Below are 115,343 nucleotides of genomic sequence, written 5' to 3' on the forward strand. Positions count from 1 at the left end.
CTCGCCATCCAGGTTCAAGGTCAGCGGCTGATGCGAGACGATTTCCAGCCACGGCAGCCGCGCGCGCACGGCCACACGTTCCAGCGCGGCTTGTTTGCCCCCGGTGACCAGTGTGCCGAGAGTGGCGGCCACCTCGCCATTGAGCGCGGGCACGATGGTGACGTCGAGCAGCCCATCATCGATCAAGGCCTCCGGACACAGCGCCTGGCCGCCGCCGGCCTGACGTCCGTTGCCAAGGCCAAGTGCGATGAACTCGCCTTCCCAACTGAAATCCGGGCCGCTGAAGCGGGCGCTGATCGGGTCGATCCGGCCCAGGCGCGACATGCCGGTGATCAGATACGCCAGGCCGCCCAGCATCTTCTTCAGGCCCTCGTCGGTTTCGACGGTGACCTGGGTACCGAACCCGCCGCTGGCGACGTTGGCGCACCAGTGCGGGCCGTGCTCGGCGTCGATGCGCAGCAGGTCGATCGGTTCGGCGGCGCGCTCGGCGATCAGGGTCAACGCGCCGAGCGGCTCGATCGGCAGATTGGCAGCGGTGGCGAAGTCGTTGGCGGTGCCCAACGGCACCAGGCCCAGCGATGGCAGCGTAGCGGCATCGGCCGTGTGATGCGCCAGCGCGGCGGCCACTTCGCTCAAGGTGCCGTCGCCCCCGGCCGCGATCACGGTGTGCACGCCGTCGGCAACCGCTTCGCCGACATAGCGCTCGGCATCGCCGTCTTCCCACGTGACCCGAACGTCGAGCCGTATGCCACGCGTGCGCAGCGTTCCCACCGCCTCACGCAGGTCCGGATTGTCGGTGGACTTGCCGTTGAGGATCAGACGCCAGTGGGACGCGGCCATGCACGCTGCCAATGCTGTGAGGGTGGTGGACGCAGGCTAGCAGCGGCCTGCTGCGTGCATCGTGAATACGCGACGTCGCAGGGCTGTCATCGGCATGTCATCGATGACCCGGAGAGTGGAAGGCCATAGCAGGGACGACGGGCGGAGGCAGGATCAGCCTCCAATTTTCCTGAAGGCCGCTCCCGTGGGAGCGGCCTTCTTCTTGCGTGCAACGGCTGCGCGGCAGGCCGCGCTCAGGCGCCAGCGGCGAAGGCAGCCAGGCGCTCGCCGTCGAGCCGGTAGACCGTCCAGCCGTCCATCGGCTGCGCACCGGCTGCCTGATAGAACGCGATGGCCGGCTGGTTCCAGTCCAGTACCGACCATTCGAAACGCCCGCAGCCACGCTGCACGGCCAACCGGGCCAGATGCCGCAACAACGCCAGGCCGGCCCCCTGCCCGCGCGCCTGCGGACGCACGAACAGGTCTTCCAGATACAGGCCATTGCGGCCGAGCCAAGTCGAGTAATTGAAGAAATACACCGCAAATCCCAGCGCCTGGCCGTTTTGCTCGCAGATCAGCGCATGCGCGGTGGCGCCGTCGCCGAACAGGCTGACGCGCAAGTCCGCCGGGCTGGCCTTGACCGCATCGGGCTCGCGCTCGTACACCGCCAGTGCGGTAATCAGCTCGTGCAGCAGCGCCACATCGTCGGGCGTGGCGGCGCGGATCTGCAGCGCGGGCTCGCTCATCGCACCGCATCCACCGCCGCATGCATCTGCGCGATCACCTGCGCATAGTCGGGCGCATTGAAGATGGCCGAGCCGGCGACGAAGGTGTCGGCACCGGCGGCAGCGATCGCGCCGATGTTGTCGGCCTTGACCCCGCCATCGATCTCCAGCCGGATCGGCTTGCCCAGGGCATCGATCCTGTTGCGGATGGCACGCACTTTCTCCAGCGCCGAGGGAATGAAGGCCTGCCCGCCGAAGCCGGGATTGACCGACATCACCAGCACCAGGTCCAGCTCGGGCAGCACCCAATCCAGGATATCCACCGGGGTGGCCGGGTTGAGCACCAGGCCGGCCTGGCAGCCGTGCGACTTGATCAGCTGGATCGTGCGGTGCACATGGCGGCTGGCTTCGGGATGGAAGCTGATGATGGTGGCACCGGCCTCGGCGAAGTCCGGCACGATGCGGTCCACCGGCTCGACCATCAGGTGCACGTCGATCGGCGCGGTGATGCCGTGCTTGCGCAGCGCCTGGCACACCATCGGGCCGATGGTGAGGTTGGGCACGTAATGGTTGTCCATCACGTCGAAGTGCACCCAGTCGGCGCCGGCCTTCAGGACGTTGTTCACTTCCTCGCCCAGACGGGCGAAATCGGCGGACAGGATGGACGGGGCAATCGCCGTCGGTTGCATGGGCAGCTCGTCAAAGAACGGGGAACGCATTGTCGCAGGCGCGCACAGCCAGTGCATCCGCAACGGTCCAGCCTGCGTATGCACCTGACCGGCGCACCGCGCCCTTTCGCCAAGGACACCGCATGAAGACCACCGCGCTCGCCTCCGCTGCGCTTGTTTTGATGGCCCTCGCCCCGTCCGCCTGGGCACAGACCGGCCCGGCCGACTGGTCGGGTTTCTCGATCGGCGCCACTGTCGGCGGTGCCGACGTCAGTGGCGTGTCCGGCGGCCGCTTCGGCTTCGACACCAACCTGGACGGCCGCGACGGCGACCAGGTCAGCACCCCGACCGGTGCCGATGCATTCTCGCCCGGGTTCTGCGGCGGCGCGGCGGCCGGGCGCACCCCGGCCAGCGGCTGCAGCAAGGACAAGGGCGGCGCCGAATACGGTGCGCGGCTGGGCTACGACTGGCAGGCCGGCAACTGGGTCTACGGCGTGGTCGCCGAGTACACCCGCAACGATCTGCGCGACAGCGTCAGCGCCTTCAGCACCACCCCGGCGTTCTACACCTTCACCCGCCAGCTCAACCGCACCGCCGCACTGCGCGGCCGTATCGGCTATGCCTTCGGCGCGCAGGGCGACGTTCTGGCCTATTTCACCGCCGGCGTGGCACGCGGCGAGTTCGACCACAGTTTCTCCAGCAGCAACACCGCCAACAGCTTCACCAGCAGCGGCGGCGATAGCGCCGACGGTTACCAGGCCGGCCTGGGCCTGCAGCGCCGCTTGAGCGACAACGTCTCGGTCGGTGTGGAGTACCTGTTCACCCGCCTGCAGGACGAAGACACCCGCGTGCGGGTCGGGCCGGGCACCGCGCCGGCGACCAGTCCGTTCCTGCGCGTCAATCCGGCCGGCACCGATCTGCGCCGCAGCGATACCGACTTGTCGTCGAATGCGGTGCGCCTGACGGCGACCTATCGCTTCTGAGTCCTGGCGCCTGCGTGACCACGCCTGACCTGCAACGGGTCGGGCGTTTTTATTGGTGGCGCCAATGCAGATCCTGGTGCAGGCCGCCATATCGCCTGGCGCCGAGATCTGGGCGCAGGGCTGGATCAGCGTTTGCGCAGGCGCTGGATCCGATCGTAGGCCGCATTGATCTGGCTGGCCTTCCTCTCCGCCTGGCGGCGTGCTTCCGGCTCGGCGTTGGCCACCTTGTCGGGGTGGTAGCGCGACATCAGCCGGCGGTAGGCCAGATCGATCTCGGCAGTGGTGGCGTCCGGCTCCAGTCCCAGCGCTTCGTACGGGTTCTCGGCGCGGCGCTTGAACCAGCCGGCATCCACCGCATGCCCGATCGCCAGGCCGATCATCAATCCGACCACCGGCGCGCCGCGGAACAGCAGGGCGCCGGCCAGGGCGCCGAGCAATTTTCCGTACCAGGACATGGGCGATCGGGGGCAGGAGGCGGGGCTGGCGATCTTACCCGAACGCCCGCCCGGCCTGGCTGACGCGGCCTGCACGCGGCCGCCCAGGCCGGGCCCAATAAATACAGCGGCGCACGCCGAAGCGCCGTACACTACGCGGCCCGCTGCCCACCCGCGGGCCCGCCGGGTCCCGGGGACAGCGTCATTGCGACGTCCTTAGGAGTGCCTGTGTCGACCACGCTGTTGCAATCCGATCTGCCCGGCCTGCCGTTGCGTCACCGTGGCAAGGTCCGCGATGTCTTCGACATTCCCCGCGAGCGCCTGCCCGCCGATGCGCCCCCGGGCGATTATCTGTTGATGGTGGCGACAGACCGCCTCTCCGCGTTCGACGTCGTGCTGCCCGACCCGATCCCCGGCAAGGGCGAGATGCTGTGCCAGGTCTCCAACTTCTGGTTCCACAAGACCGAACACCTGATGCCCAACCACCTGGTCGACATCACCGTGGAGCAGGTGTTGCCCGAAGGCGTGGTCCCGGCGCTGTATGCAAAGCGCGCCATGGTCACGCGCAAGCTCAAGCCGGTGCCGGTGGAAGCGATCGCACGCGGCTACCTGATCGGCAGCGGCTGGAAGGATTATCAGCGCACCGGCAAGATCAGCGGCATCGAACTTCCCGACGGCCTTCGCCAGGCCGAAAAACTGCCCGAGCCGATCTTTACCCCGTCGACCAAGGCCGCGGTCGGCGACCATGACGAGAACATCGACTTCGATGCGATGGTCATGACCGTCGGCGCCGAGCTTGCCGAACGCGTCCGCGATGCCACCTTGCGCATCTACCGTTTCGCCGCCGACTTTGCCGCCGAGCGCGGCATTCTGCTGGCCGACACCAAGTTCGAATTCGGCACCGATGCCGATGGCCGCCTGTACATCATGGACGAGATGCTGACCCCGGACTCGTCGCGTTACTGGCCGGCCGACCAGTACGAACTCGGCACCAGCCCGCCCAGCTACGACAAGCAATTCGTCCGCGACTATCTGGAAACCCTGGACTGGGGCAAGACCGCACCCGGCCCCAGCCTGCCGGCAGAAGTGATCGAACGCACTCGCGCAAAATATGCCGAAGCATTGCAGCGGTTGGCGGGTATTTCGGTCGATTGATCTCCAAGGCCCCGCTCCCGGGGCTTTGAGGCTGTATTAAAGCAACGATGGCGGGCAGCGCTCTTTATCGAGCGCTGAAAGACACACCCGACGCGGTCTGTTGCCCAAGGAAGTCGCAATGGCTCTCTTGTTATTTGGCGTTCCGCAGATTGCCCGCGTTCGGCAACGCATTGCTGCACGGGTTGCTTTTGCGGCAAGGGCGTCCACCTGTCACATGCCGGCCAGTTTGGGCGATCCTGGACCCCGCAAGCCTTCACATAGCTGCAAGCGGCGCGCGTATAGCATCCCGCCCGCACTCCAGTTGCCCGCCATGATCAGGAGGATCCCTTGGCCCTTTTCCGAACGTCCCTGCACGCCCTCGCACTGAGCCTTTCGCTGGTTGCCTGCAAACCGCCAGCAGAGCCAGCCGTCACTGCGATGCCTGCTGCAACGGCCGCACCCCCGGCCTCGGCACCTGCCACCGCTTCGGCAACGCCTGCTCAGGCATCAACCTGCCCCACTGCCGACTTCTCTGCGTTTCTGAAAAGCTTCAGTGCAGACATTGCGGTACAGGAAAAGGCCACGGCCGATCCACTGACGATGATCCAGCTCGACCCGGACGCACAGCCCGAGCCCGCCCCGGTAACCCGCACGGTGCCGCTGGCCAAGGTCGAATGGCCCGTCATCCCCAACCTGGAGGCAGCCCGCAACGGCGGCCGCGAGGTGACGATTTCCGAAGAAGCCGATGGCCGCCAAGTACTGGTCCGCACACCGGACACCGGCGATCAGCAGGTGTACCACTTCGCCCAGCGCCCTTGCTGGATGCTGGTCAAGGTGGACGATCAGTCTTTGTAAAAACGTCTGTGAGCGCTGGAAGCAGTTTCTGCCGGCTTGATACCCTCACCTACCCCTTAAAACCGTCAAAGAGGCGACCTGATGCGACGCTTCATCTCTGTCCTACCTGCGCTCGGCCTGAGCCTGGTGCTTGCCGCATGCGGTGACAAGCCAGGGCCCGCAGCTGCCACCACCAGCGCGCCCGGTACGCCACCTGCCACTACCCCATCCCCGGCTTCGACAGAAGCAGATACACAAGGACGGAACGACATGATCAAGGAATGCTCCGGCGTGCGCCTGCACCTGAGCGCGTTGCCATCCGGGAGCGGCGGCTCCACCAAAACCCACCTGAAAATGGAGCGTGATGGCCAGCGCCAGGAAGTGGCAGCGCCTCCAGAGATGGCGGACTACACCGCAGTGGGCCTGGGTTGCGCGGAAGACGCAAAAGGAAGCACGTATTTTGTCGTTCAGTACGGCGAGCTTCCTTACGGCTGCGAATTTTGCGAATGGTTCTTCCTGTATGACATCAAGGGTCAGTTGCTGAATCACGCAACACCACCGCTGCATACGCAGGACGGCCAGCAGAGCCCGAATAACGATGAGTACGAACACAAACTCGAAGAGTTGGGACTGAAGCACCCGGAACTGGTGCCTTTCCAACCCTGAGCAAAGGATGCCCGTGCACCGATGGCGGTGCATGGCCAACGCAGTACGCAGTACATGGAGCAGCACCCGTTACAAGGAAGAATCTGTCTCATAGAAAGGAACGCACGACATGACCGACACCACGATCTATACCGAAATACTTCAGCCACGCGGCGCTGCATACAGCAGTGACCGAATCAAGCCCTGGAGCCATTATCGCGAGCCCATCGACAGCGGAGATGGCCGATTGCATGGCGAATCGCGTCGCTGGGGCGATGCCAGTCCACAAACCCAATCACGGGTAATCGACAGTCTTATCGACGCCTCGCGGGATGCCGGCCTTTCATCGCGCGAGACCGCTTACGTCCTTGCCATCGCCCGAGTTGAATCAGGCTTCAATCCTGATGCTGCTGCGGGCACGACGTCTGCCTCGGGCCTGGGTCAGTTCATCGACCGCACCGGCACGCATTACGGCGTCAACGCATCCAACCGCTTCGACGTGCAAACGCAGTCGCAGGCATTGGTGCAACATTTCATCGATAACCGTGATCTTGCGCGCAGCCGCGGTGAGGGCGAGGACTACATCTACAAATATCACCACGATGGCCCCAGCAAGGATTATGGCGGCCTTGCGCTATCGCGGCGCGAGATTGCCCCTCATCTGGACAACTACACCCAGTTTGTCGAACAGCGTCTTTCCCAGACGCAGGGCAATGCCGTGGACCGGCCGGCACCAGCGATGCACCCGGCCGAACCCAGCCATGGCGCTCGCAGCAATTTCCAGCAAACGATGGAACGCATGCTGCCCGGTCAAGGCAGTACCGATCCGCATATCACCGGTCATTACGGCGAGCACCGCGGCAGCCACGGGCCGCACGGCGGTACCGACTTCAACTACCAGGGTGGCCAGACAGGCCGCAACATGCAGCACCCGACGGTGCATTCGCCGGTCGCCGGAACCGTCACCTTCGCCGGCGGCAACTACGGCACTGTCAAGATTCGCGATGCACAGGGCAACTCGCACGAGATCCTGCATCTGGACGCACTCAAGGTGAAAGAGGGTCAGACACTGTCCGCCGGCGATGCCATCGGCACGATGGGCGGACGCGGCCCGAACGGTAACAGCCAGTACGCGCAGCATGTGCATTACCAGCTGCGCGATGCCAACGGCAAGCTGACCAGTCCGGAGACGTTCTGGAATCAGGGCCATCAGCAGGAGTCCGGCGCGCGCCACTCCCAGCCGGCGACAGCGGCCGGCAACGACACGCTGCGGCATGGCGAGCAAGGCGGCGATGTCGGCAAGCTGCAGCAGGACCTCAACCGTCTCGGCGTGCGCGATGCGCAGGGCAACCGGCTTGCCGAGGATGGCCGCTTTGGCGACAACACGCGTGAGGCGGTGATTGCGTTCCAGAAGCAGCACGGGCTGCAGCCCGATGGCGTGGTGGGGCGCAACACGCAGGCCGCGTTGTCCGCACAACCGGCCCAGGCACAGGCAGGACAGGCGCCGGCCGCTGCGCCCAAGGCCCCGTCGCTCGACGATGCCGCGCATCCGGACCATGCCTTGCACAACGCGATCCGCAGCAAGCTGCCCAGCATGATCTCCAACGAGACCGCGGCCCACATCACCCTGCAGGCCAAGCAGAACGGTATCGATTCGGCAGACAAGCTGCAGAAGGTCACCGTGCAGGATGGCAAGGCATTCGTCATGGGCACCACGCCGGGCTTCCGTGCGGCGGTGGATCTGAACCAGCCGGCTCCCACGCTGGAGCAGACCAGTGCGCAATTGCTGGCTGGCCAGGCTTCGCAGCAGCGCGCGCAGGATGAGCAGCAGCGGGTCGCGATCGGCGGCCGCTGACGGTTCGACGCCGCAGCACGAAAAACCGGCCAGTGGCCGGTTTTTTTGTGCCTGTCTGCTCTCGACAGTAGCGCCGAGAGCGGCGCTGCGGCCGCGCCCGACTGCACACGCCTGCGCGGATTGCCTGTCGTTGCCAGCGGATTGTGCGTCGCTGGAGGTTGGTGCACCCTGCAGACCGCGACAGGACGACATGCATGAAGCGCTGGCGATGTCGCACACGCAGCGATACTCCTGCTGCTCTGCGATGCCCTCCACACCGCAAAGTGGCGCGGCGCACAGAACGCAACACAGCTGTAACTTTTACTACTGTGCTGTCAGGGACTGTGCAAGTTTATCTGCCGGCACCTGTTGCCAGTCGCGATCGGCCGTGATGCGTATCGCCGCCGATCTTTGCATTGCACGTTTTCTGGGAGAGAGTCGTCATGCAAGTTCATGTCCTGGGCGCGGCGATCTGCTGCGCGCTATCGTTTTCTAACATCGCCACTGCTGCGGATCTTTCCGCGGATGCCGCGGTGACGCGCGCGCAATCCTTGTTGGGCAATCGCGCTGCGGCGCTGGCCAACCGTGCAACGGCCGATGCGTTCGTGCCGCGCGACAGCATTGTCGATGCCGATGGCAGCGAGCATGTGCGCTTCGATCGCACGTATCGGGGCCTGCCGGTGATCGGCGGCGATGTGGTGGTGCATTCGCGACGCGGGGTGATGGATCAGCTGAGCCAGAGCATGGACACCAGCGTGCGCCCGAGCATCGTGCCGGGCATCGATGCGGACACGGCAGTGCGCGCGGCCGGTGCGCAGTTCGATCTGGCACCCGATGCCGCGCCGCACGCAAGCCTGGCCTTGTATGCGCGCCAGGGCGCACCGCGGCTGGTCTATGAAGTGATCTACAGCGGCATCAAGCCCGATCAGACGCCGACCGAAATGCATTACATCGTCGACGCAGTCAATCAACGCATTCTCGAATCCTGGGACACGGTGCACACCGCCTGCGCGGGTGGCACCAGTGCGGCCGGCACCGGGCGTTCGCTGTATGCCGGCAGCGTGGCATTGGCAACCACGCGTTGCAGCAGCGGTTACGAGTTGACCGATCTGGGCCGCGGCAGCGGCGCCACCTACAACATGCGCAACAGCACCTCCGGCAACGGCACGCTGGTCACCGATGCCGACAATGCCTGGGGCAGCGGCGCCAACAGCGACACGGTGACCGCAGCGGTGGATGCACACTACGGCGTGGCGTTGACCTGGGACTATTTCCGCACCACCCATGCGCGCAACGGCATTGCCAACGACGGTGTCGGTGCGCGCAGCCGCGTGCATTACGGTAGCCGCTACAACAACGCGTTCTGGCAGGACAGCTGCTTCTGCATGACCTTCGGCGATGGCGACGGCAGCACATTCACGCCGTTGGTGTCGGTGGACGTAGCCGGCCACGAAATGACCCATGGCGTGACCAGCCGCACCGCGCGCCTGGTGTATTCGGGCGAGTCGGGCGGCTTGAACGAAGCCACGTCCGACATCATGGGCGCGATGGTGGAGTACTCCGCCAACAACAGCGCGCAGCCGGGCAATTACCTGATCGGCGAGAAGATCGTCCCGGGCAACAGCAGCGGGACGCTGGCCCTGCGCTACATGTTCAAGCCCAGCCTGGATGGCGATTCGCCCGATTGCTACAGCAGCAGCCTGGGCTCGCTCAACGTGCATTACAGCTCGGGCGTGGCCAACCATTTCTACTATCTGCTGGCCGAAGGCGCGGTGGTGCCAAGCGGCTTCGGATCGGGCACCAGCTGGAACGTGACACCGGCCGGGCTGGTCTGCAACGGCAACACGGCGTTGACGGCGATCGGCCGGTCGGCGGCGAGCCGCATCTGGTACCGCGCGTTGACGGTCTACATGACCTCCTCGACCAACTATGCGGCCGCACGCCGGGCGACGCTGAGCGCGGCCACCGATCTGTACGGCAGCACCTCCACGCAGTACCGCGCGGTTGCCGCAGCGTGGAGCGCCGTATCGGTCAACTGATGCATGCCGGCCCCTGCCACGCGCACGGTGCGTGGCAGGGAGCGCGGCTGCCACAGTGCCATTCGCGCGCGTATGCTTGGGTCATTCCTGGGAGGGAACATGACCGAACGCACCAAGACCGCGCGACCGATCGACCGCTATTTCGCCAGCTACGCCGACGATCACCGCAACACGACCAATCAGCAGATCCACGTGCTGGCGGTGCCGGCGATCCTGTGGTCGGTGGTGGCCCTGCTGTGGTGCATCCCGGTCGGCGGCACCTGGTTCAGCAGCGGCGTGTGGGCGGCGTTGGCGATGTTCGCGGCCTGGTCGTACTACAACCGCCTATCGCGTCCGCTCGGGCTGGGCATGTTGGGGATCTTCTTTTTCTTCGGCTGCCTGTGCCGGTTGATCGAAGGCAGAGTCGGACTCACCGGCCTGTTCGCCACGGCGCTGACGGTGTTCGTGCTGGCCTGGATCGCGCAGTTCGTCGGTCACCGGATCGAAGGCCGCAAACCGAGCTTTCTGACCGATCTGACCTATCTGCTGATCGGGCCGATCTGGGTATTGGCCAAGCTCTATCGTCAGTTGGGCTGGCGGTACTGAGCGCGAGCGACTGCAGAACGCAGCCATCGTCGGCTTGATCATGATTTGAAAGCGGCGTCGCGCTGCCGCGGCTGACACTCAGGGCGCATCGCCCTGCGGCGGACCGTGCGCCATGCGGGTCTTCCAAGCACACAGGCCCGGACGGGCCTCACTCGCCGATACCGAGCTCTTCGGGCAGGGGACGAAAGGCGCGCGGCGCATAACCGAAGTCGCGACGCGCCGGTTCCAGGTCGAATACCAGGTCATCGCGCATGCGCTGCAATGCCGCCGTATTCATGCCATTCAGGCGCCCCAGCCGCTGCGCAGCGGTCAGCGCAAGGCCGAACAGGCCGGGCGGCACCTGATACAGCCGCGCCGGTCGCGGCAGCGCCGCCAGCACGCGCTCCACCATCTGCGTATAGGCCAGCACTTCGCCACCGCCCACGGCATAGCTGCGCTGCTGTGTCGCCGGCTGGGCGACCACCGCCAGCGCGGCGCTGGCCAGATCGTCCACATGCACCGGCTGGCGCAACCCGGTCGCGTTGGCCGGCAGCACGAAGGCGCCGGTGCGCTGCGCCAGCCCGGCGATCTGGGTGAGCGTGCGGTCGCGCCCGGCACCATAGACCAGCGTCGGGCGCAGCACCGTGGCCGCGGCGCCACGCGCCTGGGCTGCGGAAAACAGCGCCTGCTCGGCATTTGCCAGGCGCTGCGCGACATCGCGCTCGGCCGCGTCGATCGAGTGTTCCTTGACCTGCAGACTGGTGGAACCGAACGCCACAATGCGCGGAGCCCGCACCGGATTTTCGGCGTACCAGCGTGCGAAATGGTCCAGCGGACCGCAGCTGAAGATCACCTCGAATGCCTCGCCCGCGGCAGCCGGCACGGCCAGATCGCCTTGCCGCCAGATCAGCCCGGAACGCGCGGCGCGCGGCTGGCGCGACCATGCCGTCACCTGCCAGCCGCGACCGAGCAGCCGCGTCAGCAGGCGTTCGCCGATCTGGCCGCTGCCGCCGAACACCAGGGCGCGCGGCGCAGAAACGGCAGTGGAAGGAGCGGGATCGGCAGCGGTCACGGGGTTCGGATGCAGTCTGGGTGACCCCAGCATAGCGAGTGACACGCAGTGGCGCGACGCCAAGCCGGCGGCGATTCGCGCATGCGCGCAGCCACGGCGTTGACGCGGACGTCAGTCAACGGTTTGTTAAGCTCTCTGGCCTGCTCGCGAATCTTGTGTTCCCTGCATGCCTTTCTCGCTGGAAATCCTGCTTGCGCTGCCATTTGTGATGGCCGCCGCCACTGCGCTGCTCTGGCGCACCGCCCGTTCGATCACTGCGTGGTTGGCTGCGGCCGCGCCGTTGGGCGGGCTGGTCATCCTGGCAACGCTCACACCGGCCGTGCTGCGCGGCGAGGTGATCGGCAGCCAGTACGCGTGGTTGCCGCAGATCGGCTTGATGTTCTCGTTGCGGCTCGATGGCCTGGCGTGGATGTTCGCATTACTGGTGCTGGGCATCGGTGCGCTGGTGGTGCTGTATGCGCATTACTACCTGAGTGCACGCGACAGCGCATCGCGCTTCTTCGCGTATCTCATGCTGTTCATGGGTGCGATGCTCGGCATGGTGCTGTCGGGCAACCTGCTGTTGCTGATGGTGTTCTGGGAACTCACCAGCATCAGCTCGTTCCTGTTGATCGGCTTCTGGTCGCACCGCAAGGATGCGCGCGAAGGCGCGCGCATGGCCTTCGTGCTGACTGCCGGTGGCGGCCTGGCCCTGCTCGGCGGCATCCTGATGATCGGCCGCATCGTCGGCAGTTTCCAGCTGGATGCGGTGCTGGCGGCCGGCGATCTGATTCGCGCCAGTGCGCTGTATCCGTATGCACTGGGGCTGGTACTGCTGGGCATCTTCACCAAGAGCGCGCAGTTCCCGTTCCACTTCTGGCTGCCGCACGCGATGGCGGCGCCGACGCCGGTATCGGCATATCTGCATTCGGCCACGATGGTGAAGGCCGGCGTGTTCCTGCTGGCGCGCCTGCATCCTGCCCTGGCCGGCACCGATCTGTTCTTCTACACGGTCACCAGCATCGGTGCGATCACGCTGTTGCTCGGCGCATGGCATGCAATCTTCCAGCACGATCTCAAGGGCGTGCTGGCGTATTCGACCATCTCGCATCTGGGCCTGATCACCATGCTGTTCGGCCTGTCCACGCCGATGGCGGTGGTGGCCGGCGTGTTCCACATCCTCAACCATGCGGTGTTCAAGGCCTCGTTGTTCATGGCCGCCGGCATCATCGACCACGAGACCGGCACGCGCGACATGCGCAAGCTGGGCAATCTGCGCCGCCTGATGCCGGTCACCAGCCTGCTGGCGATCACCGCCTCGCTGGCGATGGCCGGCGTTCCGTTGCTCAACGGCTTCCTGTCCAAGGAAATGTTCTTTGCCGTGGCGCTGGAAACCGATGCGCCACAGACGATGCGGGTGTTGGCCGGCATCGCCGCACTGCTGGCCGGCCTGCTCGGCGTGGCCTACAGCCTGCGCTTCGTGCACGACACCTTCTTCGGCCAGGGCCCGCGCGACCTGGACACAACCCCGCACGAGCCGCCACGCTGGATGCGGATTCCGGTGGAGGTGCTGGTGCTGATCTGCGTGGCCGTGGGCATCGTGCCGGCCTGGACCATCGCGCCGGTGCTGCGCGCCGGTGCCGCCGCCATCCTTGGCGAGCGCCTGCCCGACTACAGCCTGGCGCTGTGGCATGGCTGGAACTGGCCGCTGGCGATGAGCATCGCCGGCATGGTGGGCGGCACCCTGTTGTACATGGCGCTGCGCCGCACGCTGGACATGTACGCGATCCAGAACCGCTCGCCCGGCAAGGCGCTGTTCAACTGGAACCTGCGCGCGTTGTTCGCCGGCACCGTGCGCATGACCGATGCGGTCACCAACGGCAACCTGCAGCGCATGCTGATGCTGCTGGTGCTGAGCGCTGTCGTGGTGGCGCTGGTGCCGTTCCTGCAGGGCGGCGCATTGCCGGCCTGGCCGGCGCCCACCCCGCTGCCGCTGCTGGGCTGGACGATCTGGCTGCTGATGATCGCCTGCGCCCTGGGCAGCCTGTTCCTGTACAAGCAGCGCCTGCTCGCAGTGCTGGTGCTGGGTGGTACCGGCCTGGCCGTCAGCATGACCTTCGTGTTCCTGTCGGCGCCGGATCTTGCGTTGACCCAGCTGCTGGTGGAGATGGTGACGCTGGTGCTGATGCTGCTGGCGATGAATTACCTGCCCGAGCGCTCGTTGCCCGAGCCCGCGCGCCTGCGCAAGCTGCGCGATGCCGGCATCGCCGTCGTTGGTGGTGCCGGGCTCGCCGCATTGGCCTACACCTTGATGACCCAGCCCAGCCACACGGTCGCCGGCGAGCTGCTGCAGCGTGCGCTGCCGGAAGCCTACGGGCGCAACGTGGTCAACGTGATCCTGGTGGATTTCCGCGGCTTCGATACCTTCGGCGAGATCACCGTGTTCGCGATCGCCGGGCTGGTGGTGCATGCGCTGCTGCGGCGCTCGCGGATGGCGCCGGAGCGCAGCATGCCCGGCCCGCCGATCAAGTTGCCGGTGCCGGCCGATCTGGCGCAGATCATGTTCCCGCTGACGCTGACGGTGTCCCTGTTCCTGTTCCTGCGCGGCCATAACGCACCCGGTGGCGGCTTCATCGCCGGGCTGGTGCTGGCGGTACCGTTGCTGATGCAGTACGTGATCCAGGGCACCGCGTCGGTGGAATCGCGCTTCGGCTTCGACTACATCCGCCTGATCGGCATCGGCCTGCTGTGCGCGCTGGTCAGTGGCGCCGGTGCGCTGGTGTTCGGCATGCCGTTCCTGAGCAGCGGGCATCTGGAGATTCCGTTGCCGCTGCTGGGCGATCTGGAGCTGGCCAGCGCGCTGGGCTTCGACATCGGCGTGTATCTGGTGGTGTTCGGTGCGGCGATGTTGATGCTGTCGATGATGGGCACGATCAAACCCTCGCGCACGCGCAGCTCGCAGCGCGGCGAGATCGACCCCACCCAGCGTTCGACACGCACCGCGGAGCAGCATTGATGGAATTGGCAGTGGCAAGCGCGATCGGCGTCCTCACCGCATTGGCGATCTACCTGTTGCTGCGCGCGCGCAGCTTCGACGTGATCCTGGGGATGACCTTCCTGTCGTACGCGACCAACCTGCTGATCTTCGCCGGTGGGCGGTTGCGCAGCGGCCAGGCGCCGGTGCTGCGCGAGGGCGTGCCAGCCGACCTGCTGCACTACACCGACCCGTTGCCGCAGGCGCTGGTGCTGACCGCGATCGTGATCGCCTTCGCGATGACCGCGGTGAGCCTGGTGCTGGCGATCCGCAGCCGCAGCGACAACGGCAGCGATCATGTGGATGCGCATGAAGACGCCACCACCGGCGTGGACACGCGCGAGGCCCGGCGATGAGCCATCTGCTGATCCTGCCGATCCTGATCCCGATGCTGGGCGCGTCGGCGTCGCTGTTCGTCGAACATCGGCGCTATGGGCCGCGGGTGCAGCGCACGGTGGCATGGGCCAGCATGGCCCTGCTGGCCGTGTCGGTCATCGCCTTGTTGGCGCGCGCCGCCGAAGGCCAGGTGCTGGTGTACCTGCTCGGCGACTGGCCGGCGCGCATCGGCATCGTGCTGATGGGCGACCGCCTGTCGGCATGGATGCTGTTGACCACATTGATCCTGGGCGCGGCCTGCCTGCTGCATGCCTGCGCCGGCTGGGACCGGCGCGCGCCGCATTTCCATGCCCTGTTCCAGTTCCAGCTGATGGGCTTGAACGGCGCATTCCTGACCGGCGACATCTTCAACCTGTTCGTGTTCTTCGAAGTGATGCTGATCGCCTCCTATGGCCTGCTGCTCAGCGGCGGGCGCGGGCTGCAGATGCGTGTGGGCCTGCATTACGTGGTGTTCAACGTATGCGCGTCGACCCTGTTCCTGATCGCGCTGGGCCTGCTGTTCGGCGTGTTCGGCACCTTGAACATGGCCGAGCTGTCGCAACGTATCGCCGCGCTGCCGGCGCAGGACCTGCCGCTGGCCAAGGCCAGCCTGGGCCTGTTGCTGCTGGTGTTCTGCAGCAAGGCCGCGTTGCTGCCGCTGTACCTGTGGTTGCCGGAGACCTATTCGCGCGCACCGGCGGCGGTGGCGGCGTTGTTTGCGATCATGACCAAGGTCGGGCTGTACGCGACGCTGCGGGTGTCGGCGCTGTGGTTCGGCGCCGGTGCCGGCGCGCTGCAGGGCTTCGGCCGCCACGCATTGCTGTGGCTGGGCATCGCCACGCTGCTGATGGCCGCCTTCGGGGTGATGGCCGCATCGCGGCTGCGGGTGATGGTGTCGTATCTGGTGGTGTTCTCGGCGGCGACGTTGTTCATCGCCTTTTCGCTGGACGATGCCGGCGCATTGGGTGCGGGGCTGTACTACCTGCCGCACAGCAGCTTCGTGGCCGCGGCGTTGTTCATGGTGTCGGACCTGATCCGGCGTCGCCGCGGCAGCGCCAGCGACCGCAAGGAAGTGGTCGCGCCGCTGCCGCGGCGTGGGATCCCCGGCGCGATGTTCATGGTCGCCGCGGTGGCGGTCGCCGGGCTGCCGCCGTTGTCCGGCTTCCTGGCCAAGGCCGCGTTGCTGCAGCACGTGCCCGAGGGCCTGGTCGGGCCGGTGTGGTTCGCCATCCTGGGCAGCAGCCTGCTGGTGGTGATCGGCCTGACCCGTGCCGGCGTGCGCCTGTTCTGGCGCGTGCCCGAAGCAGTGCAGGACGTCCCCGAGCTGCAGCCGCAACGGCGTGCGCGCATGCGCCCGGTGGAGACTGCCGCCACGCTGCTGTTGCTGGGCGGGCTGGTGGCGATGACGGCCGGTGCCGGCCCGTTGATGCGCTACACCGACGCGGCCGGCGTGCAGCTGCGCGATCCCGGCGCCTACGTCGAGCAGGTACGCGCCACCACGCCGCAACGGAGGCAGCCATGAGCACGCGCTTGCCGCTGCGCAGCCGGCTGCTGCCCTCGCCGTCGCTGAGCGTGACGGTCTTCATTTTCTGGCTGTTGCTCAGCGACAGCTTCGGGCCGCAACAATGGGTACTGGGCTTGTTGCTGGGCTGGGTGGTGCCGATCTTTGCGGCGCGCCTGGACCGCGAGTTCGCCCGCATCGGTTCGCTGCGTTCGGTGCCGCGCATGTTGCTGGTGGCCGCCGGCGACATCGTGCGCTCCAACATCAAGGTGGCTGGCCAGGTGCTCGGCCCGGAGTCGCGCATCCACCCCGGCTTCATCTGGGTGCCGCTGGACATCGCCAACATCCACGGCATTGCCGCGCTGACCAGCATGATCACGCTCACCCCCGGCACGGTGTCGGCGGCGCTCTCGGACGACCGCAAATATCTGCTGGTGCACGTGCTGCACCTGGACGATCCGGACGCCTTGATCGCCGAGATCAAGACCCGCTACGAGAAGCCCCTGATGGAGATCTTTCCATGACCGGCCACATGTTCATTGAATCGACCATCGTCCTCTGCATGCACGCGGTGGGCCTGGCCATGCTGATGGCGCTGTGGCGCCTGCTGCGCGGCCCGAGCGTGCCCGATCGCATCCTGGCGCTGGACACCCTGTCCATCACCGCCATCGCCGAGCTGATGCTGCTGGGCATGTACCTGGATTCGCCGATCTACTTCGAGGCCGCGCTGGTGATCGCGATGCTGGGCTTCGGCAGCACCGTGGTGCTGAGCAAGTTCGTATTGCGTCGGGACATCGTCGAATGATCGCGCTGACCGAGTATCTGCTCAGCGCGCTGTTGCTGGTCGGCACCTTCTTCATCCTGATCGGTGCGTTCGGCCTGGTGAAGCTGTCGGACTTCTTCAAGCGCCTGCATGCGCCGACCAAGGCCAGCACGCTGGGCGTGGGCTGCGTGCTGCTGGCATCGGTCGGCTATCACCTGTTCCTGGGTGTGGATCCGCAACCGCGCGAGTTGCTGATCACCGTGTTCCTGTTCATCACCGCACCGATCAGCGCCCATCTGATGGCCAAGGCCGCGCTGTCGCTGATGATGGAAAACCGCCCGGAAGTACCCAACCATGGCGAGACGAAGAAGGAAGGCCTGCCCACGCGGCAGACGCAAGGCGATGTGGGCGAAAACGCCGAAACCGCCAGGCAACAGGCCGAGCCCGATGAGGGCCCGCACTGAGGTGTTGCAATTTCTTCGAGACCCGCTGCCCGGATGGTCTCGACATGTCGTTCTACGCGCGCGCTGTTCTACACCACACACGCTAATCGGCCTGATCGTGCAAGGCGCTCTGCCGGGTGCCGCTTTCGCTGCCGCCGAGGCAGCGCAGCGCCAGCCGTGACAGATCAACCGCAGCCTTCCGCATAATCCACCTGCGGCGGCTGCCCGACCCGCCAGCTGGCGACCTTGCCGTCGGCATCGGTCTCGAACACCAACGCGGACCCGGTGGCCGCATCGGCCATGCGCAGGGTGAACGCGCCGGGGACGTACTTGTGCGGCTGTTCGGTCAGACCTGCCGGATACAGCGCGCGCAGCTGCGCCAGCGTCATGCCGACCGTGCCGCCGCCCGGTGCGAGTTCCTTGGGTTCGGTGGTCTGATAACGCACGAGGCGATCGCCTTCGAACATGAAACCGAAGCGGCGCGCATCGTCGGCCCACTGCGGCCGTAACAGATAGCAGCCGCCATCGCTCGCCGGTTCGCCGCGCAGGTCGCCGCCCCAGGCAGCCCGCGCCTGCGTTGCGTCCATGCCCAGGCGCAGATCGCCGTATCCATCCAGGCGCGCGAGCGCAGCCGGCTGCTGGCGCAGGTGCGGCGGAAACGTGCCGGCCGGCGCAGTGGCTGGCGGAACCTCGCCGGTTGGCTGATCGTTGGCGGCTGCCACCGGCGCAGGTGCCGCGTCGGGCGCGGCCGTGGTGGCGTCCTCGGCACGGTTGCAGCCGGTCAGCAACAGCAGTGCGCCGATCAAACCAAGCAATCTGGTAGTCATGCATGCATTCCTTACGGGTCCGCCACAGCCTACACAGCCCACATCGCCACGGTGTGCAGAACGCGATGCGTTGCCTCATGCCGATGTCATCGGCGCTTCATTGGCGGCGGGCAAGCTGGGCGCCTCGCAGGACCGCCGCCATGACCCCACGCAAGACCGAGCTCGCCCTCACCGCGTTGCAATCGCACCGCAGTCCACTCACCCTGCTGCAGCGACGGGCGCTGATCCTGGCCGACGGCCAGCGCGATCTGGCAACGCTGGCCGTGCTGCTGGGCGGCGACGGCGCCGCGTTGGTGCAGGCGCTCTGCGCGATGGGCTATCTGGAATTCGGCACGCAGGCAGGGAGTGCGACAGCGACAATCGCTTTTCCGGCGTCTGCTTCTCCGGCGTCTGCCTCCTCACCGGCAGGCACGCCTGGCACCCAGTTGCTGCCGCCAGCGGCACCACCGAGCGAAGAAGACCTACAGCGCCAGCGCCGTCGCGCGGCCACCAACGCGCGGCTGTACCTGCTCGGCATCCTGCAGCTGCAACGCGACCCGGTGGCCGCCGCGCTGCATCGGCAGCTGCAGGCCGCACGCGCCGAGGACGCCATCGGCGCCGCCGTTGCCGAGGCGCTGCGCGCGTTGCCGCAGATCACCTCGGCAAGCTATGCCGAGCGCGTACGTGCACGGATCGGCGAGCTACTGCCGGATGCGCTGCAGGCGGCTTGAACGGACAACGGACACCGCTATGGGGTAAGTGGCGTGATCCAACAGCTGCAACTGATGCGTAACTGGCTTGATGCAACAGCCTGTGACTGATGCGTTGCAGTTGGCTTGATCCAACACCTGCGACTGATGCATTGCTGTTGGCTTGATCCGCCAACTGCGATTGATGCAATGCGGTTGGCTTGGTTTGCCAACTGCAACTGATGCAGTGCCGTCGGCCTGATCCGGCAGTCGCAACCGACGTTGCAGGCTGCTTGATCGGTCGGCTACAACTAGCGTGTTGCAGCCGACTCGATCCGACAGCTGCGACCTCTGCTTGCCGTATTGCCTGATCAGCACATTCGGCTAGCTGCCTGAGCTACTGCGCACCATCGGAGCTGGGCGCCTGAAACGCCGCGCGCAACCCGGTCCAGCACTGCTGGTAGTCACCCTGCCGGTGCGCGGCCTGCAAGGCCTGTTGGGTGGGGCGCAACACCGCACGCGTTTCGAACATGAAGGCCATGGTGTCGGCGATCACATCCGGGCGCGTCAAGTCCGCGTGCGAGGCCTTGTCGAAGGTCGCCGCATCCGGGCCATGCCCGCTCATGCAGTTGTGCAGCGAGGCACCGCCCGGCGCGAAGCCGTCGGCCTTGGCATCGTAGACCCCGTGCACCAGCCCCATGAACTCGCTGGCCACATTGCGATGGAACCACGGCGGGCGGAAGGTGTGCTGCGCCACCAGCCAGCGCGGCGGGAAGATCGCAAAATCCATGTTCGCCGTGCCATGCGTGTCGCTGGGCGAGGTCAGCACGGTGAAGATGCTCGGATCCGGATGATCGAAGCTGATCGAGCCGATGGTGTTGAAGCGGCGCAGATCGTAGCGATACGGTGCGTAGTTGCCATGCCAGGCCACCACGTCCAGCGGCGAGTGGCCGATGTCCGCACGCCACAGGTGGCCCTGGAATTTGGCTACCAGCTCGAAGGCGCCCTCGCGCTGCTCGAAGGCCGCCTGCGGCGTTTCGAAATCGCGTGCATTGGCCAGCCCGTTGGAACCGATCGGCCCCAGGTCGGGCAGCCGCAGCAATGCGCCGAAGTTTTCGCAGACATAGCCGCGCGCATCGCCATCGGGCAGCTCGACACGAAAGCGTACACCGCGCGGTATCACCCCGATCTGCTGCGGCTCCAGCTCCAGCACGCCGAGCTCGCTATGGATGCGCAGGCGGCCCAGTTGCGGCACCAGCAGCAGCTCGCCGTCGGCATCGTAGAAGAAGCGATCGTGCATCGATGCGTTGGCCGCATACAGATGCACGGCGACACCGGCCATCGCCTCCGGCCCGCCGTTGCCGGCCATGGTGTAGAGACCATCGACGAAATCGGTTGGTGTGGGCGGCAGCGGCAACGGGCTCCAGCGCAATTGATCCGGCGGCACCGGGCCGCGACCGAAGTCGTTGTGGAAGGCCGATTGCGCGATCAACGAGAACGCGCCATGCACCGCCGCCGGGCGGATGCGATAGAGCCAGCTGCGCCGGTTCTCGCTGCGCGGCGCGGTGAACGCGGTGCCGGACAACTGCTCGGCATACAACCCGTGCGCCACACGCTGCGGCGAGTTTTGCCCAAGCGGCAAGGTATCGGCCACCGCCTCGGTCGCGAACGCGTTGCCGAAACCGGTCATGTAGTGCTGGTTGTTATGCATGGCATGCGTCCGGATCTTGGCCCTCCCTCCCCGGATGCAGAAGGTCGGGATTGAGTTGAATCAGGCCGCTTTCTTACCGAAGAAGAGCTAAGGCCTGGCGGATTGAGCCCCTCTCCCCGCGAGGAGAGGGGCTTTAACGACGTGCGCCTTCGTTGCTTTGTGTCGTCGGAAAAACACTTTGCCTGAGCGCGCTTGATTGCGACCACTTGCCGCCCGCTTCGTTGGATCCGTACCGGAACTACATCCGACGTTACGGGCAGCCAGGCTGGGCACCACAACACGTTGCACCACTCAAACTCGCACCGACGCAGTTAACGGCACTAACCACAAATCCCAAATCCCGAACAGCGAATCCCCAATCCCCGCCCTCAAAGCACCCCACGCTTCATCTGATCGCGCTCGATGCTCTCGAACAGCGCCTGGAAATTGCCTTCGCCGAAACCCTCGTTGCCCTTGCGCTGGATGATCTCGAAGAAGATCGGGCCGATGCAGTTCTGGGTGAAGATCTGCAGCAACTTGCGCTGCTTGGTGTCCACGTCGGCATCGATCAGGATCTTGTTGCGGCGCAGGCGTTCGACATCCTCGCCGTGGTCGGGGATGCGCAGGTCCACCACGTCGAAATAGGTGTCCGGCGTGTCCAGGAATGTCACGCCGGCCTCGCGCATCTTTTCCACCGAGCTGTAGATGTCGTCGGTGAAGCAGGCGATGTGCTGGATGCCTTCGCCGTGGTAGGCGTCCAGATACTCGTTGATCTGGCTCTTGGGGTCGGAGGATTCGTTGAGCGGAATGCGCACGATGCCGTCCGGGGCGGTCATCGCCTTGGACACCAGGCCGGTCTTGGCGCCCTTGATGTCGAAGTAGCGGATCTCGCGGAAGTTGAACAGGCGCTCGTAATAGTCCGACCAGCGCTGCATGTTGCCGAAGTACAGGTTGTGGGTCAGGTGGTCGATGAAGGTCAGCCCGAAGCCGGCCGGATGCTGGTCGGCGCCTTCGATCGGCTCGAAGTCGGCGTCGTAGATGCTGCCCGCATCGCCATAGCGGTCCACCAGATACAGCATGCAGTCGCCGATGCCCTTGACCACCGGGGCCGGCACGGCGCGGGTGTCGGCCTTGTCCTGCACCGCTTCGCCACCGTTGCCCAGCACGGTCTGCAGCACGGTCTGCGCCGGGGTGCGGAAGCGGATCGCAAAGCCGCAGGCACTCGGGCCGTGCGCGGCGGCGAAATCGGCGGCAAACGAATCCGGGTCTTCGTTGAGCAGGAAGTTGACCCCACCCTGGCGATAGACGGTAATGGCACGGCTGCGGTGGCGCAGCACCGCGCTGAAGCCCATCTTGCGGAAGTAGTCGTGCAGCTGCGCCGCCTGGTCGGCGGGCGCGGCGAATTCGACGAATTCGAACCCGTCGATCCCCATCGGATTGTCGAAGGTGGTGACCTGCATGCCCAGGTTCGGGCGGGTCGCGGTACTGCTCGGTTGTGCGCTCATCGTCGTTTCTCCACGCTAGGCCGTCCGCAGGGCTATGCGGGGTGGCAGAAGACCCGCGAGAATGCGCAGGCCACCCAAGGTTTGTAGTTGCAAATGAAACCAAAATCAAGACACAGTGCAGCATGAGCGATCTCGACGCCCCTACCCCGCCGCAACATCCTGTGCTGCTCAACCTCGAGCAGTTTCTGCCGTATCGCCTGAGCGTGCTGTCCAACCGCATCAGCAGCAACATCGCCAAGGTCTACGGCGATCGTTACGGCATGGCCATCCCCGAGTGGCGGGTGATCACCATCCTGGCGCTGTATCCGGGTTCCTCGGCCAGCGAGGTCTCCGACCGCACCGCAATGGACAAGGTTGCCGTCAGCCGCGCCGTGGCGCGTCTGCTGGAGCGCGGCTTCATCCGGCGCGAAACCCATGGCGACGACCGCCGCCGCTCGATGCTGGCACTGTCGCCGGCCGGCCGCCAGGTCTACGAGACCGTCGCCCCGCTGGTCAACGAGATGGAACAGCGGCTGATGTCGGTCTTCAGTGCCGACGAGCAGCAGATCCTGGAAAAGCTGATCGACCGGCTGGCCAAGGACGGGCTGCCGCGCATGGCCGGCAAGGACTGATAAAAAAACCCCCGCGGTGCGGGGGTTTTTGCATGACGCGGCAACGACGGGTTACGCCTGCGGCGGCGCCCACTGCTTGAGGAAATCGAACAGCTTCCGGCGGTCGAAGCCTTCGCCCTTGCGCAGGTCCGGACCGGCCTGGGTGGTCAGCAGCTTGCCGTCGTTGTCCAGCACCAGCAGCGACGGATAGTCGTTGAGCTGTGCGAACTGCGACAGGAACGCGGCGTTTTCGTTGGCCACATCGCGATTGACCTTGACCACCACGAAGTGCGCATCGCGGAAGCTGCGCAACTCCGCATCGCCGCCCATCAGCTCGTCCAGCGCCTTGCACGGCTCGCAGGCCGCATTGCCGACATTGAGCACGATGCGCTTGCCGCCGCGCTTGGCCTCGACCTTGGCGGTCTCCAGATCGGCGGCCGGATCGCGCGAAGGGTCGTACTGCGCATTGAGCGCCGCCGCCGCGGCGATGTCCGCCGCAGTGGGCGTATTGCCCGAGGACACCGGCTGGCTGGGATCGGCGCTGGGCGGCTTCTGCATCGAGGTATCCAGCGGCCGTGGCGCCTCCTGTTGCTCGGTGGGCTGCCCGCAGGCGCTCAACAGACCTGCCAGCAGCAGGCCACAGACAGTGGGTTTGATCGGCATTGCTGTTCTCCTCACTTCACACCATGCATCAGTTTGTTGACCAGCGGGGCAATCAGCAACAGCAATACGCCCGCAGCGATCAACGACCAGAATCCAAAAGTGTAGCCCTTCAGGGCAGAGGCCACGGTCATACCAGTCTCACCGCTGACCGCGGAAGCGAAGATGCCCGACAGATTGTTGCCAATCGCGGTCGACAGGAACCAGCCACCCATGGCCAAGCCAACGACTTTGGCAGGCGCCAGCTTTGTGGTCATCGACAAGCCGATCGGAGACAAGCAGAGCTCACCGACGGTCTGGATGACGTAGACCATGAACAAGGTCCAGAAGGGAATCTTCCCGGCATCGTCCACAAGTGCGGACAACGCGTACATCAGCAGTGCAAAAGCCAATCCGTTGAAAATCAAACCCAGGCCGAACTTGCGCGGGATCGACGGATTGGCCGATTTCAATGCCACCCAGAGCCAGACGAACACCGGGCCAAGCGCCAGGATGGCCAATGTGTTGACCGACTGGAACCAGCCGACCGGGAACATCCAGCCGCCCAGATCTCGCTCCACGATGTTCTGGGCGAGGAAATTGAACGAACTGCCCGCCTGCTCGAAGAACATGAAAAACATGACGTTGAATACAAATACGATCAGCATCGCGATGGCGCGATCGCGCGGCACCTTGCCTTCCCGGATGCCTTCGAACAGGATCAGTGCGCACAGCGCCAGGAACAGGATGGTCAGAATCCAACCAAGGATGCTTGCATCGATCAGCAGCAGACCATAGGCAATCGGGATGGCGAAAAGCGTGCCTACCAACACTGCCAAGGTGCGTCCCATGCCTTCGCCGCCGACCGGCGGCAAACCGACCCGCCCGAGCTGACGACGTCCCAACCAGAACCAGACAAGGCTGATCAGCATGCCGATGCCAGAAGCAATGAACACGTACTTGTAGGCAGGCATCGCCTCGGTACCGAAAATTTTGTCGGCAAGTAAACCGGTCAAAATCGGCGCCAAAAATCCGCCTGCATTGATGCCCATGTAGAAGATCGTGAATCCCGAATCCCGACGCGGATCGTTCAGCGGGTACAGCTTGCCGACCATGGTCGAGACGTTCGGCTTGAACAGGCCGTTGCCGGCAATGATCGTCGCCAGGCCAATTTTGAACACTTGATCGTTTGGCACTGCGATCAGGAATAGGCCGACCGACATGACGACTGCACCGATCAGCAGCGAGCGCTGGTAGCCGATGAGTCGGTCGGCGACGAACCCACCAAACAGCGCTGAGGCATATACCAGCGCCAGATAAGCACCGTAGAGTCGATTGGCCGGGGCTTCGCCGGCGCCGGAGCCATCGTAAAACTGGGCCACGATATAGAGCGTCAGCGCCCAACGAATGCCGTAGAACGCGAAGCGTTCCCAGAATTCGGTCATGAACAGCATCCACAGCGGCCGGGGATGACCGAGCAGCGTGGGGAACTCGGGCGGTGCCGGCGGCGGCGGAGTGGCGGCGGAAGTCGGCGCGGTCGCGTCAACGCTCATGGAATGTCCCTTGCGTATTCAGTAATGGCTGGGTGCCCGGAGCGTACCCCGGGAGACGCGCGAGGATCACTTAGACGTCATGTACGCGTCAAATTCGCAGGACTCGCCGGCCTGATGGCGGCCAGTCTGCGGGGATGCAGCCCGTAGCGACCCGCTCAGCCCTTTTCAGGCTCACCGCGACCACCAACCGTCGGCTCACGACCCTCCACGCCCACCGAGGTGCGCACGTCGAACAGCTCCGGGAAGAACGTCAGCGCCAACGCCTGCTGCAGAAAGCCCACGCCGCTGGACCCGCCGGTGCCGCGCTTGAAGCCGATCACCCGCATCACCGTGCGCATATGGCGGAAGCGCCAGAGCTGCAACTGGGTTTCCACATCGACCAGGTCCTCGCATAGCGCGTACTCGCGCCAGTAGCGGTCGGTATTTTCGTAGATGCGCTCGAACACCGGGTGCAGGCTGTCGTCGGCCACGTGCGCACAGGTCCAGTCGCGCGCCTGGTATTGCGGCGGAATCGCATGCCCGAAGCGCGCCAGGTAGCGCAGGAACTCCTCGTACAGGCTGGGCGCTTCCAGCACCTCGCGCAGCCGCGCCTGCCCCTGCGGGTCGTACGCGAACACCTGCAGCATCTGCGGGTTCTTGTTGCCAAGCAGGAACTCGATATAGCGGTACTGCAGCGACTGGAAGCCGGACGAGGGGCCCAGCACATCGCGAAACCCCATGTACTCGCTCGGCGTCAGCGTTTCCAGCACCGACCACTGCTCGGTGAGCTGGCGCAGCACCTGCTTGCTGCGCGCCAGCACCTTGCGGCACTGCCAGACCTGGTCGTTCTGCAGGTGCACCATCGCCGCGCGCAGCTCGTGCGCCAGCAGCTTCAGCCACAGCTCGGAGGTCTGGTGCTGGATGATGAACAGCATTTCGTCGTGGTGCGCCGGCTCGGACAAGGGCTGCTGCGCCGACAGCAACTGGTCCAGCCGCAGATAGCCGCCGTAGGTCAGCGGCCCCTGCAGATCGGTATGGATGCCGGGTTCCAGGTCACGCAGGTTGTTGTCGACGGGCATGGCGTAGCGCTGGCGATGGGGTCGCCAGGGTAGCGCGCTGGCGACGGCTTGGCAGCCGGGGGGAGTCGGGAGTCGGGAGTCGGGAGTCGGGAGTCGGGATTCGGGATTCGGGATTCGGGATTCGGGATTCGGGATTCGGGATTCGGGAGGCGGGAGCGGGAGCGGGAGCGGGAGGCGGGAGCGGGAGCGGGAGCGGGAGCGGGAGCGGGAGATTGGATATCGGCTGGCTGGATGTTGAGGGCGACGGGGGTCTTCGAAGCGCTCTCCGGTGCCTGACGCATCGTTCTGCGGTGCGGACCTGCTGGCTGGACCGGCGTAGTCCGGGAGCTGCTCGGTGCAGCGGCGGCCTTGCTGGCGCTGCCGCGCACTGCCGCAGCAGCGTCCGGTCTGAGTGGGTGGGCTGCCCGCTTGCGCAAGCTGGCAATGCGGAGGCGTACGCGTCCGGCACTTCACACCCGAAAAATCCTGCAGCGTTCGCCTGCGCGCGCGCAGCCGCTGCCGGTGTCACCGTATCGTCAACCTAGGTCTGCAAATTCATGCAGAATCGAACGGCGCTGCCGGCCAGGGACGTGGCCGGACCAGGGGAGCGCTTCACGTCTCATGGATCAGGGGACTCTCATCTCATGCATGTGTTGCAGCGTCGTGCAGCCTTACTTCTCTGTGCGCTGGCGGTTGCCGGCCACGCCAACGCCCAAGTCGTCATCAGCCAGGTCTATGGCGGTGGCGGCAACAGCGGTGCCACCTTCCGCAGCGATTTCATCGAGCTGCACAACATCGGCAGCACCACGGTCAGCCTGGACGGCTGGTCGGTGCAATACGCCTCGGCCGCCGGCAGCAGCTGGCAGGTCACTCCCTTGGCAGGCAGCGTGCCGGCCGGCGGCTACTATCTGGTCAAGCAGGCCGATGGCAGCGGCGGCAGCGTTGCGCTGCCCACGCCCGACGCCACCGGCACCATCGCCATGGGCGGCGGCGCCGGCAAGGTGGCGCTGAGCAACAGCGCCTCGGCGTTGAGCGGCGCCTGCCCTACCGGCAACGCCGATCTGGTCGGCTATGGCAGCACCGCCAGCTGTGCCGAAGGCAATGCGCCCACCCCGGCGCCCAGCAATACGCTGGCGGTGCTGCGCGGCGGCGATGGCTGCACCGACACCGACAACAACACGGCCGATTTCGCCACCGGCGCGCCGGCCCCGCGCAATGCCGCCAGCCCCGCGCGTCTGTGCAGCGGCGGCGGCCAGCCGATCGCCACGCTGGCCGATGTCAGCCAGGCCGAAGGCAATAGCGGCAACCGCAGCCTCGTGTTCACGCTGAGCCTGAGCCAGCCGGCCGGCGCGGGCGGGGTGGGCTTCACCGCCGCCACCGCCGATGGCACGGCCACGGCCGGCAGCGACTATGTCGCCCTGCCCCCCTCCAGCTTCCGCATCGCTGCCGGCGAGCGCAGCGCCAGCATCACCGTGGACGTGCTGGGCGACACCACGCCCGAGCCCGACGAGACCTTCGCGCTGCAGATCAGCGGCCTCACCGGCGCGTTGCCGGCCACGCTGAGCGCCACCGGCACCCTCCTCAACGACGACTTCAGCCTGCTGCCGATCCACGCCATCCAGGGCAAGGGCGCACGCTCGCCGCTGGAAGGCCAGGTGGTCGCCACCTCGGGCATCGTCACTGCCCGCCGCAGTGCCGGCTTCTTCCTGCAGGCCGCGGATGCCGAAACCGATGGCGATCCGGCCACCTCCGAAGGCGTCTACGTCTACACCGGCAGCGCACCGCCGGACGCCGCTGCCATCGGCAACCGGGTGCGCGTGCAAGGCACGGTGATCGAGTACGTGCCCACCGCCGACCCGACCCAGCCGCCGCTGACCGAGATCGGTGGCAGCCTGACCGTGCTGCTGGATTCCACCGGCAACCCGTTGCCGATGCCGGTGGCGTTGAGCGCGAACTTCCCCAACCCGAACGGCGCCTTTGATCAGCTCGAGGCGCTGGAAGGCATGCGCGTCACCGCCGCCAGCCTTACCGTCAACGCGCCCACCGGCGGCAGCGTCAACGAGGTCAATGCCACCGCCACCAGCAATGGCGTGTTCCATGCGGTGGTCACCGGCCTGCCGCGCGCCTTTCGCGAGCCCGGCGTGCAGTTGCCCGACCCGCTGCCGGCCGGATCCCCTGCCGGCGTGCCGCGCTGGAACACTAACCCGGAAGTGATCGCCGTCGGCAGTGCCGGCGTCGGGGCCGAACGGCTGGACCTGGCCTCCGGCTGCGTCGTGCTGGATGTCACCGGCCCGCTGGATTACAGCTTCCGCCGCTACACCCTGTATCCGGAACGCACCCCGCAGGTGAACTGCAACGGTGCCGACCAACCGCGCCCGGCACCGTTGCCGCAGGCCGACGACGTGGCCGTGGCCACCTACAACATGGAGCGCTTCTTCGACGACCAGAACGACCCGGCGATCGGCGAACCGGTGCTCACGCCAGCGGCATTCCAGGGCCGCCTCAACAAGGCCTCGCTGGCGATCCGCAACGACCTGCACACGCCCGACATCCTGGGCACGGTGGAGGTGGAAAACATCAGCGTGCTGCAGACCCTGGCTGCGCGCATCAACGCGGATGCCATCGCCTCCGGCCAGCCCAATCCGCAGTACGTGGCCTACCTGCAGGAAGGCAATGACGTCGGCGGCATCGACGTCGGTTTCCTGGTCAAGACCGGCACGGTGTCGGCCGGCGTGCCGCGCGTGGAAGTGGTGTCCATCGCCCAGGAAGGCAAGACCACCACCTGGACCGAACCGGCGGGTGGCGTGAGCCTGCTCAACGACCGCCCGCCGCTGGTGCTCAGCGCCAGGGTGCACCAGGCCGATGGCCGCGTGTTGCCGCTGACCGCCATCGTGGTGCATCAGCGCTCGCTCAACGGCGCCGAGACCGACGATGCGGCCGGCACCCGCATCCGCGCCAAACGCCAGGCCCAGGCCGAGTACCTGGCGCGCCTGCTGCAGACGCGCCAGCAGCTCGACCCGGCCGAGCAGGTGCTGGTGATGGGCGACTTCAATGCCTTCGAATTCAACGACGGCTATGTGGATGCGATGGGCACCGTCACCGGCAGGCCGGCGCCGGATGCGCAGACCGTGGTGAGCGGCGATGGCGTGGACCTGGTCACCCCGGACTACACCGATCTGACCTGGTTCAACACGCCCGACCAGAGCTACTCGTACGCCTTTGACGGCAACGTGCAGTCGCTCGATCACATCCTGGCCAACGAGGCGCTGATGCGCGCACCCGGCATCGCCTCGCTGTCGGTGGGCCACGCGCGCATCAATGCCGACTTCCCCGGCACCGCGCGCAATGATGCCGATACGCCCACGCGCTTGTCCGACCACGACCCCACCGTGGTGCTGTTGCGCATGGCGCCCGCATTGCGTGCCGACCTGGGCGCAACGGTCACTGCGGCACGCGCACAGGTCACCGAAGGCGAGCGCATCGACTTCACTGTGGATGTGGAGAACCGTGGGCCCGACAGCGCGGCATTTGCAGCGGTGGCACTGGCCTTCGACGCCGCGGTGAGCCCACGGGTCACCGCGGCACCGGGCTGGAGCTGCCAAGCGGCGGAAACAGCGACCCAGACGGTGGTCACCTGCACCATCGCCTCGCTGGCATCGGGCAACGCACAGCGCTTTGCCGTGCAGGTCGACGCTGGCGCGGAACTGGCAGGACGCACCCTGACCCTGGCCGCCTCGGTCGCCTCGCAAACGCCCGACCCGCAGCCGGACAACAACACCGACACCGCCGCAGTGAGCGTGCAGCCAGCGCTGCGCAGCGACCTGGCAGTGCGCCTGGAAGGCCCTGCCACGCTGCCCACCACCGCCTTCAATGCCACCTACCGGGTGTTGCTGGACAACCGCGGCAACGCAGCGGCCACCGGTGCCAGCGTGCGGATCGAAGGCAACACGGTGTCGGCGCTGTCACTGCTGGTGCCGCCCAGCGGCTGGCGTTGCGCCAAGCAACTGCAATCGTTGCGCAGCGCGATCTTCATGTGCAGCACCGCCGCCGCAGTGCAGCCGGGCGCGCAGGCCGCGTTCCAGCTGACTGTCGCGGCAAAGCCGATTCCGGCCGAGCGCGCGGTGCGGGTGCAGGCCAGTGCCAGTTCGACCTCGCCCGATGCCAACCCGGCCGACAACGCGGCGCTGATCGTCACGCCGATCGGCGCAGGCGCCGGCCGCCGCTAATCGCAGTGCAACATGTCGCAGTTCTGTACTGCGATAAAGGGCGCGGCCTGGTCCGCGCCCTTTTTTTTGTGCAAGCCAGCATCATTGTGTGCTGCGGTGCAGGACAGCTTTTTGCTGCGTGGTCCTTAACATCGCAACTCATATCATTTGAAACTTCTTGGTGAAGGTGTCGCCGCAATGAGCGTAGCCGCGCAGTTCGAGATCGAATATCTGCAATACATGGACGCGGACGGCCAGTTCGTCCGCGACGACCTGCCGGCCGACGCCGCCAACCCGCAACAGTTGCTCGCGCTGTTCAAGCGCATGCTGTTCGTGCGCACCTTCGACAGCAAGTCGGTCGCGCTGCAGCGCACCGGCAAGCTGGGCACTTATGCGGCCTGCCTCGGCCACGAAGCCACCCACGTGGGCATCGGCGCATCGATGCGCAGCGGCGATGTGTTCGCGCCCAGCTACCGCGAGTACGGCACCATGTTCGAACGCGGCGTGCGCCCGCGCGATGTGCTGCTGTACTGGGGCGGCGACGAACGCGGCAGCGACTATCCGCGCGATGCCGATGCGGCGATCGACTTCCCGATCTGCGTGCCGATCTCCACCCAGTGCCTGCATGCGGCCGGTTCGGCACTGTCGTTCAAGCTTCAGGGCAAGCCGCAGGTCGCAGTGGCCTGCTGCGGCGATGGCGGCAGCTCCAAGACCGACTTCTACGCCGCGCTCAATTCCGCCGGCGCCTACAAGCTGCCGCTGATCCTGTGCGTGATCAACAACGGCTGGGCGATCTCGGTGCCGCGCTCGGCCCAGACCGGCGCGCAGACGCTGGCGCAGAAGGGCCTGGCCGGCGGCCTGCATTGCCTGCAGGTGGACGGCAACGACCTGATCGCCGTGCTCGAAGCGATGCGCCAGGCGCGTGCGCGTGCACTGGCCGGCGACGGCGGCACGGTGATCGAGTTTTTGACCTATCGCCTGTCCGATCACACCACCGCCGACGATGCGCGGCGCTACCGCGGCGAAGAAGAGGTCAAGCAGGGCTGGGCGCGCGAGCCGCTGCTGCGTCTGCGCCGCTATCTCACCGCGCAGGGCCTGTGGGACGAGGCGCAGGAAACCGCCTGGAAAGCCGAATGCGGCGCGCGCGTGGACGCAGAGGTCAACGCCTATCTCAACACGCCGGTGCAGCCGGTCGAAGCGATGTTCGATTACCTCTACGGCGACCCGCCGGCCGAGTTGCTGGCCCAGCGCGCCGAGGTGATGGCGCAGGAGGCCCGTCATGGATGAGCTCAACCAGTCACACCTGGCTGCGACACAGCAGGCCAGTGCCCCTTACCACGCCGCAGCCACGCGCGGAGAGATCGCCATGAGTTCGCCCATCACCCTGATCGAAGCCATCACCCAGGCGCTGGCCTGGGAGCTGGAACACGACCCCGCGGTGTTGGTGCTGGGCGAGGATGTCGGCGTCAATGGCGGCGTGTTCCGCGCCACCGCCGGCCTGCAGCAGCGTTTCGGCAGCGAGCGGGTGCTGGACACGCCGCTGGACGAAACCACCATCGCCGGCCTGAGCGTCGGCCTGGCCGCGCAGGGCATGAAGCCGGTGGCCGAAGCGCAGTTCGACGGCTTCGTGTACCCCATGGTCGATCACCTGATCTGCCACGCCGCCCGCCTGCGCAACCGCACGCGCGGGCGCCTGCACTGCCCGATGGTGCTGCGCGTGCCGTGGGGCGGCGGCATCCGCGCGCCGGAACATCACAGCGAAGCCAACGAGGCCATCTTCACCAACGTGCCCGGCCTGCGCGTGGTGTTGCCGTCCTCGCCGCAGCGCGCCTATGGCCTGTTGCTGGCCGCGATCCGCGACCCGGACCCGGTGATCTACATGGAGCCCAAGCGCATCTACCGCCAGTACAAGGAAGTGGTCGCCAACGACGGCGAGGCGCTGCCGCTGGACGTATGCTTCGTGCTGCGCGACGGCACCGACGTCACCCTGGTCACCTGGGGCGCGCAGGTCAAGGAAGCGCTGGAAGCGGCCGACAAGCTCGCCGGCGAAGGCATCAGCGCCGAGGTCATCGACGTGGCCACGCTGCGCCCGCTGGACTTCGACACCATTGCCGAATCGGTGGCCAAGACCGGCCGCTGCGTGATCGTGCAGGAAGCCCCGCGCACTGCCGGCTTCGGCGCGGAGATCGCCGCGCAGCTGGCGGAAAAATCGATGTACGACCTGCTTGCGCCGGTCGAACGCGTCACCGGTTACGACACGCATATCCCGCTGTTCCGGCTGGAAATGAAGTACCTGCCGAGCGTGGAGCGCATCGTCACCGCCGCCCGTCGCGCGGTGGCCGCCGGCTGACATGCGCGCCCGTCTGCTCTGCGATTATCGCGCCGCGTACGCCAACCCGATCCGCTTCCACGCCGGCCAGCAAGTGACTGTCGGCGTGCGCGATGAGGAATGGCCGGCCTTTGCCTGGGTCAACACCGGCGACGGCCATGCCGGCTGGGCCCCGGTGGCCTGGCTGCGCCCGCTGGGCGACGGCCAGGCCGAAGCGCTGCGCGACTACGACGCACGCGAACTCGATGCCCACCAGGGCGAGGACGTGTTGCTGCATTACGAACATGGCGGTTGGTGGTGGTCCGAGCGTGCCGATGGCATGCAGGGCTGGCTGCCGGCCGCCGACCTCGAGCTCCTCGACGACACCACGCCGCCGCTGCCTGCGGCGCAAGAGAACCTGCCATGAGCGAAGCCAAGAATTTCCACCTGCCCGACCTGGGCGAAGGCCTGCCCGACGCCACCATCGTCGAATGGTTCGTCAAGGAGGGCGACACTGTACGCCTGGACGATCCGCTGGTCTCGATGGAGACCGCCAAGGCGGTGGTCGAGGTGCCCTCGCCCTTTTCCGGCACCGTGATCAAGCTCGCCGGCGCCGCTGGCGATGTGATCGTGACCGGCGCGATGCTGGCGCAGTTCGCGCTGGACGCGTCGCAGCCGCAGCGCGCCGATGGTCAGGACACCGGACACTCGCACGGCCCTGCATCCACGCACACGCCCAGCACCGGTGACAGCGCCGCCGGCCCGACCACGCGCGTGGTCGCGTCCGACAACGGTGGCGAGATTGCCGACGCCGATGCCAGTGGCGAGAGCGAGCGTGACGACGCCGGCACGGTGGTCGGTGCGATGCAGAGTTCCAATGCCGTACAGAGCGAACAGGCGATTGCCGTGGGCGGCGTGCGCGCGATGCCGGCAGTGCGCTCGCTGGCCCGCAAGCTGCGCGTGGACCTGGGCCAGATCCGGGCGAGCGGCCCGGATGGCACGGTGACGATGGCCGATGTGAAGCAGGCCGCCGCGGCCGGCAGCGCGCCGTTGTCTGCAACGCGCGCTGGCGCGCCGGTCACGCCGACCAACGGCAGCAACGCGCCGGCAGCCGCGCCGCATGCCGCTGCCGGCACGCACTCGGCAACCAGCGGAGCCGGCAACGCGCAACCACGTGCAGCGCTGTCTGCCAGCGGCAAACCGATGCGTACCCAGTCGCCAGGCGTGGTCGCAAAAGGGCAGCCGGAGCAGCTCAAGGGCGTACGCCGCAACATGGCGCGCGTCATGGCCGATGCGCACAGCAAGGTGGTGCCGACCACGCTCAACGACGATGCCGACATCCACGCCTGGCAGCCCGGCAACGATGTCACCGTGCGGCTGGTACGCGGCATCGTGCGCGCGTGCCAGGCGGTGCCCGCACTCAACGCCTGGTTCGATGGCGAGGCACTCAGCCGCACCCTGCACACCCAGGTGGATATCGGTATCGCAGTCGATACCGAAGAAGGCCTGTTCGTGCCCGCGCTGCGCAATGCCGACATGCTCGACGCGCACGGCATCCGCGAAAGCGTCAACCGGCTGCGCCAGCAGGTGGAAAACCGCAGCATCGCCGCGTCGGAGCTCAGCGGCTATACCATCTCGCTGTCCAACTTCGGCATGTTCGCCGGCCGCTACGCCACCCCGGTGGTGGTGCCACCTTGCGTGGCCATCGTCGCCGCCGGCCGCGCGCGCTACCAGCTCACCCCGGTGATGGGCGGGGTGGAAACCCACAAGGTGATGCCGCTGTCGCTGACATTCGACCACCGCGCCGCCACCGGTGGCGAGGCCGCGCGTTTCCTGCGCGCACTGCTGGACGATCTGGCGCTGGCCAACTGACGCACGGGCAGCAAACAGCCGCGTCTACCACCAGGTGGGCGCGGCCGGCCGTGTGGCGGCCATTCGCACGCGCCTGGGCCCGCGGTTGCGTCCCGCGATGGTGAGCGGGCAAGGACCCGTCGAGATGGTCAGTGTGCGTGGTTACAAGCAGCGCGTGAAAGGCGGCATTTGGACTAGGCGCACCCGATCGGTTGCCAACGCCAGGTGATCGACAAGCAGGTTTTCGCCAAGCCACCGACCAACATCCTGGTGCGGTGCCCTCGCCGGTTGCGGGACCCTTGGCGGCATGGATGCCGCCAAGGAGCCTCCACGGACGGATTTACGGCGTGTCCCGCAAGCGGTGAGGGCACTGCACACTCGACGGACAAGGCTTTTGACTTAAGCATCTGATCGCGCCTAAACGACGCCACCGTTTTCAGTCTCGCTTGCTTTAAGTGTCGTGCTCCAAAGACCTGGACAGCGCGGATAGATTAGGTTGCAAAGCGGATGACCTGCGGCCTGGCTGCAGGGCCCTTTGCCCGCCCACCATCGCAGGACACGCCGCGAGTACGTCCTTGTAGGCTCTTACGCGGCATCCATGCCGCGTAAGGTCCCGCGACGGTGAGCGGGCAAGGACCTGTCGAGATGGTCGGTGTGCACGGTCAAGAGCGGTGCGCGATGTGCATCGTTGGAGAATGATGGGTGGGTTCAATGGCTCAGTGGTCGATGCATGTCGAGCAAGCAGCTTTTCATTCGACCACCGACCAACTTTCTGGTGCGGTGTCCTCGCCGGTTGCGGGACCCTTGGCGGCATGGATGCCGCCAAGGAGCCTCCACGGACGGATTCACGGCGTGTCCCGCAAGCGGTGAGGGCACCGCGCACTCCACGGACCAGTCTTTTTTTGATTCAAACATCTGATCGCGCCTAAGAATCCATGGGTCGAAGTCTTGACTGCGTTACGCATTGTGCCGCGATGGATTTGGACGATATGGAGAGACGCGCTGCCGAGCGGCGGCGCTGCGCTCTGGTTGCGGCGCCCTGTCCGCCCATCGATGCATTGCCCAGCGGCAACCCCGCATGACGTCCCACCGACCATTGCAGCGCAAATGCCTGGATAATCGGCCCATGTCATTTGCCCATCTCTCGCTGTCGCCTCAGCTGCAGCCATTCTTCGACACTGCGCTGGCACGCGCAGGTTACCGTACGCCCACACCGATCCAGCAGCAGGCGATTGCGCCGATGTTGCAGGGGCGCGATCTGATCGCGATGGCGCAGACCGGCTCGGGCAAGACGCTGGCCTATGCGCTGCCGCTGCTGCAGCAACGTTGCCTGGCCCCGGATACCGCACCGCGTGTGCTAGGTGCGCTGGTGCTGGTGCCCACGCGCGAACTCGCCGCGCAGGTCGAAGACACCTTGCGCCAACTGGCCGCGCATCTGCCGCGGCGGCTCAAGATCGTTGCGGCCACCGGCGGCAGTTCGATCAATCCGCAGCTGCTCGCGCTGCGCGGGGGTGCCGACATCGTGGTCGCCACGCCCGGGCGGCTGCTGGATCTGGTCGATCACAACGCACTGCGCCTGAGCGAGGTCGCCACGCTGGTGCTGGACGAAGCCGACCGCCTGCTGGAGCTGGGCTTCGGCGCCGAGCTCGATCGCATCCTGGCCTTGCTGCCGACGCAGCGCCAGAGCGTGCTGTTTTCGGCCACGTTTCCGCCCGCGATCGCCTCGCTGGCCAAGCGTCGCCTGCGCGACCCGCTGCGCATCACCATCGCCGCCATGCCGGAGGCCGCGCCTGCGATCGAACAACGCGCAATCGCCGTCGATGCCGGCCAGCGCACGCAACTGCTGCGCCACCTGCTGGAGGAGCACGGCTGGTCGCATCTGCTGGTGTTCGTCGCCAGCCGGCACACCGCCGAAAAAGTCGCCGAAAAACTCGGCAAGAGCGGCATCAGCGCGCAGCCGCTGCATGGCGAACTGAGCCAGGGCCGCCGCGAACGCAGCTTGTCCGCCTTCAAACAGCGCGAACTGCAGGTGCTGGTGGCCACCGATCTGGCCGGGCGCGGCATCGATATCGACGCGCTGCCGGCAGTGATCAATTACGACCTGCCGCGTTCGACGGTGGATTACACCCACCGCATCGGACGCACCGCACGGGCCGGCGCCAGCGGCCTTGCGATTAGCTTCGTCACTGCGGAGAGCCAACCGCAATGGCGCTTGATCGAAAAACGTCAGGGCCTGCGCGTGCCAACCAGCGTGATTGCCGGATTCGAACCGACCCTGGCAACAGCTGCCCCTGCGTCGCAGACGCCGATGACCGGCACGCGCGCGCCGGACGACAATGGCGGCATCAAGGGCAGGCGGCCAAGCAAGAAGGACAAGCTGCGCGCAGCGGCAGCACAGGCTGGCAAGCCGGACTGAGCGTTCGATGCGGTGACGGGCACGCGCATTGCTGACGACGGCCACGCAACGCGTGCCGACGCAGCGCAATCCACCGTCACGCCGGTGCGGCGAAGACTCAGTCCTGCTCGAAGTCCAGTTCGCCGCCCGGGGCGCTGTCACCGTCCGCACGCGCGGTGCGTTTGCCGGGCTTGCGCAGGATTTCCACGAAAAACTGCTCGCCACCTTCGCTGGTGAGCGCATTGATCGACCGGATCAGCTCGGCCGGCGGCAGCGGCGCAGCGCTGGCTTCGTCCACCCCAAAGCGCATGTCGAAGTCCCAATAATCCGCACCTTCCGGCAAGTCCTTGCGACGCTCGCGGCGGATGTACTTGCGGATATCGTGTTTGCTGGACTCCAGCAGACGATCGCGGTTCTTGCCTTCGAGGTTGAGCTGATAGGTCTTGCGCATGGCGACATCGGTTGGGAACTGGCCGCCTATTGTGAGGCCACACGAGCATTCTGCGTGAATGCCGGCGCTGCGGGTGGACGTCGGGCCTGCACCGCGACGAGGTCGGGAATCGACCACCAGCGCATGCCGGCCCTGCCTCTCGCAGCAAGCCCGGTCATTGCCGCACAGACGCGGCCACGCGGATTCGGGGAGGGAATCGAGCAGGTGGCACTTCTGTGAGCTCTGCGACGGGACCACGCCATCGTCGCAGACACCGCTCATGGGCTCGTGGAAGACGTGCTGGTCGGACGGAAGCGACGAGCCGGCGAGCGCTCGCAGCGCGAGTCAAGACATCCATCGAGATGTTGGAGTGACGGGATTCCTGGCTATAGACGCGCATTGGCCTCGCGCGGCACCTGTTCCGGTTCTGGCTGTAACGCCGGCATCGCACCCAGCAACAGACGCTCTGCCAGGGCACGTGTGGCCACGCGCAACTCCGGCACGGCGGTGATTTCCCAATAGCGCCCGCGCAGCAGCGGGCCCACGCAATACAACCCTGGCACGATCTGCCCGGCGCCATCGCGCACGCGCAGTTGCGCATCGGTATCCACGCCCAGACCCAGCGGATCGGCACGCAACAGCCCCGCCTCGCGCATGCCGGCGATCAGCGGGTCGCTGGTGCGGTCGATATCGGTATCCAGACCCGTGGCGCGGATCACCGCATCGTAATGACCGGTCTGCGCGTCGGCCGATCCACGCGGGCGGATCACCGCCTCCACGCCATCGGGCACCCAACGCGCACGCAACAGCCGCGCTGCGACAATCTGCAGTTGCCCCGATTGCTGCAAGTGCGCCAGCTGTTCCGCTGCGCCCGGCGCAACGCGGTGCCGCGCCACTTCCCAGTACGGGCGCAGATGGCGCAGGAAACGCGCACGCTGCGGCAACTCCAGCCGCTGCCACAGCGGTTGCAGATGCGGGCGCAAGGCATCCACCACGCGTCGCCAGTCGTCGACCACCGCACTGAGCTGACGCACACCGCGCAGCAGGCCACGCAGGTCGGCATCCTTGAGTGCGCGCTGCAGATGCGGCGGCAACTCCAGCGCCGCACCCGGCTGGCGCAGATGCGCCTGCGGCGCCAGGCCGCGTCGCGAGATCGCCAGCAGGCGGCCGCGATGCCCGCGCGTGTGCAGGGTCAATGCCACGTCCACCATGGTCAGCCCGGTGCCGACGATCAGCACATCGTCGTCCGGCGACAAGCGCGCCAGGGCATCGCCCTGCCACGGCCAGCCGATATAGCGCGGATGCACGCTCAGGCGCGGGCCGATCCCGGCCAGCGCCTGCGGCTGCAGTGCGCCCACCGCCAGCACCACCCGATCGCTGTGGAAGGCATCGCCATTGGCCAGGAACACGCGAAAGCCCTTGCGCGCACGCTCCACCGCCACCGCTTCCTGCGAAAGCCGCACGATCGACGCTTGCGCGCCACTGACCGCGGTATCCAGCTCGCTGCGCAGATAATCGCCATAGGCAAGGCGCGGCAGGAATTCCAGTCGCCCGCTGTCGCCCAGGTGCAGGGTGTCGGCGAAGGCGCCTGGTGCCTGCGCGTCGATGCCCAGGTCCTTGGCGCGCACGTTAAGCAGGTGCTCCGGCCGGGCGGCGCCGTAGGCGATGCCGCTGCCGAAGGTCTCGGCCACGCCGACCAAGGTGATGCGCACCTGCGCATCGGCCGTCTGCGCCAGCGCACGGACCAGCGCGGTACCGCAGAAGCCGGCACCGATGACGGTGATATGGGTTTCCATGTGCAACTCCCACTGAATGACCCGCACGTTGTGCCCGCAGCGCGGCGCAAACGTGTAAACAAATGGTTAGCGGCAAGCAATCGAAAACGCATGAGCTGATCATGCTTGGTGATGAGGCTTGCGTCGCAAGCGGCGTACGGACGGCATTGCACAAAGATGACAGCGCACGCGACCGCAGCCAGGTGCCGGTGCATGGCTCCCAACCTGGCTCGCAGCGCAGCGCTGCGCACCGCGATTTAGGGTGGCTGACAACACGTAGCGAGCAATCGCTCGGGGCGTGTGGACGGCGCGCTCAAAACCTGGGTGTACGAGTGGCACATGGCAATTCCGAGCACCGGCCGCGCGCGCCTGGGGATGAGCGCAGTAGATCGCCAGCCCGCTACGCGCGGTGGCGGCGCGTCGTTGGCAGAAGCGGTGGAAGTGGTGAAACGGACAGCAGACATTGCGATGCTGCGTTCAACACTGCAACGGCACCGAGCACCGCGTCACGACCGGGCTGCTCGATAATGTCGGTTTCCGATCGAGTGTCCGCCATGTCCATTTCCGCAGCATCCAAGCAAATCTCGCCACGCAATCAACGCGTGCTGATCGCAGGCGGTAGCCGTGGCATCGGCCTGGCCATTGCCGAAGCGTTCGTGCGCAACGGCGCGCAGGTCTCGCTGTGCGCACGCAATGCCGATGGCCTCGCACAGGCCGCCCACGCGTTGGCGCCTCATGGAGCCCCGGTACACACCTTCGCCTGCGACCTGTCGGACGCTGCGCAAATCGAGGCCTATGTGCAGGCCGCAGCGCAGGCACTGAATGGTCTGGACGTGGTGATCAACAATGCCTCCGGTTATGGACACGGCAACGACGATGCGAGCTGGCAAGCCGGCCTGGACGTGGATCTGATGGCAGCAGTGCGCTGCAATCGCGCCGCGCTGCCGTACCTGCGCAACAGCGATGCGGCAGTGATCCTCAATATCAGCTCGATCAATGCGCAACGTCCCACGCCACGTGCGATCGCCTACTCCACCGCCAAGGCTGCCCTGAATTACTACACCACCACGCTGGCCGCCGAACTCGCCCGCGAGCGCATCCGCGTCAACGCGATCGCACCGGGCTCGATCGAATTTCCCGATGGGCTATGGGAGCGTCGTCGCGACCAAGAACCAGAACTGTATGCCCGCATCCGCGACAGCATTCCGTTCGGTGGGTTCGGGCACGTGCAGCACATCGCCGATGCGGCGTTGTTCCTGGCATCGCCACAAGCGCGCTGGGTCACCGGGCAGGTGCTGGCGGTGGATGGTGGGCAGTCGTTGGGTGTGTGAGCACCGTATTTCTGCTGGCGGAGATGCCAATCGGCCGCACGCCGATCCATAGCAGCGTGCCTGCGCGCGACGAGGCGTTATCGATAAAACTCCGTCGCGCGCAGGCACGCTCCTACGAATAGCAGACAACCATTTCCTGCATTCGCGACACGCTAGCGACGACGGGCAGGTGCTGGTTGATGGCGGGCAGCCGTTGGGGTGTTAGCGGGGTTTGGGCTGGCGAACATGGCGATCCGCTGCGCGTAAACCTGTAGGAGCGTGCCTGCGCGCGATGAGGCGTTACCGATAAAGCTCCGTCGCGCGCAGGCACGCTCCTACGACACGGCGGCTCCTCATATCTATCCGACTGCCTCGCGACAAGGCGACTAGGCGGCATTAGTCAGCCAGCTCCGCAGCCTCGACGCTGTGCTCGCCACGCGCCGGTGCCAGCGCGGCGCTGACCATGGCGGCGGCGATGCGTTCGGCCGGGTTGATGCGGAAGCGGCGTGGCAGCAGCGGGCCGAGCGCGCCCAGCACGAGGCTGCCGATATGTTCGCCGGTGCGGCGCTGCGCGCGCTCGCCACCGATCAGGCCCGGGCGCACGAAGGTGAGCGAGGGGAAGCCGACCGCGCGCAGGTCGTGTTCCAGTTCGCCCTTGACGCGGTTATAGAAGATGCGCGAGTGCGCATCGGCACCGGCGGCCGAATTCAGTACGAATACCGAGGTGCCCTGCGCGCAGACAGCACGTGCCAGCGCCATCGGGTAGTCGTGATCGATGCGATAGAACGCTTCGCGCGAGCCGGCCTGCTTCATCGTGCTGCCCAGGGCGCAGATGGCCACCTCCATGCGCGGTGCGGTCCAGTGGTCCAGGCGCTCGAAATCGATCACCTGGTTGCGCAGCTTGGGATGGATCTGCGACAGCGGCCGGCGCGTGATCGCCACCACGCCGGTACAGCGCGCGTCGGCCAGCAGTTGTTGCAGGACATGTCCACCGACCAGGCCGGTGGCTCCTGCCAGCAGCACATCCATCAGGCCACCCCGGCCATCAGCGCGCACCCTCGGAAACGATGCGCGCACTGCTGGCGATGCGATCGCGCTCCACTGCCAGCAAGGTCAACGAGTGCGCCGGCGCCTTCCATTCGCTGCCGCCTGCCACCACGCGCCCGCCATGGCGCGCGGTGTCGATCAGCACGCGCCAGTGTTCGTCGTGCATCGCCGGCAGCGTGAACGATACGCCAGTGGAAGCGGCATTGATCAGCATCAGCAAGGTCACGTTGGCGGCGATCTCGCGCAAGCCGGTGGTCGGCGAACGACCATCCAGCCGCAGCATGAGTGCGCGCGCTTCCGGGTCGTGCCAACCGGCTTCGTCCATCTCGTGGCCGTCCGGTGCCAGCCAGGTGAGATCCTTCAGGCCCAGCGCTTCGTCGAACTTGCCATCGAAGAAGCGGGCGCGATGCAGCAGCGGATAACGCTGGCGGATGCGGATCAGCCGCCGCACGAACGCAGCCTGATCGGCGGCGGCGGCCTTGGTGGCGGCGGTCCAGTCGATCCAGGTCAGTTCGTTGTCCTGGCAATACGCGTTGTTGTTGCCATTCTGGCTGTGGCCGAACTCATCGCCGGCCAGCAACATCGGCGTACCCTGCGACAGCAACAACGTGGCCAGCAGGTTGCGCATCTGCTGACGGCGCAGTTGCTTGATGGCCGGATCGTTGGTGTCGCCTTCGACCCCGTAATTCGCCGAGATATTGTGGTCGCTGCCGTCCCTGCCCTCTTCGCCGTTGGCCAAGTTGTGCTTGCCTTCGTAGCTGACCAGATCGCGCAGGGTGAAACCATCATGCGCGGTGACGAAATTGACCGACGCAGTGGGGCGGCGGCCGCTGTGGTTGAACAGGTCGGCCGAGCCGGTCAGACGCGTGGCCAGTTCGGCCAGCTGACCGCCCTCGCCACGCCAGAACGCGCGCACGTTGTCGCGGAACTTGTCGTTCCACTCCACCCAGCCCGGGGGGAAATTGCCGACCTGGTAACCGCCCGGGCCGATGTCCCACGGCTCGGCGATCAGCTTGGTCTGGCTCAGCACCGGATCCTGGCGCACCGCATCGAGAAAGCTGCCCGACGGGTCGAAGCCGTAACGCTCGCGTCCAAGGATGCTGGCCAGATCGAAACGGAAGCCGTCGACATGCATTTCCTGCACCCAGTAACGCAGCGAATCCATCACCATGCGCAGCGCGCCGACATTGGTCAGATCGAAGGTATTTCCGGTACCGGTATCGTTGATGTAGAAGCGGCGATCGTCGGCCAGGCGGTAGTAGCTGGCGTTGTCGATGCCCTTGAACGACAGCGTCGGCCCCAGCTCGTTGCCTTCGGCGGTGTGGTTGTAGACCACGTCCAGCAGCACTTCCAGCCCGGCGTGATGCAACCGCGCCACCATCTGCTTGAACTCGGCTACGGTGCGCGTGGCCATGTAACGCGCCTGCGGTGCGAAAAACCCCAGCGTGTTATAGCCCCAGTAGTTGCGCAGGCCTTTTTCAAGCAAGTATTGATCGTCGACGAAGGCGTGAACCGGGAGCAGCTCTACCGAAGTGACGCCGAGTGAGCTGATATGGTCGATCAGCTCGTCGGTCTTCAGGGCCGAGAACGTGCCGCGGTTTTCCGGCGGCACTGCCGGGTGCAGCATGCTCAGCCCGCGCACGTGCGCTTCGTAGATCACCGTGCGGTTCCACGGCGTCTGCGGCGGGCGGTCCTGGCCCCAGGTGAAGGCCGGGTCGATCACCGCGGATTTGGGCATGAATGCGGCGCTGTCGCGGCGATCGAAGCTCAGATCCTTGTCGCGGTGGCCGATGGTGTAGCCGAACAGATGCGGTGCCCATTTGAGCTCGCCGACGATCTGCTTGGCATACGGGTCCAGCAGCAGCTTGTTGTGGTTGAAGCGATGCCCTGCCTCGGGCGCATACGGTCCGTGCACGCGATAGCCGTACAGCTGGCCGGGGCGTGCGTCGGGCAGATAGCCGTGCCAGACCTCGTCGGTGTACTCGGGCAGCGCCAGGCGCTCCTGCTCGCGCCCACGCTCGTCGAACAGGCACAGTTCCACGCGCGTGGCATTGCGCGAGTACAGCGCGAAATTGACCCCCAGGCCATCCCAGGTGGCGCCGAGCGGGTTGGGACGGCCTTCGCGGATGCGCGAGCGCTGAGTGAACTTGCGGGTGGCCATCGGTAACTCCTGAGAACGGTGAACTCAAAACGCTGAGCGAATGCGGGTGCCTGCGTGCCTGCGTGCCTGTATACGCTCACCCCGACACGGTGCCGCCTGCAGCGTGCACCATGCAAGGTGACAGAGGGACCGTTACTGGCGTGCAGTCGCCGGCAGGCCGGCCTGCTCGGCGGCGCGTTCTTCGGCATCCACCAGGCGCTCGGCCATGGCCCAATGCCGGTCTGCATGGCCGTCCGGGCGGCCTTCGGCCTCCCAGATCTCCTGTGCCAACTGGCGAAGCCGCGCTTGCCGTTCCATGTCGTTCATTGCGTACGTTCTCTTAGGGGGTCAACAACACTGCCACTGGCGCACGTGCAAACAGCGTGGATATCGCCACGCGGCCGCCTTGCGGCTGCAGCGTGCTGCCATCGAGCACATTACGGTACGTGGCGTGCGGCAATGCCAACGACGCCTGACCCCAGCTGGCCGGCGGCACCAGCAGCGGCAGATCGCCATCGCCTGCGTTGCCGGCACCCAGCCGCGTCACTGCCACCACCAGCGACTGGCCGCGGTACTGGCGGCGGAACGCAAGTACCTGTGCATCGCCGCTGACGGCCACGGCCAACGGTTGATAATCGCCCTTCGCAAACAGCGCCGGATGTTCGGCCCGCAACTGCAACAGCAGCGCAGTCAGACGTGCCTTGACCGCGCCATCGCGCCAGCTGCGCAGCAGCGTGTTCCAGTCGCGCGCCTGCGCCAGCCATCGCTGGCGCTGCGCATAGTCGACCGGGCGGCGGTTGTCCGGATCCACCAGCGACAGATCCCAGCCTTCGGTGCCCTGGTACAGGTCGGGCACGCCCGGCACGGTCAGGCGCAACGTGGTCTGTACCAGCGCATTGCGCGCACCGGCCGCGGCGATATGGTTGCTGGCGCGCAGCAGCGCACGCCGCAGCGGCAACCCGGCGCGGCTGCACAGCACCTGCTCCACGGTGGCCTGCACGGCCTGCTCGTAGGCGGGCGAGCCATCGGTCCAGCTGGTGTGCAGCTTGGCTTCGCGCACCGCCTTGAGCAGCCACTGCGCAACGCGCTCGGCGTACTCGGCCAGCGGCTCGGTCTGGTCGGCACCCAGGCCGATCGGCCAGGCGGCCACCAGGGTCTGCCAGAGCATCTGCTGGTCGCCCCCGGCCAGTGCCGGCGAGTCCAGCGTCTCGGTCAAGGCATCGAACTGGCTGCTCTGCTCGATCCACCAACGCGGCTGCTCGGACAGCACCGCCAGCCGCATGCGCAGGTCTTCGCCGCGCTTGTGGTCGTGCGTGGCGGTGGCCAGCAACGCGCGCGGGAAGTGCTTGGCGCGCTCGAGATTCTGCGCGTGGAACTCGGCCGCGTCGTTGGCGAAGTGGGTCGGATGGCTGCCGACCTCGTTGCGCGACAGCAGCACGCCATGCCGGTAGAACGCGGTGTCTTCCACCGACTTGGCATTGAGCGGTGCGGACAACTGCTCCACGCGACGACGCAGGATGCGCCGCAAGGCGACCTGTGCGCGGTCGGCGCCGGCATCGTCGAGCAGCCAGCGCTCGATCGCGTCGACGGCCGCAACGATGGACTCCGGCATGCCCTCGCGCGCACGCGCGGCGGTGGCGCGCAGGCGCTCGGCTTCGCTGCCGGTCACGCCCTTGGCACCGGCGTAGGTGCGGTACACCGGGAACCAGCGCAGCAACACGCACAGGCCGCGCGCCAGCATCTGCGGGCTGAACTCGCGCGTAGGCGGGTCCAGTCGCGCCAAGGCCGACAACGCACCCACGGCGCGATTGAATTCGGTCTGCAGCGGGCCGCGCAGGATCTCGTCGCGTGCGCTGCGCTCTTCCTGAGCAAAGTCGCCACTGCGCCCGCTCACCTTCTGCCAGGCACGCGCCAGTGGCTTGAAGCCGGCCGCATCATGCAGCACGCCGCCCACCTGGTCCATGAAGTCGTAGCCGGTGGTGCCATCGCAGGGCCAGTCGGCCGGCAAGGCTTCGCCGGGCGCCAGGATCTTTTCCAGATACAGCCCCAGCGTGCCGGGCTTGAGGCCACGTGTGCGGCCGGCCGCATCCAGCCGGCTGCGCAGCTTGCGCACGTAGCCGGTGGGGTCGGTGAGCCCGTCCACGTGGTCGATGCGCAAGCCGTCCAGATGGCCTTCGGCCACCAGCCGCAGCGGCAGCGCATGCACCGCGTCGAACACCGCCGGCAGCTCCACGCGCAATGCCACCAACGAGGTGATATCGAAAAAGCGACGGTAGTTGAGCATGTCGTTGCCCACGCGCCACCAGTTCAAGCGGTACGGCTGGCGTTCGATCAGCTTGTGCAGACGGCCATCGCCGCGCTTGGCGCCGTCGTTGTAGTCGCGCAGCCATTGCGCACGTGCGGCCTTTTCCGGCACCTCCAGCGTCTGCGGACGGATCGGGTAGCGCTGGTCGTAATGCGCCAGTGCCGCGCTGCCGTCGTCTTCGACCACCAGGGTGATCAGGCCTTCGGCCAGTGCGGTGGCATACGGGCGGTCCAGCACCGCCAGCCACAACTTGCCGTCGCGGCCCGGGGCGCGCCAGTCGATGTCGAACCAGTCGGCATGCTTGGCGCTGCGGCCGTTGCGCAGCACATCCCACCACCACGCGTTGTCCGCGTGCGTGGCCATGTGGTTGGGCACGATGTCGGCGATCAGGCCCATGCCGTGTTCGCGCGCGGCCTGCGACAGGGCGATCAGCGCCTCTTCGCCGCCGAGTTCGGGATTGACCACGGCCGGGTCGATATTGTCGTAGCCGTGTGTCGAGCCAGGCACCGCAGTGCCGATCGGCGACAGGTACAGATGGCTGATGCCAAGCCCTGAGTAATACGGCACCTGCGCGAGCGCATCGTGCAGGGTGAAGCCGACATGCAGTTGCAGGCGGGCGGTGGCGCGAAGCTCGATCATGGATGCGGTTCCGAAACGGCCGCGACGCGACGCGCCTCGGCAAAGCCCTGCAGCGCCGTACTCAGGCGCGCATGCGGCAAGGGATCGGGCAGGCGTCGACGCCAGTTGGGATGGACCTCGACGGTGCCCGGCAGATTGGGTTGTTCTTGCAGCGCCAACGCGTCTTCCACCGGCAGCAAGGCCAGGGGCGACACGCTGGTGGCGGTGAAGCGCAGCGCGCCCAGCAGCGGGTCCTCCGCCGCGCTGAGGCCGGCGTGTTCGACTGCCGCATCCAGGCGTGCCAGGTCCTTGCTGCGCGCGGTGGCGTCATCGCTGGCCTGCGCGGGCTGGATCAGTTCCAGCTTGCGTCGCCAGTCGATATCGCGGCCTTCGCGCCAGCCGGTCAGGGTGGGCAGATCGTGCGTGGTGGTGGTGGCCACCGCGTCCGGCCGCCACAGCGCCGGCGAGACGAAGGCGCCGTCGTCGTCGCGGGTGAACATCAACACATCGATGCCCATCACCCCGCGCCGCGACAGTTCCTCGCGGATGCCCGGCGGCACCACGCCGAGGTCTTCGCCAATGACGATCGCCCGATGCCGCCACGATTCCAGCGCGAGCAGATTGAGCAGATCGTGCAGCGGATAGGCCAGATACGCGCCCTCGTTGGAGCTGGCACCTTCCGGCACCACCCACAGCCGCAACAACCCCAGGATATGGTCGATGCGAATGCCGCCGCGATCGCGCAGCACCGCGCGCAGCAGCGCGATGTATGGCGCATAGCCGCTACGCCGCAACGCGGTGGGCGAATACGCACCAATGCCCCAGTGCTGGCCGTCGGCATTGAAGGCATCCGGCGGCGCGCCCAGCACCAGGCCGCGCAGCACGGTGTCGGCGGCCGCGGCGGCTTCGGCGCCATTGGGATCGAAGCCGACCGCCAGATCGGCGATCAAACCGATCTTCATGCCGCGCTCGTGCGCCTGCCGTTGCGCATCGGACCAGCTGCGCGCGGCCAGCCATTGCGTGAACACGTGCAGCTGCGGATCGCCATCGCCGAAATCCTGCGCGGCAAACCGTGCAAAACCCGCCAGCGCATCGCCGCCCTCGCTGCGGAAGGCAAGCAGATCGGGGTGGTCGGCGGGCACGCGGGTATAGAGATGACGCAGCAGCTGCCACTTGGCCTGCGCCGAGGCCGGCCAGTCGATCAGGGCGCTGTGGTGCAGCGTATCGAAGCGCTCGCGCAGGCCGGGCACCGCGTTGATCGCCTCCAGCGCGAGCTCGCCCAATACGCGCACTGGCGCTGCATGCAGGGGATCGAGAAAACGCCGGTCGCTGGGCGAATACGGGCTGTAGCCGCCGGTGACCGGGCGTGCGGCATGCACCGGGCTCAGGGCCAGGGCATCGGCACCGGCCAGTGCGGCATGCCGCACCCATTCCACTGTGCCCGATGCGTCGCCGATGCCGGCGTCGTCGATGCTGCGCGCCGAGTACACCTGCAGCGCCATGCCCCAGGCACGCGGTGCCGGCAGGCCGCAGGCATCGGCCACGCTGAAGCAGCGTTGCGGGGCGACCGCGACCTGCTGGGTCAGGCTGTCGATCTGCAGCGTCCAGTAGCCGAAGCGCTGCGGCGCACGCACCTGCCCCTGCGCATCGGCATGCGCCGGCTCGCTGGCGCCGCTGTCGTCCAGCCAACGGCCGCTGGCATTGGCGGCAACCGATACCGGCAGCAACCCGGCCACCTGCACGGTCAGCAGCGGCGCCGGCTCGGTGGCCTGCGCCTTGCAGCGACGCAGGCTGTCTTGGCGCTGCGCAGCGGTGCCGGCGGGCAGCTCCAGCGCGGTGAGCACCGCATGCAGCGAGTGATCGGACACCTGCCGTGGCTGGTCGCTGGCATCCACCCAGTCCACCATCACCCCGGCCGCGCCGGCCAGCGCATGCAGATCGCTTCTGCTCAGATCGCGGGTGCTCATGCGCGCGCCTCGTGCCAGGCGATGAAGCCATCGACCGGCAACTGCTGCGCGTCGGCAGCAACGTTTTCGACATGCGCCACGCGGCCGCGCAGCGGCGGCATCGGCACCGCCGAGGCGCCGACGTTGAAGGCGATATGCCACAGCCCGTCGGGCAATTCCCAGCTGGCGGTCACTGCACCGTCGGCCAGCACGCTGGCGCCCACCGCGCGCGCCTGTGCAAGCCCCGGTACCAGCCACTGCCGACGCACGCCCAGCAGCGCCTTGAACCAGGCTGTCCACTGCACGCCTTCGCCCTGCGCGGCGTCCTCGATCGGCGAGCGCGAGGCGGCAAAGGTGTCGTGACTGTTCGGATCGGGGATGGTGGCGCGCTGCGCTTCGTCGGCGAATGCGGCGAAATGCGCGAATTCGCGGCGCCGCCCTTCGCGTACCGCATCGTCCAGCGGCGGGCCGAAGTCGGTGAAGAACAGGAACGGCTGCGTGGCGCCCCACGGCTCGCCCATGAAGAACAGCGGAATCATCGGCGTCAGCGTGGTCAGTGCCAGCGCAGCACGCAGGCGCTGCGGCGATACCAGCACGCTCAGCCGCTCACCGCGTGCACGATTGCCGATCTGGTCGTGGTTCTGCGCGAAGACCACGAACTTGTGCGGCGGCAGCGCCCCACTGGGCTCGCCACGCACATGCCCGCGCGGGTCCGGCTCGCCCTGGTAGGCGAAGCCTTCGCCCAGCACACGCGCCAGGTGCTGGGTGGGTTTGTCGGCGAAGGCGGCGTAATAGCCTTCCGCTTCGCCGGTCAGCAGCACATGCAGGGCGTTGTGGAAATCGTCGTCCCATTGCGCGGTGTAACCGCGTTGCAGCTGCGAGGCCTGGTTGGCCTCGTTTTCCAGCACCAGATGCACATGGCGGCCGGCCGGCAGGCTGGCCTGCACGGTCTGCCGCAAGGTATCCAGGAAGGCATTCGGGGTGATCGCATGCACCGCATCCAGGCGCAGGCCGTCGAAGCCGTATTCGTGCAGCCACATCAGCGCATTGTCGAGAAAGTAACGCTGCACCTGCGGCTTGCGGAAATCGATCGCTGCGCCCCACGGGGTGGGCTTGTCCTCGTTGAAGAATGCGGCGGCATAGCTGTGCAGGTAATTGCCGTCCGGGCCGAAGTGGTTATAGACCACGTCCAGCAACACCATCAAGCCGTGTCCGTGCGCGGCGTCGATCAGGGCCTTCAATTGATCCGGCGTGCCATAGGCTTCCACCGGCGCGTACGGCAGCACGCCGTCGTAGCCCCAGTTGTGCGCGCCCGGAAATGCGCTCAGCGGCATCAGCTCGATCGCGGTGATGCCCATCGCCGCCAGCTGCGACAGTTGCGCCTGCACGCCGGCGTAGCCGCCGCAGCTGCCGACGTGCAATTCGTAGATCACCGCCTCGTCCCACGGCCGTCCCTGCCAGTGGGTGTTCTGCCAGGCGTAGCCATCGCTGCGCTGCACGGCGCTGGAGCCGTGCACGCCCTCGGGCTGCCAGCGCGAGGCCGGATCCGGCACCGGTTCGCCGCCATCGACGCTGTAGCGATAGCGCGTATTCGCCGCGCAGGCGATCACCGCGCTGAAGAAGCCATCCTGCGCGGCCTGCAACGCGACGCGCGCGCCGTCGTCGAAGACCACGTCCACGCTCCCGGCGTCCGGTGCCCAGAGCGCGAAGCGCACCTGTCCCTCACCCGCTGGCCATGCACCCCATGCCGGCGTGGTGTCGTTGCGCTCGTTCATTCTTACTTCTCCGCTTGCAGATAGATCGTGGCCAGCGGCGGCAGGGTCAGGCGCAGGCGTTGAGCGTGCCCGTGCATGCCCATCGGCTCGGTCGCCAGGCGACCGCTGTTGCCGAGGTTGCTGCCACCGTAATGGGCACTGTCGGTATTGAGGATTTCGCGCCAGCCGCCGGCACGCGGCACGCCAACGCGATAGTCGTGGTGCGGTTGCGGGGTGAGGTTGCTCACCGCCAGCAAAGGGGCGCCGCCATCGGGATCGTGGCGGATGAACGCCAGTACGCTGTTGCGCGCGTCGTCGGCCACGCTCCAGTCGAAACCGTCGGCGCGATGCGTGCCGCGATACAACGCCGGCACCCGGCGCAATGTGGCGTTGAGATCGCCGACCAGTTGCTGCACACCGCGATGCGCGGCGCCGTCGAGCAGATGCCAGTCCAGCGATTGGTCGTGATTCCAGTCGTTCCACTGGCCGAATTCGGCGCCCATGAACAGCAGCTTGTCGCCCGGGTGCGCCCACATCAGCGCCAGATACGCGCGCAGGTTGGCAAAGCGCCGCCAGTCGTCGCCTGGCATCTGCCCGAGCAGGCCACCGGTGCCATGCACCACTTCGTCGTGCGAGATCGGCAACACGAAACGCTCGGAGAACGCGTACACCAGGCCGAAGGTGAGCTGGCTGTGGTGCTGCGCGCGCTCGGCCGGATCGCGCTGCATGTAGCTCAGCGTGTCGTGCATCCAGCCCATGTTCCATTTGTGGGTGAAGCCCAGGCCGCCCGCGCTGATCGGCGCGGTCACGCCCGGCCAGGCGGTGGACTCTTCGGCGATGGTCAGCACACCGGGAAAGCGCGTGGCGATCTCGCTGTTGAGCTGGCGCAGGAAGGCGACCGCTTCCAGATTCTCGCGGCCGCCATGCGCGTTTGGCACCCACTCGCCTTCGGCACGGCCATAGTCGCGATACAGCATCGAGGCCACCGCATCCACGCGCAGGCCGTCGAGGTGGTAGTGGTCGATCCACTCCAGCGCGCTGCCCAGCAGGTAGGCGGTCACTTCGGGCCGACCGTAGTTGTAGATCAGCGTGTTCCAGTCGCGATGCATGCCTTCGCGCGGGTCGGCATGCTCGTACACCGCGGCGCCGTCGAACTGCGCCAGGCCATGTGCGTCATCGGGGAAGTGCGCGCTGACCCAGTCCAGGATCACGCCGATGCCGGCGCGATGACAGGCGTCGACGAACTGCGCAAAGCCATCCGGGCTGCCGTGGCGCGCAGTCGGCGCATACAGCCCTAGCGGCTGATAGCCCCAGGAGCCGCCGAACGGATGCTCAGTGATCGGCAGCAACTCGATATGGGTGAAGCCGAGCTGCTGCACATAGGGGATCAGTTGTGCGGCCAGCCCTGGCCAGTCCAGCGGCTGGTTGTGCCCATCGCGCCGCCAGGACGCGGCATGCACTTCATAGATCGACAGTGGCGCCGGCGCGGCATTGGCATCTCGCGCGGCCATCCAGGCGGCGTCGGTCCAGGCAAACGCTGCCGCGCTTGGCACCACCGAGGCGGTGGCCGGCGGCAATTCGCTCTGGCGCGCCACCGGGTCGGCCTTGAGCAACACACGGCCATCGGCAGCGGTGATGGCGTACTTGTAGCGCGTGCCGGCTTCCACACGCGGCAGGAACAGCTCCCAGAAGCCACCGATGCACTGGCGCATCGGATGCCGGCGCACGTCCCAGCCATTGAAATCGCCCACCACTGCCACGCGTTGCGCATGCGGCGCCCACACCGCAAAGCGCACCCCGGGCACGTCGTCACAGTGCAAGTGCTGGGCACCCAGGGCGCGACGCACTGCCTGGCCGTCGCCGGCAGCGATCTGCAGCAGGGTGGATTCGTCCAGCGTGGCGGCAAAGGCGTAAGGGTCTTCGATCTCCTGCACCACGTCCGGCCACACGATGCGCAGCCGATACGGGCCTTCGACCGCCAGCGTGCCCTCGAACACACCATCGACCGGGCCGGCCTGCATGCGCGCCAGCAACTTGCCGCGCGGATCGATCAGGCCCATCGCCTCGGCACCGGGCGCCAGCACGCGCACCAGCCGGCGGCCGTCTGCCTGGAGATGCGAACCCAATACCGCGAATGCATCGGCAGGCAGGCCATCGGCCAGCGCCTGAACGCGCTGTACTGGATCAGACATCCCGTCCATGGTCACCGCCGTCGCTTCCGTCTCCTGCCCCTGCACGCCCAGCCGTTCGCTCATGACACCGTCGCAAACGCGGGAGCGGTCGCGGCGGTGCGTTCGTACAGCGAGAGGTATTTCTTGCCCGCCACGTCCCAGCCACTGGGACGCAGCATCGCCGCGCGGCGCATCGCCGACAGCAGGCTGGGCAAGCGGAAGGTGCGAAACGCGCGTTCCAGGCAGCGGCGCAAGGCCTCGACGCTGGCGTGCTGGAACAAAAAGCCGGTGACGCCGTCATCCACCGTGTCGATCAGACCACCGGTGGCGTGCGCGATCGGCAGGCAGCCAAAGCGCTGCGCATACATCTGGCTCAAGCCGCACGGCTCGAAGCGCGAGGGCATTAGCAGGAAGTCGGCGCCGGCAAACATGCGCCGCGCCAGGCCTTCCTCGAAACCGATGAAGGCACCGACCTGGCCCGGATAGCGCCGGGTCAGCTCGGCGACCTGTTGCTCGATCTCCGGCTCGCCGCCGCCGATCACCGCGATCTGGCCGCCGGCCGCCACGATCTGCGGAGCGACCTCGCAAATCAGGTCCAGGCCCTTCTGGTGCACCAGCCGCGATACCACCGCAAACAGCGGGCCGGTGCTCTCGCGCAACCCGAAGGCCTTGCGCACCTGCGCAGCGTTGGCCTGACGGCCCTGCCACTGATTCACGCTGAAATGCGTATCCAGATATTCGTCGGTGCGCGGGTCCCAGCTGGCGTCGATGCCGTTGACGATGCCGGTCAGCGCACCCTTGGCGGCGCGGCCGGCCAGCAGGCGGTCCAGGCCACAGCCCTGCGCCGGGCCGGTGATCTGCTGGGCATAGCTGACGCTGACCGTGTTGACGTGGTCGGCATGCACGATGCCGCCGCGCAGGAACGACATCTGCCCGTAGAACTCCAGCTCGGCCACATGCTCGGCCGGAATGCCCAGCGCAGCGGCCATCGAATACGGCACCAGGCCCTGGTAGGCCAGGTTATGGATGGTCAACAGGCACGGCGTGGTGCCGCCGGACCAGCGCACATAGGCAGCAGCCAGCGCGCACGGCCAGTCGTTGAGGTGCAGCAGGCGCGGCTTCCAGCCCAGCCCGGCATGGCCGGCGGCGATCTGCGCGGCAGCATGCGACAAGGTGGCAAAGCGGATCGCGTTGTCTTCGAACTCCGAGCCGCTGGTGCTCACGTACGGCGAGCCATCGCGTTCGAACAGCTCCTTGGACAGCAGGATGTAGATCGGCAGGCCGTCCGATTGCACGATGCGACCGATGTCGCAGGCCGGCAATGCGGCGTGCGCCAGTACCCGTCCGACGATCTCCACCTTGCCCGCACGCGCCAGCACCGCACGGTAGCCAGGGATCAGCACCCGGACGTCGTAGCGATGGCGCAGCGCGCGTGGCAGCGCCGCAGCCACATCGCCCAGACCGCCAGCCTTGATGAAGTCCGCCATCTCCGACACCACAAACAAGGCACCGCGGGTATCGGCCGGCGACACCGGCAGGCGCTCGTGATGGCGAATGAAGCGACCGCGTGCATCACGCGGTCGCCCGCTCTTCTTGAGAGTGGGGAGCATCGTGCTGCGCTCGAAGCGTGCAGTAGTGGCGTGAAGCGGCATCATGGCAACCATCTAAACGTCCGTCGTAAAGTGGGTGGAGACGGAAAACAGCGAAGCGACAACCATCATCTGCCGATTCAGCCAGACGACCTGCTACGAATGAGGAGCGGGGCCAACGCGCGTACTCCACGTTGTCCTTGGGACGAATCTACACCCCGGGCAAATAAAATATGCGTGAATACGTGCTGACTTTTCCGCGACACCGACATGCCCATGCGCATGGTTATGCATGCCCACTGGCATAAGCGGCGCATTGCAGTGCGATGACATCCCTGCCGTGGTGCGCGATCGTTGAAACGCACCGAAAGCGGGCGATGACGGTGGCGCCCGCCATCACCCGCCTGACTTGTTCAGGCATGCACGCAGGTTGCGCATCGCCCACTCCCTGGCATCGGCGGGCATGCCGGACCAGCCCAGACCTGTCCAGACCGCTTAAGCACAACGCCTGCGCGCCGATAACCAGCGAGAGCATCAAGACTTTCCGAGATCCCGGCGCATGGCAGACCAGCCTGAACTTCCAAGCCGCCCACGTGGCGGGCTGCGCCGCCTGTTGCCCTGGGGCGGCGCGGACAGCGCACGCCCGGCCGCCGCCCTGCCCAGCGTGATCGGCAGCGAGCGCAGCGGGCACGGCTTGGCCGCGCATCAGCTGGTGCCGGCCAAGAACAAATCCGGCGCGCACGACCCGGCCGCCGCCACCGCCTTGCTGATGCGCCTGTTCTCGCATGCCGCGCATCCGGAGGCCTTGCTGCTGGCCTTTGCAGAGGGCATCACCAGCCTGCACGGCGAGCTCGGCGACATGGGTGTGCGCCTGAGCGCGGCCTATGCGGCCGGCGACTGGCCAGGCTACGGTCGCGCCTTGCGGCAATTGATCGACAAGTACATCCGCACCATCGATACCGGCGATTCGCTGGCCGAAGGACGCACCGAAGCCGAACAACTGCGCGACCTGCTGCGTCACGCGCTGGGCAATGCATTGGCCACGCTGCTGCAACGCAGCCCGGAATTGGCCGAAGAAGCACAGACCCTGGCCTCGGCACTGCGCCATTGGCGTCCCGGCCATGAGCTGATCACCCTGGAACAACGCTTGCGCGAACTGAGTCATCAGATCGGCCTACGTGCCGAAGATGCCAGCGAGCAGCAGAATCTCCTGCTCGGCTTGTTCGACCTGTTGCTGGAGAACGTTGGCGAACTGCTCGACGATCGTAGCTGGCTGCAGGGCCAGATCTCGGTGGTCCGCCAGCTGATCTCCGGGCCGTTGGACGTCGGCTCGATCGAGCAGGCGCGCGGCACCTTGCGCGAGGTCATCTATAAACAGGGTCTGCTCAAGCAGGGCATTGCCGACTCCAAGACCGCGATGCGCGAGATGATGGTGTCCTTCGTCGAGCGGCTCGACGGCATGGCCACCAGTACCGGCGAATACCACGACCGCGTTGCCGGCTATTCGCAGGCGATCGGCGATGCCCGCAGCATTCCCGACCTCAACCGGCTCCTGCAGGACGTGTTGCAGGACACTGCCGGCGTGCAGGCGCAGGCGCTGGCCGCGCGCGACGAGCTGCTGGCCGCACGTCGCCAGGTCGAAGACTCCGAGCAGCGCATCGCCTTGCTCGAACAGGAGCTCAAGGACGTGGCCGGCCTGGTACGCGAAGACCAGCTGACCGGCGCGTTGAACCGGCGCGGCTTCGAAGAGCTGTTCCAGCGCGAGGCCGCACGCACCCAGCGCGGCGGGCAACCGCTGTGCGTGGCGATGCTGGATCTGGACGACTTCCGCCGTCTCAACGAGACCCACGGCCACGCCGGCGGCGACGCCGCGCTGCGCCACACCGTGGACGTGGCCAGGTCGGTGCTGCGCACCACCGATGCCATCGCCCGCTTCGGCGGCGAGGAGTTCGTGCTGCTGTTGCCGGACTCCACCATCTTCGAAGCCAGCGCGGCGGTGATCCGCCTGCAGCGCGCCCTGGCCCAACGCTCGTTGCTGCACGACGACGTGCGCGTGTTTGTCAGCTTCAGCGGCGGCGTGGCGCTGCGCCATCTCGACGAAGCCCAGGACGATGTGATCCGCCGTGCCGACCGCGCCATGTACGAGGCCAAGGCTGCCGGCAAGAATCGGGTGATCAGCGCGGATTAGCCCCGCAGACCCCGGTCTGCAGCGTCGATCGGTCGGACCAGGCACCCGGCGCACAACCCAGATGCGCCGGAGGTTCTTCGATTGCTTTGCCGGGCCCCGATCACGACCAGCCGCTGCAGTGCGGCAGCCAGGTGCTCTCCCGGCCCGCCGCAGTACGGCGTCAGTGCGCCGCCGGCTTCCCGCGCAGCTTCTGGAACAGCATCACCGCGCCCAGCACGATCGCACCGGCAATCACGCCGACCAGCATGTTGCCCAGTGCATCGACCAACCAGCCCAGGCTGCCGGCCGACTTGGCAAGGTCCTGCACGATGTGATGCAGCGCCGGGATGTTGTGCACCAGGATGCCGCCGCCGACCAGGAACATCGCCAGCGTGCCGGCCACCGACAGGAACTTCATCAGCCACGGGGCGGCCACCAGGATGCCGCGACCCAGCGCAGCCAGCGCTGCGCCCTTCTTGGTCAGGTACAGGCCCAGGTCGTCCAGCTTGACGATGGCCGCGACCAGGCCGTACACGCCGATGGTCATCGCCAGCGCGATCGCCACCAGCACCGCGACCTGCTGCCCGAACGAGACCCCGGCCACCACGCCCAGCGACAGCACGATGATCTCCGCCGACAGGATGAAATCGGTGCGGATGGCGCCCTTGACCTTGTCCTTTTCCAGCGCCACCACGTCTACATTCTGGTCGGCCAACGCGCGGGTGCGCTCGGCATGCCGCTGCGCTTCGTCTTCCTCGTCGTGCAGGAACTTGTGCGCCAGCTTCTCCACGCCCTCGAAGCACAGATAGGCACCGCCGATCATCATCAGCGGCATCACCAGCGGGATGTTGTAGCCGCGCCCGCGCAGCCAGGCCTCCAGGGCGCTGATCGCCAGCGCCGCCGGCACCAGGATCACCTTGTTCATCAGCGAGCCCTTGGCCACTGCCCACACCACCGGCAGCTCGCGGTCGGCGGTGACGCCGGTGACCTGCTGCGCGTTGAGCGCCAGGTCGTCGCCAAGGACGCCGGCGGTCTTCTTGGCCGCGACCTTGGTCAGGATGGAAACGTCGTCCAGCAGCGTGGCGATGTCGTCGAGCAGGGTGAACAGGCTGGCACCGGCCATGCGGAGATCCTTCGTGGGTGGCAGTGGATTCTCGCCGATCCTGCACCCGTATGGAGTAATGGCAGACCGTTGCAGGCCATTGCCGACCGGCGAGGCGTGATGCCGACGCCCGCCGGCCGCACGCACCGGCCATGCCCGCTGACCTCGCGCCGCACACCCCTGCGCCATGGCCACATGCCTGGATTCACCGCCTGACGACCCGCCGCTGGCCACACTCGCGCTCTTGCACGACCGCCGGAGATGGCCTTGAGTCCGAACGACCCGTACCGCACACCGGCCCCGGCCGCGATCCCGGCCGACACCGGCGTGGTGGGCGGCATGAGCCGTCGCACGCAGATCCTGCGCCTGTTGCTGCGGTATCGCGGGTCGGGCGTGTTCGCCGGCATGAACCTGGATCCGGCCGCGATCAACGAATACGAAGTGCCCGCCGAAGGCACGCCCGACCAGTTCGTCTCCGACCTGGAAGCGCTTGGTCCCACCTTCGTCAAGCTCGGCCAGATGCTGTCCACGCGCCCGGACATCGTGCCGCCGGAGTTCGCCACGGCACTGGAGCGCATGCAGGAGAACACCAGTTCGGTGCCGGTGGAGCGCATCCGCCAGATCATCGAAGAGGAACTCGGGGTGTCGGTCAACAAGGCGTTTTCGTTCTTCGATCCGGTGCCGCTGGGCTGCGCCTCGCTGGCGCAGGTGCACCGCGCCGCCTTGCGCGACGGCACCCCGGTGGCGATCAAGGTGCAAAAGCCCGAGGTCGCCGCCCAGGTACGCTCGGACCTGGACGTGCTCAAGAGCTTTGCCACCGCTGCCGACCGCCTGACCGGCATCGGCCGGCGCGTGCGCTTTGCCGACTGGCTGGGCGAATTCGGCAAGACCCTGCGCGCCGAACTCAATTACGAAGACGAGGCCGAGACGCTGGTGCGCTTCGGCAAGCATCTCAAGCCGTTTGCGCTGTTATGGATTCCGCAACCGGTGTGGGACCTGAGCAGCCGCAAGGTACTGACCATGCAGCTGGCCGAGGGCGTGCGCGTAGACAAGATCTCCGGCCTGCGCCGCACCGAACAGCCGATGGACAAGCTGGCCGCAGAACTGGTCAAGGGCTATCTGGACCAGATGTTCGTGCATGGCGAGATCCATGCCGACCCGCATCCGGGCAACCTGCGGGTGCTGCAGGACGGGCGCCTGGCGATCTTCGACCTGGGCATGGTGGCGCACGTGCCGCCGCGCCTGCGCGAGCGTCTGCTCAAGCTGCTGTTCGCCGCCGTCGATGGCCGTGGCGAGGAAGTCGCCGAAGAGACCATCGCGCTCAGCACACGCCTGGAGGATTACGACGAAGACCGCTATCAGCGCGAAACCGGGCAGATGATCGCCCGGTACGCCGCGCACGACACCACCTCCGAGGGTCGCGTGGTGCTGGATCTGGTGCGCATCGCCACCGCCAACGGCCTGCGCACGCCGCCGGAGCTGAGCCTGCTCGGCAAGACCCTGTTGAACCTGGAAGGCGTGTGCCGCACGCTGTCGCCACACCTGGACACGCGCCGCATCGTCGAGCGCCACCTGCAGCATGTGATGCGCGCGCGCCTGAAAAAGTCGCTGTCGGCCGCCAATCTGGCCAGCGAGGCGATGGAACTGCAGCATCTGGTGCGCGAAGGACCGCGCCGCATGTCCGAGATCTTGTCGCTGGCGGCGGAGAACCGCCTGCAGATGCGCGTCACCGGGCTGGAAGAATCGCATCTGATGGAAAGCCTGCAGAAGATCGCCAACCGCGTGGCGGCCGGCATCGTGACTGCGGCGCTGATCATGGCCTCGGCGCAGATGATGCGTATCGAAACCGGCTTGAAGCTGTGGGGCTATCCGGCGATCGCGATGCTGCTGTTCCTGCTCGGTGTCGTGTTGGGCCTGGGCATCGTGCTCAGCGCCCTGCTGTTCGACCGCCGTGTACGTGCGCGCGAAGAACGCGGGCATCGATAGCGCTACACACAAACCACACCTCCGCGTAGGAGCGCACCCGGGCGCGACATGGCTCCATGCGGCGTTGCCCGCCAAAACCGCCGCGTCAGGCTATCAAAGTGGATCGGGCGATGTGGCGTTATCGAGTCGTCGCCTGTGCGAGCGGCGCGCCAGATGCGGAATGCAGATGCCGCAGATCTCTAGCCAGCGCCACCGCGACCAGCTGATCGTCAGCGCGCGCGATGCGCCGTGCTGCGGCAAACGCTCGACGCCAACAAACATTTCAGTCAGCTTCAACGCGGCATAGTCTGTCATCCGGGCGTCACATTGAGTGTGGCGCACAGGACATGGCGGGCAAGGCGTCCGGTACGCGCTCGCATCATTCCCCCACGGACGCTGCCGCATGCATTGGATGTTGCTGTTTTCGCTGTTGCTCCTGCTTTGGCTATTGGTCGCCTCGCCGCGTCTGGCGTGGCTGAAGGCCGGTCTGTTGTCGTTGCTGCTGCTGTTGCTCAGTGCCTGGGGCCTGGTGGATCGGCTCAGCGGCGACGGCATCAATGCTGCCACGCTGTATCACCTGCGCGCGGACATGGACGGTGCCGGCGTCAGCGACTTCTCCGGCTATATCGCCGTGTTTATCGGCATGGTGCTGCTGTCGCTCAGCCCGCTGGTATTGCTCAGGGTGCAACGTTTTCGTCGCCCACGTGGAGGCAACGCGGTGTTCGGCGGCTTCGTGGCGATGTTGCTGGTGAGCATTGCAGTCAGCCCCTTGTACCGCGATGGCAAACGCCTGTACTACCAGTTGCGCCCGGTGGATTACGCCACCGTGGTACCGGAATATCTGGTGCCGCAGCAGCCCTTGCAGAAGCGCAAGAACATCGTGTGGATCTACGGCGAGAGCCTGGAACGCACCTATTTCGACGAAGACGTGTTCCCCGGCCTGATGCCGAACCTGCGCGCGCTGGCCGGCGAGGCGGTGGACGTGCGCAACCTCACCTCCACCGAGGGCAGCGGCTGGACCATCGCCGGCATGGTCGCCTCGATGTGCGGCGTGCCGCTGACCACCGCGCCCGGCGATGAAAACAGCATGGGCCGCATGGGCCTGTTCCTGCCGGAAGCGCGCTGCCTGGGCGACTATCTCAAGGACCAAGGCTACCGCAATCACTATGTCGGCGGCGCCGATGCCAGCTTTGCCGGCAAGGGCAGTTTCCTGTCCAGCCATGGTTTTGATGTAGTGCACGACGTCGGCTACTTCCGCGACAAGGGCGTGGCGCCAAAACACTTTTCCGCCTGGGGCGTGCACGACGATGTGCTGCTGGACGATGCCTGGGACAGCTTCCAGACGCTGTCGCGCGCCGGCCAGCCGTTCATGCTCACCACGCTGACCATGGACACCCACCACCCTGCCGGCCATCTGCCGCTGGCGTGCAAGGGCCAGCACTACGACAGCGCGTTGGGCGATATCGGTTTGCTGCATGCGATCAAGTGCAGCGACCGGCTGATCGGCGAGCTGGTCGCGCGCATTCGCAACAGCCGTTATGGCAAGAACACCATCATCGTGATCGCCTCCGATCACCTGGCGATGCCCAATGATCTCAGCGATGTGCTGGCCAAGCAGAAACGCGAAAACCTGCTGCTGTTCCTGGGCAAGGACATCGCCCCGCAGCAAGTGGTCACGCGCGCCGGCAGCACGCTGGATTCGGGTGCGACGCTGTTGCAGTTGCTGGAGCCGGGCATGCGCACGCTGGGCTTCGGCCGCTCGCTGCTGGCCAGCGATGCGCCCCCCAGCGCCAGCATTGCGGCCAGCCGCGACAGCGGCAAGGACTACCCGCGCTATCTCGCTTACGCACGCACGCTGTGGACCGGGCGCAGCACCCGCATGCTGCGCATCAACGGCAATGGCGATGTGGTGGTGGGCGTGCAGCAGGTACGCCCGCCGGTGCTGCTGGAATACGACGACGACACCAATCTCAAAACCGTCTATCTGGAAAACACCTCGCGCCAGTTCGACCGCTCCCGCACCGAGGGCACGCTGGCGTATGTGGATCGCTGCACGGCGTTCGAGGACGGCTCGGCCGATGGCGATTGGTGCGCGCTGGTGGTCGACCGCCACCAGAGCATGAAGCTGTACCGCGACCCGGACCTGACCCGCGGCATCGCCGTGGACGCGCCGCTGGAGGCCAGCCAGCAAGGCCCGCGTCCACGCGTGCGCCAGCCGATCATGCTCACCCAGGCCGCGCGCAAGACCGAGGCCGGGCGTTACATGCTGGAGCTGTACGCCAAGCGTCGGCCCACCCGTGCCTTCTGGGTTGAGGCAGTCTCGTCGGAGCGCAAGGTGGTGCTGGCCCAGCAATGGGTGGTGCCCGATGCGGCCGGTCGCATCCGCATGCCGGTGGGCCTGGAACACGCGGTGGACGATCTGGAAATCCGCGCCTGGCTGGACTACACCGAAGACGTCAGCGTGGACGACCTGGCCCTGGTGAAGCAGACCCAGGTCGCCGATCGCTCCTGAGTCTGGCTGTCATTGTGGTCCTAGGCCGGGCGATTTGGATGAGGCAAAGGCAAAGGCAAAGCCCAAGAGCAACGTCGAAGCGTGCGATCTGTGGCCTGGCTGCAGGGTCCCTGCCCGCCCACCCCCGCAGGACACGCCGCAAGTACGTCCCTGTAGGCTCTTACGCGGCATCCATGCCGCGTAAGGTCCCGCGACGGTGGGCGGGCAAGGACCTGTCGGGATGGTCGGTGTGCATGGCGCAAGCAAAGCAGGACGTGCGTTGTTTGGATCACTGTGCGTCCGACCGGCGTCTCGTCGAAAACCAAGCAGAAACAGGTTTCAACACGCGGCTACAAATCTCTCATCTGCCTAGTGCCGTGCAAACCGGGCAACACGCTTTCAAAAAAGCAGCCGAGCGACTTTCTGGTGCGGTGTCCTTACCGCTTGCGGGACCCTTGGCGGCATGGATGCCGCCACGGAGCCTCCACGGACGGATTCACGGCGTGTCCCGTAAGCGGTGAGGGCACCGCACGCTCGACCAACCACGCTTTTGACCTAAGCGTTTGACCGTATCTAAACAACGCCAACACTCGAAATCCCGGTTGTTTGGAACAGTTGGACGGTTCGGATAACTCAGTTGTAGCGCGGCAGATCCGAAGCCCCACTGCAGCGCCCTTTCCAGCGCACTGCATCCACGCGCCGACTCAATCTTCCGATGCAGGTGTGCCATCGGCTGGATCGCGCGCCACCGCAGCACCTGCACGGCTGAAGCGGATTTCCTGCGGCGATTGCAGCGCAATGCCCACCGTTTCCATTCGCTGCAACAACGCAAAGAACAGCTCGCTGCGTACTCCATACGAATCGCGCGGGCTGCGCACATAGGCGAACGAATTGAAATTGACGTGCCCGCCGGCCAGCGAATCGATGAACACCGAGGGGGCAGGATCGGCCAGCACCTTGGTGTGCTCAGCGAACAGCTCCAGCAGCATGTCGCGTACCTTTGCCACGTCGGTTTCCAGCGGCACCGAGAACTGCAGCTGCACCCGCCCCATCGGGTTGGACAGGGTCATGTTGCGCACGCTCTTGGTGATCAGTTCCGAGTTGGGCACAATCAGCGTGGAGCGGTCGCCGACCTGGATCTCGGTCGCACGCACGCTGATCTTGCGCACGTCGCCTTCCTGGTCGCCGATGCGTACCCAGTCGCCGATCTTCACCGGCCGCTCGGCCAGCAGGATCAGGCCCGACACGAAGTTTTGCGTGATCGCCTGCAGACCGAAACCGATACCCACCGACAGCGCGCTCAACACCAGCGCAAGCCGCTTCAGATCCAGGCCCAATGCGGTCAGGCCCCACACCACCACGATCAGCCAGCCCAGATAGCGCGCCACCGTACTGATGGAATTGCGCGCACCGTCATCGAGCTCGGTCTTGGGCAGATAGGTGTTGAGCAACCACTGCTGCACCACGTGCACCAGCCCCATGCCGAGCAGGAACACGCACAACGCCCTGAACACATCGCCCGGGGTGATCACCAGCTCCTTGCCGATGGTGATGCCATGGGCGATGTTCTCCGCCCAGTCGGTGACCACGCTGATGTTGGCGCCATACGGCGTCAGCAGCACCGCGATGCCCAGCAGCACCAGCAGCACCCGGGTCGCCGCCGATATCAGCAGCCCGAGCTGCACCAGGCGTCCGCTGCCGATGCTGAGCGCATGCGACAACGCCCGGCTGAAGCGCCCGTCGGGCTTGAACAGCCAGGTCATCAGATCGTCGGCAAAGACGACCAACACGCCGAGCAGACTGCACACCAGGGTGATCCAGATGATCTGCCGCTCCACGAACAACGCCAGATTGAGATAGCCGAACAAGGCCGCGATCAGCGCGAAGATCACGGCCAGATGGCCCAGCAGGCGGATCAGCACGATGAAGCCGCCACCGCGCGAGACCACCGGCGGCGGCGCGTCGCCGTCCGGATCGGCCACCCCGGCATTTGCTGCATGCGCGCGCAAGGACAGACTCAGCCCGGCCAGCGCCGACAGGATCAACCCTGCGTACAGCAACGCGGCCAGTGCATCGGTGGCGGTGATCAACGCGGGACTGCTGCCGGCCACCTCGTTGACCTTCATCGCCATGCCGCTGAACCAGATCACTGCCGCGGTGGCCAGGCAATGCACGCGCAGGCGGTCGACGGTGGCATCGTCCAGCGGGAACAGGCGCCAGCTGGGCTGGTGTTTCATCAACAGGCTGGCACTGAGCGAACCGACGAAGGCAGCCACCACACTGACGGCGATAAATCCGGTCAGCAGTTGGTCCAGATCGTCGGGCAGCTCGCCGAGCGCGCGGATACCTTCGACCAGCACGAATGCCGCAACCCCCAGGCTCAGCGTGCCGACTAGCAGAAACCACAGTGCCAGCCCCGAGCGTCGCAGGCGTCCACCCGGCGCACGCGAGGCCGCATAGCGACGCCCCAGGTGGCGCAGGAAGATGCGCAGCGGGAGTGCCAGCAGCAATGCCACCACGGCACTGGTGATCAGCCCGCCCACGCCGTTGGTTGCCACGCCTGCCTGCAGCATCTGCACCGTCTTGTCGGACAAGGCCCGCAGGCGCGCACGATCGTCCGGCCATTGCTGCCCGATCTGATTCCACAATGTCGGCGACAACGGCGATGCCACCCGCGTGGAGAGCTTCACGCTGAAGCGTTGCACGCGCTCGCGTTCGAGCCGGTCGGCCAGGTCCTTGGCATTGGAGACCAGCAGCGTGGCCCGGATGAACTCGGCATTGAGCTGATCGCGCTCCTTGATCAGCGCCCTGCGCTGTTTTGCCAGGTCGGCCGGTTCGTTCTGCGCCGCGACACCGAGCCCCTCCAGCCGCCCGTTGAGCTCCTTGAGCGGTTGCTCCAGCGTGCGGACCAGATCCTGCGCCTGTCGCTGCGCACCGGCGACATCGTCGGTCAGCTTGCCGAGCTGCTCGGTATCGGCCTGCTCCATGCCCGCATCGGCCTGAGACAGCACCTTCTGCATGCTGTCGAGCTGAGTCTGTGCGTTCTCCAGCAGCGTGTCGTCGTCCTGCGCAAGGGCGGCGCCCACGCACACTATCCACAACGCGACCAGCAACAGCACGCGCTGCAGCACGCCGCGATGGGCACCCGGGGCAACTCGGAATTTAGACACAGGCAGACATCGGACAGGCGCAAACCAGCGCGGTGCGGGCATCTTAAGCCACTGCTTCCAGCCAGTCAGATCGAAGCTGCCGCGAGAGTTCAGCCTGGCAAAGCTCGCCAGGAACGATTGCCACCGTGCGATTGGAGGTCTTTCCGCGATCCAACCTACAGCGCCGGCCGTTGCAGTGGGCATGCCTGCCGGACATCCCGACCTGCGCATGAACGCGGTGCAGCTTGTCACCTTGCGGCAACGGTGCGCTGTCGCAGAATCGAGTCACCGCTACGACAGACGCAGCGGATGACCGCGAAGGAGACACTCTATGCAGATTCAGATCCAGACCGACAAGCACGTGCCGCATGACCCCTCCGTCGTGCAGCATGTCGAGAAGACCTGCTCCGCCCAGCTGGCGCATTTCGCCAACGACATCACCCGCGTCGAGGTGCATTTGCGCGATGAAAACGGCCAACGCGGCGGCGCGGCGGATCGAACCTGCAGCATCGAGGCGCACGTCGCCGGCCTGCCGCCGATCGCGGCCACCAATAGCGCCGACACCACCGCCTCGGCGGTCACCGGCGCCGCGCGCAAGTTGCGCACCGCCATCGAACACGCGCGCGGCAAGCAGCACGCCAAGGCCACCACACCGCCGCCTGAAATGCTCTGATCCGCGCCTTGGCAGGGTGGCGCCAGGCGCTCCCCGCCAACCGATGCACCGGGTGGCATCGCAGTGCAACGACGTGTCGATGCGCGAGCCGGCGTCCAGACGCTGATCCAGAAATGCCATCGGCCCGCTGCAGTGTCACTGCAGCGGGCCGATGTGTCTTGATCTGGTGCGCCCGGAGGGATTCGAACCCCCGACCAATGGCTTCGGAAGCCACTACTCTATCCGGCTGAGCTACGAGCGCCTGGTCGGGCATTATGCCAGAACCGCCGCCGCGCGCGTGACAGCCGCATTGCGGGCCTGCCGAACGGCTGTTGGGCACCACCGGGCTGCCGAGCGGGGCTCAACCCGGATCCAGCGTCCGTACAGGCCAGCATGGCACGACGTCGTAGAGCCGCCTGACAGGCTGGGCGATGCCTGGCTCGATCATTGACCAGCGCATGACCGCAGCCGCGCCGCGCTGCTACCCTTTGCAACATGAGCAAGCATGGCATTGAACAGCTGCCGACAGCGCCCGCGCTGACCCGGCCGCAGCGGCTGGGGCAGTACTGGAAATTGGTCCGAGGCGATCGTCCGATCGGCAGCCTGTTACTGCTGTGGCCTACCTGGTGGGCATTGTGGCTGGCCGCCGGTGGCCTGCCGCCGCTGTGGACGCTGTTCGTGTTCACCGCCGGGGTCTGGCTGACCCGCTCGGCCGGCTGCGTGATCAACGACTATGCCGACCGCTGGCTGGACCCGCACGTGGAGCGTACCAAGTCGCGCCCGTTGGCCACCGGCGCGGTGTCCGGGCGCGAGGCGCTGTGGGTGTTTGTGATGCTGATGCTGGTGGCATTCGCGCTGGTGCTCACGCTCAACTGGCTGACCGTGGCCCTGAGCGTGCCGGGCGTGTTCCTGGCCGCCAGCTATCCCTATCTCAAGCGCCACACCCACCTGCCCCAGGTCTATCTGGGCATGGCCTTTGGCTGGGGCATCCCCATGGCCTTCGCCGCGGTGCAGGGCAGCGTGCCATTGCTGGGCTGGCTGCTGTATGCGGCCAATATCCTCTGGGCCACGGCCTACGACACCTGGTATGCGATGGTCGACCGCGAGGACGACATCCGCATGGGCAGCAAGTCCACTGCCATCCTGTTCGGCAGGTTCGACCTGATCGCGCAGGGCCTGCTGTATGCAGCGATGGTTGCGGTGCTGGCACTGGTCGGCCTGCGCGCCGGTCTCGGCACCGCGTACTGGGCGGGACTGGGCATTGCCGTGCTGCTGGTGGCCTACGAGTTCCGCCTCGCCCGCCATCGCGAACGCGGCCCCTGCTTCCGCGCCTTCCTGCACAACAACTGGGTCGGCCTGGCGATCTTCGTCGGCATTGCCGCGGCCCTGGCGGTGCGCTAACGCGCAGGCAGGTAAATCGCCCCGGTTTAAGTCCCTCTCCCGGCGGGAGAGGGGTTGGGGTGAGGGTACGGGCGAAGCCCCATGGCGCAGCTCACACTCCGTAGCCCACCCAACCTCACGGCACCCGCGCGCACACCCACGCATCCACCCGGTGCACCCCCGCGCGCCGCAATGCCTGCGCGGCCGCATGCAGCGTGGCGCCAGTCGTCATCACGTCGTCCACCAACGCCACATGCGCCGGCAATGCGCCCCGCGCGATGAAGGCATCGCGCAGATTGCGCTGGCGCTCGGCCGCATCCAGCTCCGATTGCGGCGCAGTCGCACGCACGCGGCGCAACAACGGCAGGCAGGGCAAGCGCAGCGCATGGCCCAGCGGTTTGGCCAGCTCAAGCGCCTGGTCGTAGCCGCGCTGGCGCAAGCGCTGCCGGTGCAGACTCACCGGCACCAGCGCCTGCGGACGCGGCAGGCCTGCACAACGTCTGGTCATCAACTCGCTGAGCAAACGCCCGGCAGCCAGATCCTGATGAAACTTGAAACGCCGCAGCAAGCCATCCACCGGCCAGCGATAGGTGAAACACGCATGCACGCACTGCAGCGGTGGCGGATGCTGCAGGCATTGCCCGCACAGCAGCGCGTCATCGAAGGAATCCAACTGCATTGCGCAACACCGGCAGGCGTGCCGGTGATCCGGCAACGCGGCGCGACACGACGGGCACAGATCGCAATCGGCGCTGCCTGCTTCCGCGCACACCAGGCACCTGCTCGACAGCAGCAGCCGCAACACCCGGTGCGGCCACCTGTAAACCGAACGCACCCCATCGAAGTTGACAGCTTCTCCCATGCTCACCAGACTGCCTGGCTTCCAAGCCGCTGACTGTCAGGAAACCCCGATGTCTGTTGTCGTACGCCATGACTGGGATCGCAAAGAGCTGCAGGCGCTGTTCGATCTGCCGTTTCCGGAGCTGCTGCACCGCGCCGCCAGCGTGCACCGCGCCCATTTCGATCCGGCGCAGGTGCAAGTCTCCACGCTGCTGTCGGTCAAGACCGGTGGCTGCCCGGAAGACTGCGCGTACTGCCCGCAGGCGCAGCGCTACGACACCGGGGTGACGGCGCAGAAGCTGATGGAGACCGAAGAAGTCGTCGCCAAGGCACGCCAGGCCAAGGCCGCCGGCGCCTCGCGCTTCTGCATGGGCGCGGCCTGGCGCTCGCCCAAGGAGCGCGACATTCCCAAGGTTGCCGCGATGATCCGCGAGGTCAAGGCGATGGGCCTGGAAACCTGCGCAACGCTCGGCATGCTCGACGCCGGCCAGGCGCGCGCGCTCAAGGACGCCGGGCTGGACTACTACAACCACAATCTGGACACCGCGCCGGATTACTACGACTCGATCATCCACACCCGCCAGTATCAGGACCGCCTGAACACGCTGGAGCACGTGCGCGATGTCGGGCTGAAGACCTGCTGCGGCGGCATCGTCGGCATGGGCGAAACGCGCGAGCACCGCATCGGCCTGCTGCTGGCGCTGGCTACGCTGCCGGCGCATCCGGATTCGGTCCCGATCAACCAGCTGGTCCAGGTTGCCGGCACCCCGCTGCACGGCACCCAGCAACTGGATCCGTTCGAATTCGTGCGCATGATCGCGGTCGCCCGCATCACGATGCCGCATTCGATGGTGCGCCTGTCCGCCGGCCGCGAAGCGATGAGCGACGAACTGCAGGCGCTGTGCTTCCTGGCCGGTGCCAACTCGATCTTCTACGGCGAAAAACTGCTCACCACCGGCAACCCGGACACCGAACGCGATCAGGCCCTGTTCCAGCGCCTGGGCCTGCGCCCGATGCAGATCACCGTCGACGCTGCCGACCACGACCACCCCGGCACCGTGCATGCGGAGATCACCCGCAACACGGCCTGCGAGCACGCTGCCTAACCGCGAATCGAGCGCCCGGCACCGATCGTCGGTGCCGGCTGGGCGCGCCAAGCGCGGCAGGCTACGCTAACGGCCCTTTCTGTCGTTGAACGCTCCCATGGCTCGCCCCGATCTTCACGAACGGATTTCGTCGCTGCGCACATTGCGTGTGGCCCAGGAACGGGTGCGGGTGCGGCGGCTGGTGGGGCGTCGCGATGGCGTGCGGCTGGAAGTCGACGGCCGCTGGCTGACCGGTTTCTGCTCCAACGATTATCTGGGCCTGTCGCAACAGTTCGAAGTGGTCGCCGCGTTGCAGGATGCCGCCGCGCGCGATGGTGCCGGCGCCACCGCCTCGCATCTGATCTGCGGCCACCACACCGCGCACGAGACGCTGGAGCGCGAGATCGCCGACTGGCTCGGCTATCCGTCGGCGCTGCTGTTCGGCAGCGGCTTCATCGCCAACCTGGCGGTGCAGCAGGCCTTGCTCAGCGAGGACGACGATGTCTGCGTGCAGGACCGGCTCAACCACGCCAGCCTGCTCGATGCCACGCGCCTGGCCGGCTGCCGGCTGCGCCGTTATCCGCATCTGGACGTGGAAGGCGCGATGCGCCAGCTCAAGGGTTCGCCAGAGGGTGCGGCGATGCTGGCCAGCGACGGCGTCTTCAGCATGGATGGCGATGTCGCGCCGCTGCGTGCGCTGAGCCTGGTGGCGCGCATGCAGCAGGCACTGTTCTATGTCGACGACGCCCATGGCGTGGGCACGCTTGGCCCGCAGGGGCGCGGCTGCGTTGCCGATGCCGGACTGGGCGTGGCCGAAGTGCCGCTGCAACTGGTGACCCTGGGCAAGGCGCTCGGCGGCTATGGCGCGGTCGTTGTCGGCGGAGAAGCGCTGGTGAGCCACCTGGCCGAAACCGCGCGTCCCTACATCTACACCACCGCGTTGCCGCCGGCGCAGGTCGCTGCGACCCTGGCGGCCGTGCGCCTGGCGCGTCGCGACGATTGGCGGCGCGCCAGACTGGTCGAGTCGATCGGCAGTTTCCGCGATGGCGCACGCCGGCATGGCTTCGAACTGATGGCCTCGGATACGCCGATCCAGCCCCTGCTGTGTGGCGAAGAAGCCACGGTGATGGCGATGTCCGCCGCGCTGGAACAGGCCGGTTTTCTGGTCGGCGCGATCCGCCCGCCCACCGTGCCCGAAGGCAAGGCACGCCTGCGTGTGACCTTGTCCGCATTGCATACGCCGCAGCAGGTGCAGGCCTTGATCGAGGCCATCGTGCAGGCGCGCGATGTGGTCAGCCGGCAGCCGCTGCGTGCGTCTGCTTGAGGGCCACGATCAAGACGGTTGCGCAGTAAACACGCCGCCGCAGTCGATGCTCGAGGTGGCAGCGTACGCGTCGCTGATGTCGCCGGATCGCTGGGGTTGGCACGGTCATGCAGGCCGGTAACGGGCCTGGTGCGCAGCGCAGATCAGCTCCACGCGCAGGCGCATGCTGACGCAGCACACCTCGCGCCGCACGCGCTGACCCCTGCGCCAGACAGCGACAATCAGCGACAATCCCCGCATGCATATCGATGTCATCGGCCACGGGCCTGCGCTGGTTCTTCTGCACGGTTGGGCGTTGCACGGCGGCGTGTTCGCACCGTTGGTGGAACGCCTGGCCGCGCAGCATCAACTGCATCTGGTGGATCTGCCCGGGCACGGTTTCAGCCGTGGCGACAGTACGCCGCTGGCGCTGCCGGACGTGGTCGCCGGCATCGCCGCCGCCACGCCGCCGGCGGTGTGGGTCGGCTGGTCATTGGGCGGGCTGTTCGCGCTGCATGCCGCGGCCACCCAGCCCAAGGTACGCGGGCTGGCGATGATCGCGGCCACGCCGCGTTTCGTGCGTGGCCACGCTTGGCCGGACGCGGTCGAGCGCGAGGTGTTCGTGCAGTTCGGCCAGGACCTGGCGCGCGATTATCGCGGCACGCTGGAGCGGTTTCTGGCGCTGGATACGCTGGGCTCGGCGCATGCCCGCAGCGAGTTGCGCAGCCTGCGCGAGACGCTGGTGGCGCGTGGCGAACCGGCCGCCGAGGCGTTGCAGGAAGGCCTGCGCCTGCTGGAACGCAGCGACCTGCGCCGCGCGCTGCCGCAACTCGCCCGTCCCAGCCTGTGGATTGCCGGCCAGCGCGACCGGCTGGTACCGGCGGCCGGCATGCACGCCGCCGCCGCTCTGGCGCCGCACGCGCAGGCACTGACCATTGCCGGTGGCGGGCACGCACCGTTTCTTGGCCATGCCGACCAGGTCGCCGAGGCGCTGCAACGCTTCGTTGCGTCCGTGCCGTGAGCGGATCGTCGATCATGCGGCATCGCTGATCGAGGACACACGCATGGATCTGGGAATCGCCGGGCGCTGGGCACTGGTGTGCGCCGCCAGCAAAGGCTTGGGGCTGGGCTGCGCACGCGCACTGGCCAGCGAAGGCGTCAACGTGGTGATCGTCGCGCGCGGCCGCGATGCCCTGGAGCAATCCGCCGATGCATTACGCGCACTGCCGGGCGCCGGCGAAGTGCGCAGCGTGGTGGCCGATATCGCCACCCCGCAGGGACGCAGCGATGCGCTCGCCGCCTGCCCGCAGGTGGATATCCTCATCAACAATGCCGGTGGCCCGCCGCCCGGCGATTTTCGCCAGTGGGAACGCGACGACTGGCTGCGTGCACTGGACGCCAACATGCTGGCGCCGATCGAACTGATACGCGCCAGTGTCGATGCGATGCGCGCACGGCGCTTCGGCCGCATCGTCAACATCACCTCCAGTGCGGTGAAGGCGCCGATCGACATCCTGGGCCTGTCCAATGGCGCGCGCGCCGGCCTCACCGGCTTCGTCGCCGGGCTGGCGCGCAGCACCGTGGCCGACAACGTCACCATCAACAATCTGCTGCCCGGCCAGTTCGCTACCGACCGCCTGCGCGGCAACTTCGCGGCGATTGCGCAACAGCTAGGCAGCAATGCCGAAGACGTCGCCGAGCGCAAGCGTGCGGGCATTCCGGCCGCACGCTTCGGCGAGCCGGACGAATTCGGCGCGGCCTGCGCGTTCCTGTGCAGCGCGCAGGCCGGCTACATCACCGGGCAGAACCTGCTGATCGACGGCGGCAGCTATCCCGGCACGTTCTAGCGCGCAGCGGGTGGTGGCGACTGCGGCGGCCGCGCGTTCGTTTTCGGCCACCATCCGGTGCGTCGAAACCCATTGCCGGTTGCCGCGCAGTCGCCGGCAGACCGACCGATTGCCAGGCCGCACCCCATAGCGATTCCCTCCGCCCCGGCCACAGGCGACAATAGCGCCGCTCATGACCAGTACCTTCGACCCCCGCCACGTCCGGCGCGCCTTTGCGCGTGCCGCCAGCAGCTATGCCGCCGCCGCCGCGCTGCAGCGCGAAGCGCAAGCGCGCCTGCTCGAATCGCTCGACTACCTGGGCGAGCAGGTGCCCAAGGTGGTGCTGGATGTCGGCGCCGGCCCCGGCCATGCCAGCGGCACAATCAAGAAGCGCTGGCCCAAGGCGCAGGTGATCGCGCTGGATCAGGCCATGCCAATGCTGCGCCAGGCGCGCAAGGCGGCGGGCTGGTGGAAGCCGTTCGCACAGGTCTGCGCCGATGCACGCGCCTTGCCGGTTGCCGACGGCAGCGTGGATGTGATCTTCAGCAACCTGTGCCTGCAGTGGGTGGAAGACCTGCCGGCGGTGTTCGCCGGCTTCCGCCGCGCGCTGCGGCCGGGCGGCTTGTTGCTGTGCTCCACCTTCGGCCCGGAGACGCTGATCGAGTTGCGCGAGGCCTTCGCCCAGGCCGACCCGGCCCCGCATGTCAGCCGCTTTCCGCCGATTGCCCAGTTCGGCGATGCCTTGCTGATGTCCGGCTTCCGCGACCCGGTGCTGGACCGCGACCTGTTCACGCTGACCTATAGCGACCTGCCTGCGTTGATGCGCGAGCTGCGCGCGATGGGCGCCACCAACGCACTCAGCAATCGCCGCGCCACCCTGACCGGACGCGGCCGCTTTGCCGCCGCCAGCGCCGCCTACGAGCCCTTGCGGCGGCCGGACGGCACCTTGCCCAGCTCCTGGGAAGTGATCTATGCCCACGCCTGGGCACCGGCGCCGGGCGCGCCCATCCGCGAGCAGGGACACGATGTCGCCAGCGTCCCGGTGGCCTCGATCCCGATCCGCCGCCGCATCGACTAGCGGCGGTGCAGATCGCCGGCAGCAACGCAGCCGTTGCCGGCGAGACACACAGTTTTGCGACGACACCAATGCGGACCTGTCAGGCTCGGTCCTGACACCCGGTAGAATTCAGCAGTCAACGGCCGCATGTTCGTGTTGCGGCTTGTCTTTTCGACGCCTGAACCGGCGTGGCTAGCAAAACGCAGCGCGCAGCCGTCAGGTGGCTGCAGACGGCGCGCAAGAACCTGCAACGCGTGGTACATGCAGGTTCCGAGCACCGGCAGCGCCCCGCCCGGCTGCTGCACTGTCATTTTGATAGCCGCTCCTAAGGTTTGCGGCCCCCGCCCCCCAATCGGCTTTCCCAATGTTGAAGTGGCTCATCATCGCGCTGTTCATCGCATCGGCGTTGTACATCCATTACCGCGGCCGCGTGCGGCACCGGCTCAGCCGGCAGCTGCTGGACCATTCCACCTTCATGGCACCGATCAACACGCTGATGTATCTGTGTTCGCGGGTGCCGACCACACCGTTCATCGATCCCGGCAAGGAATTCCCGGAGCTGGCACCGTTGCGCGCCAACTGGTCGCTGATCCGCGATGAAGCGGTGGCGCTGCAGCAGATGCAGAAGATCCGCGCTGCCGACGGCTATACCGACATCGGCTTCAACTCGTTCTTCCGCCGCGGCTGGAAGCGCTTCTATCTGAAGTGGTACGGCACCGCGCACCCGTCGGCGTCCGAACTGTGCCCGCAGACCACCGCGTTGCTGAAGTCCATCCCCACGGTCAAGGCCGCGATGTTCGCCGAGCTGCCGCCGGGCAGCGAGCTGCGCCCGCACCGCGACCCGTTCGCCGGGTCCATGCGCCTGCACCTGGGGCTGGCCACGCCCAACGACGACCGCTGCTTCATCGACGTCGACGGCCAGCGCCACAGCTGGCGCGATGGCGAGTGGACGATGTTCGACGAGACCTACATCCACTACGCACGCAACGACACCGACCAGGACCGCATCATCCTGTTCTGCGACATCGAGCGCCCGATGCGCTGGCGCTGGGCCGCGGCGGTGAACCGCTTCGTCGGCCGCAGCCTGCTCTCGGCCGGTGCCTCGCCCAATCAGGAAGGCGACAAGACCGGCGGCATCAACCGCGTGTTCCGCTATTTCTATGCCGCCCGCCTGAAGGCCAAGGCGCTGAAGGAACGCAACAACCCGCTGTACCAGACGCTCAAGTGGGGCATCTTCATCCTGGTGGTGGTCGGGATCGTGTTGCTGTAACCCGCCCACCACGTAGGAGCGCACCCGGGCGCGACCGGCATTGCCGGTAACGCCTCATCGCGCCCGGGTGCGCTCCTACGCCGTGCCGATCGATGCGCTCAGCGCGACACCTGCGCGATCCATTCCTGCAGGTTGTAGTAGTTGGTGACGCGGGTGAGCTTGCCGTCGCGCACATCGAAGAACGCACCGCCCGGCAGCACATAGGTCTGCCCATTGGCTTCCGGCAGGCCTTCGTCGGTGGTGTGGTAGACCCCGTGCACCACGTACTCGGCACCAACCCGCGTGCCGTCGTCGTTGGCGGTGACCACGATGTCGCGCAGCTGCTCGCGGTAGCTGTCGTTCATGCGCTGCAGGAAGGCAGCGAATTCCGTCCGGCCGATCTCGCGCGGCCCCTGGTTGAGGTCGTGCGCGACGTCGTCGGCCAGGAACGCCAGCATGGCGTCCCAATCGCCGCGATTGAATGCTGCGTAGTAGGCCTGGACCAGGCCGGTGGCGTGTTGCCGATTGCGCTCGCTCATGCTCGAACCTGCCGCTGGGAAAGCCGCATCATAGAGCGCGTCTTGCGCTTCAACACGCCCGCCATGCGGCATACCCGGCGTCAGGCGCCCTGTACCACCAGGTCGCGATGGAAGTAATAGACCTCCTGCAGCAGGAAGCGCCAACTGGTGTGGAAACTGCGAAAGCGCGTGCTGGGCGTGGAGGAGGCCAGCGCGTCCACCCCCAGCTCTTCGCTCAGCCGCAGCGCGCGCGCCATGTGCAACGGGTCGCTGACGATGATCGCCCGGTGCATGCCGTGCCGGTCCATCAGCGCACGTGCCTGTTGCAGATTCTGCCGGGTGGTGCGCGAGACCGTCTCGATCACGATCGCCTCCGGCGGTATGCCGTGGCGTAGCGCATAGCGCCGCGCCACCTGCGACTCGGCAAAGCGGGCGCCATTGCCGAAGCCGCCGGTGAACAGCAGCCGCGGCGCATAGCCCTGGGTGTACAGGTCCAGCGCATGCCGGATGCGCTCTTCAAACACCGGCGAAGGGCGCGCATCGTAGGCCGCCGCGCCCAGCACGATGATCACATCCGCCGGCGCGGCCTGGTCGCGATCGCCGACCCAGACGATCCAGCCGGCCACGCCCACCAGCCAGATCAAGGTCAGCATGCACAACCGCCAGCACCAGCCCCACAGACCGATCCCGCGCGACCGCCTGCTCACGCAGCAGCCCAAGGCAGCGCATCCAGGTCGACATTGCCGCCGGACAGGATCAGCCCGACCCGCCGCCCGGCAAAGCGCGCCGGGTCGGCCAGCACCGCTGCCAGCGCAATCGCCGAGGACGGCTCCACCACCTGTTTGAGCACCTGCCAGATCAGCCGCATCGCCTGCACCGCCGCCGCATCGTCCACGGTGATCACCTGCGTGCCGGCGGCCTGCAACAGCGCGAAATTCGGTGCGCCCAGAGTGCCGCGCAGGCCGTCGCAGAGCGTGTCTGGCACGAAGTCGACCAGGCGCTCGCCGGCCGCCAACGAGCGCGCGGTATCGGCCGCCCCGCTCGGCTCGGCCAGCACCAGCGCGCAGCCCGGCGCCGATTGCAGCGCCAGCGCAGTACCGGCGGCCAGCCCGCCGCCGCCGACCGGTACCACCAGCACATCCAGCCCGCCGCTCTGCTGCAGCAGCTCCAGCGCGGCGGTGCCCTGCCCGGCGATCACCGCCGGGTCGGTATACGGATGCACCAGCGTCGCACCGCTGCTGGCCTGGACTGCGGCACACATCTGCTCGCGCGCCGCGATGGTGGGCGCGCAGCGCCACAGCGTGGCACCGTGACGGGAAATATTGGCCAGCTTGGCGGCCACCGCGCCTTCGGGCACCACCACGTGGCAGCCGATCCCGCGCGTGTGCGCGGCAAGCGCCAGTGCGGCGCCGTGATTGCCGGACGAATGGGTGACCACGCCGCGCGCGGCCAGCTCTGCCGGCAACGCCCACACCGCGTTGCAGGCACCACGGAACTTGAATGCGCCGCTGCGCTGCAGGTGTTCGGCCTTGAAGAACAGCTGCGCACCGCAGAGGGCGTCCAGGCTGTGCGAGGTGAGCACCGGTGTCTGCGCGCACTGCGGCGCGATGCGCGCAGCGGCTTGCAGCACGTCGGAATGGGCAAGAGGGGCCGTCTCGATCATGCCTGCAAGATTAACGTATCGCCTCCACCTTCACGGCTGTCCGCGCATGGCCCGCGCATGCTGGATCGATGCAGAAGCACCACATTGCGGCACAGTTAAGGACCGATTCAATGCATCGGCTCGAAAGTGGCACCATGGTTGCAGGAGGGCACCATCCATGAAATTCCGTCTGATCTTCGCCGCCGGGCTGTTGGCCCTGGGCGGCTGCGCAACGTACGACTACACCGGCGCTGGGTCGGGCGGCTATTACCGCGGCGCGCCTGCGGTGCAGTATCGCTACCCGCCGGGATACTCCCCGTATTTCTACGGCAACCCGTACGGCAATCCTTATGGCGCCGGCTCGATCGGGCTCTACGACTACCCGGTGTATCCGGTCTACCGCGGCGGTGGCGGCTATTACTATCGCCAGAACGATCGACGCCCGCAGTACCGGCCGCCACGTCCAAACGGATCGTTCAACAACGGCCCGCGTCCAAACGGGCCTCGTCCCAACGGGCCACGCCCGCAACAGCCCAATCGTCCACCGGCGACCGGTGCGCCGCCTTCGCGGCCGCCTCCCCGCATCGGTGCGCCGCCGCGGGTGATCCGCGAGATTCAGCGGCAGACCGCGCCCCGCAACACGCGTGAGCAGACCCCCTGAGTCGCTGACTGCGACGTGGCCCACAAATGGCGATGTTGGGGGCTTGCGTTCAGCCGGCACTTGGTCGCAAGCTAGGTGCTCTGTGTGACCCGCCACGTCATGTTTTGACCTGGCCCGCCTCACTGACCGACTTATGTCGATGTCCGACAGGGAAATCTGGATCCCCCCTGTTCCGGCCCTGTCGGATATCGGCGCCTCCAACGCATAAAGCCCCGGCATGCCGGGGCTTTATGTTTTTGTCGTCCGGTCCGCTCTGGCTCGCCCAGGCATACCCGTTCGAGAAGGCAGGGGCTGCGGCTGGCGTTGGATCGCGGAAAAAAATAAGGGTCGGCAGTCCCCCGACTACCGACCCTTACGCTACCCCGTCGCACGCGTGGCTGGCCCCTGTTCCAATTCCAGCCTTGCGCCCATGTCGCAATGCCACGACGGGTGCAGTAGGGATATCCGCACGGAACATGCCAACTTGAGGGTCAGTGTTCGATAATGTGATTTACATCACAATTTTAACCGTCGAGTGACCTCGCTTCCCCCTTCAGCCGATACTTTCGCGGCCGCCAACCTCCTTCTGCTCCCGGTCCACGCCCATGTCCGACACTTTCTATCGCTACGACGTCATCGTGATCGGCGGCGGCCATGCCGGCACCGAGGCAGCCCTGGCCTCCGCGCGCTCAGGTGCACGCACCTTGCTGTTGACCCACAACATCGAGACGGTGGGCGCGATGAGCTGCAACCCGGCCATCGGCGGGATCGGCAAGGGCCATCTGGTCAAGGAGATCGACGCGCTGGGCGGGGCGATGGCACGCGCGGCGGATCAGGCCGGCATCCAGTGGCGCACGCTCAATGCCTCCAAAGGGCCGGCGGTGCGCGCCACCCGCTGCCAGGCCGACCGCAACCTCTACCGCAACGCGATCCGCCGCATCGTCGAGGCGCAGCCCAACCTGACCGTGTTCCAGGCGGCGGTGGACGATCTGATCATCCACAACGGCGCTGCCGAACCCGACAGCGTGCGCGGCGTGGTCACCCAGACCGGGCTGCGCTTCGAGGCGCCCTCGGTGGTGCTGACCGCCGGCACCTTCCTGGCCGGCAAGATCCACGTCGGCGAGACCCAGTACGCGGCAGGACGCATGGGCGACCCGCCGGCCACCACGCTGGCCGCGCGTCTGCGCGAGCGGCCGTTCGCGATCGACCGGCTCAAGACCGGCACCCCGCCGCGCATCGACGGGCGCACGCTCGACTACAGCGCGATGGCCGAACAACCCGGCGACGATCCGCTGCCGGTGATGTCGTTCATGGGCCAGATCGGCGATCACCCGCGCCAGGTCAGCTGCTGGATCACCCAGACCACCGAGCAGACCCACGACATCATTCGCAGCGCACTGCATCGTTCGCCGCTGTATTCCGGGCAGATCGAAGGCATCGGCCCGCGCTACTGCCCGTCGATCGAGGACAAGGTGGTGCGCTTTGCCGACAAGACCAGTCACCAGATCTTCGTCGAGCCCGAAGGCCTGGAAGTGGCCGAGATCTATCCCAACGGCATCTCCACCTCGCTGCCGTTCGACGTGCAGCTGGCGCTGGTGCGCTCGATCCACGGGTTTGCGCAGGCGCATATCACCCGCCCCGGCTATGCGATCGAATACGACTTCTTCGACCCGCGCGGGCTCAAGGCCTCGCTGGAAACCAAGGCGGTGGGCGGGCTGTTCTTCGCCGGGCAGATCAATGGCACCACCGGTTACGAGGAGGCCGCCGCACAGGGGCTGCTGGCCGGGCTCAATGCCGCGCGCCATGTGCAGGGATTGCCGGCGTGGTCGCCGCGTCGCGACGAGGCCTACCTGGGCGTGCTGGTGGACGACCTGATCACCCACGGCACCACCGAGCCGTATCGCATGTTCACCAGCCGCGCCGAATACCGCCTGCAGCTGCGTGAGGACAACGCCGATGCGCGTCTGACCGGCGTCGGCCGCGCGATGGGCCTGGTCGACGATGCGCGCTGGGCGCGGTTTTCGGCCAAGCAGGAAGCGGTGCAGCGCGAAAGCGCGCGCTTGTCGGTGCTGTGGGCGACCCCGGGCAATGCGCTGGGCCGCGAAGTGGCCCAGACCCTGGGCGTGGCGGTGAGCCGCGAAACCAACGTGCTGGACCTGATCAAGCGCCCCGAACTCAACTACGCCACGCTGATGCGCGTGCCGACGCTGGGTCCGGGCGTGGACGATGCGCAGGTGGCCGAGCAGGTGGAGATCAGCGTCAAGTACGCCGGTTATCTGGATCGCCAGCGCGACGACATCGCACGCCAGCAACGCCACGAAACCACGCCGATTCCGCAAGGATTCGATTATGCCGGCGTGCGCGGGTTGTCGATCGAAGTGCAGCAGAAACTCGAGCGTGTGCGCCCGCAAAGCATCGGCCAGGCGCAACGGATTGCCGGCATGACGCCGGCGGCGATTTCGCTGTTGCTGGTGCATCTGGAGCGCGCGCGCCGCAGTCAGGTGGCGTAAGTGGTCGCCGATGCGCTGGCAGGTGAATGTCGGCCGTGCGTTCGGGCTTCTGCGTTTACATGCTGAAAATGCGTGGATGATGGTCAGCAGACGTCACGGCACGATTCCATGCCGCCGCGTGCGAAGCAAGCATGCCGCTAGCGCGTCGGCGTCGACGATGCCGGAACGTTTGATGGAGGTCACGAGGTTTTCAGCGGCCGAAAGTATCGGGAGCGCCAGATGATCGGAGCCGTCCGGCCCGGCGCAGGGTTCCCTCAACTGTCGTGGGTGGCGCTCGACGAACTGTTCGTCAGTCCTGTGCAATGGCGTGGTCGGACAATCGACACCGATTGAAGACGCGCACCACCTGTGCGGTCGACGGCGGCAGGCCGGCCTGTTGCGATCGCGACGGCGGTCTAGTCGTCGTCCTCGGCGGCGGCCTCGCGACCCTGCTGACGGATGAGGTTTTCCTGGCGTGCGTCTTCGATCGAAGCGCGGATGGCACGCACGTCGGCGCGGCGGGTGTCGAACTTGAAGCGGCCGGTCAACACGCTGTCCGGGCGCAGCTCGCCCTTTTCGAACAACGCCCACATCTCTTCGCCGTAATGGGTGTCCAGCAGCTCCGGGGCGAAGCGGCCGAGGCAGTCGCGCAGGTTGTGCACGTCGCGCAGCAGCATGTCGCGTGCGGCGTTGTTGCCCGCAGCACTGACCACCTGCGGGAAATCGATCAACACCGGGCCCTCGGGCGAAACCAGCACGTTGTATTCGGACAGGTCGCCGTGCACCAGGCCCAGCGACAGCATCTTGACTACATCGCCGATCAGGCTGGTGTGGAAGCTGCGCGCCTGCTCCGGCTCCAGCTCCACTTCGCCCAGCCGCGGCGCACTGTGGCCGGCCTCGTCGGTGACCAGGTCCATCAGCAGCACGCCGTGGAAATAGCCGCGCGGCTTGGGCACGTGCACGCTGGCATCCATCAGTTGATAGAGCACCTCGGCTTCGGTGTTCTTCCACGCGGTCTCGGCTTCGCGCCGGCCGAACTTGGTGGCCTTGCCCATCGCGCGCGCCTGGCGGCTGCCACGCACCTTGCGGCCTTCCTGATATTGCACGCGCGCCTGGAAACTGCGTTGCGCCATGTCCTTGTAGACCTTGGCGCACAGGATGTCGGCGCCTGTGCCGACCACATAGACGGATGCTTCCTTGCCGCTCTTCAGTGGTCGCAACACTTCGTCGATGATGCCGTCGTCGATCAGCGGTTGCAGGCCCTTGGGGGTTTTCATGGACTAAGGGGACCGATCCGAAACAAACCAGGAGCGATTATGCGGCAACCAGGGTGAAGCGCTTACATGTCCAGGCACAAGCTGCGACCGGGCGCATGCATCGGCGCGAGCGCTTACCATGCGCGGACCCGTCCAACCCGCGATCCGATGCCCGAGCACGCCCCCAGCCGCCGCAAACGCTCCGCCACCGTGGTCACCGCCGGTAGCGAACGCAGCCTGCCGCATGAATTGATGCAGCAGATCGCCGCCGCCCAGGGCGACCCGGACTTCATGACCTCGCTGGGCCGCGGGCTGGTGGTGCTGAGCGTGTTCGCCCAGCACGCGCGCGAGGTGACGATGTCGCAGATCAGCCTGGAGACCGGCATCTCGCGTGCGGCGGTGCGGCGGGTGCTGCATACCCTGGCCAGGCTGGGCTACGTGGGCGAGCAGGGCCGCGGCTACGTGCTGCTGCCGCGCGTGCTGGGGATTGGCGGCGCGTATGCGGCGTCTTCGTCGATGACTGCGGCGGCGCAGCCGGTGCTGGACGGGCTGCGCGACCAGTTGCACGAATCCTGCTCGCTGGGCGTGCTGGACGGCGACGACCTGCTGTACGTGGCGCGCGCCGAGACGGTGCGCATCATGTCGATCGGGCTGCGCCCGGGCACACGCCTGCCGGCCTACTGCACCTCGATGGGCCGCGTGCTGTTGGCCGCCCTGCCCGGCGACACCTTGCAGGCGTACCTGGAGCGCACCACGCTGCGCCCGCGCACCGACCGCACCGTGACCCAGGCATCGACGTTGCGGGAGGTGCTGGCACGCACGCGCCGCGAAGGCATGTGCCTGACCGACCAGGAGCTGGAAATCGGCCTGCGCTCGATCGCGGTACCGGTGCGCAACCTGCGCGGCGAGGTGATCGCCGCGCTCAACATCGGCGCCCAGGCCGGGCGCGTGAGCCTGCAGACCATGCAGACGCAGTTGCTGCAGCCGTTGAAGCAGGCCGCGCAGCGGCTGGGTGCGTTGTTGAGCTAGTGGCCGCCGGGCGCGCTCAGCGCGGCCGGCGCAGGAAGCTCACCACCGCATCCATCCAGGCGGCATGGGTGTCCTCGACATGCGCCACGTGATCGGCGTGCGGCAGCGTGACCCAGCTGCGGTCTTCGCTGCGCAGACGTGCGTACAGGTGCGCGTTGTCCGCCTGGGTCGCGATGGGATCGTCGACGCCACGCAGCAGCAAGACCGGCAGCGTGGTCACTTGCTCCGGCTGGAAGGCGAACTGCTCCATCGCGCGCCAGTCGGTGCGCACCGGGTCGGCCGATACCGCCTGCGCCACATAGGCCGCACGCACGCTAGGCGGTGCGGCGTTGGCGGTGATGAAATCCTCGCCGGCCGCCGCGGCCGTGGTGCGCGCACGCAATGGCTGCGCTGGCGCCGGGGTGGTATCGGGCGCTGCGTCGACATCGTCCGGGAAGCCGTACAGCACCAGCGCCGACACCGCTTGCGGATGTTGCTGGGCGACCAGCAGCGCCACCCGCGCGCCATTGGAATAACCGAGCAAGGCCGGCGGCGGCAGCTGCGGATGCTGGCGGGCGACCCAGCTCAGTACCGCATCGACATCAGCCACCGCGCGCGCGGGCGTGTTCCAGCCGCTGCGATCGCGCGCACTGCCGCCATAGCCGCGTAGATCGACCGCGTAGGCGGCATAGCCGGCCTGCGCCAATGCCGCCAGCACCGAGCGCGCATCGCGCGGTTCGTCGGGAACCTGCAGATCGAAATTGGGCAACGCACTCCAGGTGCGCCCGTGCACCAGCAGGATCGTGCCGCGCGGCTGCGCCGGGACGCGCGACCATACCGCCAGCGTCTGGCCATCGTCGGTGCGCACCTGCGCCAGCTCGGTTCCGGGGCCGGGATGCGGTCGTGCCTGCAGCCCGGATACGGTGAGCAGCAGCAAAAGCAAACAAACGGTACGCAGCAGCATCGGCAACCTCGTGGGCAATGTCCTGTGCGAACGGAAGCGGTGGTCCGTTGCGGCATGTCCATCATCCCGTCGTTGACGGGTGATGTCATCAGCGGCGATGTGCATACGGAACGGCCAGGTTGCAACGCAGTGCGCGCGTTGGATCGCCATCCTGCCCGGCGCGCCATGAGTGCAGGCCACGGCCGCAGCCAACCGAACCGGTCGCATTGCCCGCCGCATGCGGTGCAAGCGCAACGTGCCTGCTGTATTTGCGCCTGGCCGTGGCCCTCAGCCTTCGCGCGCCGGCTGTTCTTCGCCTGCCTGCTCTTCGAGGATGGGTTTGGCCAGCGCGAAGGCATGGTTGGCGGCAGGCACGCCGCAATAAACCGCGGCCTGCAGCAACACTTCCTTGATCTGCTCGGGCGTGACGCCGTTGTTGCGCGCGGCGCGCACGTGCAGCTTGAACTCCTCGTCGTGGCCCAGCGCCACCATCATCGCCAGGGTCAGCAGCGAGCGGGTGTGCGCGGGCAGGCCATCGCGGGTCCAGACGGTGCCCCAGGCATAGCGGGTGATCAGCGCCTGGAACTCGTCGGTGAACTCGGTGCGTGCGGCCAGCGAGCGCTCGACATGCGCATCGCCCAGGACGCGTCGGCGCTCGCGCAAGCCCGTCTGGTAACGCTCGTCTTCGTGCATCGGAATCTCTCCTGCGCGGGGGAATGGGGGAATGGGGGAATGGGGAATCGGGTGCTGGCGGCCGCTGCAGGTCAGCTGCGGCCGCGCGGTGCGCGCTGACATATCAGGCGCATGGGTCGCCATCGACATGGCCGGCAACAGACAGCCGGCCGTGGCCAGCTGGGCGCAGATGCAACGCATGAGCGGGAATGCCGAGCGCCGTACCTGCCGGATCGGGGTACCGGCTCCACGCGTCCGGCAGTTGCCTGGCCGGGTGGACGGTCACCCGTGGTCGGCCTGCAGAAAGCCCAGCACGCTGTGGTTGAACGCGGCCGGCGACTCCAGGTTGCAGATATGCCGGCCGGGCACCTGTGCGAAGTGGCCGTGCGGGGCGGCGTAGGCGATCTCGCGCAGATCGGCCGGCGGACAGACCGGGTCGTCGTCGCCGGCCAGTGCGAGCAGTGGCAGTTCCAGCGTGTCCAGCGCGCCGCGGAAGTCGGCGTGGGCCACCGCCTGGCAGCAGGCGATATAGCCCTGCGGCGATGTCGACACGAAGGCGGCCACGATCATGTCCAGGCGCTGCGCATGGCTGAGCGCAAACGACGGCGTGAACCAGCGCTGCAGGGTGGCATCGACCAGCCCCGGCAGGCCTTCGCTGCGCACCTGCTCGATGCGCGCATTCCAGCTCTCGCTGCTGCCGATCCTCTGCGCGGTGGCGCACACCACCAGCCGGCGCAGGCGCTGCGGCGCATGCAGGCCCAGCCATTGCCCGGTGAGTCCGCCGATCGACAGGCCGCAGAAGTCGCTGCGTGCGATCTGCAACGCGTCCCACAGCGCCAGCACGTCCTGGCCCAGGTCGGCAACCCGATACGGGCCGGGTGGCGTGTCCGAATCGCCATGGCCGCGGCGGTCGTAGCGCAGGATGCGGTAATGCGGCGCAAACGCAGCGATCTGCACGTCCCACATGTGCAGGTCGGTGCCCAGCGAATTGCAGAAGGTCAGCCAGGGGCGGCCTTCGGTGCCGTCGAGGCGGTAGTGCAGGCGATGCGTGGGCAACTGGAGATAAGCCATCGGAGCACCGTCAGCGGGATGAAGAGCCGGCCAGCACGCGATCGATCCAGACCGAGGACATGCCGCGCCAGCTGTCCACATCGAACACCGCCTGCAGTTGCGCCTGCGTGAGTACCGCGCTCACCTGCGCGTCGTCGCCGAGCACCTCGCGCAGATGGCGCTGCTGCGCCTGGGCGCGTGCCACCGCCTGTTCGACCAGCGCATGCGCCTGCGGCTTGCCGAGCCGTGGTGCCAGCGCGAACACCGCCGCCTCGGCATACAGCGCGCCGCCATGGCTGTGCAGGTGCGCGCGCATGGCCTCGCGGTCCAGTTGCAGGTCGGCCAGGCAGCCTTGCATCTGCGCCAGGCTGCCGGCGGTCAGGCGCACGATCTGCGGCAAGGTCTCCCATTCGGCATGCCATTGCCCGGCGGCGCGTTCATGCGGCTGCGCCATTGCGCTGAACAAGGTCGCCACCAGGCCGGGCACGCGGGTGGCAGCAGCGACCGCGGCGACGCTGGAGACCGGATTGCGCTTGTGCGGCATCGCCGAGGAACCGCCCTTGCCGGCTGCGGCCGGCTCGAACACTTCGCCGACTTCAGACTGCATCAGCAGCACCACGTCACCGCCGATCTTGCCCAACGTGCCGGCCAGCAGGCCTAACGCACAGCCGACCTCGACGAGGCGATCGCGCGCGGTATGCCACGGCATCGCGGGCAACGGCAGCGCCAGCGTGGTTGCCAGCGCCTGGGCGACATCGAGTCCGCGCGCCTGCAACGACGCCAGCGTGCCGGCCGCACCCCCGAACTGCAGCACCAGGCCATCGTGCTGCAAGGACTGCAGGCGGCGGTACGCGCGCTGTAGCGCATCCAGCCAACCGGCGACCTTGAGCCCGAACGTGATCGGCACCGCCTGCTGCAGCAAGGTACGTCCGGGCAGGCCGGTGTTGCGTTCGCGCGCGGCCAGCGCAGCCAGCTCGGCGCACAGGCCTTGCAGGCGCGGCAGCAGCAGGTCGAGCGCGGCGCGCAGCTGCAGCACCGTGCCGGTGTCGATGACGTCCTGGCTGGTGGCGCCCCAGTGCACCCAGCGCGCGGCCTGCGCATCGTGGGCGGCCACGCGTGCGGTCAGCGCCTTGACCAGGGGAATGGCGGGATTGCCGGCAAGTGCGGTGGCCTGGGCCAGCGCGGCCTGATCGTAATGCTGCACGTCGCATGCGGCCGCAATGGCCTGCGCGGCCTCGGAGGGAATCACGCCGCACTGCGCCTGTGCGCGGGCGAGTGCGGATTCGAATTGCAGCATTGCCTGCACCCGCGCCGTGTCGTCGAACAACGCGTCGCAGGCAGGCTCGCCAAACAAGGATCCCAACAGGGAAGACGTCACAGTCATGCATGGCCTCGGGTGGCGTGCCGGCAGCATGGCACCGATGCGCGGGAGTGCCAACCGGCGGGCGCGGCGCTTGGTGGTATGCACGCGCGGTTTTCCAGGCTGGTCATGTGCGCGTGCTGCATGTTTGGCCAAGGCGCGTGTTGCGGCGGATCACCGCATTGCACGCAGGTGCCACGCGATCACGATGGATCACCGAGGGCAGCGCGCGCTGGCACCTGCCTGCCCGGCGCGCGGCGACAGGTGCGCCGCATCTGCACGCAGGTGCAGGTGTGCTGCTCGCACGGAGACAACCATGCATGGCAACCCGCGCACCGACGGCGCGATCAATAGTTGAAAAACACCGTTTCCGCATCGCCCTGCATGTGGATGTCCCACACGTAATCGCTGCCACCGCGCGATTGCGCCAGCAGCGTGCTGCGGCGCTCGCCCGGCACCAGGGCCAGGATGGGGTCGCTGCCCAGCTGCGGATCGTCGGCGAAGTACAGCCGCGTCGACACGCCGCGCAACAGCCCGCGCATGAAGACCAGCACGGTCAGATGCGCGGCCTGCATCTTGCCGTCCGGGCCGGCGACCTGGCCCGGCTTGACGGTGCTGAAGGAAAAACGCCCCTGCGCGTCGGTCGGCACGCGGCCCCAGCCATCGAAGCCGGGATCGTGCGCCTGGCAGCGCGCATCGGCGGCATGCGCATAGATGCCGGCCGCATCGGCCTGCCACAGTTCCAGCACTGCGTCGGCCACCGGGTTGCCGGCGCCATCGAACACGCAACCACTGATCCGCACGTGCGTGCCCGCGGCCTGCGCAGGCGCGAGCTGCGCGCGATACAGCGGCTCCAGCCCGAGCCGGTAATACGGGCCAACGGTTTGCGACGGGGTGGTGTGCAGGCTCATCGATTTATTCCCAGACCGTTTGCTTGCGGCCGCGCAACACGATGTCGAAGCGGTAGGCCAGCGCGTATTCGCTCACCGCGTTTTCCCAGTCGAAGCGGGACACCATGCGTTCGCGCGCCTGCGCATCGTCCACGCAGTTGTAGATCGGGTCGTGCGCCAGCAACGGGTCGCCGGGGAAGTACATCTGGGTGATCAGCCGCTGCCCGATGCCATCGCCATGCAGCGAAAAATGGATATGCGCCGGCCGCCAGGCGTTGTAGTGATTGCGCCACGGATACGCGCCCGGCTTGATGGTCTTGAACGCGTAGCGGCCGTGGTCGTCGGTGAGCGCCTGGCCGGTGCCGCGGAAGTTGGGGTCCAGCGGTGCGTCGTGCCGGTCGCCGGCATGTTGATAGCGGCCGGCGGCATTGCATTGCCACACCTCGACCACGCTGTTGCGCACCGGCTTGCCATTTTCGTCGAGCACGCGGCCGGACACGATGATGCGCTCGCCCAGCGGCGCGCCCGCAAAGCCGGCGGTGAGGTCGGCGGCATGCTCACCCAGGGTGAGCCGATTCAATTGCGGCCCGGTGACTTCCGACAGCGTGGCCGGGAGTTCGATCGGCGCGCGCGTGGGGCCGCGCAATGCGGTGGATGCGTAGGGCAGATGCAGGTAGGCCGGCTGCGTGCCGATCCGCGGCCGGCGATAGCCGAGCAGCGGATCGATCGACGTGTCAGAGCTGGGGTCGCGCATGCGGGATCTCCATCGGTTGCGCTACGGCAGGATCAAAACGTGGGTGTGCGGTCTTGGCAGCGGCGGTTGCAATCGGCGCACTACACGCGCTCGATCGCCAGCGCCACGCCCTGCCCGACCCCGATGCACATGCTGGCCAGCCCAAGCCGCCCGTTGCCCGCCTCCAGTTGCCGCAACAAGGTCAACGCCAGCCGCGCGCCGCTCATGCCCAGGGGATGGCCGAGCGCGATGGCGCCGCCATTGGCGTTGACGTGCGCGGCATCGTCGGCCAGGCCGAACGCGCGCGTGCAGGCCAGCACCTGCGCGGCGAAGGCTTCGTTGAGTTCGATCGCGTCGAACTGCGCGATGCGCAGGCCCAGGCGCGCCAGCAGGCGCTGCGTGGCCGGTACCGGGCCGATGCCCATGTAGGCCGGCTCCACACCGGCCGAGGCGAAGCCGAGCACGCGTGCCCGCGGGGTCAGTCCATGCGCGTGCACGGCCTGCGCAGAGGCCAGCAGCAAGGCGGCAGCGCCATCGTTGAGACCGGCCGCATTGCCAGCCGTCACCGTGCCGGGCTGGCGGAACACCGGCTTGAGCTTGGCCAGCATCTCGGCGGTGGTGTTCGGGCGTGGATGCTCGTCGCGATCGATAGTGGTCGCCTCGTCCCCTTTGCGTGCGGCCACCGGCACCGGAGTGATTTCTGCATCGAAGAAACCGGCCGCCTGTGCGGCGGCTGCACGCTGCTGGCTGCGCAGCGCGAACGCGTCCTGGTCTTCGCGCGCGATGGCATGGCGCTGTGCCACGTTCTCCGCGGTCTCGCCCATCAGATCCACGCCATAGGCGCGCTGCAGGCGCGGATTGACGAACCGCCAGCCCATCGTGGTGTCTTCCAGCTGTTGCGTGCGCGCGAACGCGCTCTCGGCCTTGCCCATGACCCAGGGCGCGCGGGTCATCGACTCGACCCCGCCGGCGATCGCCAGCCCCAGCTCGCCGGCACGGATGCCGCGCGCCACCGTGCCGACCGCGTCCAGCCCCGAGCCGCACAGGCGATTGAGCGTGCTGCCCGGCACCGAACTGGGCAGCCCTGCCAGCAACAGACTCATGCGCGCGACATTGCGATTGTCCTCGCCGGCCTGATTTGCGCAGCCCAGGTACACGTCGTCGATCAGCGCCGGTTCCAGTTGCCGATTGCGTGCCATCAACGCGGCGATCGGTAGCGCGCCCAGGTCGTCGGCGCGCACGCCGGCCAGGGCGCCGCCATAGCGGCCGATCGGCGTGCGGATGCCATCGATCAGATAGACCTCGCTCATGCCTCGGCCCCGGCTGCCTGCTTGCCATGCGCTACATCGGTGCGTGCCTGCAGCGCGCGCAGCGCCTGCAATTCCGCAACGCTGGGTGGCATGGTCTGCGCCAGGTCGGCGGCGAAGCGGATCGGCCAGCCGGTGGCCGCGCGCACCTGCTCGCGGGTGCTGCCGGGGTGCAGGGCGGTGACGGTGAGTTCGCGGGTCACGGGGTCGGGCTCCATCACGCACAGGTCGGTGACGACCACGGTGGGGCCGGCGCCGGGCAGGCCGGCACGCTGCCGCGCATCGCCACCGTCCAGATGCCCGACGGTGGTGACGAAGTCCAGCGCCGGCACGAAGCTGCGTCTGGATTGGCGAATGATGATGAACACCTGTTTGGCGCTGGCCGCGATCTCCGGCGCGCCGCCTGCGCCGGGCAGCCGCGTCCTGGGCGCGTCGTACGGGCCGATCACCGTGGTGTTGAGGTTGGCATGGCGATCGATCTGCGCCGCGCCCAGGAAACCCACGTCCACGCGGCCGCCCTGCAGCCAGTAGCGGAAGATTTCCGGGGTGGAGACCACGGTGTCGGCGGTGTCGGCCAGTTCGCCGTCGCCGATCGACAACGGCAGCACCTCCGGGCGCGCGCCGATCGGGCCAGATTCGTAGATCAGGGTGACATCCGGCGCATGCGTCAGCCGCGCCAGGTTGGCGGCGGTGGACGGCAGGCCGATGCCGACGAAGCACACCGCGCCATCGGGCAGGCGCCGCGCCGCCGCCACGGTCATCATCTCGTTGCTGCTGACCTCGCTCATGCGGCCACCTGCAGCAGCGAGTGCGCGTACACGCGCTGGAACGCAGCAAAGTCCTCGGTGTCGAGGATGTGCGTCTGGATCCAGGCCTGGAAGCGTGCGCGGTCGCGCGCGATCGCATCCCAGGCCAGGTAGAAGCGGTTGTCGCGGGCGTAATAGCCATGCGCGTACGACGGTGCCGCACCGCCGGGCACGTGGCAGACCGCATCGACCACCCAGCGCGGCAGGATGCAGGCGTTGGGCGGCGCATCCAGCGTGTCGACGATCGCTTCCACCGTCACGATCACCTTGCGCGCTGCCAGCGCGGCTTCCTTCTGCACGCCCAGGATGCCCCACAGCAGCACGTTGCCGCGGCGGTCGGCCTGCTGCGCATGGATCACGGTGACATCGGGCCTGACGGCCGGCGTGGTGGCCAGCGTTTCGCCGGTGTACGGGCATTGCAGGAACCTGATGCTGTCGTTGACGCGCGGCAGGTCGGAGCCGACATAACCGCGCAGCACCGCGAACGGCAGGCCCGAGGCACCGGCCACGTACGCGTTGGCCATGTCGGCATGGCTGTGTTCGCGGATCTGCAGCGGCTGCGGCCACGCATGTTCGACCGCATCGCGCAGCCGGTGCAGCGAGCCGACGCCGGGATTGCCGCCCCAGGAAAACCGCAATGCCGATGCACAACCGGCGCCGATCAGTTGGTCGTAGATCAGGTCCGGGGTCATGCGCACCAGGTGCAGGTCGCGCTTGCGCTGGCGGATCACCTCGTGGCCGGCCGCATGCGGAATCAGATGGGTGAAGCCTTCCATCGCCACGCAGTCGCCATCGGCGATCAGCTGGGACACCGCTTCTGAAAGGGGGACGATCTGGGCCATTGCTTCGGTCCTGCGCAGCGAGCGTGTGGTCACGTTAGGCGCAGCTGCACGGCCCGGTCAATGCGATTATCGGTGCATCAATTCGATAATCGCACAATTTCGGCAAGCGACCGACGCTCCAACATTGTCTCCGGTGTATACATAACTTCGCTTGCAAGAAGACGCCAGCGCCGGCATGCGCGTCAACTGGTCGCCAGCCGGCGCACCGCTGCCGATCCGCACCCCAGGTTGTCTACAAACCCCAGGAGCCACGGTCATGTCCCAGTCCAAGCAGCTGTTTCCCCTCAATGCGTGGTACGCCGTCGCCTGGGACCACGAGATCAGGCACGCGCTGACCCCACGCAAGGTCTGCAACCTGGACGTGGTGGTCTATCGCACCACTGCCGGGGCGGTGATCGCGCTCGAAGATGCGTGCTGGCATCGCCTGGTGCCGCTGTCGATGGGCAAACTGCGCGGCGACGATGTGGTGTGCGGTTATCACGGGCTGGTCTACAACAGCCAGGGCCGCTGCGTGCACATGCCCTCGCAGGAGACCATCAATCCGTCCGCGTGCGTGCGCAGTTTTCCGGTGGCCGAAAAGCATCGCCATGTATGGATCTGGCCGGGCGACCCGGCGCAGGCCGACACCCGCCTGATTCCCGATCTGCACTGGGCGCACGATCCGGCCTGGGCCGGTGATGGCCGCACCATCTATGCCAAGTGCGACTACCGGCTGGTGCTGGACAACCTGATGGACCTGACCCACGAGACCTTCGTGCACGGCTCCAGCATCGGCCAGGACGAGATCGCCGAAGCGCCGTTCGAGGTGATGCATGGCGACCGCTCGGTGGTGGTGTCGCGCTGGATGCGCAATATCGACGCGCCGCCGTTCTGGGCCAGCCAGATCGCGCGCCATCTGGACTACCGCGGCAAGGTCGACCGCTGGCAGATCATCCGCTTCGAAGCGCCCGGCACCATCGCCATCGACGTCGGCGTGGCCATCGCCGGCACCGGTGCGCCGGAGGGCGACCGCAGCCAGGGCGTCAACGGCTACGTACTCAACACCATCACGCCGGAAACCGACACCACCTGCCACTACTTCTGGGCGTTCATGCGCAACTACGCGCTGCATGATCAATCGCTGACCACGCTGACCCGTGCAGGCGTCACCGGCGTGTTCGGCGAGGACGAGGCAGTGCTGGAAGCGCAGCAGCGCGCCATCGACGCGCATCCGGATCACACCTTCTACAACCTCAACGTCGATGCCGGCGGCATGTGGGCGCGCCGCGTGATCGATCGGCTGATCGCCCAGGAGCAGCGCGCGCAGGAACTGTCGCTGCGCATGGTGGGCTGAGCACCGCATCGGAGGTGTCCATGTCACCCGCCACCCCGTTTCGCAGCAGTGCCGCGCAGACCACGCGCGCGCTGCTGTCGCTACGCGAACTGATCCGCGACGGCACCGCCGGCCGGAACGCGCTTGCCCGAGCTGGCGGTGGGGCAGCGGCGGGGCATGTCGCGCACTCGGTGGCACGGCGTTGCAGCGGCTGTGCGAACAGGGCCTGGCCAGCGCACTGCCGGGCGGCGGCTAGGCGGCGCAGGCCTTCGGCGAACGCGAGGTGCACGATGCGATCGAACTGCGCGGCACGCTCGATCGAAGACCACCGGGGCGCGCGCGCCGAAGCGCTGATGCGCGAACACGCACGGCTGGCCCATCGCAATCTGCGCCACGTGCTGCAGACCCCGGCGGCGATCACCCAGGTGCGCAGCGGCGCATTGATCGGCCGCGCGCATCCCGCCACTGCCGGCAGCAGCCGGCCCACCCTTCTGCCTGGAGTTTCCCATGCGTAAAGACACCCGGTGGCACCGCGCCCATGTGGTCAGCATTGCCGACGCCTGCGAGGGCGTGCGCGAAATCGTGCTCGACCCGGGCACCGCGGCGCGCGGCTTCGAGGTCGGCAGCCATCTGGATTTTCGCGTGCAGCTGCACGGCCGCGCCGACGTGCGCTCGTACTCGCTGGTGGGCGAGCCGCGTGCCGATGGCCACTACCAGATCGCGGTACGGCAGATGCCCGACAGCCGCGGCGGCTCGCGGCACATGTGGACGCTGCAGCCCGGCGATGTGGTGGAGATCTCCCCGCCCAGCAACAACTTCACGCTGGACGAGGGCGGCGAGGAGATCCTGCTGATCGCCGGCGGGATCGGCATCACCCCGATCATCGGCATGGCGCAGCGGCTGGCGCGCCGCCATCGCGCGTTTCGCCTGCTGTATGCCGGGCGCACGCGCCGTGCGATGGCCTATGTCGACGAACTGGAAGCGCTGCTCGGCGAGCGCCTGCAGCTGCAATGCGACGACGGCGCCGGCCCGGCGGATCTTGCCGCCGCGCTGGCGCGGCTGTCGCCCAATGCCGAGGTGTACGTGTGCGGCCCGCTCGGCATGCTCGAAGCGGTGCGCCAGCACTGGCATGGCGCCGGGCGTCCGCGCGCGCGGCTGCATTTCGAAACCTTCGGCAACAGCGGGCGGGTGCCGGCGCAGGCGTTCGTGGTCAAGCTGCCCGGGCTCGGCCTGGAAGTGCCGGTGGCCGAGAACGAATCGATGCTGGATGCGCTGGCCGACGCCGGAGTCGAGCTGATCGCCGAATGCCGGCGCGGCGAATGCGGGCTGTGCGCGGTCGAGGTGCTGGACAGCGCGGCCGATATCGACCACCGCGATGTATTCTTCAGCGACGAACAGCGCCGCGAGAACCGCAAGCTGTGCGCCTGCGTCTCGCGCGCGGTGGGCGGCAGCATCAGCATCGATACCGGCTACCGCGGCGCGCTGGGCTGAGCGCGGCCATCGGCACGCCAGCGCGCGTGCAGCGCGTGTTTGCATCCTCACGCGCATGCGCGATCATCTGCGCATGGAGTCGACTCACTACAGGACGGTCCCGGCGCCGGCACTCAACCCGCGCCAGGAACAATTGGTGGCATTGGTGCGGCAGCAGGGCTTTGCCGAGGTGGAAGGGCTGGCGACGCGCTTCGAGGTGACGCCGCAGACCATCCGTCGCGACCTGACCCTGCTGTGCGATGCCGGCGTGCTGCGCCGCTATCACGGTGGCGTCAGCATGCCCTCGAGCGTGGAAAACCTGGCCTACACCGCACGCAAGGCGCTGCAGGCGCGCGAGAAGCAGCACATCGCCGCGCGGGTCGCCCGCTTCATTCCCGACGATGCCTCGTTGTTCATCAACCTGGGCACCACCAACGAAGAGGTCGCGCGCGCCTTGCTGCAGCACCGCGGCCTGCGCGTGATCACCAACAACCTCAACGTGGCGGTGATGCTCAGCGCCAACCCCAGCTTCGAGGTGATCGTGGCCGGTGGCGTGGTGCGCGGGCGCGACCAGGGCGTGACCGGCGAGGCGACGGTGGAGCTGATCCGGCAGTTCAAGGTGGACTTCGGGGTGATCGGCATTTCCGGCATCGATCTGGACGGCACCTTGCTGGACTTCGACTACCAGGAAGTGCGCGTGGCCCAGGCCATCATCGAACACTCGCGGCAGGTGCTGCTGGCGGCCGACCACAGCAAGTTCGGCCGCAACGCCATGGTGCGACTGGGCGCGATCGCCCAGGTGCACGACTGGTTCACCGACCGGCCGCCACCGCAGGAACTGGCCGCCGTGCTGGCCGAGGCCGGCACCCGCGTGCATCTGGCCGAGCCTGGCGACGCCGGCTGAGCCAATTGTTCGTTTTTGTGCGTTTGCGGCATGGGCATGTCGATCGGGCTGCTTTCATGATGCTCCTTGACTATCGAAATACCGGCTTCGATAGGCACTTTTATTTCCCAAGTGCTTGATTCCCACGTCTAACGGCTCTTCACGCCCCGAAAAGGTTTGATGTTCGAATATGTTCGAACATGACAACTTGGGTTCGCTGTTGGCGCGCCCGGACGGAGACACCGATGGGCGAGACATACGATCTTCTGGTGATAGGCGGCGGCATCAACGGGGTCGGCATCGCCCGCGATGCGGCCGGGCGCGGTCTGTCGGTGTGCTTGTGCGAACAGGACGATCTGGCCGCGCATACCAGCAGCGCCAGCACCAAGCTCATCCACGGCGGCCTGCGCTACCTGGAACAGTACGAGTTCGCGCTGGTCGGCAAGGCGCTGGCCGAGCGCGAGGTGCTGCTGCGGCTGGCCCCGCACATCATCTGGCCGCTGCGCTTCCTGCTGCCGCATCAACCGCATCTGCGCCCGGCCTGGATGATTCGCGCCGGGCTGTTTCTGTACGACCATCTCGGCGGCAGCAAGCGCAGCCTGCCGCGCTCGCGCCGGCTGTCGCTGCGCACGCACCCGGTCGGCCAGCCGCTGCAGGAATCGCTGCGCACCGGTTTCGTGTACTCCGATGCCTGGGTGCAGGACGCGCGGCTGGTGGTGCTCAATGCGATGGACGCCGCCAGGCGGGGCGCACAGATCCGCACGCGCACCCGCTGCGTCGGTGCCTGGCGCGATGCAGGCTTCTGGTACGCCGAACTGGAAGATCGCGACGGCCGCCGCCGCACCGTGCAGGCGCGTGCGCTGGCCAATGCGGCCGGGCCGTGGGCGGTGTCGTTCCTGGACACGGTCGCCGCAGTGCCGCACACGCACGCACTGCGCCTGGTCAAGGGCAGCCACATCGTGGTGCCCAAGTTGTTCGACCACGACCACGCGTACATCTTCCAGCAACCGGATCGGCGCATCGTGTTCGCCATTCCGTACGAGCATGACTTCACCCTGATTGGCACCACCGACGTGGATTACCAGGCCGACCCCGCCGCGCCCAGGATCGATGCGGCCGAGGTGCAGTACCTGTGCGATGCGGTGAACCTGTATTTCCAGCAGCAGATCGCTCCCGGCGATGTGGTGTGGAGCTATAGCGGCGTGCGTCCGCTGCTCGACGATGCCGAGGACAACGCCGCCGAAGTCACCCGCGATTACCAGCTGGAAATGCTCACCGATGGCGCACCGTTGCTCAACGTCTTCGGCGGCAAGCTCACCACCTATCGCAAACTGGCCGAAGAAGCGGTCGACCGCCTCACCCAGGCGCTGGGTGCACGCAAGCCGGCATGGACCGCGCGCGGCGATGCATTGCCCGGCGGCGAACAACGCGATATCGCCAGCCTGCTCGAGCGCGTGCGCAACGCGTACCCGTGGCTGCCGGCGCCCACCGCGCAACGGCTGGTACGCAACTACGGCACCTGTGCGGAACAGCTGCTGGGCCAGGCGCAGGACATCGCCGCCCTGGGCACGCACTTCGGTGCCGACCTGTATCAGGCCGAGGTGGATTACCTGCGTGCCCACGAGTGGGCCGTGACCACCGACGACATCCTGTGGCGCCGCAGCAAACTCGGCCTGCGCATCGACGCAGCCGGGCGCGAACGCCTGGAGGCATATCTGCAGACACACTCGGTCCGGCAGGCGGACGGCGTGCCGGCCTGATCGAACCACGCTGCCGGCGAGGACGGGTCGCGCGGCAACGTATCCTGGCGCATTTGCCGGCATCATCCTGAGTCACGTGGAGGGCACCCTGATGAGCATCACCGAAGACCCCTGCGCGCCAATGCGCGCATCGCACCACCCTGGCTGCGTCATCGCCATCGGCACGAGGACGCGCGCATGAGCCGCCAACTCGTGGGTGAGTTGATTTCCGAGGCGGTGGCGATGTTCATCATCATCGCGCTCGGCGATTCGGTCGCGGCGATGTACGTCCTCTACGACCCCAGCCCGTACCAGAACGCCTACTGGGGCGTGTGCATCGCCTGGGGCCTGGCGGTGACGCTGGCGATCTATGTCACCGGCTCGGTGTCCGGCACGCATGCCAACCCGGCAGTAACGCTGGCGCTGGCGTTGTTCCGCGGTTTCTCATGGAAGAAGGTGCTGCCGTACTGGGGTGCGCAGGTGATCGGTGCATTCCTGGGCGCGGCCATCGTCTACCAGTTGTACGGCCCGGTCATCGACCACTACAACCAGGTGCAGCAACTCACCCGCGAAGCCGGTGGCGCCGCCGGGGTGTTCTTCACTGCACCCGGCCTAGCGGTGACGCCGATGCATGCGCTGGTCGACCAGATCATCATCACCGCGTTCCTGATCTTCGGCATCTTCGCCATCACCGAACAATTCAACGAAGCCGCGCCGACCGCCAACTCCGGCGCGCTGATGATCGGCCTGCTGGTGGCGACGCTGGGCGCGTCGATGGGCTATCTGGAAGCCTGGGCAATGAATCCGGCACGCGACTTCGGCCCGCGCCTGTTCGCCTACCTTGCCGGTTGGGGCGAGGCCGCGTTGCCGGCCAAGGACAACTACTGGTGGATTCCCATTGTCGGGCCGTTGATCGGCGGCCCGATCGGCGCGCTCGCCTACCAGTGGCTGATCCTGCCGTTCCTGCCGGCACGCGTGCGCCATCTGCAGGGCGGCAAACCGCCGCTCGATCCGCGCTGATCGTACTGCGGCACGACTGACAGCACTGCCCCGCTGCCGGGCAGGCCATGGGTTTATCGGCCTCTCCAGCAGCGGCGTGCACCGCCCACTTTCTCGCCGTGCGCCAGCGCCGGCATTGTTCGAGGAATCTCCGATGGAAAAGCAATACGTCCTTGCGATCGATCAAGGCACCACCAGTTCGCGCGCGATGCTGTTCGATCGCAACGGCAAGGTGGCCGGCGTGGCGCAGCGCGAGTTCGGCCAGATCTTTCCGCAGCCGGGCTGGGTGGAACACAACCCGCGCGAGATCATGACCAGCGTCTACACCACGATCACCGAGCTGCTCAACAACGCGCAGATCGATGCGCGTTCGATCGCCGGTATCGGCATCACCAACCAGCGCGAGACCGCGGTGGTGTGGGACAAGGCCACCGGCCAGCCGATCTACAACGCCATCGTCTGGCAATCGCGGCAGACCAAGGACATCTGCACCCAGCTCAAGGAGGCCGGGCACGAGCAGATGGTGCGCGACAAGACCGGATTGCTGATCGATGCCTATTTTTCCGGCACCAAGGTCAAATGGATCCTCGACCACGTCGACGGCGCCCGCGAACGCGCGCGCAACGGCGAACTGGCCTTCGGCACCATCGACAGCTGGCTGATCTGGAATCTCACCGGCGGCAAGGTGCATGTCACCGACTACACCAATGCCTCGCGCACGCTGATGTACAACATCCACACGCTGGAGTGGGACGCCGAGCTGTTGGCCATGCTCGACGTGCCGAAGGAAATGCTGCCGGAGGTGCGCTCGTCCAGCGAAATCTACGGTATGACCCAGACCCAGTATTTCTACGGCGAGCAGGTGCCGATCGCCGGGATCGCCGGCGACCAGCAGGCGGCGCTGTTCGGCCAGGCCTGCTTCGAACCGGGCATGGCCAAGAACACCTATGGCACCGGCTGCTTTGCGCTGATGCATACCGGCGACAAGGCGGTTGCGTCCAAGGCCGGTCTGTTGACCACGATCGCCTGGGGCATCGACGGCAAGGTCGAGTACGCGCTGGAAGGTTCTATCTTCGTCGCCGGCTCGGTCGTGCAGTGGCTGCGCGACGGCCTGCGCATGCTCGGCAAGGCCAGCGACTCGCAGGCCTATGCCGAACGTGCCGGCGACAACGACGGGGTCTATCTGGTGCCGGCCTTCGTCGGCCTGGGCGCGCCGTATTGGCGCAGCGATATCCGCGGCGCGGTGTTCGGGCTGACCCGCGGCACCACCAAGGAACATTTCGTGCGTGCGGCGGTGGAATCGATGGCGTACCAGACCCGCGACGTGCTGACTGCGATGCAGGCCGATTCGGGCATCGAGCTGAAGGAGCTGCGGGCCGACGGTGGCGCCATCGCCAACGACTTCATGGCGCAGTTCCAGAGCGACATGCTCAATGTGCCGGTCCTGCGCCCGGAAGTGGCCGAAACCACCGCGCTCGGTGCGGCGTATCTGGCCGGTCTGGCGACCGGCTTCTGGAGCAGCCGCGAAGAGATCGCCAAGCAGTGGGCGGTGGATCGCCGCTTCGAGCCGGCCATGGCCGACGACAAGCGCGAACAACTCTATGCCGGCTGGCAGCAGGCGGTGGAAGCGACGATGGGCTTCCGCATCAGCTGACCCCGCTGCCTCAAAAGACGACGCCCGCCACCAGGCGGGCGCTGTCCTTTTTCGTCAACCGCTTGCATGGTTGCCGACGACCTGCATGGATCACGCATTGCAGGGCTGCACGCTGCAGCCCTGCAATGCAGCAGCGATTATTGCCCGCCGGTATTGGCGCGGCCGGCAATCGTGTCCGGATCCCAATGCTCCTTGATCAGGCCTTTTTCGATGCGGAACATGTCGAACCAGGTGGTGGTATAGGTCTTGCCGGGATCACGCGGATCCGGCAGCGTGCGCACCGACACCAGGGTGACCAGATCGCGATCTGCAGTGATGGCCACCAGCGGCAACTGCACACGTGCCTGTACCGGCGTCGGCGGCACGAATGCTGTCAGGAACGCGATGAAGGCATCGCGACCGTTCGCCACGTTCGGGTTGTGCTGGATGTAGTTCTTGTCCATGTATTTCGGCGCTTCCTGCACCTGGCCAGCCTCGAACACGATGCGCCAGAAATCGTAGACCAACCGCTTGTTGACGGTTTCGGGCCAGGTGGATCCGAGCAGCATCTTCTGGTGGTTGGGATTTTCAGTCACTGCGGTCTGCGCGAACGCAGCCATCGGCGCCACCAGCATGACCAGCAGCAAGGCGCGGGAAAACAGCTTATTCATGGAGGAGTCCTTACGTGGAGACGGGCGCTGCGCCTGCCGGAATGCCAACACGGTGCACCGTTGATTGGGGGACGACGCGCCTTGCACACAGGGTTTTTCCACGCGTCGCCGCCAGCCTAACGGCCGCGTCCGCTCACCCGCTAGCCGCCCTGGAGTGCACCAGGGCACCTGTAGTATTGGTGGTAATCAGAAGATAACCACGGCAGTCGATTTTCTCTCTCGCACGCATGTGGCACCTCGACGGCCGCCAACGCTGCGCTCAATCCGGCAGCTCCACCAACGGCAACCCCGCATAGTTTTCGGCCAGGGTGGCGCGCCCGGCCTCGCTGCCCAGCAGATAATCCAGCTCTGCGGCACGAATGCGTGCGGTGAACGCGTCCTGGTCGTCGAAGGTATGCAGCAAGGTGGTCATCCACCATGAAAACCGTTCGGCCTTCCACACCCGCTGCAGCGCCAGCGCCGAATACTGCTGCAGCACCGTGGTATCGCCGTGCGCGTTCCAGCGCCCGAACAAGTGCGCCAGCAACCCGACATCGGCCAGCGCCAGATTCAGGCCCTTGGCGCCGGTGGGCGGCACGATATGCGCCGCATCGCCAGCCAGGAACAGGCGCCCGTACTGCATGGGTTCGGCGACGAAGCTCCGCAACGGCGCGATGCTTTTTTCGATCGATGGACCGGTGACCAGTTGCGCAGCCAGCGTCTCAGGCAACCGCGCACGCAACTCGTTCCAGAACGCCTGATCGCTCCATGCCTGTACCTGCGCATCGGCCGGTACCTGCACGTAGTAGCGCGAGCGCGTCGGCGAGCGCATCGAACACAAGGCAAAGCCGCGTGGGTGGTGCGCGTAGATCAACTCGTCGTGGACCGGCGGGGTGTCGGCAAGCACGCCAAGCCAGCCGAACGGATACACCCGCTCGAACAGGCGCAATCGCGCGGGCGGAATGCTGGCGCGGCTGATGCCATGGAAGCCGTCGCAGCCGACGATATAGTCGCAGTCGATACGCAGGCGCTGGCCGTCGTGGGTGAATTCCACGGCGGGCGCATCGCTGTCCACCGCGCGCAGCGTCACGTCCTGGGCGCTGTAATACGTCGGTGCAGCGCTGCGCGCACGGGCGTGCATCAGATCGGCGGTGACCTCGGTCTGACCGTAGACGGTGACACTACGCCCGCAGCCGCGCAGCAGATCGATGCGCTCCCGCCGGCCATCCAGCGACAGTTCGAAGCCGTGATGCGGCAAGCCTTCGCGCTGCACGCGTGCGCCAACGCCTGCTTGGTGCAACAGCTCCACACTGCCCTGTTCCAGCACGCCGGCGCGGATACGCCCCAACACATGCTCCGGGGTCTGTCGCTCGATTACCGCGGCATCGATACCGGCCCGCAGCAACAGCTCGCCCAGCAACAGGCCGGAGGGGCCGGCGCCAATGATCGCGATCTGGGTTCGCATGCAATGCTCCTGCCTCAGCCGACGGATGCAGGCCAGTGTGGGTAGCCAAGCACGTGCTTTGAAGGGATGATTGCGCGCAGTGCTTGGACTTTTCGACGATGCCCACACGCGCGCACGCCAACGCCGCAGCCACTGCGGTCCCCGCCTTCGGCCTGTATGGCGAGCAGCACGCCGACACCCCGGAGTTGCTGCACTGGGAGTCGATTGCCGCACGCAGCCGGCTGCATGACTGGCGCATCGCTCCGCACCGGCACGAAGACCTGGCGCAACTGCTGTACGTGCAACGCGGGCCGGCGACGCTGCAGCTGGATGGCCGCAGCCAGCGCGTGCGTGGCGCACGCGTGATCTGGCTGCCACCGCTGTGCGTGCATGGTTTCAGATTCGATCCACAGGTACGCGGCCACATCATCACCTTGTGCATGCCGTTGGTACGTAGTGCGTTGAATGCCGCGCCGCTGTTGCAGCGTGCACTGACCATCCCGCAGGTCCTGCAGGCACAGCACGCACGCGGATTGCTCGACGCGCTGTTCGCCAGCATTGCCGACGATCACGCATACCGGCGCATCGGCCACGAGGCCGCATTGCACGCCGCCGCAGCGCAACTGTTGATCTGGACCGCCCGCACGGCGCTGGAGCACGCGCAGGATGCGGCTGCGGTGAGCCCGTACGCCGACCCGGCATTACGCCATCTCCGTGGCTATCAGGCGCTGATCGACCAGCACTACCGCGCGCATTGGCCGATCTCCCGCTATGCCGGGCAGCTGGGCCTGACTCCGGGTCATCTCAACGCGTTGTGCCAGCGGCTGGCCGGCGCCTCGGCGCTGCAATTACTGCAGCGCCGGATCATGCTCGAAGCACGCCGCAGCCTGCGCTACACCAGCCTGAGCGTGCAGCAGATCGCCGCCAGCCTAGGATTTTTCGACGCTGCATACTTCAGCCGCTACTTCGCACGCCATGCCGGCTGCTCGCCGACGCAATTCCGCGCTGGCGATTAAGAGCGGCTGACAAAAACCACTGAAACGCGAGATCTCGATCGTCTTGAAAGGTGATTGAACGATGGGGATGCGTTGGTTGCAGAGCGGCTGGTCTGGAGATTGGCTGCAGGGCCCTTGCCCGCCCACCATCGCGGGACACGCCGCAAGTACGTCCATGTAGGCTCTGGCGCGGCATCCATGCCGCTCAAGGTCCCGCGACGGTGGGCGGGCAAGGACCCGTCAAGATGGTCGGTGCGCACAGTTAAGAACAGTAAGAGCAATGCGTGATGCACGTTTCGATACTGATGCGCCGGCTCGAGGTCCGACATATGTTCGACAAGCGGCTTTTCACCCAGCCACCGACCAACTTTCTGGTGCGGTGTCCTTGCCGATTGCGGGACCCTTGGCGGCATGGATGCCGCCAAGGAGCCTCCACGGACGGATTCACGGCGTGTCCCGCGAGCGGTAAGGGCACCGCGCACTCGACCAACTCGGCTTTGGAGCGTCCAGACGATGCGCGAGCTCTTGGTCGCCTTGAAAGGTGATTGAACAGTGTGGATGTCGGGCGCAGAGCAAACGATCTGCGGCTTCGCTGCAGGGCCCTTGCCCGCCCACCATCGCGGGACATGCCGCAAGTACGTCCTTGTAGGCTCTGGCGCGGCATCCATGCCGCTCAAGGTCCCGCGACGGTGGGCGGGCAATGACCAGTCGAGATAATCGGTGTGCACAGTTAAGAACAGTAAGAGCAGTGCGTGATGCGCGTTGTTTAGATACTGATACGCCGGCTCGGAACCCGACACACGCGCGACAAGCAGCTTTTCACGCGGCCACCGACCAGCTCCCTGACGCGGTGTCCTTGCCGGTTGCGGGCTCCTTGGCGGCATGGATGCCGCCAAGGAGCCTCCACGGACGTATTCACGACGTGTCCCGCAAGCGATAAGGACACCGCGCCCTCGACCAACCAGGCTTTAGACGTAAACGTCTGACTGTCTCGAAACAATAAAGCCACTCGAACGCTTGGTTGCTTTGCCTAAAAGTAATTGAACATTGCGGATAGATCGGCCCCGGAGCGGCTGATCCACGGCTCGCCTGCACCCCCACCGCCCAGTATGTTGCGCCGCACCGGTCAGAACGGGTACTGCGGCACTTCGTTCTTGATCGTCAGCCATTGCCAGTGGGTGTACTGCTCCCAATCGGCCGGTCCGCCGACACTGGTGCCGTTGCCCGACGCACCGGTCCCGCCGAAGGGATTGATGACTTCATCGGCCACGGTCTGATCGTTGATATGCAACAGGCCGGTGTGAAGCTTGTCGCCCAGGCGCATCGCACGCGACACCGACGCCGACAGGATGCCCGCAGCCAGACCGTACTCGCCATGGTTGGCCAGTTCCGCGGCTTCTTCGTCGGTATCGAACACGGTGATGTTGATCACCGGCCCGAAGACTTCTTCGTCGAAGGCACGCATACCCGGACGCACGTTGGACAACACCGTCGGCGCATAGAACAGGCCTTCGTTGCTGGCGCCGGCCTCCACCACCGCACCGGCGGCAACGCTGTCGTCCACGATATCGATCACCCGCTGCAGCTGACGCTGGTCGATGATCGGGCCCAGTGCCACGGTGCCGCTGACCGGATCGCCGACCGGCAGATGCCTGGCCTTTTCGGCCAGCCGCTGCGTGAATGCATCGGCAATCCCGCGCTGGACCAGCACCCGGCCGGTGGCCATGCAGATCTGCCCTTGATGCAGGTAGGCGCCGAATGCCACTGCAGAGGCGGCCTTGTCCAGATCCGCGTCGTCGAGCACGATCACCGCGTTGTTGCCGCCCAACTCCAGTGACACCTTCTTCAAATGCCGGCCAGCGATCTCGCCGATGCGCCGCCCGGCCGCGGTGGAGCCGGTGAAGGCAATCATCGGGACATCCGGCGACTCGACCAGCGCCTGTCCGATGGCTGCATCGCCGTGCAGTACATGCAGCAAACCCTTCGGCAGGCCTGCTTCTTCCAGTACCTGCGCGATGACCACGCCACCGGTATACGGCGTGCGCGGGTCGGGCTTGAGCACCACCGCATTGCCCATCGCCAGCGCCGGGGCGACCGAGCGCAGTGACAGGATCAACGGGAAATTGAACGGGGAAATCACTGCGATCACGCCCAGCGGCAGGTGCCGGGCCAGGCTGAGCTGGCCGGCGCCCGTCGGCAGCACCTGGCCAACCGCCTGCAGCGGCAGCGCCGCAGACTGCTGGTAGATCACCACCGACTCGTTCACTTCGCGCTGGGCCTTGGGCAGGATGCCGCCGGTTTCGCGCGCGATCAGCAGCGTCGCTCCGGCACTGCGCGCTTCCATCAGCTGCGCGGCCCGGTGAAACACCGCAGCGCGCTCGCGCGGCGCAGTGGCTGCCCAGGTACGTTGCGCTTTCTTGGCCAGCGCCACGGCAGCGGCGACATCGGCCAGGTCGGCCTTGCCGACTTCGTGCAGCAGCGTGCCGGTGGCCGGCTCGATGATCTGCACGGTGCCGCCGTTGCCGGGTACCCAGTCGCCATTGAAGATGCAGCCATGCCACGCCGGAGCGGCGCTTGCGGCAATCGCGGTATTGGGGAGAGCGTTCATGGTCTGGCCTCCTGCTGAGGGGGTGGTGTTACAGAGTGGTGGACGCCAGCCCGCCATCGACCGGCAGGGTGATGCCGTTGATCCAGCGCGCCGCATCGGAAGCGAGAAACACGATGGCCTCCGCCACCTCGTCGGCATACGCCGGCCGCGTCATGCGCTTGGCATCTTCCTTGACGCGCTCCTCGCCGAGCATGCTGACGAAGTCGCCAAGAATCGGCGTAAACACCGGCCCCGGCGAGACGTTGTTGACGCGTACGCCGTGCTCGGCGAACCAGGGCCGCGACTGCAGCAGCGTCCACACGATCAGCGCTTCCTTGAAGTACTGGTAGCAGGTGGCGTGCGCCACCGGATGCGCCTGCAGCCATGCATGGCCAGACGCAAAGCTGTCGGTGGCGGCCAGTTGCTTGTGCAGTTCCAGGCGCTGCGGCCACTCGGCACCCAGGATGGAGGCCACATTGATGATGGAACCGCCGGGCGCCATGCGCGGCAGCAGCGCCTGGCTCAAATGGCGCAGGCCCAGATAGTTGACGCGCGCCACCGCCTCCAGCGGCGCGGTACCGGGAACGCCAGCCACATTGGCCAGCGCATCGACACGCGCCGGCAAGGCCTGCACCAGCGCATCGATGGACGCCGGGTCGCCGAGATCGGCCTGGTGGAACCCGTGCAGCGACATCTGCACCGGCGTGCGATCGACGCCGATCACCGTGGCGCCATGGAAACGGGCCAGGCGCGCGACTTCGGCACCGATGCCCGATGCCACGCCGGTGACCACGATCGTCTTGTTCTGCAAATTCATTGCCACTCTCCGAAGAGGCCGGCCGTACCGGCGCTAGAACACATGGACGTACTGCAGGTTGACGTTGTTGCCGGAGGCGGCGTTCTTGACCTCCACCGGCAGATACACATTGGCAAACAGCATGTTGTTGGCATCCATCCGCCACACGCCACCGGGCCCCGCATAGAACACGCTCTGGCGGGTGTCGGCCACGCGTTGCCCATTGGTGCGGTTATCGCGGAACTGGGTGAGGTAATAGGCATTCACGCCAAGCCGGATATTGGGTACCACTTCCCAGGAGGTGGCGACGTTGATCCAGCCCGCGTCGCCGGCCTGGCCGTTGCGGAACTCGAAGCCCGGTGGCAGGTTCGGCCGCCGCTCGCTGCGAAAGTTGTAGATGTAGTTGATGCGTGCGCTGACTTCCCAGTTGGGCATCGGGAACACGGTGAACGCATATTGCGGCACCAGCGACCAGTAGCCGGCGCCCTGATTGAGGTCGCGATCGCGGTCGAACTTGCCGATCGGCGCGATCGCATCGATTTCGAAACGCTGCGAAAACACCGGCCTGCCATTGCGGATCACCGGCAGCATCTGCAGATACGGGCCGAAGGTCAGGTCGCCCACGCCGGCGCCGTTGTCGCGCAAGCTGGCAATGCTGTTGCGCCCGAACGAAGCATCCAGGTTGATCAGCGGCAGCAGCGTGTTGATGCCCAGTGCGCCCCCGAAGAGCTTGTACGGGGTGACATAGGCGACCTGGGTCAGCAGCAGCGTGGAATCGATGCGTGGGCGGTCGAACACCGGCACGTCGTTGCCGCGGGAATCCTTGATCGCGTCCAGTGAGCTCTGGCGCAGATAGGTGATCACCGCCCAGCCGGGCGTGGTGCGGGTGAAGCCGTCCAGATAGCTGGTGCCGCCGGTATTGATGCCGTTGGTCAGCGTCGTACTCTGCGGCAGGCTCTGTGCGCCGGCCGTGCCGGCAGCAAGCAGCGACAGCATGCCAAGCGCTGCACGGCGCAGCGCCGACGCGCGGGAAGACAACCCAGACAGGACCGATCGATAGCTCACTGCGAACATCTCCAGCATTGGGAGGGACAGCGGGAACTGCGGCGGAACAACGGTCAGGCAGGCGCGATCGACACGCCGGCAACGGCGCGTGCGCAGGTCAACAGGAAAGCTGGCCGTGCGCCTGCACGGCAGCGGCGGATTACACGGTGTCCAGGCGGCCCAGCCGGTCGAGTGCGCGCAGCAACGGCGCCTCGCTGCTGCCCAGCACCGCGCTGAGCTGCTGTTCCATGCGCAGCACTTCGGCCTCGGCAGCGCTCAGCAGGGCCACGCCGGCGCTGGTCAGCGACAGATGCTGCATGCGTCGGTCCTGGCGTCCGCGCACCTGCCGCAGCAGGCGGCGCTTGACCAGGCGTGCCACCACGATCGCCAGGTTGGGCGCCGACACGTGCAGCACGTCGCCGATCTGGCGCTGGTTGATGCCTGGGTTGCCGTCCACCAGCATCAGCAGCGAGAAGTCGACCGGCTTGAGATCGAACGCAGCCACGCAGTCCTGAAACATCCGCCGTACCAGCAACTCGGTGCGGGTGATGCGGTAGCCCAGCAGCCGCAGCAGGCGTGCCTGATCCACCGTGGTGACGGCATCCTGCAGCGATGCGGCAGTGGCAGTGGCAGTGACGGACATGACGGTTCTCGCAACGAAGACAACGGACGAACCGGTGCGCGCAACGCTCGCCGCCCGCAACGCCGATCCGCGGCATGAGCTGCATTGTAGACGCGCGCAGGCATGCCGATGTGGGCGTGGCCGCCAACCGCGTGGCACCGCCGTGCAGGCAGGCCGCCACAGGCTGACGCCAGTCCGGCGCTTGCACATGGCGGCCGCATGCGACGGCAGGCAGGTGTGGGAAGCGACGGTCATCCAGGCAGAGCTGAGGCATGGGGTCCGGGGCCGGCAGGTGATTGCGTTGCACAATAGTTATGTATCATAACTATATTGCCAAGCTGCAGCGCAACATGGTCGTGCTCGCCAGGTTGACCAGGTGGGCCGATGGGCGTGGCGGGCGTGGCGGGCGTGGCGGCAACCGCCTGTGACCGGCGAGCCTGGCACAGGTGCGCGCGGGGTATGCCGGGCCTGGCAGCGATGGTGGCAATTACGACGGCAAGGCTGCCGCCGTCGCCAGAGGACGCCTGCGGACCCAGCCCACTCGCCCAGCGCATCTCCGCGCCAGGTAGGCCGCGTGCATGCGCGCGGCCTGTGGCCAGCGGATTACGGACTACGGATTACGGCAGCCAGAGCTTCTCAAGATCGCGGAAACCCCAGTCGGTGGGGCTTTCCATCTGCGCGATGCGGTCCTGGCAGTCCGGGCGCGACAAGTCGATGTCCTGCACCAGCACATGGCTACGCAGCTTGGCCGAATAGAACACGCGCACCCTGGGCTTGAGCAGCGCATCGGGGGTCTGCTCGATCACCACTGCCAGTTTCTGCGACTCCAGCCGCACCAACGAGCCGACCGGATAGATCCCCAGCCGGCGTACGAAGGCCTGGAACACTGCCGGATCGAAATGTCCCTGCCACGACGCCATGCGCTTGAGCGATTCGGCCGGATCCCAACCACGCTTGTAGGGACGGTCCGAACTGATGGCGTCGTACACATCGCACACCGCGCCCATCCGCGACATCAGCGCGATGTTCTCGCCCGCCAACCGGTTCGGATAGCCGCTGCCGTCCATTTTTTCGTGATGGTGCAGCGCGATCTCCAGCACCACCGCGTTCTGCACGCCGCCGGCCACCAGCAGGCGATGACCGTCCAGCGGGTGCTGGCGCATGATCTCCATTTCTTCGTCGGTGAGCTTGCCGGGCTTGTTGAGGATGTCCAGCGGCGTCACCGCCTTGCCCATGTCGTGCAGCAGGCCGCCCATGGCCGCCTCGACGACCTGCCCTTCGGGCAGACCGAGCTGACGCGCCAGCCCGCTCATCAGGCCGGCCACGGCCATCGAATGCAGATAGGTGTAGTCGTCGGCGGTCTTGAGCCTTGCCACGCTGATCAAGGCCTGCGGATGCCGCAAGACCGAATCGTTGATGGCTTCCACCAGCGGCATCGCCGCCTCGGTGTCGACGGTGCGTCCCAGCCGCACATCGCGGAACATCGCCTCGACCATGTCGCGGCCGTCTTCGAAGATCTTGCGCGCGCGCACCACTTCGGACTCGATACCGACCTGTGCGGTGACGCTATTGGTTCGCGCGGTGCGCGCGGTGGGGGCCGGCTCGGGGGGTTCCGGTGCCGGCGGCGGCGGTTGCTCCGGCTCAGGCTGCGGATCGGGTGCGCCCGGCGCTGCCGTGTCCAGGTCCAGCCCACGCGCGGTGTCGATCACCAGTTGCTCGATCCGGCTGCCATGGATCTTGTCCACGTCATCCGAATCGACCAGGAACGAGGTCTTCCAGAACGGATGGTGCACCCACGCGCCCAGCAGCTTGTAGACATACATGCCGGGGCGGAGTTGATCTGAGTCGATGGTTCTGAGCATGCCGGCGCTGATCTGCAAAGGGTCCGCGGAAGAGCCCGCCATGACGATGGAGGGTCTGTCGGGTTATCGGCAGTGCGCGGGATTTCTTTGGTAAGGGCGACTTCGCTAGCGCCATGCGACGACCGCCGGCCGAGCAGTTCAGCGCACCGGCTGGCGCATACCCGACACGGCGATGGCCGCACGCATCGGCGACACACTGCAGGCCAGATCCGGGGCCGCCGGCAACCGGCCAGCGTCCACCAGTACGCCCCCCGCACAGCGGCGAGGCGATCGCGCCGAAGCGGCCCACCCCGATCGCCCATTCTCTACTTGAAACGGCGTGATGCACTCCAGCACGAACTTGCAGGTGTCATGGCGCGCTGGGTCAACGGATGATGCTGGTGCAGGAAGCGCAACGGCATTGGCAGCCTCACGCGTGACCACGCGACCACGCAGCGCCACCACGATCAAGACGCAAGCACGCTCGCAACTGCGACGGCCTTCGACAGTGCATCGGCACTGCAACGCAACAACGACCACCGTCTTGCAAAACCGCACCGGCACTCTAGGCCGATCGCAGGGGCGTTCAAGACAGCGGCATGCATGGCTGTGCGCTTGTCGGGCAAGCCGGCAGAGCGCTTCGCCCGGCTCTCCACGCATTCGTCGACCTGTCTGCGCAGCGGCATTTGCGGTGTGCGCATTGCCTGCGCGGAAGCGATCGACCTTGCGCGTCGTTCAACGGCATATAACTGTTGGCGGCAGTGCGTTGAACGCCGCTGGATGCGTATGACTGCAAACCGCCACGCGCGCAGTGCTGCAACGCGATCCATTCGAAGCTGCAGCGAAAGTGCAGGCGTAGCCTCACATATTCTGGAGCCGGCTGTTCCAGCATGCTGGGCCGCTGCGTCATGCAGGGCCACAGCCAGATGGTTCCACTGCCACGCCAGCGCCTCCCGCGTGCCGGCGCTCGCCCGCTATCATGCAGGCAGTGCCCCGCACCGGGCGGCCCGCCGACATGCCGGAGATCATCGTGACCCCGATTCGCTCGTTCCTGGAACATACCCCGCAACTGGGCGCACGCGTCTATGTCGATCCTGCCTGCACCATCATCGGCAAGGTGAGCCTGGGCGATGACGTGTCGGTGTGGCCGGGCACGGTGATTCGCGGCGACGTCAATCATGTGCAGATCGGCGCACGCACCAACGTGCAGGACGGCACCATCATCCACGTCAGCCACCACAGCCCGTTCAACAAGGCCGGCTACCCGACCGTGATCGGCGCCGACGTCACGGTCGGCCACGGCACCATCCTGCATGCCTGCAGCATCGAAGACCTGTGCCTGATCGGCATGGGCGCCTGCGTGCTCGACGGCGCCACCGTCAAGCGCTACGGCTTTGTCGGCGCCGGGGCGGTCGTCGGCCCGGGCAAGATCGTCGGCGAAGGCGAGTTGTGGCTGGGCAATCCCGCACGGCTGGCCCGCACGCTCAGCGACAAGGAAATCGAGAGCCTGCATTATTCGGCGCAGCATTATGTGCGGCTCAAGGACCAGTACCTGGGCCTCTCCAGCACCGACTGAATCCTTGTCCCTGCGCTACGGCTGCAGACCGGCATCGGCATCGTGCGATACGGATGCGCCGCCATGCGCCTGCCGCATACGCCCCTTGCATGACGCGGCGGGCACGCAGGCGGGCAGAGGTGACGGCAGGAACACGTGGCAGGCCGCGCCGCCCTGGCAGCGCGGACCCGCAGCCAGGCGCAATTCACGTGGCGCCAGTCAGGGGCGCCGGTGACCTGCCGCGGCTCACGGCCGCGTGGCATGCTCCAGTGCCGTCAACGTGGCCAGCGCCTGGGCGCGCGATGCACCGCACATGTCCTCGGACGGACGCAGGCTGGCGCACACCGCCGGCCGCGTCGGCAACCCGAACAGGCGACAACGGCCCTGGCCGTCGAGCTGCACGCAGGGTACGCCGGCCGGCTTGCCTTGCGGCATGCCGGGGATGGCCGAACTGATCGACGGCGCGATGCAGCAGGCCGCGCAGCCGGCGCGGCACGGGATGTTCTTGCGCATGCCGCCAGTGTAAACCGCCGCCACCTGCCGGCAGCGGCAGCGTGGCTAGCGCGGCGGGATGTAGCTGGACAGGCGCACGTCGAAAAAGGCCTGCACGGCAGCGAGATTGCTCTTGGCCTGGATGTCTGCGCCCACGTCGCGGCTCATGCCGAGCACGTCGTCATCCGGCCAGCCGGGGCCGAAGCACCATTGCGTGCTGGGGATATTGTTCGCCTGCAGATGGGCCAGCATGCGCGTGGTGGCGACCTCCGCGCTGCGGTTGCCGGCCGGGTAGCCGTGCTCGCCGAGATAACCGCGCTTGCCGGCATCCCGCAGGGCGTCGATGAAGGGCGTCACCATCGTGATGCCGGTATCGGGCTGGATCACTTCGTTGCGCCCGCCCGGTCCGACCCAGTTGCCGCCGCCAGCCCCGTTGTTGTCCAGATAGTTGTGCGCTTCGTAGACGATGCGGTTGTAGGGATCGGGGATGTCGAACAGGCCCATCGAATCCTTCTGCCAGAGCCGGGCACTGGCATAGCCGTTGCCGCACACGAACACGAAGTGGTCGCGGTCGCGATCGATGATGGTCTTGCAGCACGCGGTGGCGGTGTTCTGCCAGTGCGCCGCCATCGACAGCACGCTGCCGTCGGCGGCGCGCTCGTCGCCCTGATAGGGCTCGTTCATCACGCCCCAGCCGAACACCGCCGGGTGCTGCCGGAACCGGTTGACGATGCGTGCCCACAGGTCGGGCAGGCCGGACGCGTTGTAGAGCGTGCACCCCGGCGTGCCGATCACGCGGTACTCGTACAGCTTGAGCAGCCCGTCGCGGCGATCGAAATAGCCCTGGTAGCCGAAGTTGCGCAGCGGATAGGTGTCGGCCCAGACCGCGGCGGCCGCCGCATCGTCGATGCGGTTGCCGCGCGCATCCACAAGCGCGCCGCTGGCGTCGCGCCGATAGCCCGACTTGACGGCCACCCGCTGCGGCAGGCGCATGGAGTCGTGCAGCTCCACGATGGCGCGCTTGCCGCGGGCGGCGATGTGGTCCAGCGCATCCTGGACCTGGCTGCAGTAGGTCTCGTTCAAGGCCAGGCCCTGCCCCCGCGTGAAGCGCGCGGCGGTGGTCGGCAGCCGGAACAGCGGGCAGGCGCCGGCGGCAGCCACGTGCTGTGCGGTAATGGCGCGGTAGTGCGTGCCGATCTCCGCATTCTCCACATAGCTGTTGGAGGCCAGGCCCGACAGGTTCAGGCCCGCGAACGGCAGGGTGGCGCTCTGCGCAGCCGCGCGGCCGCCCCACCCGAGGCCAGCCAGTGCCACCGCGCCGGCTGCGCCCTGCAGCACGCGACGGCGGGTGATGCCGGCTATTGCTGCCGGCGTCTGGTCGATGGGGTGCGAGGCTGCCGGTGCCGTGCGGCGTGGGTGTGGATGGTCGGACATGGGCGCCTCCTGCGGTGCCGTTGGTGGAGATCCTTGGCGGTGGTGCTCCCCTCTGCCGCACCGGTCTGACGGCGATGGTGCAGGTGTGGCAGCGGCGCGATCTGCGCTCCGGTTTGCACTCCGGGCACTGCATGCAACCCCGCATACGTTTACATCGCATTACATGCCACGCCGACGAGCGGGCGCCGCGTGCGGGAGGCGCGTGTTCGAGCGCCGTGCCGGCGAACGCTCCGGCGCTGCCTGTGCAATGCGCGCCCTGCCCGCGCCCTCCCCACCGGCACGGCGTGCCATCGCTCGCGTGCTACCGTGCCGGATCACCGGAGCGCGCCGCGACCGTTGCAGCAGCAACAGTCACGACGCGGTCTAATTGCCAGCCACCGCTCGCCGATCACCGCTGAATTCGCCATGCCCGAGTACCGCTCCAAGACCTCCACCCACGGCCGCAACATGGCCGGCGCCCGCGCACTGTGGCGCGCCACCGGCATGCGCGATGGCGACTTCCACAAGCCCATCATCGCCATCGCCAACTCGTTTACGCAGTTCGTGCCCGGGCACGTGCACCTGAAGGATCTCGGCCAGCTGGTCGCGCGCGAGATCGAACGCGTCGGCGGCGTGGCCAAGGAGTTCGACACCATCGCCGTGGACGACGGCATCGCCATGGGTCACGACGGCATGCTGTATTCGCTGCCCAGCCGCGAGATCATCGCCGACTCGGTCGAATACATGGTCAACGCGCATTGCGCCGACGCGCTGGTGTGCATTTCCAATTGCGACAAGATCACCCCCGGCATGTTGATGGCCGCGCTGCGGCTCAACATCCCCACCGTGTTCGTCTCCGGCGGGCCGATGGAAGCCGGCAAGACCAAGCTGGCCGAACACAAGCTCGACCTGATCGACGCGATGGTGATCGCCGCCGACGACAGCGCCTCCGACGAAAAGGTGGCCGAGTTCGAGCGCAGCGCCTGCCCCACCTGCGGCTCGTGCTCGGGCATGTTCACCGCCAACTCGATGAACTGCCTGACCGAAGCGCTGGGCCTGTCGCTGCCGGGCAACGGTACCGTGGTGGCCACGCACGCCGACCGCGAGCAGCTGTTCCTGCGCGCCGGGCGCGTGGCGGTGGAACTGTGCCACCGCTGGTATGGTGGCGAAGATCCCACCGCCCTGCCGCGCGGCATCGCCACCTTCGAAGCCTTCGAAAACGCGATGACGCTGGACATTGCGATGGGCGGCTCGACCAACACCATCCTGCATCTGCTCGCCGCCGCGCAGGAAGGCGACGTGCCGTTCGGCATGCGCGATATCGACCGCCTGTCCAAGCGCGTGCCGCAGCTGTGCAAGGTCGCGCCGAACACGCCCAAGTACCACATCGAAGACGTACACCGCGCCGGCGGCATCATGGCCATCCTCGGCGAGCTGGCGCGTGGCGGGCTGCTGCATACCAACGCGGCCACGGTGCACGCACGCACGCTGGCCGATGCCATCGCGCAATGGGATGTCACCCAGACCGACGCGGAGGCCGTGCACACGTTCTACAAGGCCGGCCCGGCCGGCATCCCCACGCAGATTGCCTTCAGCCAGGCCACGCGCTGGGACAGCCTGGACACGGACCGCAGCGAAGGCTGCATCCGCGATGTCGCGCACGCGTTCTCGCAGGAAGGCGGCCTGGCCGTGCTGTACGGCAATATCGCCCGCGACGGCTGCGTGGTGAAGACCGCAGGCGTGGACGAATCCATCCACGTGTTCGAGGGCAATGCCCGCGTCTTTGAGAGCCAGGATTCGGCGGTCAAGGGCATCCTCGCCGATGAAGTGAAAGCCGGCGATATCGTGGTGATCCGCTACGAAGGCCCCAAGGGCGGACCCGGCATGCAGGAAATGCTCTACCCCACCAGCTATCTCAAATCCAAGGGCCTGGGCAAGCAGTGCGCCCTGCTCACCGACGGCCGCTTCTCCGGCGGCACCTCGGGCCTGTCGATCGGCCACGCCTCGCCGGAGGCCGCTGCGGGCGGCGCGATCGGCCTGGTGCGCGACGGCGACAAGATCCTGATCGACATTCCCAACCGCTCGATCAATCTGCTGATCTCGGACGAGGAACTTGCTCTTCGTCGCGCAGAGCAGGATGCCAAGGGCTGGAAGCCGGTGGAAGTGCGCCCGCGCAAGGTCACCACGGCGTTGAAGGCGTACGCGTTGCTGGCGACCAGTGCGGATAAGGGTGCGGTGCGGGACAGGGCGATGCTGGACGGCTGAAGCATTGCCATGAAGACCGCGGATTCTTAGCGCTCTTCATCGTATCCGGGCATCGGACTGTGGAAGGCCTTTCAGTCCCAACGCCTGACCGCAAACGCCACAGCGGGTTGGCTTTGCTTGCCCGCAGCGTCACCCACCGCCGATGCGCAGCCCATCCAGCGGGCTGCGCACCGCAGACGCACCGCGCCCGAGCACATGCGTGTAGATCTACGTGGTTGCCACATCCTTGTGGCCCAACAGCTCCTGCATGGTGCGCGCGACATCCTCGGCCGAGAGCACTACTGGAATGCGCAGCGGCAGCTTGGCGCGCACCAGATTCTGCATCCAGGGCAACCGCACGCCCGGACCTCGCGATACAGAAACAGCAGTGCCGCCAGCGCCTGATTCTGCGTGCCGGCCGACACCTGGCCGCGCGTCGCCCGTTTGGTGAGAAGCACCTCGACCTCTGCCCGCCGCATCTGTACTGGATGCCGTTTGCCGTTGGCCAGAATGAAGCGTCGGATCCAGCCCACATACGCCTGCTCGGTACGCAGACCCGCGCTTCAATGCAACATTGGACCGGCATTGAAGCAGTTCGGAGGCAATGACTGGCTGGTGTATGGCTGCACTGATGGCCGTTCCGGAACCTCTGAACAACGCCCCCCAGATGCGCGACACTACACACCTACGTTGAGGAGTGATCCATGCAACTGACGTTCGGTGACGCTGAGGGCCTGGGCAAGCGCAAGCAGACCCGCCGCGAGATCTTCCTGAGTGAGATGGAGAAGGTGGTGCCGTGGAAGCAGTTGCTTGCGCTGATCGCACCGCACTATCCGGTGTCGGGGCGGCCGGGTCGGCAGCCGTACGTACTGGCGACGATGTTGCGGATTCATCTGCTGCAGCAGTGGTATGCGTTGAGCGATCCGGCGATGGAAGAAGCGCTGCACGAGATTCCGACCTTGCGGCGCTTTGCCCAGCTCGGTGGCTTGGACGACATTCCCGA

At 66.9% G+C, this 115,343-nt stretch carries 95 protein-coding genes, 1 tRNA gene, 2 other RNA genes and 1 pseudogene (2 of these 99 cut by a window edge); 48 read left to right on the plus strand and 51 right to left on the minus strand.

Translation table 11 applies throughout. The annotated features are described in order from the left end of the window. From yegS to rpe, 3 genes are all read right to left on the minus strand, one after another. A protein-coding gene (gene yegS / locus FHT09_RS11185; protein ID WP_047126200.1) for a lipid kinase YegS crosses the window boundary here: on the minus strand, window positions 1–840 show its 5' portion. 90 nt of this gene lie to the left of the window's left edge; the window shows 840 of its 930 coding nt (coding positions 1–840); the start codon lies at window positions 838–840; its stop codon lies beyond the left edge, outside the window. Between the two features lie 233 nt (window positions 841–1,073). Then, window positions 1,074–1,565 (minus strand): GNAT family N-acetyltransferase, encoded by a 492-nt coding sequence (locus FHT09_RS11190; protein ID WP_047126201.1) that lies wholly within the window; start codon window positions 1,563–1,565, stop codon window positions 1,074–1,076. After that, complete coding sequence (gene rpe / locus FHT09_RS11195) at window positions 1,562–2,233, minus strand: ribulose-phosphate 3-epimerase (protein ID WP_047126702.1); 672 nt, start codon at window positions 2,231–2,233, stop codon at window positions 1,562–1,564. Before rpe ends, FHT09_RS11190 begins: the two co-directional genes overlap by 4 nt. 122 nt (window positions 2,234–2,355) lie before the next feature. Here rpe and FHT09_RS11200 point away from each other — a divergent pair, with 122 nt between their 5' ends. Next, window positions 2,356–3,195, plus strand: coding sequence for an outer membrane beta-barrel protein (locus FHT09_RS11200; RefSeq protein WP_047126202.1), 840 nt, complete (start codon window positions 2,356–2,358; stop codon window positions 3,193–3,195). Between the two features lie 125 nt (window positions 3,196–3,320). On the opposite strand, the gene FHT09_RS11205 is transcribed toward FHT09_RS11200, so the two are convergent. Next, window positions 3,321–3,650, minus strand: coding sequence for a DnaJ domain-containing protein (locus tag FHT09_RS11205; RefSeq protein WP_047126203.1), 330 nt, complete (start codon window positions 3,648–3,650; stop codon window positions 3,321–3,323). Between the two features lie 207 nt (window positions 3,651–3,857). Between FHT09_RS11205 and FHT09_RS11210 the strand changes: the two genes are divergently transcribed. From FHT09_RS11210 to FHT09_RS11235, 6 genes are all read left to right on the plus strand, one after another. Beyond that, the gene (locus FHT09_RS11210; protein WP_181141327.1) at window positions 3,858–4,784 is read left to right on the plus strand and encodes a phosphoribosylaminoimidazolesuccinocarboxamide synthase; all 927 of its coding nucleotides are present in this window, start codon (window positions 3,858–3,860) and stop codon (window positions 4,782–4,784) included. A 327-nt stretch (window positions 4,785–5,111) separates the two neighbouring features. Next, the gene (locus FHT09_RS11215; RefSeq protein WP_104606288.1) at window positions 5,112–5,618 is read left to right on the plus strand and encodes a hypothetical protein; all 507 of its coding nucleotides are present in this window, start codon (window positions 5,112–5,114) and stop codon (window positions 5,616–5,618) included. A gap of 249 nt (window positions 5,619–5,867) precedes the next feature. Then, window positions 5,868–6,263, plus strand: a complete 396-nt coding sequence (locus FHT09_RS11220; RefSeq protein ID WP_181126391.1) for a hypothetical protein — start codon at window positions 5,868–5,870, stop codon at window positions 6,261–6,263. 109 nt (window positions 6,264–6,372) lie between these two features. After that, a complete protein-coding gene (locus FHT09_RS11225; protein ID WP_184416948.1) occupies window positions 6,373–8,097 on the plus strand; it encodes a peptidoglycan-binding protein in 1,725 nt (574 codons plus the stop codon). 422 nt (window positions 8,098–8,519) lie between these two features. Further along, the gene (locus FHT09_RS11230) at window positions 8,520–10,115 is read left to right on the plus strand and encodes a M4 family metallopeptidase (protein WP_047126205.1); all 1,596 of its coding nucleotides are present in this window, start codon (window positions 8,520–8,522) and stop codon (window positions 10,113–10,115) included. A gap of 99 nt (window positions 10,116–10,214) precedes the next feature. After that, complete coding sequence (locus FHT09_RS11235; protein WP_047126206.1) at window positions 10,215–10,700, plus strand: Mpo1-like protein; 486 nt, start codon at window positions 10,215–10,217, stop codon at window positions 10,698–10,700. A gap of 148 nt (window positions 10,701–10,848) precedes the next feature. On the opposite strand, the gene FHT09_RS11240 is transcribed toward FHT09_RS11235, so the two are convergent. Next, on the minus strand, window positions 10,849–11,751 hold the full coding sequence (locus tag FHT09_RS11240) for an NAD-dependent epimerase/dehydratase family protein (RefSeq protein WP_181141328.1): 903 nt from the start codon (window positions 11,749–11,751) through the stop codon (window positions 10,849–10,851). Window positions 11,752–11,917: 166 nt separating this feature from the next. Here FHT09_RS11240 and FHT09_RS11245 point away from each other — a divergent pair, with 166 nt between their 5' ends. Genes FHT09_RS11245 through FHT09_RS11270 form a run of 6 tightly spaced genes read left to right on the plus strand, consistent with a single transcriptional unit; the run spans window position 11,918 to window position 17,867 of the window. Next, window positions 11,918–14,746, plus strand: a complete 2,829-nt coding sequence (locus FHT09_RS11245) for a monovalent cation/H+ antiporter subunit A (RefSeq protein ID WP_104606290.1) — start codon at window positions 11,918–11,920, stop codon at window positions 14,744–14,746. Beyond that, window positions 14,746–15,120 (plus strand): Na+/H+ antiporter subunit C, encoded by a 375-nt coding sequence (locus FHT09_RS11250; RefSeq protein ID WP_104538721.1) that lies wholly within the window; start codon window positions 14,746–14,748, stop codon window positions 15,118–15,120. Before FHT09_RS11245 ends, FHT09_RS11250 begins: the two co-directional genes overlap by 1 nt. Continuing rightward, window positions 15,117–16,661: a monovalent cation/H+ antiporter subunit D gene (locus tag FHT09_RS11255; protein WP_104538722.1), complete on the plus strand. Its 1,545-nt coding sequence runs from the start codon at window positions 15,117–15,119 to the stop codon at window positions 16,659–16,661. The genes FHT09_RS11250 and FHT09_RS11255 overlap by 4 nt, the downstream gene beginning before the upstream one ends. Further along, the gene (locus tag FHT09_RS11260; protein WP_047127937.1) at window positions 16,658–17,164 is read left to right on the plus strand and encodes a Na+/H+ antiporter subunit E; all 507 of its coding nucleotides are present in this window, start codon (window positions 16,658–16,660) and stop codon (window positions 17,162–17,164) included. The genes FHT09_RS11255 and FHT09_RS11260 overlap by 4 nt, the downstream gene beginning before the upstream one ends. After that, window positions 17,161–17,445, plus strand: a complete 285-nt coding sequence (locus tag FHT09_RS11265; protein ID WP_104538723.1) for a K+/H+ antiporter subunit F — start codon at window positions 17,161–17,163, stop codon at window positions 17,443–17,445. Before FHT09_RS11260 ends, FHT09_RS11265 begins: the two co-directional genes overlap by 4 nt. Beyond that, window positions 17,442–17,867 (plus strand): Na+/H+ antiporter subunit G, encoded by a 426-nt coding sequence (locus FHT09_RS11270; RefSeq protein WP_104606952.1) that lies wholly within the window; start codon window positions 17,442–17,444, stop codon window positions 17,865–17,867. Before FHT09_RS11265 ends, FHT09_RS11270 begins: the two co-directional genes overlap by 4 nt. A 164-nt stretch (window positions 17,868–18,031) precedes the next feature. Here the strand turns inward: FHT09_RS11270 and FHT09_RS11275 are convergent, their stop codons facing one another. Then, on the minus strand, window positions 18,032–18,649 hold the full coding sequence (locus FHT09_RS11275; protein WP_181141401.1) for a lectin: 618 nt from the start codon (window positions 18,647–18,649) through the stop codon (window positions 18,032–18,034). A 164-nt stretch (window positions 18,650–18,813) separates the two neighbouring features. On the opposite strand from FHT09_RS11275, the gene FHT09_RS11280 reads away from it, so the two are divergent. Continuing rightward, window positions 18,814–19,383: a hypothetical protein gene (locus FHT09_RS11280; protein WP_104606954.1), complete on the plus strand. Its 570-nt coding sequence runs from the start codon at window positions 18,814–18,816 to the stop codon at window positions 19,381–19,383. Window positions 19,384–19,738: 355 nt separating this feature from the next. Here FHT09_RS11280 and hmgA read toward each other — a convergent pair whose 3' ends face one another. Further along, window positions 19,739–21,052, minus strand: coding sequence for a homogentisate 1,2-dioxygenase (gene hmgA, locus FHT09_RS11285; RefSeq protein ID WP_104606955.1), 1,314 nt, complete (start codon window positions 21,050–21,052; stop codon window positions 19,739–19,741). A 368-nt stretch (window positions 21,053–21,420) separates the two neighbouring features. Further along, window positions 21,421–22,536 (minus strand): 4-hydroxyphenylpyruvate dioxygenase, encoded by a 1,116-nt coding sequence (gene hppD / locus FHT09_RS11290; RefSeq protein ID WP_181141399.1) that lies wholly within the window; start codon window positions 22,534–22,536, stop codon window positions 21,421–21,423. A gap of 122 nt (window positions 22,537–22,658) precedes the next feature. Between hppD and FHT09_RS11295 the strand changes: the two genes are divergently transcribed. Further along, window positions 22,659–23,147 (plus strand): MarR family winged helix-turn-helix transcriptional regulator, encoded by a 489-nt coding sequence (locus FHT09_RS11295; RefSeq protein ID WP_104538729.1) that lies wholly within the window; start codon window positions 22,659–22,661, stop codon window positions 23,145–23,147. 51 nt (window positions 23,148–23,198) lie between these two features. Here FHT09_RS11295 and FHT09_RS11300 read toward each other — a convergent pair whose 3' ends face one another. From FHT09_RS11300 to FHT09_RS11310, 3 genes are all read right to left on the minus strand, one after another. Next, window positions 23,199–23,789 (minus strand): thioredoxin family protein, encoded by a 591-nt coding sequence (locus FHT09_RS11300; RefSeq protein ID WP_104606956.1) that lies wholly within the window; start codon window positions 23,787–23,789, stop codon window positions 23,199–23,201. Window positions 23,790–23,800: 11 nt separating this feature from the next. Then, complete coding sequence (locus tag FHT09_RS11305; RefSeq protein ID WP_104606957.1) at window positions 23,801–25,318, minus strand: oligopeptide:H+ symporter; 1,518 nt, start codon at window positions 25,316–25,318, stop codon at window positions 23,801–23,803. A 155-nt stretch (window positions 25,319–25,473) separates the two neighbouring features. Then, complete coding sequence (locus FHT09_RS11310) at window positions 25,474–26,376, minus strand: tryptophan 2,3-dioxygenase family protein (RefSeq protein WP_104606958.1); 903 nt, start codon at window positions 26,374–26,376, stop codon at window positions 25,474–25,476. A 623-nt stretch (window positions 26,377–26,999) separates the two neighbouring features. Between FHT09_RS11310 and FHT09_RS11315 the strand changes: the two genes are divergently transcribed. The 6 genes from FHT09_RS11315 (at window position 27,000) to FHT09_RS11340 (ending at window position 37,135) form a co-directional block, all read left to right on the plus strand. Beyond that, window positions 27,000–30,581: a lamin tail domain-containing protein gene (locus FHT09_RS11315; protein WP_184416950.1), complete on the plus strand. Its 3,582-nt coding sequence runs from the start codon at window positions 27,000–27,002 to the stop codon at window positions 30,579–30,581. Between the two features lie 177 nt (window positions 30,582–30,758). Further along, complete coding sequence (pdhA, locus tag FHT09_RS11320; protein ID WP_047126215.1) at window positions 30,759–31,847, plus strand: pyruvate dehydrogenase (acetyl-transferring) E1 component subunit alpha; 1,089 nt, start codon at window positions 30,759–30,761, stop codon at window positions 31,845–31,847. Continuing rightward, window positions 31,840–32,910 carry an alpha-ketoacid dehydrogenase subunit beta gene (locus FHT09_RS11325; RefSeq protein WP_181141398.1) on the plus strand — a complete coding sequence of 357 codons (1,071 nt, stop codon included), beginning with the start codon at window positions 31,840–31,842 and terminating at the stop codon, window positions 32,908–32,910. The genes pdhA and FHT09_RS11325 overlap by 8 nt, the downstream gene beginning before the upstream one ends. A gap of 1 nt (window position 32,911) precedes the next feature. Then, the gene (locus tag FHT09_RS11330; RefSeq protein WP_047124579.1) at window positions 32,912–33,295 is read left to right on the plus strand and encodes an SH3 domain-containing protein; all 384 of its coding nucleotides are present in this window, start codon (window positions 32,912–32,914) and stop codon (window positions 33,293–33,295) included. Continuing rightward, on the plus strand, window positions 33,292–34,740 hold the full coding sequence (locus FHT09_RS11335) for a dihydrolipoamide acetyltransferase family protein (protein ID WP_104606951.1): 1,449 nt from the start codon (window positions 33,292–33,294) through the stop codon (window positions 34,738–34,740). Before FHT09_RS11330 ends, FHT09_RS11335 begins: the two co-directional genes overlap by 4 nt. Before the next feature lie 1,105 nt (window positions 34,741–35,845). Then, window positions 35,846–37,135, plus strand: a complete 1,290-nt coding sequence (locus FHT09_RS11340) for a DEAD/DEAH box helicase (RefSeq protein WP_104538736.1) — start codon at window positions 35,846–35,848, stop codon at window positions 37,133–37,135. Window positions 37,136–37,232: 97 nt separating this feature from the next. Here the strand turns inward: FHT09_RS11340 and FHT09_RS11345 are convergent, their stop codons facing one another. From FHT09_RS11345 to FHT09_RS11355, 3 genes are all read right to left on the minus strand, one after another. After that, window positions 37,233–37,565, minus strand: coding sequence for a DUF6172 family protein (locus tag FHT09_RS11345; protein WP_016901652.1), 333 nt, complete (start codon window positions 37,563–37,565; stop codon window positions 37,233–37,235). A gap of 365 nt (window positions 37,566–37,930) precedes the next feature. Then, the gene (locus tag FHT09_RS11350; protein ID WP_104606950.1) at window positions 37,931–39,340 is read right to left on the minus strand and encodes an FAD/NAD(P)-binding protein; all 1,410 of its coding nucleotides are present in this window, start codon (window positions 39,338–39,340) and stop codon (window positions 37,931–37,933) included. A gap of 243 nt (window positions 39,341–39,583) precedes the next feature. After that, window positions 39,584–39,660, minus strand: a non-coding RNA gene (locus FHT09_RS11355) — sX9 sRNA. A 213-nt stretch (window positions 39,661–39,873) separates the two neighbouring features. Here FHT09_RS11355 and FHT09_RS11360 point away from each other — a divergent pair. Further along, complete coding sequence (locus FHT09_RS11360; protein WP_104606949.1) at window positions 39,874–40,650, plus strand: SDR family NAD(P)-dependent oxidoreductase; 777 nt, start codon at window positions 39,874–39,876, stop codon at window positions 40,648–40,650. A 375-nt stretch (window positions 40,651–41,025) separates the two neighbouring features. On the opposite strand, the gene FHT09_RS11365 is transcribed toward FHT09_RS11360, so the two are convergent. The 8 genes from FHT09_RS11365 to glgA form a co-directional block, all read right to left on the minus strand. Continuing rightward, the gene (locus tag FHT09_RS11365) at window positions 41,026–41,658 is read right to left on the minus strand and encodes an NAD(P)H-binding protein (protein WP_104606948.1); all 633 of its coding nucleotides are present in this window, start codon (window positions 41,656–41,658) and stop codon (window positions 41,026–41,028) included. Window positions 41,659–41,674: 16 nt separating this feature from the next. After that, window positions 41,675–43,837 carry a glycogen debranching protein GlgX gene (gene glgX, locus FHT09_RS11370; protein WP_104606947.1) on the minus strand — a complete coding sequence of 721 codons (2,163 nt, stop codon included), beginning with the start codon at window positions 43,835–43,837 and terminating at the stop codon, window positions 41,675–41,677. A 132-nt stretch (window positions 43,838–43,969) separates the two neighbouring features. Beyond that, complete coding sequence (locus tag FHT09_RS11375; protein ID WP_104538742.1) at window positions 43,970–44,143, minus strand: DUF2934 domain-containing protein; 174 nt, start codon at window positions 44,141–44,143, stop codon at window positions 43,970–43,972. A 13-nt stretch (window positions 44,144–44,156) separates the two neighbouring features. Then, entirely contained in the window at window positions 44,157–46,760 is a 2,604-nt protein-coding gene (gene treY, locus FHT09_RS11380) for a malto-oligosyltrehalose synthase (RefSeq protein ID WP_104606946.1), read from the minus strand. Next, window positions 46,757–48,706: a 4-alpha-glucanotransferase gene (gene malQ / locus FHT09_RS11385; RefSeq protein WP_181141397.1), complete on the minus strand. Its 1,950-nt coding sequence runs from the start codon at window positions 48,704–48,706 to the stop codon at window positions 46,757–46,759. Before malQ ends, treY begins: the two co-directional genes overlap by 4 nt. Beyond that, window positions 48,703–50,460: a malto-oligosyltrehalose trehalohydrolase gene (gene treZ / locus FHT09_RS11390; protein WP_184416952.1), complete on the minus strand. Its 1,758-nt coding sequence runs from the start codon at window positions 50,458–50,460 to the stop codon at window positions 48,703–48,705. The genes malQ and treZ overlap by 4 nt, the downstream gene beginning before the upstream one ends. A gap of 2 nt (window positions 50,461–50,462) precedes the next feature. Next, a complete protein-coding gene (locus FHT09_RS11395) occupies window positions 50,463–52,694 on the minus strand; it encodes a 1,4-alpha-glucan branching enzyme (protein ID WP_104606945.1) in 2,232 nt (743 codons plus the stop codon). Next, window positions 52,691–54,274: a glycogen synthase GlgA gene (gene glgA / locus FHT09_RS11400; RefSeq protein WP_104606944.1), complete on the minus strand. Its 1,584-nt coding sequence runs from the start codon at window positions 54,272–54,274 to the stop codon at window positions 52,691–52,693. The genes FHT09_RS11395 and glgA overlap by 4 nt, the downstream gene beginning before the upstream one ends. A gap of 484 nt (window positions 54,275–54,758) precedes the next feature. Here glgA and FHT09_RS11405 point away from each other — a divergent pair, with 484 nt between their 5' ends. Beyond that, the gene (locus tag FHT09_RS11405; RefSeq protein ID WP_104538747.1) at window positions 54,759–56,387 is read left to right on the plus strand and encodes a GGDEF domain-containing protein; all 1,629 of its coding nucleotides are present in this window, start codon (window positions 54,759–54,761) and stop codon (window positions 56,385–56,387) included. A gap of 160 nt (window positions 56,388–56,547) precedes the next feature. Here the strand turns inward: FHT09_RS11405 and FHT09_RS11410 are convergent, their stop codons facing one another. Beyond that, window positions 56,548–57,489: a DUF808 domain-containing protein gene (locus tag FHT09_RS11410; RefSeq protein ID WP_104538748.1), complete on the minus strand. Its 942-nt coding sequence runs from the start codon at window positions 57,487–57,489 to the stop codon at window positions 56,548–56,550. 240 nt (window positions 57,490–57,729) lie between these two features. Here FHT09_RS11410 and FHT09_RS11415 point away from each other — a divergent pair, with 240 nt between their 5' ends. Further along, window positions 57,730–59,454 carry an AarF/UbiB family protein gene (locus FHT09_RS11415; RefSeq protein WP_104538749.1) on the plus strand — a complete coding sequence of 575 codons (1,725 nt, stop codon included), beginning with the start codon at window positions 57,730–57,732 and terminating at the stop codon, window positions 59,452–59,454. Between the two features lie 93 nt (window positions 59,455–59,547). Here FHT09_RS11415 and FHT09_RS11420 read toward each other — a convergent pair whose 3' ends face one another. Further along, window positions 59,548–59,748 carry a hypothetical protein gene (locus FHT09_RS11420; RefSeq protein WP_181141403.1) on the minus strand — a complete coding sequence of 67 codons (201 nt, stop codon included), beginning with the start codon at window positions 59,746–59,748 and terminating at the stop codon, window positions 59,548–59,550. An 88-nt stretch (window positions 59,749–59,836) separates the two neighbouring features. Between FHT09_RS11420 and FHT09_RS11425 the strand changes: the two genes are divergently transcribed. Beyond that, window positions 59,837–61,945 (plus strand): phosphoglycerol transferase I, encoded by a 2,109-nt coding sequence (locus FHT09_RS11425; RefSeq protein ID WP_104606942.1) that lies wholly within the window; start codon window positions 59,837–59,839, stop codon window positions 61,943–61,945. A gap of 683 nt (window positions 61,946–62,628) precedes the next feature. Here the strand turns inward: FHT09_RS11425 and FHT09_RS11430 are convergent. Continuing rightward, window positions 62,629–65,136 carry a DUF3772 domain-containing protein gene (locus FHT09_RS11430; RefSeq protein WP_181141396.1) on the minus strand — a complete coding sequence of 836 codons (2,508 nt, stop codon included), beginning with the start codon at window positions 65,134–65,136 and terminating at the stop codon, window positions 62,629–62,631. A 268-nt stretch (window positions 65,137–65,404) separates the two neighbouring features. Here FHT09_RS11430 and FHT09_RS11435 point away from each other — a divergent pair, with 268 nt between their 5' ends. Beyond that, window positions 65,405–65,746, plus strand: a complete 342-nt coding sequence (locus tag FHT09_RS11435; protein WP_104538753.1) for an HPF/RaiA family ribosome-associated protein — start codon at window positions 65,405–65,407, stop codon at window positions 65,744–65,746. Between the two features lie 164 nt (window positions 65,747–65,910). Here the strand turns inward: FHT09_RS11435 and FHT09_RS11440 are convergent. Then, window positions 65,911–65,987 (minus strand) — tRNA-Arg (locus tag FHT09_RS11440). A 233-nt stretch (window positions 65,988–66,220) separates the two neighbouring features. Here FHT09_RS11440 and ubiA point away from each other — a divergent pair. Continuing rightward, a complete protein-coding gene (ubiA, locus tag FHT09_RS11445) occupies window positions 66,221–67,126 on the plus strand; it encodes a 4-hydroxybenzoate octaprenyltransferase (RefSeq protein ID WP_104538754.1) in 906 nt (301 codons plus the stop codon). A gap of 115 nt (window positions 67,127–67,241) precedes the next feature. On the opposite strand, the gene FHT09_RS11450 is transcribed toward ubiA, so the two are convergent. Then, window positions 67,242–67,967 (minus strand): ComF family protein, encoded by a 726-nt coding sequence (locus FHT09_RS11450; protein WP_181141395.1) that lies wholly within the window; start codon window positions 67,965–67,967, stop codon window positions 67,242–67,244. A gap of 49 nt (window positions 67,968–68,016) precedes the next feature. Between FHT09_RS11450 and bioB the strand changes: the two genes are divergently transcribed. The 5 genes from bioB (at window position 68,017) to bioC (ending at window position 73,237) form a co-directional block, all read left to right on the plus strand. Next, complete coding sequence (gene bioB / locus FHT09_RS11455; RefSeq protein ID WP_104538756.1) at window positions 68,017–69,051, plus strand: biotin synthase BioB; 1,035 nt, start codon at window positions 68,017–68,019, stop codon at window positions 69,049–69,051. A gap of 97 nt (window positions 69,052–69,148) precedes the next feature. After that, complete coding sequence (gene bioF / locus FHT09_RS11460; protein ID WP_104606936.1) at window positions 69,149–70,354, plus strand: 8-amino-7-oxononanoate synthase; 1,206 nt, start codon at window positions 69,149–69,151, stop codon at window positions 70,352–70,354. A 238-nt stretch (window positions 70,355–70,592) separates the two neighbouring features. Continuing rightward, entirely contained in the window at window positions 70,593–71,354 is a 762-nt protein-coding gene (bioH, locus tag FHT09_RS11465; RefSeq protein ID WP_104606935.1) for a pimeloyl-ACP methyl ester esterase BioH, read from the plus strand. Window positions 71,355–71,397: 43 nt separating this feature from the next. Continuing rightward, window positions 71,398–72,180: an SDR family oxidoreductase gene (locus FHT09_RS11470; RefSeq protein WP_104606940.1), complete on the plus strand. Its 783-nt coding sequence runs from the start codon at window positions 71,398–71,400 to the stop codon at window positions 72,178–72,180. A 172-nt stretch (window positions 72,181–72,352) separates the two neighbouring features. Next, window positions 72,353–73,237, plus strand: a complete 885-nt coding sequence (bioC, locus tag FHT09_RS11475; protein WP_104606934.1) for a malonyl-ACP O-methyltransferase BioC — start codon at window positions 72,353–72,355, stop codon at window positions 73,235–73,237. 169 nt (window positions 73,238–73,406) lie between these two features. Here bioC and FHT09_RS11480 read toward each other — a convergent pair. Further along, window positions 73,407–73,479, minus strand: a non-coding RNA gene (locus FHT09_RS11480) — sX9 sRNA. A gap of 101 nt (window positions 73,480–73,580) precedes the next feature. On the opposite strand from FHT09_RS11480, the gene lpxO reads away from it, so the two are divergent. Beyond that, window positions 73,581–74,486 carry a lipid A hydroxylase LpxO gene (lpxO, locus tag FHT09_RS11485; RefSeq protein ID WP_104598001.1) on the plus strand — a complete coding sequence of 302 codons (906 nt, stop codon included), beginning with the start codon at window positions 73,581–73,583 and terminating at the stop codon, window positions 74,484–74,486. Between the two features lie 98 nt (window positions 74,487–74,584). Here lpxO and FHT09_RS11490 read toward each other — a convergent pair whose 3' ends face one another. From FHT09_RS11490 to FHT09_RS11500, 3 genes are all read right to left on the minus strand, one after another. Further along, window positions 74,585–75,004, minus strand: coding sequence for a nuclear transport factor 2 family protein (locus FHT09_RS11490; RefSeq protein WP_104606933.1), 420 nt, complete (start codon window positions 75,002–75,004; stop codon window positions 74,585–74,587). A gap of 80 nt (window positions 75,005–75,084) precedes the next feature. Then, window positions 75,085–75,702, minus strand: coding sequence for a YdcF family protein (locus FHT09_RS11495; protein ID WP_047126243.1), 618 nt, complete (start codon window positions 75,700–75,702; stop codon window positions 75,085–75,087). Then, window positions 75,687–76,646 (minus strand): pyridoxal-phosphate dependent enzyme, encoded by a 960-nt coding sequence (locus FHT09_RS11500; RefSeq protein ID WP_047126244.1) that lies wholly within the window; start codon window positions 76,644–76,646, stop codon window positions 75,687–75,689. The genes FHT09_RS11495 and FHT09_RS11500 overlap by 16 nt, the downstream gene beginning before the upstream one ends. A 157-nt stretch (window positions 76,647–76,803) precedes the next feature. On the opposite strand from FHT09_RS11500, the gene FHT09_RS11505 reads away from it, so the two are divergent. The 3 genes and pseudogenes from FHT09_RS11505 to FHT09_RS20285 all read left to right on the plus strand — a co-directional run. After that, window positions 76,804–77,286, plus strand: a complete 483-nt coding sequence (locus FHT09_RS11505) for a hypothetical protein (RefSeq protein ID WP_104606932.1) — start codon at window positions 76,804–76,806, stop codon at window positions 77,284–77,286. Window positions 77,287–77,870: 584 nt separating this feature from the next. Further along, the gene (gene mnmG / locus FHT09_RS11510; protein ID WP_104606931.1) at window positions 77,871–79,775 is read left to right on the plus strand and encodes a tRNA uridine-5-carboxymethylaminomethyl(34) synthesis enzyme MnmG; all 1,905 of its coding nucleotides are present in this window, start codon (window positions 77,871–77,873) and stop codon (window positions 79,773–79,775) included. A gap of 204 nt (window positions 79,776–79,979) precedes the next feature. Beyond that, window positions 79,980–80,069, plus strand: a pseudogene (locus tag FHT09_RS20285) (DUF2490 domain-containing protein); the annotation flags it as partial. A 101-nt stretch (window positions 80,070–80,170) separates the two neighbouring features. On the opposite strand, the gene FHT09_RS11515 reads toward FHT09_RS20285, so the two are convergent. Then, the gene (locus FHT09_RS11515; RefSeq protein WP_047126247.1) at window positions 80,171–81,031 is read right to left on the minus strand and encodes a PA4780 family RIO1-like protein kinase; all 861 of its coding nucleotides are present in this window, start codon (window positions 81,029–81,031) and stop codon (window positions 80,171–80,173) included. A 147-nt stretch (window positions 81,032–81,178) separates the two neighbouring features. Between FHT09_RS11515 and FHT09_RS11520 the strand changes: the two genes are divergently transcribed. After that, window positions 81,179–82,039, plus strand: a complete 861-nt coding sequence (locus FHT09_RS11520; RefSeq protein ID WP_104606930.1) for an IclR family transcriptional regulator C-terminal domain-containing protein — start codon at window positions 81,179–81,181, stop codon at window positions 82,037–82,039. Window positions 82,040–82,055: 16 nt separating this feature from the next. Here FHT09_RS11520 and FHT09_RS11525 read toward each other — a convergent pair whose 3' ends face one another. From FHT09_RS11525 to FHT09_RS11565, 9 genes are all read right to left on the minus strand, one after another. Then, on the minus strand, window positions 82,056–82,982 hold the full coding sequence (locus tag FHT09_RS11525) for an alpha/beta fold hydrolase (RefSeq protein ID WP_104606929.1): 927 nt from the start codon (window positions 82,980–82,982) through the stop codon (window positions 82,056–82,058). Between the two features lie 267 nt (window positions 82,983–83,249). Continuing rightward, window positions 83,250–83,654, minus strand: coding sequence for a 4-carboxymuconolactone decarboxylase (pcaC, locus tag FHT09_RS11530; protein ID WP_184416954.1), 405 nt, complete (start codon window positions 83,652–83,654; stop codon window positions 83,250–83,252). Window positions 83,655–83,915: 261 nt separating this feature from the next. Continuing rightward, complete coding sequence (gene pcaD / locus FHT09_RS11535) at window positions 83,916–84,704, minus strand: 3-oxoadipate enol-lactonase (protein WP_104607492.1); 789 nt, start codon at window positions 84,702–84,704, stop codon at window positions 83,916–83,918. 10 nt (window positions 84,705–84,714) lie between these two features. Beyond that, complete coding sequence (locus tag FHT09_RS11540; protein ID WP_308686695.1) at window positions 84,715–86,097, minus strand: 3-carboxy-cis,cis-muconate cycloisomerase; 1,383 nt, start codon at window positions 86,095–86,097, stop codon at window positions 84,715–84,717. 293 nt (window positions 86,098–86,390) lie between these two features. Further along, window positions 86,391–86,954: a protocatechuate 3,4-dioxygenase subunit alpha gene (gene pcaG / locus FHT09_RS11545; protein WP_104607494.1), complete on the minus strand. Its 564-nt coding sequence runs from the start codon at window positions 86,952–86,954 to the stop codon at window positions 86,391–86,393. Between the two features lie 4 nt (window positions 86,955–86,958). Further along, window positions 86,959–87,687 carry a protocatechuate 3,4-dioxygenase subunit beta gene (gene pcaH, locus FHT09_RS11550; RefSeq protein WP_104607495.1) on the minus strand — a complete coding sequence of 243 codons (729 nt, stop codon included), beginning with the start codon at window positions 87,685–87,687 and terminating at the stop codon, window positions 86,959–86,961. 80 nt (window positions 87,688–87,767) lie between these two features. Next, the gene (gene pcaF, locus FHT09_RS11555; protein WP_104607496.1) at window positions 87,768–88,976 is read right to left on the minus strand and encodes a 3-oxoadipyl-CoA thiolase; all 1,209 of its coding nucleotides are present in this window, start codon (window positions 88,974–88,976) and stop codon (window positions 87,768–87,770) included. Further along, the gene (locus tag FHT09_RS11560; RefSeq protein WP_104607497.1) at window positions 88,973–89,761 is read right to left on the minus strand and encodes a CoA-transferase subunit beta; all 789 of its coding nucleotides are present in this window, start codon (window positions 89,759–89,761) and stop codon (window positions 88,973–88,975) included. The genes pcaF and FHT09_RS11560 overlap by 4 nt, the downstream gene beginning before the upstream one ends. Continuing rightward, window positions 89,758–90,621, minus strand: a complete 864-nt coding sequence (locus FHT09_RS11565) for a CoA-transferase (RefSeq protein WP_104538768.1) — start codon at window positions 90,619–90,621, stop codon at window positions 89,758–89,760. The genes FHT09_RS11560 and FHT09_RS11565 overlap by 4 nt, the downstream gene beginning before the upstream one ends. Before the next feature lie 256 nt (window positions 90,622–90,877). On the opposite strand from FHT09_RS11565, the gene FHT09_RS11570 reads away from it, so the two are divergent. The 7 genes from FHT09_RS11570 to glpK all read left to right on the plus strand — a co-directional run bounded on the left by FHT09_RS11570 (window position 90,878) and on the right by glpK (window position 98,678). Beyond that, window positions 90,878–91,954 (plus strand): aromatic ring-hydroxylating dioxygenase subunit alpha, encoded by a 1,077-nt coding sequence (locus tag FHT09_RS11570; protein WP_104607498.1) that lies wholly within the window; start codon window positions 90,878–90,880, stop codon window positions 91,952–91,954. A gap of 269 nt (window positions 91,955–92,223) precedes the next feature. Continuing rightward, a complete protein-coding gene (locus FHT09_RS20290) occupies window positions 92,224–92,448 on the plus strand; it encodes a hypothetical protein (protein WP_258077305.1) in 225 nt (74 codons plus the stop codon). Then, window positions 92,441–93,424 carry a PDR/VanB family oxidoreductase gene (locus tag FHT09_RS11580; RefSeq protein WP_104607499.1) on the plus strand — a complete coding sequence of 328 codons (984 nt, stop codon included), beginning with the start codon at window positions 92,441–92,443 and terminating at the stop codon, window positions 93,422–93,424. The genes FHT09_RS20290 and FHT09_RS11580 overlap by 8 nt, the downstream gene beginning before the upstream one ends. Before the next feature lie 55 nt (window positions 93,425–93,479). Next, on the plus strand, window positions 93,480–94,307 hold the full coding sequence (locus FHT09_RS11585) for a DeoR family transcriptional regulator (protein ID WP_104538771.1): 828 nt from the start codon (window positions 93,480–93,482) through the stop codon (window positions 94,305–94,307). Between the two features lie 224 nt (window positions 94,308–94,531). Then, window positions 94,532–96,046, plus strand: a complete 1,515-nt coding sequence (gene glpD / locus FHT09_RS11590) for a glycerol-3-phosphate dehydrogenase (RefSeq protein WP_184416956.1) — start codon at window positions 94,532–94,534, stop codon at window positions 96,044–96,046. 177 nt (window positions 96,047–96,223) lie between these two features. After that, on the plus strand, window positions 96,224–97,045 hold the full coding sequence (locus tag FHT09_RS11595; protein WP_104538773.1) for an MIP/aquaporin family protein: 822 nt from the start codon (window positions 96,224–96,226) through the stop codon (window positions 97,043–97,045). A 133-nt stretch (window positions 97,046–97,178) separates the two neighbouring features. Next, the gene (gene glpK, locus FHT09_RS11600; RefSeq protein WP_104607501.1) at window positions 97,179–98,678 is read left to right on the plus strand and encodes a glycerol kinase GlpK; all 1,500 of its coding nucleotides are present in this window, start codon (window positions 97,179–97,181) and stop codon (window positions 98,676–98,678) included. Window positions 98,679–98,815: 137 nt separating this feature from the next. Here glpK and FHT09_RS11605 read toward each other — a convergent pair whose 3' ends face one another. Together FHT09_RS11605 and pobA are read right to left on the minus strand one after the other, a co-directional pair. Further along, window positions 98,816–99,328 carry a nuclear transport factor 2 family protein gene (locus FHT09_RS11605; protein WP_104607502.1) on the minus strand — a complete coding sequence of 171 codons (513 nt, stop codon included), beginning with the start codon at window positions 99,326–99,328 and terminating at the stop codon, window positions 98,816–98,818. A gap of 259 nt (window positions 99,329–99,587) precedes the next feature. Next, window positions 99,588–100,772: a 4-hydroxybenzoate 3-monooxygenase gene (pobA, locus tag FHT09_RS11610; RefSeq protein WP_104607503.1), complete on the minus strand. Its 1,185-nt coding sequence runs from the start codon at window positions 100,770–100,772 to the stop codon at window positions 99,588–99,590. Between the two features lie 98 nt (window positions 100,773–100,870). On the opposite strand from pobA, the gene FHT09_RS11615 reads away from it, so the two are divergent. Next, window positions 100,871–101,767: a helix-turn-helix domain-containing protein gene (locus FHT09_RS11615; RefSeq protein ID WP_184416958.1), complete on the plus strand. Its 897-nt coding sequence runs from the start codon at window positions 100,871–100,873 to the stop codon at window positions 101,765–101,767. 1,105 nt (window positions 101,768–102,872) lie between these two features. Here the strand turns inward: FHT09_RS11615 and FHT09_RS11620 are convergent. The 5 genes from FHT09_RS11620 to FHT09_RS11640 all read right to left on the minus strand — a co-directional run bounded on the left by FHT09_RS11620 (window position 102,873) and on the right by FHT09_RS11640 (window position 108,657). Beyond that, window positions 102,873–104,354 carry a benzaldehyde dehydrogenase gene (locus FHT09_RS11620; protein WP_104607472.1) on the minus strand — a complete coding sequence of 494 codons (1,482 nt, stop codon included), beginning with the start codon at window positions 104,352–104,354 and terminating at the stop codon, window positions 102,873–102,875. Between the two features lie 28 nt (window positions 104,355–104,382). Beyond that, complete coding sequence (locus FHT09_RS11625) at window positions 104,383–105,150, minus strand: coniferyl-alcohol dehydrogenase (protein WP_104607473.1); 768 nt, start codon at window positions 105,148–105,150, stop codon at window positions 104,383–104,385. A 33-nt stretch (window positions 105,151–105,183) separates the two neighbouring features. After that, window positions 105,184–106,125 (minus strand): transporter, encoded by a 942-nt coding sequence (locus tag FHT09_RS11630; protein ID WP_104607474.1) that lies wholly within the window; start codon window positions 106,123–106,125, stop codon window positions 105,184–105,186. A 208-nt stretch (window positions 106,126–106,333) separates the two neighbouring features. Continuing rightward, window positions 106,334–106,816 (minus strand): MarR family transcriptional regulator, encoded by a 483-nt coding sequence (locus tag FHT09_RS11635; protein ID WP_104607475.1) that lies wholly within the window; start codon window positions 106,814–106,816, stop codon window positions 106,334–106,336. 596 nt (window positions 106,817–107,412) lie between these two features. Beyond that, window positions 107,413–108,657: an HD-GYP domain-containing protein gene (locus FHT09_RS11640; RefSeq protein WP_104607478.1), complete on the minus strand. Its 1,245-nt coding sequence runs from the start codon at window positions 108,655–108,657 to the stop codon at window positions 107,413–107,415. Between the two features lie 1,009 nt (window positions 108,658–109,666). Here FHT09_RS11640 and FHT09_RS11645 point away from each other — a divergent pair. Continuing rightward, window positions 109,667–110,212 carry a gamma carbonic anhydrase family protein gene (locus FHT09_RS11645; RefSeq protein ID WP_184416960.1) on the plus strand — a complete coding sequence of 182 codons (546 nt, stop codon included), beginning with the start codon at window positions 109,667–109,669 and terminating at the stop codon, window positions 110,210–110,212. Window positions 110,213–110,437: 225 nt separating this feature from the next. Here the strand turns inward: FHT09_RS11645 and FHT09_RS11650 are convergent, their stop codons facing one another. Both FHT09_RS11650 and FHT09_RS11655 read right to left on the minus strand, forming a co-directional pair. Continuing rightward, window positions 110,438–110,704, minus strand: coding sequence for a YkgJ family cysteine cluster protein (locus FHT09_RS11650; RefSeq protein ID WP_080959949.1), 267 nt, complete (start codon window positions 110,702–110,704; stop codon window positions 110,438–110,440). Window positions 110,705–110,749: 45 nt separating this feature from the next. Beyond that, complete coding sequence (locus FHT09_RS11655) at window positions 110,750–112,117, minus strand: cellulase family glycosylhydrolase (protein ID WP_104607476.1); 1,368 nt, start codon at window positions 112,115–112,117, stop codon at window positions 110,750–110,752. Between the two features lie 405 nt (window positions 112,118–112,522). Here FHT09_RS11655 and ilvD point away from each other — a divergent pair, with 405 nt between their 5' ends. Next, window positions 112,523–114,361 (plus strand): dihydroxy-acid dehydratase, encoded by a 1,839-nt coding sequence (gene ilvD / locus FHT09_RS11660; RefSeq protein ID WP_104607477.1) that lies wholly within the window; start codon window positions 112,523–112,525, stop codon window positions 114,359–114,361. A gap of 278 nt (window positions 114,362–114,639) precedes the next feature. On the opposite strand, the gene FHT09_RS20295 is transcribed toward ilvD, so the two are convergent. After that, window positions 114,640–114,873, minus strand: a complete 234-nt coding sequence (locus FHT09_RS20295; RefSeq protein ID WP_258077299.1) for a phage integrase N-terminal SAM-like domain-containing protein — start codon at window positions 114,871–114,873, stop codon at window positions 114,640–114,642. 171 nt (window positions 114,874–115,044) lie between these two features. On the opposite strand from FHT09_RS20295, the gene FHT09_RS11670 reads away from it, so the two are divergent. Then, window positions 115,045–115,343 carry the 5' end (the start) of an IS5 family transposase gene (locus FHT09_RS11670; RefSeq protein ID WP_053046035.1) on the plus strand. Its footprint extends 685 nt past the window's final position, so only the first 299 of its 984 coding nucleotides appear in the window; it begins with the start codon at window positions 115,045–115,047; its stop codon lies off the right edge, out of view.

This window comes from Xanthomonas sp. CFBP 8152 (assembly GCF_014199025.1).
In the GTDB taxonomy this organism is placed as follows: Bacteria; Pseudomonadota; Gammaproteobacteria; order Xanthomonadales; family Xanthomonadaceae; genus Xanthomonas; species Xanthomonas arboricola_B.

Coding starts and splice junctions, on each gene's coding strand:
- bioB (WP_104538756.1), top strand. CDS start 68,017: ATGTCTGTTGTCGTACGCCATGACTGGGATCGCAAAGAGCTGCAGGCG.
- FHT09_RS11405 (WP_104538747.1), top strand. CDS start 54,759: ATGGCAGACCAGCCTGAACTTCCAAGCCGCCCACGTGGCGGGCTGCGC.
- FHT09_RS11565 (WP_104538768.1), bottom strand. CDS start 90,621: ATGGCCCAGATCGTCCCCCTTTCAGAAGCGGTGTCCCAGCTGATCGCC.
- pcaC (WP_184416954.1), bottom strand. CDS start 83,654: ATGCACGAAGACGAGCGTTACCAGACGGGCTTGCGCGAGCGCCGACGC.
- FHT09_RS11325 (WP_181141398.1), top strand. CDS start 31,840: ATGGATGAGCTCAACCAGTCACACCTGGCTGCGACACAGCAGGCCAGT.
- FHT09_RS11330 (WP_047124579.1), top strand. CDS start 32,912: ATGCGCGCCCGTCTGCTCTGCGATTATCGCGCCGCGTACGCCAACCCG.
- FHT09_RS11490 (WP_104606933.1), bottom strand. CDS start 75,004: ATGAGCGAGCGCAATCGGCAACACGCCACCGGCCTGGTCCAGGCCTAC.
- FHT09_RS11225 (WP_184416948.1), top strand. CDS start 6,373: ATGACCGACACCACGATCTATACCGAAATACTTCAGCCACGCGGCGCT.
- malQ (WP_181141397.1), bottom strand. CDS start 48,706: ATGAGCACCCGCGATCTGAGCAGAAGCGATCTGCATGCGCTGGCCGGC.
- pcaD (WP_104607492.1), bottom strand. CDS start 84,704: ATGGCTTATCTCCAGTTGCCCACGCATCGCCTGCACTACCGCCTCGAC.
- FHT09_RS11280 (WP_104606954.1), top strand. CDS start 18,814: ATGACCCCACGCAAGACCGAGCTCGCCCTCACCGCGTTGCAATCGCAC.
- FHT09_RS11420 (WP_181141403.1), bottom strand. CDS start 59,748: ATGACAGACTATGCCGCGTTGAAGCTGACTGAAATGTTTGTTGGCGTC.
- glpK (WP_104607501.1), top strand. CDS start 97,179: ATGGAAAAGCAATACGTCCTTGCGATCGATCAAGGCACCACCAGTTCG.
- bioH (WP_104606935.1), top strand. CDS start 70,593: ATGCATATCGATGTCATCGGCCACGGGCCTGCGCTGGTTCTTCTGCAC.
- ilvD (WP_104607477.1), top strand. CDS start 112,523: ATGCCCGAGTACCGCTCCAAGACCTCCACCCACGGCCGCAACATGGCC.
- FHT09_RS11435 (WP_104538753.1), top strand. CDS start 65,405: ATGCAGATTCAGATCCAGACCGACAAGCACGTGCCGCATGACCCCTCC.
- rpe (WP_047126702.1), bottom strand. CDS start 2,233: ATGCAACCGACGGCGATTGCCCCGTCCATCCTGTCCGCCGATTTCGCC.
- FHT09_RS11580 (WP_104607499.1), top strand. CDS start 92,441: ATGCGTAAAGACACCCGGTGGCACCGCGCCCATGTGGTCAGCATTGCC.
- FHT09_RS11450 (WP_181141395.1), bottom strand. CDS start 67,967: ATGGGAGAAGCTGTCAACTTCGATGGGGTGCGTTCGGTTTACAGGTGG.
- FHT09_RS11265 (WP_104538723.1), top strand. CDS start 17,161: ATGACCGGCCACATGTTCATTGAATCGACCATCGTCCTCTGCATGCAC.
- FHT09_RS11515 (WP_047126247.1), bottom strand. CDS start 81,031: ATGAAAACCCCCAAGGGCCTGCAACCGCTGATCGACGACGGCATCATC.
- FHT09_RS11640 (WP_104607478.1), bottom strand. CDS start 108,657: ATGCTCAGAACCATCGACTCAGATCAACTCCGCCCCGGCATGTATGTC.
- lpxO (WP_104598001.1), top strand. CDS start 73,581: ATGTTGAAGTGGCTCATCATCGCGCTGTTCATCGCATCGGCGTTGTAC.
- FHT09_RS11340 (WP_104538736.1), top strand. CDS start 35,846: ATGTCATTTGCCCATCTCTCGCTGTCGCCTCAGCTGCAGCCATTCTTC.
- pcaG (WP_104607494.1), bottom strand. CDS start 86,954: ATGAGCCTGCACACCACCCCGTCGCAAACCGTTGGCCCGTATTACCGG.
- FHT09_RS11245 (WP_104606290.1), top strand. CDS start 11,918: ATGCCTTTCTCGCTGGAAATCCTGCTTGCGCTGCCATTTGTGATGGCC.
- FHT09_RS11305 (WP_104606957.1), bottom strand. CDS start 25,318: ATGAGCGTTGACGCGACCGCGCCGACTTCCGCCGCCACTCCGCCGCCG.
- FHT09_RS11235 (WP_047126206.1), top strand. CDS start 10,215: ATGACCGAACGCACCAAGACCGCGCGACCGATCGACCGCTATTTCGCC.
- FHT09_RS11525 (WP_104606929.1), bottom strand. CDS start 82,982: ATGCTGCTGCGTACCGTTTGTTTGCTTTTGCTGCTGCTCACCGTATCC.
- mnmG (WP_104606931.1), top strand. CDS start 77,871: ATGTCCGACACTTTCTATCGCTACGACGTCATCGTGATCGGCGGCGGC.
- FHT09_RS11315 (WP_184416950.1), top strand. CDS start 27,000: ATGCATGTGTTGCAGCGTCGTGCAGCCTTACTTCTCTGTGCGCTGGCG.
- FHT09_RS11360 (WP_104606949.1), top strand. CDS start 39,874: ATGTCCATTTCCGCAGCATCCAAGCAAATCTCGCCACGCAATCAACGC.
- FHT09_RS11295 (WP_104538729.1), top strand. CDS start 22,659: ATGAGCGATCTCGACGCCCCTACCCCGCCGCAACATCCTGTGCTGCTC.
- FHT09_RS11350 (WP_104606950.1), bottom strand. CDS start 39,340: ATGGAAACCCATATCACCGTCATCGGTGCCGGCTTCTGCGGTACCGCG.
- FHT09_RS11620 (WP_104607472.1), bottom strand. CDS start 104,354: ATGAACGCTCTCCCCAATACCGCGATTGCCGCAAGCGCCGCTCCGGCG.
- FHT09_RS11560 (WP_104607497.1), bottom strand. CDS start 89,761: ATGAGCGAGGTCAGCAGCAACGAGATGATGACCGTGGCGGCGGCGCGG.
- pdhA (WP_047126215.1), top strand. CDS start 30,759: ATGAGCGTAGCCGCGCAGTTCGAGATCGAATATCTGCAATACATGGAC.
- FHT09_RS11655 (WP_104607476.1), bottom strand. CDS start 112,117: ATGTCCGACCATCCACACCCACGCCGCACGGCACCGGCAGCCTCGCAC.
- FHT09_RS11310 (WP_104606958.1), bottom strand. CDS start 26,376: ATGCCCGTCGACAACAACCTGCGTGACCTGGAACCCGGCATCCATACC.
- FHT09_RS11470 (WP_104606940.1), top strand. CDS start 71,398: ATGGATCTGGGAATCGCCGGGCGCTGGGCACTGGTGTGCGCCGCCAGC.
- FHT09_RS11595 (WP_104538773.1), top strand. CDS start 96,224: ATGAGCCGCCAACTCGTGGGTGAGTTGATTTCCGAGGCGGTGGCGATG.
- pcaH (WP_104607495.1), bottom strand. CDS start 87,687: ATGCGCGACCCCAGCTCTGACACGTCGATCGATCCGCTGCTCGGCTAT.
- FHT09_RS20290 (WP_258077305.1), top strand. CDS start 92,224: ATGCGATCGAACTGCGCGGCACGCTCGATCGAAGACCACCGGGGCGCG.
- FHT09_RS11345 (WP_016901652.1), bottom strand. CDS start 37,565: ATGCGCAAGACCTATCAGCTCAACCTCGAAGGCAAGAACCGCGATCGT.
- FHT09_RS11410 (WP_104538748.1), bottom strand. CDS start 57,489: ATGGCCGGTGCCAGCCTGTTCACCCTGCTCGACGACATCGCCACGCTG.
- FHT09_RS11425 (WP_104606942.1), top strand. CDS start 59,837: ATGCATTGGATGTTGCTGTTTTCGCTGTTGCTCCTGCTTTGGCTATTG.
- FHT09_RS11520 (WP_104606930.1), top strand. CDS start 81,179: ATGCCCGAGCACGCCCCCAGCCGCCGCAAACGCTCCGCCACCGTGGTC.
- FHT09_RS11205 (WP_047126203.1), bottom strand. CDS start 3,650: ATGTCCTGGTACGGAAAATTGCTCGGCGCCCTGGCCGGCGCCCTGCTG.
- FHT09_RS11255 (WP_104538722.1), top strand. CDS start 15,117: ATGAGCCATCTGCTGATCCTGCCGATCCTGATCCCGATGCTGGGCGCG.
- glpD (WP_184416956.1), top strand. CDS start 94,532: ATGGGCGAGACATACGATCTTCTGGTGATAGGCGGCGGCATCAACGGG.
- FHT09_RS11500 (WP_047126244.1), bottom strand. CDS start 76,646: ATGATCGAGACGGCCCCTCTTGCCCATTCCGACGTGCTGCAAGCCGCT.
- FHT09_RS11430 (WP_181141396.1), bottom strand. CDS start 65,136: ATGCCCGCACCGCGCTGGTTTGCGCCTGTCCGATGTCTGCCTGTGTCT.
- ubiA (WP_104538754.1), top strand. CDS start 66,221: ATGAGCAAGCATGGCATTGAACAGCTGCCGACAGCGCCCGCGCTGACC.
- FHT09_RS11220 (WP_181126391.1), top strand. CDS start 5,868: ATGATCAAGGAATGCTCCGGCGTGCGCCTGCACCTGAGCGCGTTGCCA.
- FHT09_RS11650 (WP_080959949.1), bottom strand. CDS start 110,704: ATGCGCAAGAACATCCCGTGCCGCGCCGGCTGCGCGGCCTGCTGCATC.
- hmgA (WP_104606955.1), bottom strand. CDS start 21,052: ATGCATAACAACCAGCACTACATGACCGGTTTCGGCAACGCGTTCGCG.
- FHT09_RS11625 (WP_104607473.1), bottom strand. CDS start 105,150: ATGAATTTGCAGAACAAGACGATCGTGGTCACCGGCGTGGCATCGGGC.
- FHT09_RS11200 (WP_047126202.1), top strand. CDS start 2,356: ATGAAGACCACCGCGCTCGCCTCCGCTGCGCTTGTTTTGATGGCCCTC.
- FHT09_RS11260 (WP_047127937.1), top strand. CDS start 16,658: ATGAGCACGCGCTTGCCGCTGCGCAGCCGGCTGCTGCCCTCGCCGTCG.
- FHT09_RS11540 (WP_308686695.1), bottom strand. CDS start 86,097: ATGCTGCCGGCACGCCACCCGAGGCCATGCATGACTGTGACGTCTTCC.
- treZ (WP_184416952.1), bottom strand. CDS start 50,460: ATGAACGAGCGCAACGACACCACGCCGGCATGGGGTGCATGGCCAGCG.
- FHT09_RS11375 (WP_104538742.1), bottom strand. CDS start 44,143: ATGAACGACATGGAACGGCAAGCGCGGCTTCGCCAGTTGGCACAGGAG.
- FHT09_RS11585 (WP_104538771.1), top strand. CDS start 93,480: ATGCGCGATCATCTGCGCATGGAGTCGACTCACTACAGGACGGTCCCG.
- FHT09_RS11270 (WP_104606952.1), top strand. CDS start 17,442: ATGATCGCGCTGACCGAGTATCTGCTCAGCGCGCTGTTGCTGGTCGGC.
- bioF (WP_104606936.1), top strand. CDS start 69,149: ATGGCTCGCCCCGATCTTCACGAACGGATTTCGTCGCTGCGCACATTG.
- glgA (WP_104606944.1), bottom strand. CDS start 54,274: ATGGTTGCCATGATGCCGCTTCACGCCACTACTGCACGCTTCGAGCGC.
- FHT09_RS11230 (WP_047126205.1), top strand. CDS start 8,520: ATGCAAGTTCATGTCCTGGGCGCGGCGATCTGCTGCGCGCTATCGTTT.
- treY (WP_104606946.1), bottom strand. CDS start 46,760: ATGATCGAGCTTCGCGCCACCGCCCGCCTGCAACTGCATGTCGGCTTC.
- FHT09_RS11365 (WP_104606948.1), bottom strand. CDS start 41,658: ATGGATGTGCTGCTGGCAGGAGCCACCGGCCTGGTCGGTGGACATGTC.
- bioC (WP_104606934.1), top strand. CDS start 72,353: ATGACCAGTACCTTCGACCCCCGCCACGTCCGGCGCGCCTTTGCGCGT.
- pcaF (WP_104607496.1), bottom strand. CDS start 88,976: ATGAGCGAGGTCTATCTGATCGATGGCATCCGCACGCCGATCGGCCGC.
- FHT09_RS11250 (WP_104538721.1), top strand. CDS start 14,746: ATGGAATTGGCAGTGGCAAGCGCGATCGGCGTCCTCACCGCATTGGCG.
- glgX (WP_104606947.1), bottom strand. CDS start 43,837: ATGGCCACCCGCAAGTTCACTCAGCGCTCGCGCATCCGCGAAGGCCGT.
- FHT09_RS11190 (WP_047126201.1), bottom strand. CDS start 1,565: ATGAGCGAGCCCGCGCTGCAGATCCGCGCCGCCACGCCCGACGATGTG.
- FHT09_RS11635 (WP_104607475.1), bottom strand. CDS start 106,816: ATGTCCGTCACTGCCACTGCCACTGCCGCATCGCTGCAGGATGCCGTC.
- FHT09_RS11415 (WP_104538749.1), top strand. CDS start 57,730: ATGGCCTTGAGTCCGAACGACCCGTACCGCACACCGGCCCCGGCCGCG.
- FHT09_RS11300 (WP_104606956.1), bottom strand. CDS start 23,789: ATGCCGATCAAACCCACTGTCTGTGGCCTGCTGCTGGCAGGTCTGTTG.
- pobA (WP_104607503.1), bottom strand. CDS start 100,772: ATGCGAACCCAGATCGCGATCATTGGCGCCGGCCCCTCCGGCCTGTTG.
- FHT09_RS11615 (WP_184416958.1), top strand. CDS start 100,871: ATGCCCACACGCGCGCACGCCAACGCCGCAGCCACTGCGGTCCCCGCC.
- FHT09_RS11570 (WP_104607498.1), top strand. CDS start 90,878: ATGTCCCAGTCCAAGCAGCTGTTTCCCCTCAATGCGTGGTACGCCGTC.
- FHT09_RS11605 (WP_104607502.1), bottom strand. CDS start 99,328: ATGAATAAGCTGTTTTCCCGCGCCTTGCTGCTGGTCATGCTGGTGGCG.
- FHT09_RS11335 (WP_104606951.1), top strand. CDS start 33,292: ATGAGCGAAGCCAAGAATTTCCACCTGCCCGACCTGGGCGAAGGCCTG.
- FHT09_RS11395 (WP_104606945.1), bottom strand. CDS start 52,694: ATGAGCGAACGGCTGGGCGTGCAGGGGCAGGAGACGGAAGCGACGGCG.
- hppD (WP_181141399.1), bottom strand. CDS start 22,536: ATGAGCGCACAACCGAGCAGTACCGCGACCCGCCCGAACCTGGGCATG.
- FHT09_RS11630 (WP_104607474.1), bottom strand. CDS start 106,125: ATGCTGTCGCTGCTTGCTGCCGGCACGGCCGGCGCACAGAGCCTGCCG.
- FHT09_RS11505 (WP_104606932.1), top strand. CDS start 76,804: ATGAAATTCCGTCTGATCTTCGCCGCCGGGCTGTTGGCCCTGGGCGGC.